General features: G+C 60.2%; 79 protein-coding genes (1 of these 79 running past the window's edge). 37 read left to right on the forward strand and 42 right to left on the reverse strand.

Going from position 1 to position 81,144, the window contains the following annotated elements:
* On the forward strand, window positions 1–156 hold the 3' portion of the coding sequence (locus tag HFX_RS14485; protein ID WP_004059011.1) for a dihydrolipoamide acetyltransferase family protein. The gene continues 1,347 nt to the left of window position 1, outside the view; 156 of the gene's 1,503 nt are visible here — the last part of the coding sequence; its start codon lies off the left edge, out of view; the stop codon is at window positions 154–156.
* Window positions 156–1,583, forward strand: a complete 1,428-nt coding sequence (gene lpdA / locus HFX_RS14490; RefSeq protein WP_004059009.1) for a dihydrolipoyl dehydrogenase — start codon at window positions 156–158, stop codon at window positions 1,581–1,583. The genes HFX_RS14485 and lpdA overlap by 1 nt, the downstream gene beginning before the upstream one ends.
* Window positions 1,584–1,609: 26 nt before the next feature.
* Here lpdA and HFX_RS14495 read toward each other — a convergent pair whose 3' ends face one another.
* Together HFX_RS14495 and serB are read right to left on the reverse strand one after the other, a co-directional pair.
* Window positions 1,610–1,801, reverse strand: a complete 192-nt coding sequence (locus tag HFX_RS14495; protein ID WP_004059005.1) for a hypothetical protein — start codon at window positions 1,799–1,801, stop codon at window positions 1,610–1,612.
* Window positions 1,802–1,852: 51 nt separating this feature from the next.
* Complete coding sequence (gene serB / locus HFX_RS14500) at window positions 1,853–2,503, reverse strand: phosphoserine phosphatase SerB (RefSeq protein WP_004059003.1); 651 nt, start codon at window positions 2,501–2,503, stop codon at window positions 1,853–1,855.
* 104 nt (window positions 2,504–2,607) lie between these two features.
* Here serB and HFX_RS14505 point away from each other — a divergent pair, with 104 nt between their 5' ends.
* A complete protein-coding gene (locus tag HFX_RS14505) occupies window positions 2,608–3,045 on the forward strand; it encodes a hypothetical protein (RefSeq protein ID WP_004059001.1) in 438 nt (145 codons plus the stop codon).
* Between the two features lie 39 nt (window positions 3,046–3,084).
* On the opposite strand, the gene HFX_RS14510 is transcribed toward HFX_RS14505, so the two are convergent.
* A complete protein-coding gene (locus tag HFX_RS14510; RefSeq protein WP_004058999.1) occupies window positions 3,085–3,750 on the reverse strand; it encodes a DUF7504 family protein in 666 nt (221 codons plus the stop codon).
* A gap of 138 nt (window positions 3,751–3,888) precedes the next feature.
* Between HFX_RS14510 and serA the strand changes: the two genes are divergently transcribed.
* A complete protein-coding gene (gene serA, locus HFX_RS14515; protein ID WP_004058997.1) occupies window positions 3,889–5,466 on the forward strand; it encodes a phosphoglycerate dehydrogenase in 1,578 nt (525 codons plus the stop codon).
* A 13-nt stretch (window positions 5,467–5,479) separates the two neighbouring features.
* Here the strand turns inward: serA and HFX_RS14520 are convergent, their stop codons facing one another.
* The 6 genes from HFX_RS14520 to HFX_RS14545 all read right to left on the reverse strand — a co-directional run bounded on the left by HFX_RS14520 (window position 5,480) and on the right by HFX_RS14545 (window position 9,316).
* Window positions 5,480–5,941: a hypothetical protein gene (locus HFX_RS14520; RefSeq protein WP_137685653.1), complete on the reverse strand. Its 462-nt coding sequence runs from the start codon at window positions 5,939–5,941 to the stop codon at window positions 5,480–5,482.
* Window positions 5,942–6,053: 112 nt separating this feature from the next.
* A complete protein-coding gene (gene thrC / locus HFX_RS14525) occupies window positions 6,054–7,313 on the reverse strand; it encodes a threonine synthase (protein WP_004058993.1) in 1,260 nt (419 codons plus the stop codon).
* A 106-nt stretch (window positions 7,314–7,419) separates the two neighbouring features.
* A complete protein-coding gene (locus tag HFX_RS14530; RefSeq protein WP_004058991.1) occupies window positions 7,420–7,788 on the reverse strand; it encodes a helix-turn-helix domain-containing protein in 369 nt (122 codons plus the stop codon).
* A 199-nt stretch (window positions 7,789–7,987) separates the two neighbouring features.
* A complete protein-coding gene (locus HFX_RS14535) occupies window positions 7,988–8,227 on the reverse strand; it encodes a hypothetical protein (RefSeq protein ID WP_004058988.1) in 240 nt (79 codons plus the stop codon).
* 119 nt (window positions 8,228–8,346) lie between these two features.
* Window positions 8,347–9,039 (reverse strand): DUF5828 family protein, encoded by a 693-nt coding sequence (locus tag HFX_RS14540; protein ID WP_004058987.1) that lies wholly within the window; start codon window positions 9,037–9,039, stop codon window positions 8,347–8,349.
* A 61-nt stretch (window positions 9,040–9,100) separates the two neighbouring features.
* Complete coding sequence (locus HFX_RS14545; protein ID WP_004058985.1) at window positions 9,101–9,316, reverse strand: hypothetical protein; 216 nt, start codon at window positions 9,314–9,316, stop codon at window positions 9,101–9,103.
* Window positions 9,317–9,403: 87 nt separating this feature from the next.
* On the opposite strand from HFX_RS14545, the gene HFX_RS14550 reads away from it, so the two are divergent.
* Window positions 9,404–10,066 (forward strand): hypothetical protein, encoded by a 663-nt coding sequence (locus HFX_RS14550; RefSeq protein WP_004058983.1) that lies wholly within the window; start codon window positions 9,404–9,406, stop codon window positions 10,064–10,066.
* 26 nt (window positions 10,067–10,092) lie between these two features.
* Here HFX_RS14550 and HFX_RS14555 read toward each other — a convergent pair whose 3' ends face one another.
* The 3 genes from HFX_RS14555 to HFX_RS14565 all read right to left on the reverse strand — a co-directional run bounded on the left by HFX_RS14555 (window position 10,093) and on the right by HFX_RS14565 (window position 13,353).
* Window positions 10,093–11,913 carry a carbon starvation CstA family protein gene (locus HFX_RS14555; protein ID WP_004058981.1) on the reverse strand — a complete coding sequence of 607 codons (1,821 nt, stop codon included), beginning with the start codon at window positions 11,911–11,913 and terminating at the stop codon, window positions 10,093–10,095.
* 136 nt (window positions 11,914–12,049) lie between these two features.
* Entirely contained in the window at window positions 12,050–13,015 is a 966-nt protein-coding gene (locus HFX_RS14560) for an ArsA family ATPase (protein WP_004058979.1), read from the reverse strand.
* A gap of 41 nt (window positions 13,016–13,056) precedes the next feature.
* A complete protein-coding gene (locus HFX_RS14565) occupies window positions 13,057–13,353 on the reverse strand; it encodes a hypothetical protein (RefSeq protein ID WP_004058977.1) in 297 nt (98 codons plus the stop codon).
* 100 nt (window positions 13,354–13,453) lie between these two features.
* Between HFX_RS14565 and HFX_RS14570 the strand changes: the two genes are divergently transcribed.
* The 7 genes from HFX_RS14570 to HFX_RS14600 all read left to right on the forward strand — a co-directional run bounded on the left by HFX_RS14570 (window position 13,454) and on the right by HFX_RS14600 (window position 21,017).
* A complete protein-coding gene (locus tag HFX_RS14570) occupies window positions 13,454–14,668 on the forward strand; it encodes a CobW family GTP-binding protein (protein ID WP_014732588.1) in 1,215 nt (404 codons plus the stop codon).
* Window positions 14,665–14,865, forward strand: coding sequence for a hypothetical protein (locus HFX_RS14575; RefSeq protein ID WP_004058973.1), 201 nt, complete (start codon window positions 14,665–14,667; stop codon window positions 14,863–14,865). Before HFX_RS14570 ends, HFX_RS14575 begins: the two co-directional genes overlap by 4 nt.
* A 112-nt stretch (window positions 14,866–14,977) precedes the next feature.
* Window positions 14,978–15,658, forward strand: a complete 681-nt coding sequence (gene upp, locus HFX_RS14580; RefSeq protein WP_004058971.1) for a uracil phosphoribosyltransferase — start codon at window positions 14,978–14,980, stop codon at window positions 15,656–15,658.
* Window positions 15,659–15,849: 191 nt separating this feature from the next.
* A complete protein-coding gene (locus HFX_RS14585; protein ID WP_004058969.1) occupies window positions 15,850–16,050 on the forward strand; it encodes a DUF7569 family protein in 201 nt (66 codons plus the stop codon).
* Between the two features lie 581 nt (window positions 16,051–16,631).
* On the forward strand, window positions 16,632–17,642 hold the full coding sequence (locus HFX_RS14590) for a TAXI family TRAP transporter solute-binding subunit (protein WP_004058967.1): 1,011 nt from the start codon (window positions 16,632–16,634) through the stop codon (window positions 17,640–17,642).
* A 45-nt stretch (window positions 17,643–17,687) separates the two neighbouring features.
* On the forward strand, window positions 17,688–18,173 hold the full coding sequence (locus HFX_RS14595; RefSeq protein ID WP_004058965.1) for a DUF1850 domain-containing protein: 486 nt from the start codon (window positions 17,688–17,690) through the stop codon (window positions 18,171–18,173).
* Window positions 18,174–18,179: 6 nt separating this feature from the next.
* Complete coding sequence (locus HFX_RS14600) at window positions 18,180–21,017, forward strand: TRAP transporter permease (RefSeq protein WP_004058963.1); 2,838 nt, start codon at window positions 18,180–18,182, stop codon at window positions 21,015–21,017.
* Between the two features lie 18 nt (window positions 21,018–21,035).
* Here HFX_RS14600 and HFX_RS14605 read toward each other — a convergent pair whose 3' ends face one another.
* A complete protein-coding gene (locus HFX_RS14605; RefSeq protein ID WP_004058961.1) occupies window positions 21,036–21,668 on the reverse strand; it encodes an IMPACT family protein in 633 nt (210 codons plus the stop codon).
* Between the two features lie 389 nt (window positions 21,669–22,057).
* The gene (locus HFX_RS14610; protein ID WP_004058952.1) at window positions 22,058–22,561 is read right to left on the reverse strand and encodes a hypothetical protein; all 504 of its coding nucleotides are present in this window, start codon (window positions 22,559–22,561) and stop codon (window positions 22,058–22,060) included.
* A 206-nt stretch (window positions 22,562–22,767) separates the two neighbouring features.
* Here HFX_RS14610 and HFX_RS14615 point away from each other — a divergent pair, with 206 nt between their 5' ends.
* On the forward strand, window positions 22,768–23,487 hold the full coding sequence (locus HFX_RS14615; protein ID WP_004058950.1) for a hypothetical protein: 720 nt from the start codon (window positions 22,768–22,770) through the stop codon (window positions 23,485–23,487).
* 33 nt (window positions 23,488–23,520) lie between these two features.
* On the opposite strand, the gene hisB is transcribed toward HFX_RS14615, so the two are convergent.
* Window positions 23,521–24,114 (reverse strand): imidazoleglycerol-phosphate dehydratase HisB, encoded by a 594-nt coding sequence (gene hisB / locus HFX_RS14620; protein ID WP_004058948.1) that lies wholly within the window; start codon window positions 24,112–24,114, stop codon window positions 23,521–23,523.
* Window positions 24,115–24,577: 463 nt separating this feature from the next.
* On the opposite strand from hisB, the gene HFX_RS14625 reads away from it, so the two are divergent.
* Window positions 24,578–24,769, forward strand: a complete 192-nt coding sequence (locus HFX_RS14625; protein ID WP_049917458.1) for a hypothetical protein — start codon at window positions 24,578–24,580, stop codon at window positions 24,767–24,769.
* A gap of 41 nt (window positions 24,770–24,810) precedes the next feature.
* On the opposite strand, the gene hisA is transcribed toward HFX_RS14625, so the two are convergent.
* The gene (hisA, locus tag HFX_RS14630) at window positions 24,811–25,527 is read right to left on the reverse strand and encodes a 1-(5-phosphoribosyl)-5-[(5-phosphoribosylamino)methylideneamino]imidazole-4-carboxamide isomerase (protein WP_004058944.1); all 717 of its coding nucleotides are present in this window, start codon (window positions 25,525–25,527) and stop codon (window positions 24,811–24,813) included.
* Between the two features lie 147 nt (window positions 25,528–25,674).
* Here hisA and glmM point away from each other — a divergent pair, with 147 nt between their 5' ends.
* Both glmM and HFX_RS14640 read left to right on the forward strand, forming a co-directional pair.
* On the forward strand, window positions 25,675–27,039 hold the full coding sequence (glmM, locus tag HFX_RS14635) for a phosphoglucosamine mutase (RefSeq protein WP_004058942.1): 1,365 nt from the start codon (window positions 25,675–25,677) through the stop codon (window positions 27,037–27,039).
* 39 nt (window positions 27,040–27,078) lie between these two features.
* Complete coding sequence (locus tag HFX_RS14640) at window positions 27,079–27,669, forward strand: GNAT family N-acetyltransferase (protein ID WP_004058940.1); 591 nt, start codon at window positions 27,079–27,081, stop codon at window positions 27,667–27,669.
* Here the strand turns inward: HFX_RS14640 and HFX_RS14645 are convergent.
* From HFX_RS14645 to HFX_RS14655, 3 genes are read right to left on the reverse strand one after another with little or no spacing between them, the layout of a single operon-like run.
* Window positions 27,659–27,904 carry a hypothetical protein gene (locus tag HFX_RS14645; protein WP_049917456.1) on the reverse strand — a complete coding sequence of 82 codons (246 nt, stop codon included), beginning with the start codon at window positions 27,902–27,904 and terminating at the stop codon, window positions 27,659–27,661. The genes HFX_RS14640 and HFX_RS14645 overlap by 11 nt on opposite strands.
* A gap of 24 nt (window positions 27,905–27,928) precedes the next feature.
* Window positions 27,929–28,297, reverse strand: coding sequence for a phosphoribosyl-AMP cyclohydrolase (gene hisI / locus HFX_RS14650; RefSeq protein ID WP_004058935.1), 369 nt, complete (start codon window positions 28,295–28,297; stop codon window positions 27,929–27,931).
* Window positions 28,298–28,353: 56 nt separating this feature from the next.
* Complete coding sequence (locus HFX_RS14655) at window positions 28,354–29,367, reverse strand: A24 family peptidase (protein WP_004058934.1); 1,014 nt, start codon at window positions 29,365–29,367, stop codon at window positions 28,354–28,356.
* Window positions 29,368–29,532: 165 nt separating this feature from the next.
* On the opposite strand from HFX_RS14655, the gene HFX_RS14660 reads away from it, so the two are divergent.
* The 4 genes from HFX_RS14660 (at window position 29,533) to HFX_RS14675 (ending at window position 33,157) form a co-directional block, all read left to right on the forward strand.
* A complete protein-coding gene (locus HFX_RS14660) occupies window positions 29,533–29,988 on the forward strand; it encodes a response regulator (protein WP_004058932.1) in 456 nt (151 codons plus the stop codon).
* A 256-nt stretch (window positions 29,989–30,244) separates the two neighbouring features.
* Window positions 30,245–31,240 (forward strand): response regulator, encoded by a 996-nt coding sequence (locus tag HFX_RS14665; RefSeq protein WP_004058930.1) that lies wholly within the window; start codon window positions 30,245–30,247, stop codon window positions 31,238–31,240.
* Window positions 31,241–31,525: 285 nt separating this feature from the next.
* Window positions 31,526–32,104 (forward strand): hypothetical protein, encoded by a 579-nt coding sequence (locus HFX_RS14670; protein ID WP_004058928.1) that lies wholly within the window; start codon window positions 31,526–31,528, stop codon window positions 32,102–32,104.
* Between the two features lie 285 nt (window positions 32,105–32,389).
* Window positions 32,390–33,157 (forward strand): tyrosine-type recombinase/integrase, encoded by a 768-nt coding sequence (locus HFX_RS14675; RefSeq protein WP_231512858.1) that lies wholly within the window; start codon window positions 32,390–32,392, stop codon window positions 33,155–33,157.
* A 17-nt stretch (window positions 33,158–33,174) separates the two neighbouring features.
* Here the strand turns inward: HFX_RS14675 and HFX_RS14680 are convergent, their stop codons facing one another.
* Window positions 33,175–33,393 carry a hypothetical protein gene (locus tag HFX_RS14680; RefSeq protein WP_004058923.1) on the reverse strand — a complete coding sequence of 73 codons (219 nt, stop codon included), beginning with the start codon at window positions 33,391–33,393 and terminating at the stop codon, window positions 33,175–33,177.
* A gap of 245 nt (window positions 33,394–33,638) precedes the next feature.
* Between HFX_RS14680 and HFX_RS20110 the strand changes: the two genes are divergently transcribed.
* From HFX_RS20110 to HFX_RS14700, 5 genes are all read left to right on the forward strand, one after another.
* Window positions 33,639–33,797: a hypothetical protein gene (locus tag HFX_RS20110; protein ID WP_004058921.1), complete on the forward strand. Its 159-nt coding sequence runs from the start codon at window positions 33,639–33,641 to the stop codon at window positions 33,795–33,797.
* A gap of 500 nt (window positions 33,798–34,297) precedes the next feature.
* Entirely contained in the window at window positions 34,298–34,516 is a 219-nt protein-coding gene (locus tag HFX_RS14690; RefSeq protein WP_004058918.1) for a hypothetical protein, read from the forward strand.
* A 187-nt stretch (window positions 34,517–34,703) separates the two neighbouring features.
* Window positions 34,704–35,291, forward strand: coding sequence for a hypothetical protein (locus tag HFX_RS14695; RefSeq protein ID WP_014732592.1), 588 nt, complete (start codon window positions 34,704–34,706; stop codon window positions 35,289–35,291).
* Between the two features lie 85 nt (window positions 35,292–35,376).
* Window positions 35,377–35,502, forward strand: coding sequence for a hypothetical protein (locus HFX_RS20515; RefSeq protein ID WP_269321942.1), 126 nt, complete (start codon window positions 35,377–35,379; stop codon window positions 35,500–35,502).
* 305 nt (window positions 35,503–35,807) lie between these two features.
* A complete protein-coding gene (locus HFX_RS14700; protein WP_004058916.1) occupies window positions 35,808–36,413 on the forward strand; it encodes a tyrosine-type recombinase/integrase in 606 nt (201 codons plus the stop codon).
* Window positions 36,414–36,670: 257 nt separating this feature from the next.
* On the opposite strand, the gene HFX_RS14705 is transcribed toward HFX_RS14700, so the two are convergent.
* Genes HFX_RS14705 through HFX_RS14715 form a run of 3 tightly spaced genes read right to left on the reverse strand, consistent with a single transcriptional unit; the run spans window position 36,671 to window position 40,446 of the window.
* Window positions 36,671–37,672 (reverse strand): hypothetical protein, encoded by a 1,002-nt coding sequence (locus HFX_RS14705; protein ID WP_004058915.1) that lies wholly within the window; start codon window positions 37,670–37,672, stop codon window positions 36,671–36,673.
* Window positions 37,673–37,676: 4 nt separating this feature from the next.
* Window positions 37,677–38,390 (reverse strand): hypothetical protein, encoded by a 714-nt coding sequence (locus HFX_RS14710; RefSeq protein ID WP_231512857.1) that lies wholly within the window; start codon window positions 38,388–38,390, stop codon window positions 37,677–37,679.
* Complete coding sequence (locus HFX_RS14715; protein WP_004058913.1) at window positions 38,380–40,446, reverse strand: ATP-binding protein; 2,067 nt, start codon at window positions 40,444–40,446, stop codon at window positions 38,380–38,382. Before HFX_RS14715 ends, HFX_RS14710 begins: the two co-directional genes overlap by 11 nt.
* A gap of 484 nt (window positions 40,447–40,930) precedes the next feature.
* Between HFX_RS14715 and HFX_RS14720 the strand changes: the two genes are divergently transcribed.
* Both HFX_RS14720 and HFX_RS14725 read left to right on the forward strand, forming a co-directional pair.
* Window positions 40,931–42,727, forward strand: a complete 1,797-nt coding sequence (locus HFX_RS14720; protein ID WP_004058912.1) for a DNA methyltransferase — start codon at window positions 40,931–40,933, stop codon at window positions 42,725–42,727.
* Between the two features lie 2 nt (window positions 42,728–42,729).
* Window positions 42,730–43,023, forward strand: a complete 294-nt coding sequence (locus HFX_RS14725) for a hypothetical protein (protein WP_004058910.1) — start codon at window positions 42,730–42,732, stop codon at window positions 43,021–43,023.
* Between the two features lie 4 nt (window positions 43,024–43,027).
* On the opposite strand, the gene HFX_RS14730 is transcribed toward HFX_RS14725, so the two are convergent.
* The 4 genes from HFX_RS14730 to HFX_RS14745 all read right to left on the reverse strand — a co-directional run bounded on the left by HFX_RS14730 (window position 43,028) and on the right by HFX_RS14745 (window position 47,137).
* The gene (locus HFX_RS14730; protein ID WP_004058908.1) at window positions 43,028–44,053 is read right to left on the reverse strand and encodes a hypothetical protein; all 1,026 of its coding nucleotides are present in this window, start codon (window positions 44,051–44,053) and stop codon (window positions 43,028–43,030) included.
* Entirely contained in the window at window positions 44,053–46,287 is a 2,235-nt protein-coding gene (locus tag HFX_RS14735; protein ID WP_004058906.1) for a hypothetical protein, read from the reverse strand. Before HFX_RS14735 ends, HFX_RS14730 begins: the two co-directional genes overlap by 1 nt.
* A 193-nt stretch (window positions 46,288–46,480) precedes the next feature.
* Window positions 46,481–46,855, reverse strand: coding sequence for a DUF7344 domain-containing protein (locus HFX_RS14740; protein WP_014732595.1), 375 nt, complete (start codon window positions 46,853–46,855; stop codon window positions 46,481–46,483).
* Window positions 46,856–46,900: 45 nt separating this feature from the next.
* Window positions 46,901–47,137 (reverse strand): hypothetical protein, encoded by a 237-nt coding sequence (locus tag HFX_RS14745; RefSeq protein ID WP_014732596.1) that lies wholly within the window; start codon window positions 47,135–47,137, stop codon window positions 46,901–46,903.
* 2,431 nt (window positions 47,138–49,568) lie between these two features.
* Between HFX_RS14745 and HFX_RS14755 the strand changes: the two genes are divergently transcribed.
* The 3 genes from HFX_RS14755 to HFX_RS14765 are packed head-to-tail and all read left to right on the forward strand — an operon-like array spanning window position 49,569 to window position 52,824.
* Complete coding sequence (locus tag HFX_RS14755; RefSeq protein WP_004058898.1) at window positions 49,569–52,082, forward strand: DNA primase family protein; 2,514 nt, start codon at window positions 49,569–49,571, stop codon at window positions 52,080–52,082.
* Entirely contained in the window at window positions 52,082–52,315 is a 234-nt protein-coding gene (locus HFX_RS14760; RefSeq protein ID WP_004058896.1) for a hypothetical protein, read from the forward strand. The genes HFX_RS14755 and HFX_RS14760 overlap by 1 nt, the downstream gene beginning before the upstream one ends.
* Window positions 52,315–52,824, forward strand: coding sequence for a hypothetical protein (locus tag HFX_RS14765; RefSeq protein ID WP_004058893.1), 510 nt, complete (start codon window positions 52,315–52,317; stop codon window positions 52,822–52,824). Before HFX_RS14760 ends, HFX_RS14765 begins: the two co-directional genes overlap by 1 nt.
* Window positions 52,825–53,525: 701 nt before the next feature.
* Here the strand turns inward: HFX_RS14765 and fer are convergent.
* The 5 genes from fer to HFX_RS14790 all read right to left on the reverse strand — a co-directional run bounded on the left by fer (window position 53,526) and on the right by HFX_RS14790 (window position 59,473).
* Window positions 53,526–53,915, reverse strand: coding sequence for a ferredoxin Fer (fer, locus tag HFX_RS14770; protein WP_004058891.1), 390 nt, complete (start codon window positions 53,913–53,915; stop codon window positions 53,526–53,528).
* Between the two features lie 174 nt (window positions 53,916–54,089).
* On the reverse strand, window positions 54,090–55,211 hold the full coding sequence (locus HFX_RS14775; RefSeq protein WP_179955365.1) for an inorganic phosphate transporter: 1,122 nt from the start codon (window positions 55,209–55,211) through the stop codon (window positions 54,090–54,092).
* Between the two features lie 188 nt (window positions 55,212–55,399).
* A complete protein-coding gene (locus tag HFX_RS14780; RefSeq protein WP_004058888.1) occupies window positions 55,400–56,746 on the reverse strand; it encodes an O-acetylhomoserine aminocarboxypropyltransferase/cysteine synthase family protein in 1,347 nt (448 codons plus the stop codon).
* Between the two features lie 133 nt (window positions 56,747–56,879).
* Window positions 56,880–58,127 carry a homoserine O-acetyltransferase MetX gene (metX, locus tag HFX_RS14785; protein ID WP_004058886.1) on the reverse strand — a complete coding sequence of 416 codons (1,248 nt, stop codon included), beginning with the start codon at window positions 58,125–58,127 and terminating at the stop codon, window positions 56,880–56,882.
* A complete protein-coding gene (locus HFX_RS14790; protein WP_004058883.1) occupies window positions 58,124–59,473 on the reverse strand; it encodes an O-acetylhomoserine aminocarboxypropyltransferase/cysteine synthase family protein in 1,350 nt (449 codons plus the stop codon). The genes metX and HFX_RS14790 overlap by 4 nt, the downstream gene beginning before the upstream one ends.
* A gap of 212 nt (window positions 59,474–59,685) precedes the next feature.
* On the opposite strand from HFX_RS14790, the gene HFX_RS14795 reads away from it, so the two are divergent.
* Entirely contained in the window at window positions 59,686–60,339 is a 654-nt protein-coding gene (locus HFX_RS14795; RefSeq protein ID WP_004058881.1) for a helix-turn-helix domain-containing protein, read from the forward strand.
* Between the two features lie 66 nt (window positions 60,340–60,405).
* Window positions 60,406–61,758: a cytochrome P450 gene (locus HFX_RS14800; protein WP_004058879.1), complete on the forward strand. Its 1,353-nt coding sequence runs from the start codon at window positions 60,406–60,408 to the stop codon at window positions 61,756–61,758.
* Window positions 61,759–61,996: 238 nt separating this feature from the next.
* Here the strand turns inward: HFX_RS14800 and HFX_RS14805 are convergent, their stop codons facing one another.
* A complete protein-coding gene (locus HFX_RS14805; RefSeq protein WP_004058877.1) occupies window positions 61,997–63,175 on the reverse strand; it encodes a pyridoxal-phosphate-dependent aminotransferase family protein in 1,179 nt (392 codons plus the stop codon).
* 144 nt (window positions 63,176–63,319) lie between these two features.
* Here HFX_RS14805 and ligA point away from each other — a divergent pair, with 144 nt between their 5' ends.
* Window positions 63,320–65,419 carry an NAD-dependent DNA ligase LigA gene (gene ligA / locus HFX_RS14810; RefSeq protein WP_004058868.1) on the forward strand — a complete coding sequence of 700 codons (2,100 nt, stop codon included), beginning with the start codon at window positions 63,320–63,322 and terminating at the stop codon, window positions 65,417–65,419.
* Window positions 65,420–65,462: 43 nt separating this feature from the next.
* Here the strand turns inward: ligA and HFX_RS14815 are convergent, their stop codons facing one another.
* The 3 genes from HFX_RS14815 to HFX_RS14825 form a co-directional block, all read right to left on the reverse strand.
* Window positions 65,463–66,386 carry an ABC transporter permease gene (locus tag HFX_RS14815; protein ID WP_004058866.1) on the reverse strand — a complete coding sequence of 308 codons (924 nt, stop codon included), beginning with the start codon at window positions 66,384–66,386 and terminating at the stop codon, window positions 65,463–65,465.
* Window positions 66,383–67,348 (reverse strand): ABC transporter ATP-binding protein, encoded by a 966-nt coding sequence (locus HFX_RS14820; protein ID WP_004058863.1) that lies wholly within the window; start codon window positions 67,346–67,348, stop codon window positions 66,383–66,385. The genes HFX_RS14815 and HFX_RS14820 overlap by 4 nt, the downstream gene beginning before the upstream one ends.
* A gap of 173 nt (window positions 67,349–67,521) precedes the next feature.
* A complete protein-coding gene (locus HFX_RS14825; protein WP_004058852.1) occupies window positions 67,522–67,800 on the reverse strand; it encodes a hypothetical protein in 279 nt (92 codons plus the stop codon).
* A gap of 120 nt (window positions 67,801–67,920) precedes the next feature.
* Between HFX_RS14825 and HFX_RS14830 the strand changes: the two genes are divergently transcribed.
* Window positions 67,921–68,457: a VIT1/CCC1 transporter family protein gene (locus HFX_RS14830; protein WP_004058851.1), complete on the forward strand. Its 537-nt coding sequence runs from the start codon at window positions 67,921–67,923 to the stop codon at window positions 68,455–68,457.
* A 6-nt stretch (window positions 68,458–68,463) separates the two neighbouring features.
* On the opposite strand, the gene HFX_RS14835 is transcribed toward HFX_RS14830, so the two are convergent.
* Complete coding sequence (locus HFX_RS14835) at window positions 68,464–69,990, reverse strand: methyl-accepting chemotaxis protein (RefSeq protein WP_049917455.1); 1,527 nt, start codon at window positions 69,988–69,990, stop codon at window positions 68,464–68,466.
* 256 nt (window positions 69,991–70,246) lie between these two features.
* Between HFX_RS14835 and HFX_RS14840 the strand changes: the two genes are divergently transcribed.
* Entirely contained in the window at window positions 70,247–71,986 is a 1,740-nt protein-coding gene (locus HFX_RS14840; protein WP_004058847.1) for an excinuclease ABC subunit C, read from the forward strand.
* A gap of 187 nt (window positions 71,987–72,173) precedes the next feature.
* On the opposite strand, the gene mdh is transcribed toward HFX_RS14840, so the two are convergent.
* A complete protein-coding gene (mdh, locus tag HFX_RS14845; protein WP_004058845.1) occupies window positions 72,174–73,088 on the reverse strand; it encodes a malate dehydrogenase in 915 nt (304 codons plus the stop codon).
* Window positions 73,089–73,260: 172 nt separating this feature from the next.
* Between mdh and HFX_RS14850 the strand changes: the two genes are divergently transcribed.
* Window positions 73,261–73,911 carry an Sjogren's syndrome/scleroderma autoantigen 1 family protein gene (locus HFX_RS14850; protein WP_179955351.1) on the forward strand — a complete coding sequence of 217 codons (651 nt, stop codon included), beginning with the start codon at window positions 73,261–73,263 and terminating at the stop codon, window positions 73,909–73,911.
* Window positions 73,912–73,973: 62 nt separating this feature from the next.
* Window positions 73,974–74,363 carry a universal stress protein gene (locus HFX_RS14855; RefSeq protein WP_004058841.1) on the forward strand — a complete coding sequence of 130 codons (390 nt, stop codon included), beginning with the start codon at window positions 73,974–73,976 and terminating at the stop codon, window positions 74,361–74,363.
* 55 nt (window positions 74,364–74,418) lie between these two features.
* Here HFX_RS14855 and HFX_RS14860 read toward each other — a convergent pair whose 3' ends face one another.
* From HFX_RS14860 to HFX_RS14875, 4 genes are all read right to left on the reverse strand, one after another.
* On the reverse strand, window positions 74,419–77,031 hold the full coding sequence (locus HFX_RS14860) for a DEAD/DEAH box helicase (RefSeq protein WP_004058839.1): 2,613 nt from the start codon (window positions 77,029–77,031) through the stop codon (window positions 74,419–74,421).
* A 321-nt stretch (window positions 77,032–77,352) separates the two neighbouring features.
* Window positions 77,353–78,420, reverse strand: coding sequence for an OapC/ArvC family zinc-ribbon domain-containing protein (locus tag HFX_RS14865; protein ID WP_081603720.1), 1,068 nt, complete (start codon window positions 78,418–78,420; stop codon window positions 77,353–77,355).
* 48 nt (window positions 78,421–78,468) lie between these two features.
* On the reverse strand, window positions 78,469–78,861 hold the full coding sequence (locus HFX_RS14870; protein ID WP_004058836.1) for a DUF2073 domain-containing protein: 393 nt from the start codon (window positions 78,859–78,861) through the stop codon (window positions 78,469–78,471).
* Window positions 78,862–78,867: 6 nt separating this feature from the next.
* Window positions 78,868–79,509, reverse strand: a complete 642-nt coding sequence (locus tag HFX_RS14875) for an Era-like GTP-binding protein (protein WP_004058835.1) — start codon at window positions 79,507–79,509, stop codon at window positions 78,868–78,870.
* Window positions 79,510–81,144: the final 1,635 nt, after the last annotated feature.

The raw sequence follows: 81,144 nt of genomic DNA on the forward strand, positions 1-81,144 counted from the left end.
AAGCCACGTGTGGTTGACGGTGAAGTCGTGCCACGAAAGGTTCTCACACTCTCGCTTTCGTTCGACCACCGCATCGTCGACGGCGCACAGGGTGCTCGCTTCACGAACCGTGTGAAGGAACTACTCGAAGACCCCAAGCTGTTGGTGCTCGAATAATGGTCGTCGGAGACATCGCAACCGGAACCGAGGTACTCGTCATCGGTGCGGGTCCGGGCGGCTACGTCGCCGCCATCCGCGCCGCACAGCAGGGACTCGACACGACGCTCGTCGAGAAGGACGCCTACGGGGGCACCTGCCTGAACTACGGCTGTATCCCCTCGAAGGCGCTCATCACGAGCGCCGACCTCGCCCATCAGGCGGGTCACGCCGAAGAGATGGGTATCCACGCCGACCCCGTCGTTGACATGTCGCAACTGCGCGACTGGAAGGACGGCATCGTGGACCAACTCACCGGCGGCGTCGAAAAGCTCTGTAAAGCAAACGGCGTCAACCTCATCGAAGGAACCGCGCGGTTCAAAGACGAGAACGCCGTCCGCATCGCCCACGGCGGTGAGGGACAGGGTTCGGAGACCATCGAGTTCGAACACTGCATCATCGCAACCGGCTCGCGCGTCATCCAGATTCCCGGTTTCGACTTCGCAAACGAGCAGGTCTGGTCCTCTCGTGACGCCCTCGCGGCCGAGACCGTCCCGGACGACCTCGTCGTCGTCGGCGGCGGCTACATCGGGATGGAACTCTCCACGACGTTCGCCAAACTCGGGGCCAACGTGACCGTCGTCGAGATGCTCGACGACATCCTCCCGACCTACGAGTCCGACGTGGCTCGCGTCGTCCGCAAGCGCGCCGAAGTCCTCGGCATCGACATGCATTTCGGCGAAGGTGCGAGCGGTTGGCGCGAGGAAGACGACGGCATCATGGTCACGACCGAGACGGAAGACGGCGAAGAAAACGAGTACTACGCCGACAAGGTGCTCGTCGCCGTCGGACGCTCGCCCGTCACCGACACGATGGAAATCGAAAACGCCGGCGTCGAACCCGACGAACGCGGCTTCATCGAAGTAGACGACTTCCGCCGGACCGAGGTCGACCACATCTACGCCATCGGCGACATCGTCGAAGACACGCCGATGCTCGCCCACGTCGCCTCGCAAGAGGGAATCGTCGCGGCCGAACACATCGCCGGCGAACCGGTCGCCTTCGACAGTCAGGCCGTTCCGGCCGCCGTCTTCACCGACCCCGAAATCGGCACGGTCGGCATGACCGAAGAAGAGGCCGAAGAAGCTGGCTTCACGCCCGCAGTCGGCGAGATGCCGTTCCAAGCCTCCGGCCGCGCCCTCACGACAGGCCACACCGAAGGCTTCGTCCGCATCGTCGCCGACGAGGACTCCGGATTCATCCTCGGCGCGCAAATCGTCGGACCCGAGGCGTCCGAACTCGTCGCCGAACTCGCGCTTGCAATCGAGATGGGCGCGAGACTCGAAGACGTCGCGGCGACCATCCACACGCATCCGACGCTCGCCGAAGCGGTCATGGAGGCCGCAGAAAACGCGCTCGGGCAGGCGATTCACACGCTGAATCGGTAATCGTCAGCAGGAACAGCGTCTTTTCTTTACTCGTTGTCTAACCACCACAGCCCCAGCATCGTCCCCACCACTGCCACGGCAGCGGGAATCGACTGGTCGACACCCATCGTTCCGAAATTAACGAGGACGACACCCTCGAACTGGGCGGCGAGTGCGAGGGCGACAAAGACGAATCCCGCCACCCATAGCTCGGGTGTGTCAACGTCACTAATTGACATAGAACCCGATACGATACGTCTCATGATAAATGTTAGCACCCTACAACTGTGCTATTCCTCGTCGGCGTCGAGGATGTTGTGACCCTCGAAGACCTTCCCGAGGCGGTTCATCGAGGAGACGACGACGTCACAGGCAGGGCGGACCGCATCTTTCGGAACGAACCCGACCGAGAGACCGGCGACTTCGAGCATCGGAAGGTCGTTCGCACCGTCACCGACCGCCACGGTTCGGTCCATCGGTACGTCGTGTTCGGCGGCGTAGTTCTCCAGGGCGGTGTCTTTCGTCCCCTCGATGAGCGACCCCTCTACGTCACCGGTGAGTCGGCCGCCCTTCACGGGCAGGCTGTTCGAGACGATGTCGTCGACCTCGACGCCCTCCTTTTCGAGTGCGCGCTCGACGCCGCGGCGGAAGCCACCGGTAAAGATGGCGACGTGGTGGCCGTAGTCGCGGAGACGCTGGATGAGTTCGGCCGCGCCGGGGCGGAGTTCGACCTGCCCGTAGGCTTCCTCGGCGAGTTCTTCTTCGAGTCCGTCGAGGAGTCGAGCGCGCGAGCGGAGGCTCTCCGCGTAGCTAATCTCGTCGTTCATCGCTCGCTCGGTGATATCGGCCATCTCGTCGGCGGTCCCGTTTTGCTTGCCGAGGAGGACGGTCATTTCTGAGTCCGAAAGCGTGCCGTCGAAGTCGAAGGCGATGATTCGCATACGTGCCCGTCGTTCCCGCGGGGTTTCAAAGCTTCCGCGTCGGCAGTTATCGGCGGTTCGAAACACCGCGTACCTATTTACCGGTCGTCTCCCTGACACCCACTATGGATGAACCTCACGACGCCGAACACGAGACGCTCTCCGAGGTAGAAGCCGACCTAACCGACGACTTCGGCGACGACGGAGACGACCCGCTTCGGCAGTTCGTCCGCGGACTTCGCGAGACCGACGACGCAGACGTGCGAGCGGTCGGCCAGTACGACGGCGAGGAGTACGAACTACTCTACCTGCGTTCGGACCTCGAATCCCGCTTCGACGCCGACGCGCGCGCGAACCGAGTGAAGAACCTCGTGATGAAGGCGCTCGGCGAACCCGTAACCGACCCCGTATTCGAAGATTACGGCGAGTTAAACGCCGTCGTTCGGTGGTTCGATGAGGCAGTTATCGCCATCTACCCAGACGACGAGTGGTCCGGCGTCTTTGCGACGTTCGACCGGACGAGCTCGCCGCTCGTTGACCTCGCGTTGAAGCACCTTCTGTAAGGATAGCGGCGCGATAACGACGAAATCAAACGAATCGACTCACAGCCGAAGCGGCGTCCACGACTGCGGGCCATCATCAAGTCCGCGAACTCGATACTCCGGGTCACCGTCCGTCTCGCGGGTCTCCACGATTCCGTCGAACGGTTGTTTCAAGAGCGCTAGCTCGCGTTCGTCGACGAACCCGGTGTCGAGTGTGAATACGCCCGAAAAGCCAGTCGCTGCGATGCGGCCGGTGATGACATGAAGGAACTGAAACAGTCGTTTCATGTCGGCGTACATCACGAGCGTCGAAAGAACGTGAAGCCCGACTTGGGCCGACTGGCTCGCCTCATAATGCTCCCGCAGAGCCTCAGTCAGGTGAATTCCGATGCCGGTCAGGTCGCCGGGACTGGAGACATACCGGAGGTTGTCGGCGGTGGTCCGCTGGTCGAGCAAGTCCGCGACACTGGTCGTGTCGATAACTTCGAACTGCTCGGGTGACACGCCCGTGAGGTGTTCGAGTTCCTGCGCGATGGTGGGTGCGGGTTTCTTCGTCGTCACGACGACCGTACCGGCGTTCTCGTGCTCCTTCTCGGCGAGCATCGAGAGCATGAGTCGCCGTTTTTTCGTCATCGTCGGCCCCGCGATGAGGACGGACCCAGTATCAGGAAGCGACGGCCCGACAGCCAACTCAGTCGCCGGTGAGTGCTCGGGACGTAAGGTCATTTGTTTACCCTACTACGGAATCGTTCATAATACTAGTGAGACGACAACGATTAAACTGGAACCGTGCTAGACACCCACAATGTCACGAAATCGGCCGTTGTGGCAACTCTTAACCCCCGTGAGTCTGTGCCTATGCGCATGAAGGTACTCGTCACGGACCCGATTGCCGACGCGGGTCTGGACCGGTTACACGAAGCCGGTTACGAGGTAGAGACCGCATACGACGTTGAAGGTGACGCGCTGCTCGAAGCCGTCTCTGACGCAAACGGACTCATCGTCCGTTCCGGAACACAGGTCACCGAAGACGTGTTCGAAGCGGCATCTGACCTCATCATCGTCGGTCGCGCCGGTATCGGTGTCGACAACATCGACATCGAGGCCGCAACCGAGCACGGTGTCATCGTCGCCAACGCGCCCGAAGGGAACGTCCGCGCCGCCGCCGAGCACACGGTCGCCATGGGATTCGCTTCCGCGCGCTCGATTCCACAGGCACACGCCCGCCTGAGAGACGGCGAGTGGGCCAAGTCCGACTACCTCGGCAACGAGGTCAACGGCAAGACCCTCGGCGTCGTCGGTCTCGGCCGCGTCGGCCAAGAGGTCGCAAAGAAGTTCTCCTCGCTCGGGATGGACATCGTCGCGTACGACCCCTACATCGGCGAGGAGCGCGCAGAACAACTCGGTGCGGAACTCGTCGAGTTCGACCAGTGTCTCGCCCGTGCCGACTTCCTGACGGTTCACACGCCGCTGACGCCCGAGACGGAGGGACTCATCTCCACGGACGAACTGGAGACGATGGGCAGCGGTTACCTCGTCAACTGTGCTCGCGGTGGCGTCGTCGACGAGACAGCCCTCGCAGAGGCCGTCGAAGCCGGTGTCATCGACGGTGCCGCAGTCGACGTGTTCGCCGACGAACCCGTCTCGCCCGACAATCCGCTTCTCTCGGTCGACGACGTGGTCGTCACGCCACACCTCGGTGCATCCACCTCGGCGGCACAGGAGAACGTCGCCGTCTCGACGGCCGACCAGGTCGTCGCCGCGTTCCGCGAGGAACCCGTCATGAACGCGCTCAACGCGCCCTCGGTCGACGAGAGCGCCTTCCCGCGTATCCGCCCCTACATCGGCCTCGCCGAAACCGCCGGCAAGATTGCCGGCCAACTCCTCGACGGTCGCCTCGGCGAAATCGAAGTGACCTACAACGGAGATATCGCCGCCGAAGACATCGAACTCGTCACGGCCTCGGCGCTGAAGGGCGTCTTCACGCCGCTCGAATGGCAGGTCAACGCCGTCAACGCGCCGCAGATTGCGAAAGAACGCGGTATCGAAGTCATCGAGTCGAAATCCCGCCAGTCGGAGGACTTCCAGAGCCTCGTGACGGTGACGGTCCGCAACGGCGACGAAGAGATGACCATCTCCGGGACGCTCTTCGCCGGTGACGACCCGCGCATCGTCCGCATCAACGGCTACCGTCTCGACGCCATCCCCCACGGCCAGATGCTCGTCGCCCGCAACTACGACAAACCGGGTGTCATCGGCTTCATCGGGACCGTCCTCGGTGAAAATGATGTCAACATTGCCGGGATGTTCAACGCCCGTCGTGCCAAGGCAGGCGGCGAGGCGCTGACCGTCTACAACCTCGACGACGAGGTGCCCGAGGAGGTCCAAGAAAAACTCCTCAGCGACGACCGAATCATCGACGTGGACGCCATCACGCTCTGAACTGGGCCAGCGTTCAGCGGAGTCCGAGCGACGACGCCACGCTCGACACCGCGCGGCCGACGGCGGCCCGAACAGTGGCTATCGACTGACCTCCGTTTTTTGACGACGACCGGTGGTTCGACCGTCGCTGGCGCTTCGAGCGCCGGTTGTTCGACCGCTGGCCGTTCGGCGACTGACCGCCCCGATTGCGACTCCGGCGACGACTCTCGGCCAAGAGCTGTTCGTATCGGTCGATGATTTCCTGTCGGTCCTCGCCGGCGGCGGCGAGTCGGGCTTTGAGCTGTGCGTTTGCCCGGCGGAGCGCCTCGTTCTCGCGTTGGAGCGCGGCTTGGTCCGGTCCCGGATTGGACCGGGTGCGCTGACGAGGAGACGCAGTCTTTGGGGGCGAACTGTGTCCGGACTCGTTCGGGGGGTATGTTCGCGACCCAGAACCGTCTCGGCTGACGGTCCCGGTCGGCATGCTGCTGAGGGACATCGTGTGCGATTACATGCCACAGAATCAAAAGGGTGTGTCAGACGAACAACTGACGCGCGTCAGCTATCGCCGTCAGTCGTGGGTTAGCGGCGATATGGTCGGTCTCTGGCCCTTATTCGGCGAGGTGTTCGAGTACCGCTTCGGTGTCGTTGGGGACGGGTTCGGGGTCGTCGCCCGCTTCGAACGCGGCGTCGGGGTCCTTCAGCAGGTGGCCGGTCGTGAGACAGACGACCTGTTCGTCCTCGGCGACGACGCCCGATTCGCGGAGTTTTCGAAGCCCGGCGACCGACGCGGCGGAGGCGGGTTCGACGCCGACGCCCTCTGCGGCGAGGTCGCGTTGCGCCTCGGTAATCTCCTCGTCGGAGACGGCGACTGCGGTTCCGTCGGTCTCGCGGATGCCGGGAAGCGCCTTCGGCGCGTTGACGGGGTTGCCGATGCGGATAGCGGTTGCCTTCGTCTCGACTTCGTCCCAGCGCTTGGTCTCGTCCCAGCCGTTTTCGATGGCTTCGACCATCGGTGCGGCACCCTCGGCCTGCACGCCGGTGAGTTTCGGTACCTCTTCGGGGTCGAGTTCGCCGGATTGAACGAGTTCTCGGAACGCCTTGTAGAGCGCCGAGGTGTTGCCCGCGTTGCCGACGGGGAGGACGATGCGGTCCGGATACGTGCCATAGTCCTCGTGGAACTCTTCGAGAATTTCGAGGCCGATGGTCTTCTGGCCTTCGAGGCGGAAGGGATTCAGCGAATTGAGCAGGTACGCCTCGCCGCGGGCGGCGAGGTCCTGGACGATGTCGAGACAGGAGTCGAAGTTGCCGTCGACTTCGAGGATGCGCGCGTCGTGCAGGGAGGCTTGCGCAATCTTCCCGGCAGCGACCTTCCCAGCGGGAAGGAGGACGAGCGTTTCCATGCCGCCGCGAGCACCATAGGCCGCGAGCGCGGCCGAGGTGTTTCCAGTCGACGCGCAGGCGAGTCGGTCGACGCCGAGTTCCTTCGCGACGCGGACGCCGACGGTCATCCCGCGGTCTTTGAACGACCCGGTCGGGTTCATCCCCTCGTGTTTGATGCGCAGCGTCTCGACGCCGATGTCGGATTCGAGGCGCGGAACGGTGTGTAGCGGGGTCGCGCCCTCGGGTAGCGAGACGCCCTCATCGAAGGGAAGCGCGGCGTTGTATCGCCAGACGCCGCGGCCGTCGAAGTCGTCCCACGTCGGCGGAGACGCATAGCGGACTTCGAGAAGACCGTCGCAGTCGTCACACGTGTACCGAATGTCCTCGAACGGCGCGAACTGCGCGCCGCACTCGATACATTCGAGCCAGGTGCCGTCGTCGGCGACGGATGGCTCCTCGGGGGCAGGTGCCGTGAGTTCGAGGCTCATTGCTCGGGCGGTAGCACCAGAAGGACAAAAACGGGTGGGTTCGGGCGGCACCTGCCGGTCGAACGGGGACGACGATTCGCTTCGGACGACGCCTCCTGAGCAACGCTTACTCGCCGAACGCGTCGATACGGGCGTGGACGTCGTCGGCCCACTCGTCGAGTGCGGCGTGTAACATCTCCTTCGCCTCCGGAAGCGGGGTTGCCGTGTACTGGTAGACGTATCCACCGGGGTCGAGAAGGCGGCGTTTCCGCTCGGCGAGTCCCTTGTCGAGAAGCGTCATCAAAGAGCGGTTGACGTTGCTTCGGTCGCGGTCGAGGACCTCCGCGAGTTCCGCGACGGTGCTGCCGGGATTGTCGAGGAGTGCGAGATACGTCCGACTTTCGTGACTCTGGATTCCGAAGACACAGGCGAGGACGTGCCCGAAATTCGGCTCATCCGTGTTCATTAAGTCGTCCATATCCGGTGCGTCAGCCATACACGACTGTTTGCCGTGCGTCGAATTAAACCCTCACCTGCCGGAGATTCACCAATTGGGAGAGTCTCCGACATGCCACTCGCGGTACTCCCGGCAAATCGCCTTTCAGCCGATTCGCCGACGGTCGCAAACTGCCGGGTGGCTCACTACCGAAGGGGCGACTCTCACGAGACTCACTAAATCGACTCCGAAAACACCGCTATGCGTCTTTCGCGTAACCCATCTTCATCACGCACGTCCGCATTCCCTCCTCGTCTTCGTGTTTGTGGAGCGTCGTCGGCGTGTCACAGTAGAAGGTCGTCCCGTCGTGCCGGAGTGTCACTTCGTGGATACCGCCGAGCATCTCCGCGCGGACGATGATACGACGACCCTCGCGAAGCGCGTCGAGAATTTCGTCTGCGGTCAGTTCACCGGACTCGATTCGGAGCGGCTCGGGCATACCCCTACATCACAGGCGAGCCGTATCAGTATTATCGATGTCAGACATGTGTGCGCGCCAAAAACCAGACCGCGCCGTAAGGACGAAATCGGTCCGCGGTTCTCCGAGGTACTCGCCGCTCAGTTCGTCGTGGATTTCGACCGCTGTTCGTCGTCGGTGGCGGGGACCTCGACGCCTTCGGCAGCCTCCGCGACTTCGGTCTCTTTCTGCGTGTCGATGTGCCACCGGTCAATCTCGTCTTCGAAGTCCCGAAGCGTGTCGGAGACCTGTTCTTTCAAGTCGTCGTCGTTGACGTTTACCTCGAAGACGAACTCCTCGTTACCCGTTCCGCGGCCGACTTTCTGGATGTTCGCACTGATAAGTTCGTTGTCGAAGTAGTACGGAGCCAACTGTGTCATCACATTCTGATAGACCGTGTCCTCGACCTTCCGAAGCGCCTTCCGGCCGGCGGAGTCGGCCGCGCGGGCGACGTAGTTGATGGAGTCTTGCCACGACTCGACTGCTCCCTCGTCGTCTCCTTCTTCGACTTTTTCGTAGGAGCGAGATAACTTCTCACCGGCAGTCTTGAGGTCCTCGTTAGGCGTTTTTCCCGCCTTCTCACCCTCGCCCTCGTCAACACTCGCTTGTTTTGCTGTCTTCTCGCTTACGTCCTCGCCGAGTCGCTCGTGCGACTTCGGTCGCCATTCGTCCCAATCATCGAAAGCGACACCGTCGACGCTAGCGTCGCGGAGCGCACGAGTGATTCGTTCCCCGTGTTCGACGACCTCGTCCCAGGTACCGCGGCATTTGAACCCGGAGATGCTCTCTTCCATGTCGTTGGCGGAACTAGGTGCCGGACAGTATAAACTCTGCGAGGTAACTAACTTTCGTGCCTTACCGCTCGCCGTATATCACGCGCTCAGCGAGGGCATCGAGTCGCGCCGAAAGCCCCTCGAACCACGCCGCGGGCGAGGCTACTCGCAACGACGATTCGTCAAGTTCGATTCGCTCACCCTCGAATGGGTCGCGGCCCTCGCTCGTACCTCCTGTCGCATCGACGACGGTCGTCATCGAACACCGACCGCACGATTCGCGATTCGGGTCGGCCATGCGGCGCGATTCGTAACCTTCACGAATAAAACTTAGTTTTCGGGAAGTCGCGACGGGCTTATAGGGGAATGCGTGGTGCCAAGTGTCATGGGACATGGAGTCGTTGACACCGACGCCGACAAGTCGGAATCCGACGGTTCAGTCGCTGAACAGCCAACCTCCGGCGAGCCAGCCGAACCAGTCGTCGACCGACCGGAGTGGGACGACGAGTATTTCGACCGCGTCGCCGGGCGACTCATGTTCAACTACGACCTCGAACGGGACTACACGGTCTACGGAGAGCGGTTCGACCTCTTTGGGTCGATGCGGATGGAGAGTCAAAAACAGTTCATCCACCAGTCGATTAACTACGCCAACCACCACGCCAAGGAATACATGTTCGCTCGGCGGGTCGACACGGCGACGGTTCCCGAACTCGAACGAATCGTCGAGTTAGGCCATACGCTCGCCGACGAGTGGATCGAACCTGACGAGGAACACTTCGGCACGGACTTCACGTTCGTTCTCGTCGCCGACGAGGTGCCCGAGACTGTCCGCGAGTTCGTTTCCGGCTTCTCGGATCGGACGCTCATCAAGTTCGGCTACTATGGCCACTACGAAGTGAACGTCGCGGTCGTCGCACCCGACGACGAGGACGCGATTGCGAGTCAGAACGCCGATTCGGTCGCCGCGTTCACCCTCTGGACTGACGTATCACCGGTTGCATCCGGCGGGCTGCTGCAACGGCTCGTCGAACGATTTCGCGGATAAAAGAAACGGCGTCAACTGGTCGTCACTCAGTCGTCACTCGGTTGTGGACGGCCGCCGCGACCGCCGCCGCCCGAACCTCGCGCGTCTTTGATGTTCTCGTAGCCAAGTTTGACCAGCGACAGGGCCAAGTAAATCAACACGAGCGCGAGGATGATTTGGACGACCGCCGAAACCATGGCGAACGTTCCGGCCTGTTCCATCCATTCGGGATTCATGAACTTCGCATAGAGGTTGTCGTGGAACGCGAGCCACAACAGCCCGAGCGTCGTGATTATCGTCATGAGCGCCATCGGCACGCCGGTGCTGATGAGCTGCTTCGAGTCGTCCCAGTTGGCCAGCCAGACAGTCGCCGTCAGGAGCGCCAGCGCGGCGAGCAGTTGGTTCGCACCGCCGAACAGTTGCCAGAGCGTCAACCACGACCCACTCGTGATGAGGATGTACGCCGGAAGCGACTGCACGAGCGCGTTGCCGTAGCGGTTCGTCGCGAAGTCCTCGACCGGCGTCTCGGGCGTCCCGACGATTTCTTCCATCATATAGCGACCGAGACGAACCGCCGTGTCGGTCGAGGTGAGCAGGAAGCTCACGAGCACGAGCGCCATGAACGGCCCGCCGAAGGACGTCGGGATACCGAAGCTAGAGAGGATGACGCCGCCGCCAGCCGCGAAGGTCGGCAGCGCGAGGCCGATACCGCCGCCGACGTCAGGAGCGACGATAGCGACCGCCGCGAGTGCGACGGTGGCGAGAAGTCCCTCGCCGAGCATACCACCGTAGCCGATAACCCGCGCGTCAGATTCCTTGTTCAGTTGCTTCGAGGTCGTTCCCGACGAGACGAGCGAGTGGAATCCGCTGATGGTCCCGCAGGCGATGGTGATGAACAAAAGCGGGAACAGCGGCGCGCCGGAGCGACCGATAAAGCCGTAGAACGGGTCGAGGTTCGTCACGAGCGGTTGCGTCGGGTTGGTAACGAACGTCCCGACGATGATAGCCACGAGCGAGCCACCAACCCCGGCGTAGAGGAGGAACGACGAAAGGTAGTCACGGGGTTGCAGGAGCACCCACACGGGAAGCGCGCTCGCAATCGCGCCGTAGATGAGGATGACCGGCACCCACGCTGCGGTGTTCCCGTTGAACGAACTCGCACCGGGGAGCCACGAACCGGACCCCGAAAACAGGACGAACGTTTCGGCCGGGGCGCGGGCCGCAGGTTCGAACAGCGCAATCGGGAACTGAATACCGGCGAACACGCCGATAAACATCGCCGTGACGAAGGCGGCGGTCCCCGGCAGGAACGGCAGATTCAGCTGATAGAGGTACATGCCGAACAGCACCGCGAGGACGATGTAGACCAGACTCGCCGTGGCCGCCTCCGGATATGCGTTGAATACGATAGCCACCACGAGGGCGAACACCGCGACGACGAGGACGATAGTGAGGAACGCGAACCAAAGCAGCATGTTCTTGCCGCGCTCGCCGACGTACTCGCCGATGATGTACCCGACGGACTTTCCATCGTGTCGCAGACTGCCCGAAAGCGACACGAAGTCGTGGACGCTCCCGAGAAGCGGGTTTCCAATCGCAATCCACGCCAGTGCGGGGACCCAACCCCACACGACACCCGCCGTAATCGGCCCGACGATGGGTGCGCCGCCCGCGATGCTCGAATAGTGATGCCCCAGTAAGACCGGCTTTTTCGCCGGGACGTACTCCTGTCCGTCTTCGTACTTGTGTGCTGGTGTCTCGCGACTATCGTCGAGTTCGACGAACTGCGCGAGATACCGCGAGTATCCGAAATACCCGGCGGTGAACAGCGCAAGTACCGTGACGACCAGCCAGATGACTTGTACCATGGTACTGTTACCCTATGCCAGACACGCAAATGGCCACCTTAATGTTAACGATAGATGTGAATGTAACGTATTCAGACAGGAAAACCCGGTCGTTACGGATTCAAAAAAGGAACTCGAAAATCGGAGACGTGTCAGTTTAGGTTATTTTCAGCTCGATTTCGACATCGAGTTCGTCGGCAACCTCGCCGAGGAAGTCGCCTTTTACCTCGGCAACGCGCGTCTCGATGGCGGCGACGAGCGGTGGCGAAAGGTCTTCGCGAAGTTCGCGGAGTCGTTCCCGCTCGGTCTCGACTCGGTTGCGCAGGAACGTCGCCCCTCGCCCTTCCTCGTCGGGGTCGGGTTCGGGTGTGAGACGGTTGACGGCGAGTCCCCGAACATCGAGTCCGTAAGAGTCGAGTTGTTCGACCGCGCGCTTCGTCTCCCGAATCGAGAGTTCGTCGGGATTCACGACGAGAAAGAAAGCGGCATCCGCTTGCAGCGTCTCCTTGGCGAAGGTGAAGTCGTCGCGGCGCTGTTCGAGTCGGGCGATAATCGGGTCGCCGTCCATCATTCGTCGGGGTTCGTTGTTCCCGATTGCCGCGCGCTCGAACAGTTTGACCGACTGTTTTCGCTTGTGCAGGAGTCGCTGAATCCACCCGTCGAGGTGCACCGGGAGTGAGAGCAGTCGGAGCGTCCCACCAGTTGGTGAGGTGTCGAAGACGACGCGGTCGTAGTCGTCCGACGAGCGCATCACGTCGATAAAGCGGTCGAAAAGCGCCGATTCGTGGGCACCGGGCGTCTGGTGGGCCATCTCCAGTTGGCGGTCGATTTCGTTGACCATCGCGGGACTCACCTGGTCGCCCATCGCCCGCTTCGTCTCCATGAGGTGTTCGCGGACCTCCGTCTCGGGGTCGATTTCCATCGCGTCGAGATTCTTCTCGCCGTCGACGGGCGACGGGTCGTCCGTAAACGTCTGGTCGAACACGTCGCGGGTGCTGTGTGCCGGGTCCGTCGAGACGAGAAGGGTTCGGATTCCAGCGCGGGCGCACTTGACGGCATAGGCACTGGAAATCGTGGTTTTTCCGACGCCGCCTTTACCGCCGAAGAAGACGAATTTACGCATGGGAAGAGGCGTGCATTCGCATGTTAGAGTGCGTGCGCATGTTAGAAGTGGTACTGGTGGCCTTTGCGTTCGAGAAGCGACCCACGGTCCCACATCCGCCGCTCCCACGCCTCGAACTCGTCTTCGAGGAACGGGAGGAGTTCAGCGGTGTAGTAGGAGACGGGCGACGGAATCCCGAAGGCGTCCGGGAAGCACGCGAGCATGAACGCGTCTTCGTGGTCTTCGGCCTGCGTTTCGATTTTCTCGTAGGCAGGATGGGAAATCATTCCGTGGTAGAGACCGCGAAGCCACTCGGCTGCGAGTTTGCGGAACGATTCGATGCGCGCGGCAAGTGTCATTAGTTCACATACTCTTCGATTCCCGGACAAAAGCGTGTCGTTCACGAACAATCACGTCGGTTTCCACGTGTTCATATACCAGGCCGAGGAAGGGCCGTCCATGAATCCGCGAGAGGAAATCCCGGTGACAGTACTCGGTGGGAGCCTCGGCGCGGGGAAGACGACGCTTCTGAATCACCTGTTGACGAGCGCCGGCGACCGAGACATCGCCGTACTCGTCAACGACATGGGGTCCGTAAACGTCGATGCCGAGTTGGTCGCGGAGGAGTCCGACCTCGCGGTCGGCGGGGGCGTGACGGAACTGTCGAACGGGTGTATCTGCTGTGAGTTACAGGACGACCTCGAAACCGCCGTCGTCAGGCTTGCGCGAGAGCGGACGTTCGACCACCTCGTCGTCGAGGCATCCGGCGTCTCAGAACCCGGGCCGGTCGCTCGGTTGTTCGTCACCTCGCGGGCGGCCGCCCGGTACGACGTAGCCGGTCTCGTGACCGTCGTCGATGCGCGCCTCTTTGCGGACACCTTCGTCGGCGGCGACCCGGAACGGACCGTCGCCGAAGAGAGCGACGGGACAACTCGACCGCTCTCTGCCCTTCTCGTCGAACAGGTCGAAAGCGCCGACCTCGTCGTCCTCAACAAGCGCGACCTCGTCACCGACGCGGAAATCGCGGAGGTCGGCGAAGTGGTCGAAGTACTCCGTCCCGGCGTCGACGTGGTGGAGACGACGTACGGCGAGGTCGATGTGGGCCGACTGCTCTCGGACCTCCACGACCCGGATGCGCCCGTCGGGTGGCGGGCTGTACTTGGCGAAACAGCGAACGGCCACAACACGGAAGACCACGCCCACACCCACAATGACACCTCCCACGCCGAGACGACCTACGGCGTCACCTCGTTCGTCTACCGACGACGGGCACCGCTCGACCCCGACGGCGCGGCCGACGTTCTCGGTTCGCTGCCCGAATCGGTCGTCCGCGCCAAAGGCTCGCTGTGGGTTGGCGGGGCCGAAGACGTACACTACACCTACAGCCAGGCCGGTCCATCGGCGTACATCACCGCCGGCGGCCCGTGGATTGCGACGCTCCCGGAGTTCGAACAGGACACCTACCGCCGCAATCATCCCGAACTCGACTGGCACGAGGAGTACGGAGACAAACGGACCGAACTCGTGTTCATCGGCCACGACATCGACGAGACGGCGCTCGTGGAGACGCTTGACGAGCACCTGCTCGAACCGGGCGCGCCGGTAACAGATGGCCAGTACCCGACTGAAGCCGGAGCGGAAGTTGCACTCGCGGAACCGGAGGTCGACCGATGAGCGAGGATGCAGGCAAAATAGAGTGGAGCGAAGGCGACCCGCGAGTCCTGTTCGTCATGAACCTCGTTCTCTCGACCATCTTCGCCACGGTCGTCGTCTACGGACTCTCCTACGCCGACCTTGCAGCGTTCTCAGTCGTCAACGTCGTGTCGGCGGCACTGGTGCTGACGGCTCTCACGTACCTCGTAACGAAGTGAGGCGGCACGGCAGAGGGCAGTAATGACCATTCTATTCGTGAACTACCCGCAGGCGACCGCTGGCGGCCGATAGCCGCATTTATGTCCTTCGGGAGTCCGCCTATTCGGTAAGATGCCCATCGAAGACCGAGACGACGCGTATCTTATCACGCACGCGCTGGCGAAGGACACGCTCTCGCGCCTCCGGGACGTGGAGACGACGCAGGTTGCCTTCCGTAAAGGCCTCGTCAAACTCGGCCGCATCTGTGGCTACGAGATTATCGACGGTGCGATGGAAACCGAGTACGTCAGCATCCAGACGCCGCTCGCCGAGACGACCGGTGAACACGTCAAAGGACTCGACGACGTGGTCATTATCAACGTCCTCCGCGCCGCGACCCCATTCGTCGAAGGGTTGCTCAAGGCGTTCCCCCGCGCGAAGCAGGGCGTCATCTCCGCCGGACGCGACGAGGAAGCCGGAATGGACGACGAGGGCGGCTTCCCCATCACCATCGACTACGTGAAGCTTCCCGAAATCACCGAAAAGGACACCGTCATCGTGGCCGACCCGATGCTCGCCACCGGGTCGACGATGTGCGCCGTGCTCGACCACATCCTCGAAAACGCGGGTGTCGACCCCGAAAAGCTGTTCGTCCTCTCGGCCGTCTCGGCTCCTGACGGACTCCTCCGCGTCGACGACGAGTTCCCCGAAGTCGACCTGCTGACTGTCTCTATCGACGACTATCTCGACGACGACGGCTACATCGTCCCCGGTCTCGGCGACGCCGGTGACCGCGCGTTCCGCACGACGTAAGCCTGCTTCGACTCGAATCAGCGCTATTCGATTCGACCGATTCAGCTCGACTCGGCGCGAATCGATTTCCGGGTAACGACTAAAACCGATTTCCGGGTAACGACTAAAACCGACTTCCGGGTAACGACTAAGTTGCCACCTGCGCACCTGCGAACGATGAACGATACTCGTGCCACTGGAGGGACCCACCGATGAGTGACTCGTGTGACGGGTGCGGTCGGGCGGTCGAAGACGCACTCGCCCGAGCGGTCCGCCTGCAAGTCGACGACTCGACGGTCGACGACCAGCGACTCTGTCCGACGTGCTTCGCTGACTGGATAACCCGGTACAAAGAGAAGATGTCGCCGAAGGCGTCGAAAGAGTCGTCCGACTCCGAGATAATCGTCGACTGATACGGACTGCTGTAACTATTTACCGGTGACCGCCGTCCCGGTGCCGGTGACACCGATAAGAGACTGCAACAGTCGTTATCAGGCGAACACCACGATGGTCGGTATTTTCGGGAACACGACAGACCACACCGTTGTGAGTCGCGACGTACTGTGTCTCCAGTTGCTGTCGTCTGCGTGTCGAAGTTCAACCCCTTCTTTTCGGGTCGAAAAGCACCAGACACCGGCGTGATTTCGTTCGAGTTGAACGTCCCGAACTGCACCCCCGTATTCTATTGTGAGAGTTGGTTACACAGCGTTCGATAGGATAACTCCCAAACGAATCGAACCCCTCCATTTCGGGTCGAGCGTCGTTTTCGTATCTCAGATCGGCGAGTAGTATTGCCATACTTTGAGACATTGGATTAGTAAATGATATTATATTGAAATATTAAAATTATTTTATGTTATAGATAGATGTTGTCCATTCACAGAGTGTTGAACGAGATATTTTATAATAATTTACCACTCATAATGTGAAAATCTACACATGATGGATGTTGACATGAACAACCATATATATGCATTAATAGAAATGATAGTGCATGACTCGAAATCTCGACCGTCGACAGTTTATCGCTGCAACAGGTGCCGTTGGTCTCGCTGGCCTCGCTGGTTGTACCGGTGGGGACGGTGAAGGCGAAGAGACGACGACGGAAGCGGGAGAAGGCGAGGGAACGACCACCACGACTGACGGTGGCAACGGTGAGACCCGCCTCTCGTGGCACGCTGGCGGGACCGGTGGGACGTACTTCCCCCTCTCGAACGAGTTCAAGTCCGTTATCGAGGGACAGACGGACTTCACGATTCAGGTCCAGTCGACCGGTGCCTCCGTCGAGAACGTCGGCAGTCTCGCCCGCGGCGACGCCGACTTCGCACTGATTCAGAACGACGTTGCGTACTTCGCCCGTAACGGCGAGGGCATCGAGGCGTTCCAGGGAAGCCCCGTCGAGAACCTCCGCGGCGTCGCAACCCTGTACCCGGAGACCATCCACATCGTCACGCTCGCAGACACGGGCGTCGAGAAGCCCGCCGACCTCGAAGGTAAGACCATCAACACCGGCGACCTCGGTTCCGGGACGCAGGTCAACGCCGTCCAGATTCTCGAAGCACTCGGAATCAGCGACTACGAGCAGCAAAACACCGGCTTCTCGCAGGCCTCCGACCAGCTGAAGAACGGCGACATCGACGCCGCGTTCGTCGTCGGCGGTTGGCCGGTCGGTGCCATCGAAGAACTCGCTGCGACCGAAGACGTGCGCATCGTACCCATTGAGGGTGACGCACGACAGTCCGTCAAGGACGCCGCACCGTTCTACGCCGACGACGAGGTTCCGTCGGGCACCTACGGGCTAGAGAACCCCGCCCCGACCGTCTCCGTGCAGGCGATGATTGCGACCAACGCCGAACAGTCCGAGGCGACGGTCGAAGCAGTCACCGAGGCCATCTTCGCAAACGTCGACCAGCTCACCATCAAGACGGACTTCATCTCGAAGGAAAGCGCTCAGGACGGCATGTCCATCGAGCTACACCCCGGCGCAAAGGCCTACTTCGGCTAACTCCGAAGCCCTCTCTCCGAACAGCAACCTACAACCATCCTTTCGATGCTCGATTCGATTCACACACGCATCCTCGTCGCAGTCGCGATACTCGCCCTTGCAGTGGGTGGAAGCGCTGCCGTTCCGGCCGGACAGGCCCTCGTCGTCGAAGACGCTGAGACCGGCGAGCACCTGAAGCAGATTCCGGTCCAAGAAAACACGACAGTCGCACTCGAGTACACCCACAGCGTCGAGAAGACGCGCGTGCTCGACGCCTACGCGGTACAGGACGGGAAGCTCGTCATGACGAGGATGGAATTTAAATCGTACGGCGCTGGGCTCCCCGCGAGAGCGAACGTGACGACAGAAAACGGGTCGTTCGTCTTCGACCCCGAAGGGAGCTACGAGGAGTTCTACGTCAAGCCCGGCCGCATCGCCGGTCACAAACTCCACGTGGGAGAGAACACCTACGACCTCGTAGCGCTCTCTGACGCGCAGTCAGTCCGCCTCCACGTCACACAGCAATCCATGCTCGACGCCGCCCTCCACTGACCAACGATGAACAGAACACACGACGAGGGTCAAAGTGACGACCCCGACGACCAGACTGCTGTCCCACGGTCCGCCCGCGAGGGAGGACACGACGACACCGCGGCACCGATTCGAACAGACGGTGGTGCGTCGCCAGGAGACCGCGAGGACGCAGGTACAGACGAAGAGATATCCGAAGAAGAGGCACAGGAGATGTTGGAAGGCATCGACCGAAAGCGGACGCTGTCCGGGTGGGCAGCCATCATCACGTCCCTCATCGCCATCTCCTTTTCCGTGTTCCAGTCGTGGCTGGCGGCGCGCGGCTTCGACTTCTCCGCGACGCTTCCGTTCGTCGGTGAGGTGTCGCTGGGGGCGCTGCAACTCCTGCAAGTAAACGCGGTCCACGTCGCCTTCGCGCTCATCTTGGCGTTCATTCTCTTTCCGCCAACCACCGGACATGGGACGTTTGCCACCCGTCTCGGCCGCATCGTCCCCACGCTCGCATCGCGTCTGGGTGAGGGCCACCCAGTGACGCGTGTCGCCTCGGGTCTTCGCCGGTTCGTTCGGTGGCTCGCGGTCGACCCCGAACGCGAGCGCGTAACGCCGCTGGACGTGTTCTTTATCATCATCGCCGCAGCGACGGCGGCCTACATGGTGATGGAGTGGAAGGAGATACAGCAACTCCGCGTGTTCGGTCTCGAAGCGGGCCGGACCGTCGCGGAGTACTTCGGCCCGCTCGGTATCGTTGCCGAAGCAATCAGCGCGGTCGGTATTCCACTGGCCGACGTGTCCTACCCGTTCTTCCTCGGCGCGGTCGGCGTCCTCTTGGTGCTCGAAGCGACCCGCCGGTCGCTCGGGTTCTATCTGGCCCTCATCGTTGCGTCGTTCATCGTCTACGCACGCTGGGGCTTCCTCATCTCGCCGGACATGCCCCTCATCGGCGTCCTCTCGATTCCGGAAGGGACGTGGGCGAACATCGTCCAGAACCTCTGGTACAACACCGAAAACGGTGTGTTCGGAATTCCGGTCACCGTCTCGGTGCAGTTCATCTACATCTTCATCCTCTTCGGCGCGTTCTTGGAGATGTCCGGTGCCGGCCAGTGGTTCATCGACCTCGCCTACGCCGCGACAGGGACCCGAAAGGGTGGCCCGGCGAAGGCGTCCATCCTCGCGTCCGGGTTCATGGGGACTATCTCTGGCTCCTCGATTGCGAACACCGTGACGACCGGCGCGTTCACGATTCCACTGATGAAGCGGTCGGGATACCGCTCCGAGTTCGCAGGTGCCGTCGAGGCGTCGGCGTCCTCCGGTGGGCAGATTCTCCCGCCGGTCATGGGCGCGGCGGCGTTCCTGATGATTGAGTTCATCGGCGTCCCGTTCTCGGATATCATCATCGCGGCGTCCATCCCCGCCGTCGTGTTCTTCTTCGGCGTGTGGGTAATGGTCCACCTCGAAGCGACGCGGGCCAACATCGGTGGTCTCGACCGCTCCGAGGTCGTCAACCTGCGGTCGCACCTCACTCGCGGATGGTTCTACCTCATCCCACTGGTGCTGTTGCTGTACTACCTGCTCGTCGAACGACTGACGGTCGCCCGGTCGGCGTGGTTCACGCTTATCGCCATCATGGCACTCCTGTCAGTGGTTGCGGCGTACAACGAGCGGAATCGGGTTCCGCTGTTAGGGAGCATCGTGACAATCTTCGTCGCGCAAGTCGCAGCCTACCTCACAACCGGCGTCGGCGTCATCGATGCGGTGATGGGTGGAAGCGGCGAAGCCCTCGGAATCACCGATGCGGCCTTCGCGGCCGCTGGTGACCTCGGTATCATTACCATCTTCGTCAGCCTCGTCATCATGCTCGTCCGTCCGGGTCTCGACTCACCGTTACTCGAACTCGACGAGGCAGTCGACGAGGCGACCGAAAACGTCTCCGGGATGCTCTCTCGGCCCTCGCTGGCCGATACAAGTGCGTTCCGCTACGTGACGTTCATCGGAAAGTCGATGGACTCCGGTGCGCGCACCTCGACCGAAGTCGTCATCGCTGTCGCCGCTGCGGGCATCATCCCCGGCGTCGTCAGCGCGACGGGTCTCGGACCGAACTTGACGGCACTCATCAAGGCCGTCGCTGGCGGGTCTATCGTCCTGCTCCTGCTCTTTACGGCAATCGCCTCTATCATCCTCGGGATGGGGATGCCGACGACGGTGACGTACATCATCCTCGTCTCGCTTCTGGGGCCGGCCATCGCGCAGGCGTCCGATATCCCGCTTATCGCAGCCCACCTGTTCATCCTCTACTTCGGGGTGATTGCAGACATCACACCACCGGTGGCAGTGGCGGCCTACGCCGCATCCGGAATTGCCCGGTCTAATCCGTTCCGGACGGGGACGAAGGCGTTCTCGCTGTCGCTCAACAAGGCCGTCGTCCCCTTTGCATTCGCACTGACGCCCGGTATTCTCCTCCTCCGCGGACGCGGTGAGGAGGCCGCGGTCGTCACGGGTGCGGACATCGCCGATATCGGCTACTTCCTTCCGGAAGTCATCATCCCCGTCGCTGGCGTCTTTATCGGCGTCATCGCGCTCGGTGCAACTGTCATCGGCTACCTCTACAGTCGCGTGACGCGCATGGAACGCGGACTGTTCGCCGCCTCCGCGTTCTTGCTCATGGCACCGATGCTGCTGTTGAACGCCGTGTTCGACCTCGGCGGCGCGCTCGGTCTCGTCGGCAACGTCCCCGCGACGGTCACTGTCGACTTGGCGATGCGCGCGGCGGGTGGCCTGCTCTTCGGTGCACTCGCACTGAAGAACCGCCGCGAAGCAGAACAGGGTAAACGCGAGGCTCCATCTGGGTCTCCCGAACCGACCGACTAACGTCGGACACAGTCTCTTTTATTCGAGTTCGACACGGCCGCTCGTCGCACTTCGGAGTCTATCGCGGAGGCCGTCGGCATCGTCGACGGGAACGCGAACCGAAAAGGAGACGCGCTGGTCGTAGTCGGCATCGAACTCGACACCCGTCGATTCGAGGATGCCGCGAACGTCGCCGGAGTCGTCGTAGTCGACCGTCGCGGTGAAGCGCTCGTGCGGAATTTCTTCGACGATGCCCGCTGCGTCGAGGGCTTCCTTGACGGCGCGCGAGTACGCCCGAGCGAGGCCGCCAACGCCGAGGTTGGTGCCGCCGTAGTAGCGTGTCACGACGACGGCGACGTTGCGAACGTCCTGCTGGACGAGGACGTTCAGCGCAGGCTTGCCCGACGACCCGGTCGGTTCGCCGTCGTCACTCTGGTACTCGCGGAGCATGACGTTCCCGCCGCCGGGAACGGTAGACGAGGCCCCGCCTGCCGGGACGCGATACGCGGGGACGTTGTGTGTCGCGTCCGGATGTCGCTCTTCGATTTCGTCGACGAACGCTTCCGCCTCGTCGACCGTCTCGGCGGGCGAGATGTACCCGATGAACTCCGAGCCGTTGACCTCGAATCGGGCCTCGGCCCGTCCCGCGACGGTTCGATAGGCGTCGGTCATGACTGCGAGTTGGCGTCGCGGCATGCAAAAGCATTCCCACCGGCGCGGACCGCAAAGCGTCGACTCGGGTCGGCCGGCTGGCTTCGAGTAGGTGCGGGTTAGAAAGCAGAGCTCCGAAAAGCCGCGTTACTGCCCACAGATATTCGCGTACGACGTACACCCGTTCTGAATGCAGACGCCGCAGAGGTGGCGTGTTTCCGAAATCTGTGCACCACAACACATGCAACTACGGGGACGTTCCATGCCATTGTATAGCACGAGCAACTACAAGAGTCTTATTGCCAACCTGACAGAAACATACATGAACAAATAGGCAAGATGAGGCCGTTCAGGCCGGTTTCGCCGATATGGCCTTCGATTAACCGCGCAACCCGACCACTCCCAGTCACTCAGGCGATGGTGATTCGACGGACGAAATCGAGGCTCGAAAGGTCGTTAAGCAGGTCGCCCGGAACCGGTTCGTCGGTGATAATGTAGAGTTTCGGGTCGTCGGTGAACTCGGGGTCCTCGCTAATCGTCTGTCGGATGGAGATATCCGCGTCGCCCAGTTTCGAGGTGACGGTCGCGACGATACCGGGTTCGTCGGCGTCGGCCACTTCGACGGTGAGGACAGAGAGGTTGAGCACCGGTGCGAGGTCCATCAGACTCGGAATCGCCGAGATGTTCTGGAAGATTTGTCGGAGTTCTTCGTCGGCGAGGATGGCGTCGGTGGTCGAATCCACGACGCGTCGGTCCACGTCGGCCTCTCTGGCGATACCGGTGTTCGGTATCTCGATTCCGCCGGAGACGACCCGTCCCTCGTCGTTGACGGAGAACCCGCGTTCCAAAAGGAGTCGAATGACAGCCTGCTGGCTTGGACTGCCCTCGAACTTCTCCATAATCTCGTCGAACATTCGTTAGTCCGGGGGTTTGCGGCCAGCCACATTAAGTGGTACGTCAGGCGCGTCGAAGGAAGAAAGCAAGCTGGAGCGCGTCGGAGACAGAAAGCAAGCTAGAGCACGTCGGAGGGAGATGCCGCGGACGCTCCGCCGGGGCTGATTTCACCGAACAGTCGAGCGCCGGAGATGGGTTTAACCGTCGGCGCGAAAACCCGTCCAGCATGCGCGAGCTACGCACCTGCGACTTCTGTGGGACCGACGCCGCTGGCGTCTTCGAGGTACTGCCCCCGGAGCTGACGCCAGCCGACGACCAGCGCCGCGTCATCCTCTGTGAACACTGTCAGGAGACGTTGACCGACGTGATTTCGCCGCTTCTCGCTCGACTCGGCGTCGACGCGGACGTGGACGTTCCCGACGACGCACCGGCAGAGACCGGCGCATCCACAACACCGACGAGCGCAGGGAGCGGGTCAGTCAATGATGCAACGTCGGTCGATGTCGAGCCTGTCGACCCCGCACCGACGCCCGCCGAATCGACGGACGACACCTCGTCGGACCCGCTCGACGACTCGGTTCACACCGGGAAAACAGAGAGCAAAGTCGAGGAGCGCGGGCGCATCGGAGAAGGCAAGCAGGCCGAAGACGGAGGCGAAGAAACCGAGTCGGAAACGACTACCGAACCCGAGCCACAGGCCGACTCTGCCGAAACCGACGCAGAAGGGAAGGAAACGGGAGACGACGACATGCGACCCGAGCCGCCGAAGTTCCGCAAAGTCATTCGTATCCTGCAAAACCGCGAGTTCCCCGTCGAGCGGGCGGAGATTGAAGAGTTAGCCTCAGGTGCGTACGACCTCGACGACGACGAGGTCGCGGACATCTTCGACTACGCGGTCGAACGCGGTGTCCTCGTCGACGACGGTGGAATGCTTCGCCGTCCCTGAGCCGATTGGGAGCGGTCTCAAACTGGTTTTAGTCTACAGTTTTCCTTTCGTACTCGGCGTGTCGGAGCGCCGTGGGTCCACGCGAGTCGCGTCATCGAGCGCACGCGCGAGCGCCTTGAATAGCGCTTCGACCTCGTGGTGTGCGTTTTCGCCGTCGACCCCGGCGTGGAGCGTGAGACCGGCATTCATCGCCAACGACATGGCGAAGTGTTCGGCCATGACGCTCGTGAACTCGCCGATATAGGGTTGGGAGAACTCACCAGAGAACTCGAAGAAGGGACGACCGGACACGTCGACGACGACTGACGCGACAGCTTCGTCGAGCGGGACCTTTCGGTCGGCGTAGCGGACGATGCCGCGTTTGTCGCCGAGCGCCTCCGTGAACGCCTCGCCGACGACGATAGCCACGTCTTCGACGGTGTGGTGGTCGTCGATGTGGAGGTCGCCGTCGCACTGGACGGTGAGGTCGAATAGACCATGTTTGGCGAAGGCTTCCAGCATGTGGTCGAAGAAGCCGATTCCGGTGTCGACGACCGCGTCGCCGTCGCCGTCGATGGCGAGTGTCACGTCGATTGTCGTCTCAGCCGTCTCCCGGGAGACGGCCGCGGTTCGGTCGGCGTCGCTCATGTCGCGTTCGAAGGGGGCAGCCCATATATGAATTCTCGTCGTGGCCAGTTTCAGCGCGGTGGCAGTGTCGAAAGCGAGTATCGAGAGCGAACGCCGCAATTGTCCGGTTGAGGTGGGTCAGACAACTGGGGACGGTCGCGAGGGCTGGCAAAATGAGCATCGAACCCACCGTTAGTTGGAGTGTCAGTCTACAAACGACCGTCAGACGCCTGTCTGCCGGAAATTCATATCACCGGGTGAGTACGGTGATGCATGCAGCGAAAGGGAGCGCTGGTGGTGGGTTACACCATCTGCGTCGGGGGACTACTGCTTACCGCTCGGTCGGGAGTTGCTATCGCACTTGGAATCGTACTCGTGACGATGGCAGTTAGTGCAGCAATTATTGACGGAGGGGTACGCGACAGACGGTAGGGCAACCGGACACGATGCGACAACATAGACGCCGAACGGAGAGCAGCCCCGGATGACGCGGTGTGGACCGATAGCTAGTCCAAAACGCGACGTGGTGACGCTCAGTATGCTCGCCCTCAGCGGGCCGTTTCTCAGCACCTCGCGTCCGGAAACGACCATAATCGGAGTACTATTCGTCGCCGTCGGCGTCTACGGAACAGTCGACAGTCTCGCCGCATTCGTCGGCTATTATATTCGGTTCTAACGGCCCAAAACAACCCAAATCGAACTGCGGCAGCGGTGCGTCTACGCGTCCAGCGCCGCTTCGAGGGTGAAGCGACCCTCGTAGAGTGCGGTCCCGACGACAGTCGCTGCTGCGCCCGCATCGCGAAGTGCGCGGATATCGGCCAGGGAGGCGACGCCACCGGACGCGACGACGGGGATATCGACCGCATCGACGACGCGGGACGTGGTGTCGAGGTGGACGCCTTCGAGTTGGCCCTCTACGTCCACGTCAGTGAACAAGATTGCAGCGGCCCCGAGTTCTTCGTAGCGAGCGGCGGCCTCCGCGGGGTCGAGACCGGTCCCTTCGGTCCAGCCGGAGACGACAACCTCACCGTCTTTCGCGTCGAGGCTGACCATCACGCCGTCGGGGTAGTCCTCGGCGAGTTCTGCGACGATGTCGGGGTTCTCGACCGCGGCCGTCCCGAGAATGACGCGGTCGACGCCCCGGTCGAGGAGGTCACGGGCGTCCTCAACGGTTCGAATGCCGCCGCCGAGTTGGAGCGGAACGTCGACCGCGTCGAGGACGGCATCGACCGCCGGAGCGTTCTTTCGGTCGCCTTCGAACGCGCCATCGAGGTCGACGAGGTGGAGTGTTTTCGCACCGGCGTCGACCCAGCGGCGGGCGGCTTCGACCGGTTCGCCGTAGGACTTCTCGGTGCCGCGTTCGCCCTGAACGAGTTGGACGACTTCGCCGTCTTGCATGTCGACCGCGGGGACGACTTCGAACTCTGGGAACATACGCCACTGTGAGCAACCGACGTGCGTAAACGCACCGAATCCGGTGACTGAAGCCCGGTACCGTTCCGTCTGCGACGAAGATATCCAGAACAATTGCGAGCCAATAGTTCGGAACGGCTTTGTCTCGCCGGAATACAGACACACTCAATGAAACTCTTCGGTTCCAGCGGGACGCGGGGCGTGGTTGGTGAGAGCCTCACCCCGGAGTTCGTCCTTCGCGTCGCGAAGGCCGCTGGCACGGTCTGGAACGTCGACCGCGTTGCCATCGCACGTGACACACGAACTACAGGGGAAATGTTCGTCAACGCAGCCATGTCCGGCCTCGCCAGCGTCGGCGTCGACGTAGACGACCTCGGTGTCGTTCCGACGCCCGCCGCCGTCAAGTACTGCGAGGACGAGGCCGTTCCGGGCGTCGTCATCACGGCGTCGCACAACCCACCCGAGTTCAACGGCGTCAAACTCGTCGGCGACGACGGCGTCGAACTCGCCGTCGAGGAGTTAGAACGCATCGAAGACCACATCCTCGCCGAGGAATTCGACGTGGTCGCGTGGGACGAAGTTGGGGACACCCGCACCATCGAGACGGTCAACGACGATTATCGCGAAGAACTCCTCGCGAGCATCGACCGCGAGGCAATCGCGGAGGCGAATCTCACCGTTGCACTCGACCCCGGCCACGGAGCCGGGTCGCTCGTCTCACCCGACTTACTCCGCGAACTCGGCTGTGAGGTCCGCACCGTCAACGCCCAACCCGACGGCCACTTCCCCGGCCGCGAGTCCGAACCGGTGCCCGAGAACCTCCGCGACCTCGAACGACTCGTCCGCGCGACTGACGCCGACGTGGGAATCGCCCACGACGGCGACGCGGACCGGGCCATCTTCGTGAACGAACACGGCGAAAGCATCTCCGGTGAGGCATCACTCGCCGCCCTCGCGGCCGCCGCCCTCGAACCGGGCGACGTGACCGTCTCTGCCGTGAACGTCTCCCAGCGACTCGTCGACGTGTGCGAGGAAGTCGGTGCCGACCTCGAACTCACGCCTATCGGCGCGACGAATCTCATCACTCGCATCCGCGAACTCTGGCGCGAGGGCAAAACCGTCCCCGTCGCCGGTGAGGGTAACGGAGGCATCTTCTTCCCGAACTACCGTCTCGTCCGCGACGGCGCGTACATCGCGGCGAAGTTCCTCGAACTCGTCGCCGAGCGCCCCGCGAGCGAGGTCGTCGCACCGTATCAGGACTACTACAACGTCCGCATCAACCTCGAATACGCCGAAGAGTCGGAACTGACGGCCATGCTGAACGCCGCCGACGAGTACGCCCAGTCCGCCGATGCGACGCCGAACACGACCGACGGTTACCGCCTCGACTACGGCGACGCGTGGGTGCTCGTACGACCCTCGGGAACCGAACCGAAAGTTCGCGTCTACGCCGAAGGCCGAACCGAAGAACGAGCGACCGAACTCGCCGAAGACGCCGCAGACGCACTCCGCGCCGCAGTCGACGACCTATAGTCGGGTAATCATTTTTGGCTGGGACCGAAAGTCGGTCGTATGAGTCACGACACGGGTAGCGAGACCGACGTCGACATCGATATCACCATCAGACAGCCACAGGCAGTTGCGGAAATGCGAGGTGTGTGGCAGGTTAATTCGCGATGTTGGGTTCGGGCGTACGAACACATTCTGCCGGAAGACGCGCTCCCAAATCCTGACACGCCGCCCGACGAGACGGAACTTCGCGAGCAACTCGACTACGCGAACGCGCTCAACGCGACCGAATCAGGACGGTACGTTGTTGCAGTCCGAGACTCTGGGAGTGATAACGGGGGAGTCGTCGGATTCGCCGCGACTCGCTGGGGTGACGAAACCAAGTCCTTCGTCGGCCACGACGACGCCGGGTTGTGGGTCATCTACGTCGACCCATCGCGGTGGGGCGACGGTATCGGGTCGGCGCTTCTGGACGCAGTCACAGCTACCATCCCCGAACAATACGACCGCCTCGTTCTCGAATCGTTCGCAGAAAACGATGCTGGACGGGCGTTCTATCGTTCGCGAGGATTCGAAGTGGTCGACCGAACCGAGACGGAAGTCGGAGACGAAGTGTATCCCACGGTGATTATGGCGCGGTCGCTCACAGACTAATCGCCGCGAAAACGAGCGCCAGTCCCCCAAAGACGAGAAGCATGAATCCGCGTTCGAGGGCGGTGGCGTCTATTTCGTCATCCGGAGGGTCCTCGCGGGTCGGGTCGAGGACGAATTCAGGGTCGTCAGAACGGGCGACCCGCCGGGCGGCCGCGGCGCTTTTGAACAGTCGGGCACTCAGGACGAAACACCCGAACCCGACGGCGGTTGCCACCACAGAGACCGCGTTTACCATCGTCCCACTCCCACGCTCATCTGTTCACTCGTCGTCGTACACGGCGTCAGGGTCGAAAACGCGCTCGCCGACGTTCTCTCCCTCGACCGTCCGGTAGAAACACGACCGGTGCCCCGTGTGACACGCGCCGACGTTCTGGTCGACGAGATAAAGTAGCGTGTCGGCGTCGCAATCGACGCGAACCTCTCGAATCTCCTGTGTGTGGCCGCTCGATGCGCCTTTCTCCCAGAGTTCGTCGCGACTCCGCGAGTAGTAGTGCGCTCGGCCCGTCTCGATAGTCCGTTCGAGGGCCTCCGAAGAGACGTAAGCCAGCATAAGCACCTCCCCGGAATCGGCGTCCTGCGCCACGGCGGGGACGAGTCCATCCTCACCGAAGTCGACATCGACGGTCATAATTCGGGCCACGAGGTCACAGAGGTTATCTCTTGTGCGTCGTCAGGCGTCAACAATCAGACGATTCCGAGTGCCCTGAGGACGCCGAAGAGGATATCGCCGTAGATGAGCGCGACGACGAGACCGACGAACATCGGGACGATGAACGGAATACCGGGCGAAATCCAGACGGCCTCGCGGGCCGTCACGAGTTCGAGACCGCCGCGGAGTTTCTCCGGCGTCGTGCCGTAGGCTGACCCCTCGATTTCGTCGAGGAACTCGGCCGCACCCCACGGGTCGTCGAAGTCGGTGTCGGCGTCTTCGACAGTGTCGGCAGACGTACCGAGGTCGGCTTCAGTCCCACCATCAGTAGTCGCTCGGTGAACCGCACCGTCTGTCGGGTCGAACGTCTCGCCGATACTCTCCGGGTTACGAAGCGCCTCCGGATTCGCTCGCACGTCCGAAAGCGACAGGCCGCGCCAGCGGAGGTACATCCGAAGCGCGTCGAGGTCGAGTCCGTTTCGGGTGATGCCGTCGGGTGACTCGAAGAGGCGACCGTGGGCCGTCGAGAGCGACGAAACGGGGACGCGACGACCAACAAACGAAAGTGGGAACTCGAACTCCCCCGCTGCGAGATTTCGCACGGCGAGCAAAAGTGGGTACGCGAGACCGACGATGACGGTGTTCGTAAGGACAGTCATCGAGAAGACGCCGAGTCGCGTCGGGTCCGCGAGGGGAAAGACCAGTTCACCGACGGTGTAACTCGGGAACGTCGGGAGTAAGATGGCGAAGACCATGAGTGCCTTCGCGTCGGCACCCCCGAAGCCACCGAGTCGCCAGAACAGGTACGAAAGCGGGACGACGAAGAAGACGCTCACACCGACCCGGATGAGGTACAGGCGGTCGAACACCGTCTCGACTGGAAGATGGCCGAAGAGTTCCCACGCGAGCAAGGCGAGTCCCAGCGCCGCCAGTGGATACCAGACGACGTTAGGGACGCGCCGCGTGCGAATGTCGCGCCACGCAGTCCACGCGAGGACGGGTACAACGACCAGTCGCAAGAGGTCGGGAAGCGTGCCGATTCCGAACATACCAGCAGACGGAGTGGAAAGGAGTTAGATGTTCGGGACGGGTATCGATTCTGAGACTGGCCACGACGAGGAGAGTATGTGAGAGCGACTCCGGTGTTGGTAGCGGTACAACGTTTTACTTCATGGTCCCGAATATGCAGCCAGCAGTCCAGATGGTGAAACAGTATGACTTCCGAAAAGAACGAACCTATCGAGATACTCCTGGTGGAGGATAATCCCGGAGACGTTCGATTGACCAAAAAGGGATTACAGCAGGGAAAAGTAACCAACCACCTCTACGTCGTTCGCGACGGCGTCGAGGCCATGTCGTTTCTCCGCCAAGAGGGCGAGTACGCCGATGCCCCTCGCCCGGACCTCATACTCCTCGACCTCAACATGCCCAAGATGGATGGTAAAGAGGTACTTCAAGAAATTAAGACCGACCCCGACCTCAAGCGAATCCCGGTCGTGGTGCTCACGAGTTCGGACGCCGAAGAAGATATCGCCAAATCCTACGATTTACACGCCAACGCATATCTCACTAAACCTGTTGACTTCGACGGATTCCTCGAAATCGTCCGCAGTATCGAGGAGTTCTGGTTTACGGTCGTGAAATACCCACCGTCGAACACTCGAAAATAACGGCCCATCCATACGACTCGTGGGCGCTTACGTCCAACACTGTCCTCTCTGCTTCATGCGCTCGTGGTTTGAGGTTCGAGAAAGCTTCACGCTCTCCGTGAGAACGGTTTTACCATCCTGATTTCTGCCGGATGGCAAACCTAAATCCAGTAATATTCCCATAATAATCAACTTTACTAGGAATATCGACATGGTATTAAGGATAACGGACCAACACTCGATAGAGGTACCCGGTAGGTAACGCTACCAGCTCAGTATGATTCGAGAAAACTCGCTGAAGGCACTGTTAATAGAAGATAACCCGGGTGACGCGCGTCTCATTAGATACTATCTCGAAGAAAACTCACTTCTGGAGGACACAGAGGAGTTGGAACTGACGCACGTCGAAAACCTGACCAAGGGTCTCGAACACCTCGACGAAAATGCGTACGATTTCGTGCTCCTGGACCTCGGTCTCCCCGAAAGTACGGGGCTTGAGACGCTCGACCGGGTTCTCTCGCATTCGCCAGAACTTCCCGTAATCGTACTGACGGGACTCGACGACCGCGAAGTGGCAGGCGAGGCAATCATGTGGGGTGCACAAGACTATCTCCCGAAAGACGACCTCAACAGCACCCAACTGATGCGGTCGCTCCAATACGCAATCGAGCGGAAAAAGCGTGAGGAGCAACTTGCGGCGTTAAACCGAATTAATGCACTAATTCGAGATATCAACAAGGCACTCCTCACGGCGACGACCCGCGCCGAAATCGAACAAGCCGCTTGCGAGCGGTTCATCGCGACCGAACCGTATACGTTCGCCATGGTCGGCGAGTTCTCTTCCGACTTCGAGCAGTTCTTGGGAAGATATTGGGAGAGCGTCGACAAGCGCGGCCTTGAGTCCGTAATGGTGTCCGAAAACCGAGTGCTCGGGCATCAACCAGCCGCGAAAGCCGTCCAGACGCAGGAAGTACAGGTCGTCGAAAACATCCCTGAAGAGGTCTCGGCCGAGACGGAAGAAGACGAGACGGCTGAACACGAATTCGAGTCAGTCGCCGCCATCCCTATCGTGTTCGAATCCGTCCACGGCGTGCTCGTCGTCTACGCTGACCGTCCGTATGCGTTCGACGAGCAAGAACGCGAAGTGCTTGGGGAACTCGGCCGGACCATCGGATACGCCATCACCACGCTCGAAGCACAGGGAGAGCAAGTAGAACCGGACGCCGATTCGTCACACGACCCGATAGAAAACGAGTATGAGGATCAGGGGTAACCGTAAGAGTCCCTCCGGGAGGCGGCGAGCAAGGGGATAGACAGCGCTCACGTTGGCCCCTTGTTCGCACAGGCGATGGTTCTGAAGGGGAACCGGATTTCTAACGAATAGCTACGTAATACCTCAAAAAGTGCGAATACTAGGGTTCGGTTCTCGGCACGAGGCCGAAACCGGGCATCGCGTCAAACGCGCGTGTAACGGCGTTGTTAGATGACGCGGTTCTCCCTGCTAAGAGGGGCACAATGTTCGCACACATTTATGGTTCTGTAACCGGTGCTCGAAGTCATGCCGAACCGAACGGAGACCATCAAAGTCAGGGTTACGCCCGAGAAGAAGGCAAAGTTCGAGTCCTACATAGAGGAAACAGGTGAGTTCCCGAGCGTCAGTCAGTTGCTTCGAGCCTCAGCAAACAGCCACATAGACGAACAGGACAACGCAACCCCCACCGAGATCAACACAGACCAAGTCACCAACGCCGTCGAAATTGCACTCAGTGACGTTACTGAGCGTCTGGAGAGGATTGAGCATGAGATTGTGCGTGTAGACAGTGCCGTGCAGCCCCAGGAGGAAGCGGTTGATGACCTCGCTGATGACATCGCGGTCCAGTTACCGGTGATGGACTCCGGAGACGAGTTCCGAGAGCATCAGGATGTGTTGCGAGATGCGACGCATGGCGATCTTGACGGCCTCGATCTCACCAAAGAGATGTCTACTGTCGGATTCTGGTCTGATTTCGTCGATGCTGACAAGAACAAGACGCGTCGAGCAATTTCTCGCGCTGTCCAATGGTACCCTGACGTGCAGTGGACGTACGATGAAGACCTGGGTGAACGCCGGTACTATCGAACGTCGGAGGTGCAGTAGATGCCGCCGCGTCGCTTCAAATCGGTTGATGAGTGTCGACCCGAGATCATCGACTATGTGGAAGAGCTGGAGGTTGGAACCGACGATAACGACTCTGAGCAACGTTCGTCGGCTAGCACACAACGGTACAAGCAGGACGTGCGCTGGTACGATCACTGGCTCGATGAACAGGGGATTGAGTCTGTGTTAGAGGTGACACCTACGGATACGAATCAACTCGGGCGTGACCTGTCGAACCAGTACAACGGGACCACGCCGCGGTACAGGTGGGACCGAATCTACGCGATGTACGACTACTTCGTCTCCTTGGATTTGGTGGACTCGAACCCGCTGGACCGTTGGAATGACAGGAAGACGGAGAAATGGGGGATGACGAAGACGACAGAGCAGAGCAAGCGTCTCGAGGACGGTGAGCGTTACGCGGTTGACCAAGCCGACGTTCGGGAGATGGAACAGCACGTCGGTAGGAACCGCGTCAGGGACCAGCTACTGATTCGCTTGTTGTGGCATACGGGGATGCGGCGAGGGGAGGCGAGCGAGGTGTCGCTAGAAATGCTGAATAGAGATGCAAGGGAGATTGAACTACCGGGGTCAATTACGAAAAACAGTCGTGAACGAGTGGTAGCATGGCAACCGAACCTCGACGGGTTGATGCAGAAATGGCTGGACGGTGGATATCGAGACGACTACCTCGGTGGTGAAGACCACAACCACCTGTTTGTCGGTGAGCGCGGTGCGCCGTTGAGCCCAGAGGCGATCAACGATATCGTGATTCGGGCAGCGGATAACGCTGGAATCAACCGGCGATTATACGCTGACGCGAATGCGCCTGAACCGGAGGATGGTGGTGCAAAAGAAGCGAATCGGTGGCTCATCTCAAGCCACAACATTCGCCATGGGCTCGGGTCGTACCTCGTGCACGAGACGGATGCTGGGCTGTATGAGGTCTCTCGCTACCTCGGCCACCGATCAGTGGACGTGACAGAATCTATATATGTTGAGTACAATCCGAGAGCAGGAACGGACGCTGCACACGACTTTGGCCCCGAGTGAACTCCCGTCTTTTACTGTTAGTCGTTACCGGCGCTGCGCTCCTCAATCCACTGGCCGAACCGTAGCTTGGCGTCAGCCACCCGTTTTGGCCCGATGATGATCCCAGGAGTATCGTCGTCTCGGCGAGATTCGAGCCAGCGACCGAAGCGGACCTTTGCGTCGGCCAGCCACCGCGGTCCGGTGTAGACGTACACGGGCTGTGTGATTCGTTCGCGCTCTTCGTCTTCGTCGGTCATTGAGTGAGTAGTCGTGGCCTGTGGTCTTAGGTTTCCGGCCAGTGCCTGGTGCTTGTGCTATCGCACTCTGCCGAGTGATCGTGCTCTGTGCTCGTGCGGAGTGACTGTGCCGGGTGTCGGTGCTGAGTGATTGTGCCGGCGCACTGTGCCGGATGAAAGTGCGTTGTGCGGGAGTTCTCGGCGAGTACTCGCCGCTACTGCCCTCGGAGCGAGGAACTAACCACCCTGACCGCCACGTCCCCACAATGACCGACGTAGACACCGACCGACTGGGATGGATTGACGCATGGGCCGCCTACGTTGCAACGACACCGGATGAGGAGTGGAGACCGACCCACGCGGCGGTCGTTCACTCCGAACGTGAGGAGCGCCGAGAGACAGGGCACGTTGAGCATCGGCTGTGATCGGCGAGTTTTTGTTCCTACTGCCCGATATCGGGCTTTGTAAGTAGGTGGGTAGTCGGATATTCGCGTAGCTGCGTAGCCGTCTAGACGCTTACTCGCCTATCTGGCCATCCAGCAATGCGGATACACGGGTAGCCCTTAACCTCGATAAAATACTACCCCTCTGCATATGGAAGAAATCCAATCGGAGGAGAAGAACCAGATACTCGAAGGCGGTGCTACCCGAGCAGACATACCCGCCTCAGTCTTACTGATGACAGTCACGACAGTCCCGATTGCTCTCGCTGGTGTACCGATGCACTACCCCTGGCATGGGTTCGACACAGAGGATGCCTCTCCAATCCAGGGTGATCGTCGATGAGTGATCCGACGAAAATCACTGTGCGTTGTAACGGGACGGTCGCTGACGGGTCTCGATGCGACCGCACACTGACTGTGCACGTGTATCGCAAGTTCAGGGATCACTACTGCCACTTCCACAGCGAGGACGGTGAGAGTCGATGGGCGACGCGCCAGAAGAAGTGACTCTCGGGAAACTCCTCTCAGCGGCAATGGGTCTCATCGGCTCTCAAGTAGGCGTAGCCCTGATACTGGGCGATTCTCCCGAAACCGGCGTTGCCTTTGGAACAATCGCGTTCGTCGTCTTGTTGACGTCGGCGAGTTGGTCCGACTCCCTGGTGCTCGGACGACGACTCCTCGAGGTGATTAGGAATGAATGACGTGGTGGACGTCGCGTGGGTTGCGATTGGAGACACGTAGAGCGACTGGGAGGATATGATTTTCACGGAGAAGCTGGAGGCGATGGAGAAGGCTTACACAGCGATGATCTACGTTGAAAGCTTGAAGTATCTTAGAGTGTCTTGAGAATCTTTTATAACTCTGCGGTCTAGAGGGAGGTATGGAGCAATGACAAATCGCATGGAGTTCAGGGACGGAGAGATTGTTTTCGTGGAGGAAACGTTCGGAGGCCTCGACACGGCGGAACTTATAGTCGGTCGCGACCGACTTGGAGAATACGAACTTTATCTCGACATTGAAGGTACCGTCACTCTTGACGAGTTTGTAACTGCTATTGGGGCAACCGAACTGGAGTTGGACCTATCCTCATTTAGCACGAGTACGGTTGAGATCCGTGGAGCGAACACCGGAGCTGAGGACGACGATGTCGCAGAACTCACACGCAGTCTTGAGGAGACCAAGCGAAGAGGCATGCCTGCAATTCCCGATGACACCGGACTTGAGACTCCGACCGATAACACTCACTACAAACGTTTAGTGGATAATCCAGACTCGCAGCCGGCGAAGTACCGCCGTTTAATTCGCAATGAAGGAAAGATTGATCGTCCGAAGTTCGACCGGTGGGCCCATCGACAGGGCTATGAACCGGAAACGGGTGGTAGCCACAATGCGAGCCTTCTGATGTTAGAGCGAATTGGTGAGATTGAACGCCGCGGCAGAGGAGACGATCAGGAAATAGCCTGGGTCGGCGAGTAAGCCCGGATGAGGCGAACGAATCGAATAAGAGACTGTGTGCCGTGGGTGCTTGTTTCTTTACCATAGAGCGCCATACTAGCCGCTAATGACCTACTTCGGCATCTCGACAGAACGGTATGGTGGGTGGAGTCGAGAAGAGAAGATGGAAGCGATGGAGAACGCGGAACTCCCGCCGGACCGTGAGCTTCGAGAGGACGTCGACGAAGAGTGATTGGTGTCGCATAAGCTCATTTCGAGGACAGGGAACCTGGTTTGTCGGTGCGAAAGTAGGGGTGTTTGGTGTTGCAGGAGCGTGGATTCGACTCTGAGTGTCGATTTCCCCTCTATTCGAGGTATCGACGACACCGTCGACCGGATTGGGGCGGCATTTCTCAGCCGCCAGATTGCGTGTTTGTGTACAAACGTGCAACGAGTCGGGTGATGATTTTCTGAGACTGTCGAATTCGGACGGATGAGCTAAGAGTTCTATCTGGTGACAAGTCTTAACCTGCACGAAAAACTAGACTAACATGCAAAATGAGAACTGAGCGCAACAAAGACGGGTCCTGGAACGTCTGGATGACCCGCGGCGAATACCACCACATCCCCCGCAACGCCAACAACTGGATGGAAGAGATCGCTCTCCGACTGATGGGTGACTGTGGACTCCGCGTCGAAGAAACCCTCCACGTCACCCCCGGCGACATCTCCCGCAAGACAGACGGGCGCTCTTACCAACTGGAAGTGACGAAAGGAAAGGACACCACCGGCGAATACGATGGTGGGAAACAGCGCGAGACATGGATGACACCCGAACTCGAACGTCTCATCTACCGCTACGCTGACGACCAAGACATCGAGGACGACGAACCCTTGATCCCTCGCAAGAAGCGCACTGTACAGACCTGGGTCGAGAAGGCCGCGGAACGTGCATCCGACGAGACCGGTGACACAGACTACGAACGCGTGTCGAGCCACGACCTCCGGCGCTGCTGGGCTCAACATCTCCTCGTAGAGGAAGGCGTCTCTCCGCGCATCGTCATGGCTCTCGGCGGATGGTCCTCGTACGACGCCATCGAACCCTACCTGACAGCCCCCACAGAGGACAACATTATCGACTCGATGAACCAGGTCACATTGTGACGATTCTACCAAGGGTGACACGCTTTCAATAGATCGAGTGACTACCATTCCGACATTGAACGGTGAAGCACTACCAGAGATCAGTCAACCTTTGTCCCAAATCGAACCCGATAACCACCGCTATCGCGAGAAGAATCACGGCTAGTTAATGAATTAGAGTCACTTCCCCGGTCATGCCGAAAACTCCAAGAGGTATCATCCCAGCGGTAATCAGAAGCATCGAGAGTTGATGGAGGCCAACCTCGATACCCAGCCGGTCACATATTGACTGAGACGGATTCATACTCATCTGGGTGTCGCTTGGTGTTGTACCATCCACGACGTTTTCCGCGCTCCAGAATCCCGAGCTCGACCATTCGACTGATGGCACCGCCAGCTGTGGACCGAACACTGTTGTCAGACGGATTGTTCCCGACTGCGGGAGAACCCTCCAGGAAATCTCGGAACTGATCCAAATGGTTCGAGTAGGACCCCTCGCCCTCATTCAGCACATTGTATACGTACTTCACGAATCGATACTCCTCATCCAGTTCAGTCCGGATGGTGGTGACAATGAACGACTGCTCCTCTTCGTTCAATGTGGGTGCCTCCGGGCCGTTCGCCAACAACGGATTTCCAATCTGGACGAAACGAGCCCCAGTCAACGTCAACTCGATCTCCCAGTCCATGTTGTCCTCCTGGAAGGAAACATAGCCGAGGTCATGGCTGAAGCCAGAAGGTTGGCCTTTCTGGGTCTTCACCTTGCCAACATAGTGGTCGAGATATCGCTTCATCGACTGGTCCTTGTCTTTGGGGAACCCGGTTGACTTCCGATTCTGTTTCTTGATATCGTTGCGTTCTTCCCAGTCGACGATTGCCTCGCGGATTGGCCAGACCCCTTCGGCGACGTAATTCCTCGCTTCATTCAGCGAGACTGCCCCACCAGTTTCGGTAGTCAGTTCGGCGAGCTTGTAGAGTGCACACTTCAACGGGAAGAACCGATAGTATTGCGAGAACAGCAATATCTCATCTCGATGCTCGCCGAACGGTGGTCCTGTGGGTATCTCCTCGGGTGCCTTGTAGCGCCAGTGTCGCCCTCCAGACGCCGTTGAATTGCTCGATACTTTGGACTCCTGTGACTCCCCCTGTGAGCGCTCAACGGCCAACTGATTCTGCGCAGCAACACGGAGAAATTGGTCTACGGAATCGTATCTACCGTCTTGAACCAGTTTCTGAATATTTTCATATGTGGCTGGTTCGAGTTCTGCGAACAGCCTCATGCCATCATTGCGCCTCCTGGAGGGCCGCTGCTATCTTCTGGTCCGACGGGAAGTCGTTCCGACCGAGCAACCGGTAGATGTTCTTGATGTTCTTCGCATCCGGATTCCGAACCCGCCCGACTGCCTTCTCGACGAGCTGTTCCAGTGTTGGGTCATCGGTCTCCTTCTGGATATCGTCCCAGGCTCTGATTTCGTCACGAGTTATCGACGTGTTGGCGTCACGGATGTTCTCGTCGTAGATGCGACGCGCCTCCTCTGGACCCACTTTCTGAGCCAGTTCGGCGATCGTCATCGGGGCGTCCTTCTTGTCCCACTTCTTGTCCGGGAAGACTTCGTAGAACCGCTGGTAGAGATAACTGGCACGGTTCTCTTTGCTGTCGACGAACGGCAGCAGCGGGGTCAGGATGTCCATCTCTCGATGCTCATCCTCCCGGACCTCCTCCTTGTAGATCTTCCCCATCCGCCAGGTGCTGAGGTATTTGTCGTCCTCCTCGTTGTAGGCGTCCCAGAGCTTCAGAATGATGTCCTGGTACTCCGAGAGGAGTTCTTGTAGCTCCTTGTGTTCGGTCTCCGTGAGCGTCCGTTCGCCTCCCTTGTTCAACGCCGCGAGCCGACCTACTCGTGTTTCCTTGATCTCGATTGAATATTCTCCATTGGTGATCTTCGAGTGGAGGTTGCCCATGCCGACCGATAGTGGCCTGCGGCTATTAAGACTCATATTCCACCCCGAGCTGCTCCGTGATGGCAGCCTCCATCCGTGCCAGAATCTCGGCACGGCGAGTGAGCCCCTCTTCGAGTAATTCAGCGGCGTTCTCACCGTCAACCATCATGTCTCCGAGGAGGTCGTGAATCTCGTCGATGTTGCGGTGGAGGATGACCTCCTCGACGCCCCACTCCGTCCCGAGACGCTTCTGAATTTGGTCACGACGGTTATCGTCGTCGGTGATGCGGGTCGCCGCGAGCCACTCCTGACGGTTCACGTTGATGGTGAGATCGATCCCGCCGTCACCTCGCTCGCTGGCGACGGCCTTCCAGCTCTCGTCGTCGCCGGGGAAGAACGACGTCTCGCGAACGATGGAGATACGAGTCGGTTCATCACCACCACCGTCGTCGCCCTTCTCCTTCTCGCGCGAACGCGGGAGCACGTCGCCGACGTAGAAGGTGACCCGAGAGTGGTCGAGTTCATCGGGCTCCTCCTCATCCATCTCCATGACCTCGGGTTGTCCCCGGATTCTCGCGCTGAACGAGTAAATGCCCTCCTCGGTCGGTCGAAACGCCTGGATGTCGAACGTGTCGTGTTCGTTCTTTGGAACGTCGACGAGTCGAGACGGAATCGACTTGTTCATGCCAAGGTCGTTCGATGCGACCTTGATATCGTAGATCTCGAACCGCTCATGTTCCGAATCCGCCGGGTTCTCGACCTGTGTACGGAGCGTGACGGTCTCCCCGACGTCGAATTTCCGCTTCCCGACCTGACATTTCAGTAGGGACGGAGTCGGTGGACTGGTAGGCGTATCTTCACTTGGCCCATCATCGTCATCACCACCAGCGTTGGTCAGCGTCCCGTCCTGGACCTGGTACTCGTCGAAGTCGTCGTACTCGGTCAGCAGTTCGTTGATGGACGACGTGATGTCCGTCGCGAGCTGCTGGCGTTCCTCGGTCGTGCGGCCCTTCTTGAAGTGCTCCTTGTGGAGTTCCATCAGGACCTCCTTAATACCGCTGTCAGTCTCGTTCCCACGGAACGACGTGTGCGAGTTGTTCTCCAGTTCGGGGCACAGTTCGCTCGCGTCACACCACCCGATCATCTGCGGTGGGCGGCGGAGGGACGGGATGCCAGTGGGTTTGTACGTCTTAACCGCCATGAACGGGTGGTCGAGGTACTTGTTGCCCTTGAGCATCGCTACGCCCTCCCAGGGCGGGTCCTCATCCATCACGTCCGTCCGGATGACGTAGAGGTCATGGATCTGGTAGGAGTTCCCCTCCGCGGAGAACTCGGGCAGCTTCTCCTTGTAGATGAGCTGACCCTCTTCAAGGTACTTTTCCAGGTCCGGCGGCTCGGCCTGGTGGGTCTCGCCGTCGATGGTGTACTCAACGGTCACGTCGTCTCGGAGCAGGAGGAAGGTGAAGCTCCCCAGCAGGACCTGCTTGATTTGCTCCCAGGTGCTCAGGTGCTCCATGTCGTGGTCGAGGACATCAGCGACGTGGATGTACGTCCCTTGGACTCCTTCTGGAAGCTTCGAATTCTCCGGCGTCTTCGGCTCACTGTACTTGCCGATGTTTGTGACCGTCGAGGCGTGGTGCTCTTCGCCCTGGCGGGTCTCCACGTAGGTCTTCCCCTCGCCGCACATGGAGACCACGTAGAATCCTCGCCCGTACGCACCCGCACCGCCTCCGGCCTCCTTGTCCTCGTCGGGAGTGTCGATACCGAGGAGGTTGTCCTCCAGAGTCTCACGGGTCATCCCACCCGCGTTGTCCTCGTAGGTGAGGGTGTTCCGCTCGGTATCGATTCGAATCTCGATGAACAGTTCGGCATTCTCCGGGAGCACACCGTAGTGCTTGTTTCGACCAAACGCATCACCGCCATTCTGGAGGGCTTCTCGGATCGACCCCTTCCACGGCTCGTCATAGTCCTCACGGATACGCTGAAGAGTGTTCTTGCGCTCGATCGGAACGTCGCGCGTGATCTCCTCATCCTCCGCGAAGTCGGGGGTGTCGATAGAATTCTCCTCGTCTGTCTGAGTCTCGTCGTCAGGCTTGTCTTCGTCTGTGCTCATATCTCCACCTCATGTGTTGTGAGACACGACTGCTTGTACCCCACGCACAAGGAGAGACAATAGATGTGGGTAAATGTTTTGGTAAACCCCACTGATGGCCCCTACGTGGCTCGAAGGTGCCGAAGACGAAGGATTAGGCCGCCAATCCAGTCCTTCTGCGACTTGATTTGTGTGTTCAAGCACAAGATAGCGGTGGGTGTTGAGGAGTTCGGCCCTTCCGGTCGTAAGCATATAGCAATTTGAGCGTCCGTCTACGTAGAACCGATCACCTGCATTGATGGCAACTGATGTGCCGAGTCGTACGAATAGCTAGAGAACTTTTGTAATACGCTGCAATGGTGACTCTTTGCCAGAGAGTTCCTTCAGACACCACTATGAATTGCTGTTTTTTGGACATTTGGCCACAAATCATCTGGTCGGTGCTGCTGTCTTTCTATCCTGGTGAGAAATTTTATAATACCCGGTTAACAATGAACCAGATAAGATGGATAGCGAAGAGCTGACTCAGGGCCTATCACAACCTTCTCGTGACCCTGAGCAAGAGGATGATGCAGACCAAAACGATATGTCTCTCCTAAACTTTCGTCTCGAGGACACCCCAGGGACCAACGAACCAGTCGACATCCCTAACTACCCAATCAAAGCGATCACGCAAGTAGACGAACACGGAAACGAATATACAGACCACGCACCAGAGATCGACTTCAGGGCACTGGAGAGCACTCTTACAAAGACCGACATTCTCACGCACGCAATCCACAAGCACCCCGCAATCTTCATCCCGCAAATACCACGCCACATCATCCGGACCTACACGACAGAACTCAATGCTGAAGGGAAGCGCCCGGTCGTGATGGACCCGTTCAACGGAAGTGGTACTACAGGCGTCGAATCCAAAATCGCCGGTAGAGACTACCTCGGGGTCGAAATCAACCCGCTCTCAAAATTGGTGAGTGAGGTCGCTACGACACCGATTCCATACAACGTACTGAAGAACGTCAGATCGGACATTATCGACCGGCTTGACGAATGTCCAACCGAGTACTACGAGGACTATGACGTTGAGTTTCTCGACCAAACAGGCAAACACCACTGGTTTGAGGACCAAGCCATCGATGGGCTGACAACCATCCGGAAAGTCATCACCGAGTACCTTAGATCGGACCATGACTGGCAGCGAGGGCTGGAAGTCCGAGAAAGAAAGGCCATATCCGATCTCGGGCTTACTGACGAGGATCTCAACGAGCGAGTTAGCAGATGGCTCGTGCTCATGATTGCAAACACGGTGTTCGAAGTGTCGAACGCTGATCCGGGGGTGTCAAAGGCTCACAAATCGAAGCGGATGCGGGAGAAAATTGATAACGGTGAACACCCACCAGATGCCATAACTGAGTACAAGAAGCACCTCAAGAAGTCCGAAGCGCGTCTCATTGACCTGTGGAACGAAGTATATCGAACCAACGCGCCCGGTGGGACGGATGACCGGACCACCGTCGTGGTGAACGACGCTGAGAACTCAACGCTACACAGGTTCTCCAACGAGTGGGTCGAGTTGGAAGAGAACAACGCCCACCAAGCAACAACCGACATCAAGCTAGCTGACGCGCGTTCGTTCTCGTTCCCCAAATACAAGAACGGGGTGGACCTTGCGATAACCTCACCACCGTATATCAACGCGATGAACTACTTCAGGGGAACCAAACTGAGGATTTTCTGGATACACGATTTGATAGAGGAGATCACGAATCTGGACGCGACAAAGCTTCGGAAGTCCATCATCGGGACGAACTCGGTTTCCATCTCGGACGTCGACCGTGAACTCCCTGTCCTCCTCCGAGACGAATGGAAAGGTACCGAGGCCGAGTACGATGCGACGTCACTCCCGATGCTGGACACTCACATCGAGGAGATCCATGGGGGAGACCTGACTGAAGCGACCAGTCGGGCGTACACCACGTGGAAGTTCTTCGCGGAAGATATGCTGAAGAGTCTCACACGGGTGTATGAGCACCTGAAACCGGGTGGGTTGTTCTTCTTCATCGTTGGAGAGAACACGATCAGCGGTCGGCGGATTCAGAACCACCGGTTCATCGCTGATATTGCTCAGAATCTCGGCAAGTTCAAAACTCAGGACGGGCACCTTCAGGAAGACGAGGGGTACAATCTCGTTGAGATGGGGTGGGACAAGATCACGAATCGGGACCTGTTCCAGGGACGCAGCCATGGATACGGTGTGATTGAGCACGAATGGGTCGTCATTCTGCAAAAACCGGGTGAGTAACAATGTCTTCAGAAAACACAGACACGCTGGGGTTCGAAATCACGCTCCTCACGTTCGTCGCGAACAAATACGAGCCTGATGCGACCGCGGTACTGGAGGAGATGAACGCGTGGTACGACACAGAGTTCGGATATCAGCGAATCTACGGTACGCTGGAGCGGTTCAACGAGCGTGGGTTGGTGAAGAAGATCTCGATTGATGGTCGGTCCAACTGTTACATGATTACGCAGAAGGGTGCCACTCGTGTGAAACGGCACCGAGAACTGGTGGAGCAACAAACAGAGGGCTTGGCGTAGCGAATTAGTTCGCGAATTCACTCGGTGGGGTGTCGGCGACGTAGACGCCGCGCTTCCCGCCCCGGTTGACCAGTCCGAGTTCAACCATTCTGCTCAGAGTTCCTGCTGTGTGTGACCGCAGACGGTTCTCAGATGGATCGTCGTCGAATCCCGGGACGCTTACGAGGTACTCACGGCATTCATCGAGATGTTTGGTGTAGGAATCGCCCTCGTACTCTTCGAGCAGTTCGTACACTTCTTCCATGAATCCGAATTCGGTAGGGAGCGTCTCGTAGATGTGTGTCACGATGAAACCGGCTTCCTCACTACTGATTGTGGTGTTGTTAGGACCGCTAGCCAAGATTGGGTTCGTGTACGTAACGAGTTGTCGTCCAGCTGGAGATAGTTGCACCAGACAACGATCCTCGTCGAGCGGTTGGAAAGCGATAAGGGCAAGATCATCACCCATCCCGTTGGGCTTGAGATCCGATTTCCGGATTTTCCCAACGTATTGATCGAGGAAGCGCTTCATACTGTACTCCGGGTTCTTCACATCCGTTTTTGGCAGACCGGTCGACTTCCGGTTCTGCTTCTTAACGTCGTTTTCTTCCTCCCACTGCACGAGCTCATCACGGAGCGACGCAACGCGCTCCTCGATGTGACCCCGAAACGTAGAGAGTTCCACCGCACCGCCGTGGTCCGCAGTCACCTTCGCCAATTCGAGCAGTACGAATTTGAGCGGGAAGAACCGATAGTACTGCGAGAACAACAACGTATCCTCACGATCCGTCTCATACGGGTCTGCGATCGGGATGTTCTCGGGAACTGAATACCCCCAGACTGACTCCGACGACGTTGTTTCTGACTGCTCTGCCTGTGCAGCCTTCGTGCCACCATCGGAGAGTTCCATCGACTCTTCGTCTTTCTCGATGCGAAGTTGGTTGTCTACCGCGACCTGAATGAACTGATCGATGTCTCTGTACGAACCGTTCCCGACCAGTTCTCGAATCTCATCGTACGTGTCCGGGTCGAGTTTGCTGACGATGCGCATTAGAGGTCACCTGGGTCAACCTCTTTGGCGAGTGCCTGCATCAGCACGCGGGCCACGCGGTTCATCTCCCGGATTTGGTACTCCTCACTGGCGGTATCCTCCGTGTCCGTCTCGTCTTGCTTCCGAAGCACTTCGAGATAGGCCATGTACATCACGTACTGCTTCCGGTACCGAGTGAGAACTCGGTCACCGCCTTCGACTTTCTCGAGGATCGGCTTGACGTTCTGGTTGAACAAGGACACGTACACCTCCCCAGGACCGCTGTCGGAGGGTCTGTACTCGGCGACATTCGATTCGTCCCACCCGAGCGTGTCGATCGTCTCGTCGTCGTCCTCTGAAACCGGGATGGTCTGTGGCCCTTCGGGACTTTGCCGCCCGCCTCGTTGGCGTTTCGGGGGCTCGACGATTTCGACGTCCCGGGCGGTGGTTAGGCGTCCGTTGTCCCATTCTGCAACGACAGTTACCTCCCCGGTCCGCTCAAGTTCGGCGTCCTCGTCCACCTCGACCTGGAAGGTTTTCCGCCCGTCTTTCAGCTGCGTGACGCTACTGAAGGTGAGGACGTCGTCCATGTCACCGAACCCGATGAGGATCTCCCCACGCCCATCGGACTCGAACTCGTCGACTGCGTCGACCTCAACCTTGACGCGCATGCGACGCCCTTGCTTTGCCTTCAGAGGGTCAGCGCTGTTCGTAATCTTGACGTAGGTCGGTGTGTCTTTGAGGTTGTTGACCGGCTTGGGCTTCGGCTTCGGGCCCGGTCCGGGGCCAGGTGACGGTCCAGGATTGCCGCCATTCGTGCCAGTTCCTTGGTTTCCATCGTCGTCCTGGGTGAACGTTTGAAGGAGCTTCGCGAGCTCCTGGCTGATCTCTTCGGACTCGTCGTCGGTCTGTTCGTTGAGGATTCGTCGTCTGTACTCTTCGTTGATTCGCTCGAGTTCCTCATCGTTGTCGAGCGTTTTGAGGATCTTCTCCTTTATCTCCCTGTACTCGTCGCGGTTGGAAGACGTATTTCGGGTGCTGCTGAAGATCCGGCTTCCTTTCCGAGAGAGGTTCTCGCAGTCGATTTCGATGATGATTCGGTCTTTGAGGTAGCTGAACCCTGTTTTTTCGAAGAACCGTTTGTCCTCGCGGTTGTGTACCTGTCCCGACAGGGTGAACACGATGGGTTCGGTGCTCTTGCCGAACTCATCGATTTTCCGGCGAAGGTCCGTTCGGCTCATGCCCTTTTTGTATATGATCCAGCAATTGATTTTGACTGACCCGAGTTCGCCGAGGTCGACTTCCTTGAATTTCCGGGTTTCATCAACTAGACTGGAGGTGTTGAGACGTGACCGACTACCTCTTACTGGCCGGTCTTCGATGTCGTCCCAGTCGTACCGTTCGAGACGGTGGTCTTCAACGAGGAACGGGAAGATCGACCCGAACAGGGCTTTCGTACCGAGCTGGTAGATACTCTTCCACGGGCCGAGTTGGCGTTCGAACCCGGTGGCTTGGTATTCGATGAGTCGAACGAGTGACCCGGTCCAGTCCGACACGGCGTCCCCGTCGATTCGGGGGATGCTGCCGTCTGGCATCGTGACGTACTTGAATACGCCTTCTTTGTACTCTTCTTCCTCGTCGAGTCGCTCGTCGAAGTAGACGATGGTCCAGCCGATATCACCTCCGTCAGCGGACCGTGAGAGAATAATCGAGTACTTTGCGAAGTCGAACGTGTTCGACCCTCCCTGGCCGTACTTCCCGATTAGGTAGTGCGTCGTGATTTTGTTGTCTTCGTGTAGGCCCGCGAACGTGGTCGGGAAGTCGTCTGGCTGTTGTCCGATACCTTGGTCTCGAATTTCGATGGTGGGGAGGCTCTCGTCTTCTACCCCGCTTTCTTTCATGCGCACGACGATGTTTTCGGCGAGTTCGCGGACCTCCTGGTTGCTGAGTTCCTCGAGACCGCCCTCAGGAATGCCGAAGAGTTCTTGGACTGCTTCGCGTGGTGTGTCCGGTTCGATGCCTGTTTCTTCGACTTTGCGTTCGATTACGGCGTCGACGGCGTTGGTGATGCGCTCGGTGAGGGCTTCCCCTGGGTCGCTACCCATGCGGACTGTGCCTGCATTGTTGCCGTTTTGTCCGAGGTACTCCCACCCAAGGTCGTGTTCCTCGAGGAACTCTGAGACCTCTGTTGCGTTGCGGAGGGATCTGAGTCGTTCGAATGTGTCCTGCCCAAACTTCTGGGTGGTCGCGGCCATACCCCAAATTGGATTGGGGTGTTATATAAAACTGTTGCACACACACTCTACTTTGTGTGTGGCACAAAGCCAAATCGAAGTTTGTGTCCATTCTGCAACGACCGTGTGGCGCCGAAATCGTTTGTGCGAGAATGTTTGTGAACTGTATCGCTATGAGACACTCGACTCACGGCCCACGACTATACGGCAAGGATTAGCCCAGTTCACCCGTGAACGCGTCGTGCGCGTCGTAGAGACGATGCAACGACGGGAGCACTAGCACAGCCTTCGACCTACCGTCGTACTCAACGAGTTGGCTTTCAGCGAGTTTAGGGCAGTGGGACTGGAGCGCGGACGCGTACGCCGCGTTCCTGTCCTCACCGAGTTCGACGAGGTGCGCGACGATGGCCCTGACTTCGATGGGGTCGCCTGTGTCGTTCGTGACGAGGTACTCGATGATTCTGCGGCGACGTTCGTTCGCGAGTACTGCGTAGGCGTCGTCGGTACTGATCGGGGTGCTAGCAGTTTCTTCTCGCTCCTGTTCGAGGTGGTCTCGAAGGCGGTTGAGGAGTTCCATCGCTTTTCTCATTCGGGACTCCTCAAACGCTAGATAAAAACCCGCGGACCAGCTCCGTCACTCTGATTCGAAGGGTGTCTCGCCACCAAGACGCTGCCAGCCCTCGGCGGTCAGGTAGATGTGCTCGTCCATCATCGGGTCCTTGATCAGGTCCAGTTCAGCAAGATTGGAGCGAGCATCTCGGTACGTCTCGTAATCGATGTGACCGCCCCTCCATTCGGCTAGTACGCGCTTCAAAGTCGCAAAATCCACCGGGTGAAAGTGCGCGATGACATGGAGCATGTCCTCTTCCATCGATCGCGGGGCCATACCCGCAGTCATTTCGTTGTGACTAGATGTATAAGATGGACTTAGGACACTCAGATCACCGACTTATGGCGTCTTATACAAATACTAGCATCAACACCCAATCGGGAGGATCGAGGTGGCGATGTCGGTCAGCGTGTCCCACCGACTGGGGTCGTCGTCCGGGCAGGCCGGGCACGAGAACGAGTGGTTTCCAGTCCAATTGTTCGGCGGTTCGAGCGGCGAGTTGCAGCTGAGGCACGTCAGCGCCGTCACGACTCCTCACGCTCCCGATGACAGTGATCACACAGCCACTGCACCTCCCCGTCGCTGTCAAGTTCGTCGAGCGGGTCGAGAAGATCGGTCGATCCACAGTCGATACAGCGTGCTGGCCGGCGTTCGCGTTCCGTGATCGCTTCGAGCACTTCCCCCAGGCCGATATTATTATTTTGACCAGTCATTTATTTAACCAGTATGCTGTGGTACGTTTTTGTTGGGGTAAAGGGTAACGCCGGGATGCGAGCGACAACCACTGAGACGCGAGAATTATAAGAAACAGCTGTCTCGAAAAGTCGGTCCTGTGGGAGGGAGAGGAACCAGGCGCCGACCCACACGATGCCAGGCGAGCAGTGTCGACGTCGATCCCTGTCGATATGGTCCGTGGTTTGCTAGAATAAGCGTTGGCACCAGCGAGTGTCAGTCATGAAACGAGGTGTGCGGAACAAATCGACGGTGGGGTGGGTAAACCAAGAGACAGAGGAAGGGTTGGAGACTCTTGTTTAAGTAGGTGGGTTCCGGTTGTCAGTGATGAAACGACGACTCAGTCGTGAAATGAGGTCCAGGGCCTCAAAACCTAAATCGATGGACGCGGCGGGTACAGTGATGAAGCGAGGTGTGCGGGGTCCGATTTCATTTCGAAGGAGGGGTCTTCATTTCGACAACGGTGTCTCGCCTCCACAGTGATGAAGCGAGGTGTGTAAAGAACAAATCGACGGTAGGCTGGCTCCAGTACAGATGAAGCTCGTGAAGCAGTGCTCTCGTGAAAAATAAGGGGTGGGGCCCGATTTCATTTCGAAGGGGGAGTCTTCATTTCGACGACGGTGTGTGGTGTCTACAGTCATGAAACGAAGTGTGCGGACCAGATAGCCGTCTAGACGACTACTCGGATGCGCGAATAGACACCCGCAGTGATGAAACGAGGTGTGCACTGATCGAGATCGACGTCGACCGAACTCTAACAACCGAGAGAAACGAGAAAACCGAGATTGGCACGCGTGAAGTGCCGAGTGTATGGAGGCGTGCCCAAATGGGCTCCCGAAAACGACCCTCAGCCCGGGGTCGAACAAATTCTGATGTACCTCATGTTACGAATGTCGATTTGAGGGCATATTGCACGCCAGCGCCCTCATCCAAAGGCATGTGAGGGTTAGGTGTCGATAGCATTAAACATAACACCGTTTGGTTCAGAGAAATAGTCACCGTCCCCGACTCACAGTAGCCGGGACCGGGGCATCCCCCAACCCTATTCCCCCAAATCTGGTACCCCTTTCTCTCTTCGTGTCGACGTGGCCGACGCCCAGCCCGAGGGAGCAATTTCTCCCCCTTCCACCCCCAGAGAGTTCTCAAGGACCGACAGAGAACCGCCACCGCGATGCCTGTGTGTCGAGAACAGTGCGACGCTGGACGGGCTGGACGGGCTTGGACGGGCATCGAAGAAATATCCCGTCCGGCATATTACGAGGGTTTGAACGGTGTTAGAGGCTCGTTCTTGAGTTTGTGGACGGGCAGACGGGCTATTGGTTCTAACTTTTATTGGCTAAGGTCTGGGTGGTTATGGGGAGTAGAGGCTACAGAATAATTGTTGAGAGATTTTGCCCGTCCGCTAGTCCGCCCTCTAAGAATCGAAGGCTGGAGCCTCGCAGCTTCCGAATTGCTGTCCGGACGGGGTACGGGAGGTGCCCGTCCTGGCCGTCCGGGTCCCGGTCGACGTCGATCCGTAGGTGGTTGCGAGGTGGCGGTTGCTCGGTGGGCTGGGTCTTCGTGAAAAGGGTGCGGGGTGACAAGGTCCCGCGGCGAGTGATCTGGACCGGAAGACTGGTTGTCTTCTACTGTACGAAGGTGCTCAGACTGTTTAAGTGTTGTCGCTATATGGGCTCCAAAGGACAAATCTGTGCACTATCGTATAATATTGGTGCTTATAGTATAGGAATGGGCAGAGTGACAAGCTCTGCCCGTCGGTGCGATTGAGTATTCCGATTTCGTTGATCTGGATCGCAACGCTCGGATTTTCTGGGGGTCACACCGTCCCCGTGTCTGTTCAGTCGAGTCCTTACCACTTAAATTTTTCCACACTCCCCAAATGCTTAAATAACCACCTTCCATACCAACTGGTACGACAGTCCGCGGTGCCGACACATCGTGGCTGATCTGGATCGCAACCATGCGTAAGCAGCCCTCTATCGGAGACGACGTCTCCGAGCACGAACAAGAAGCATCGACGCCAACCAACAACAGCGGTAAGAAACTCGTCACAGACGGCAGTGGCTGGGACAGCGACGTTTCCTTCGGTGACGAAGACGGGGATGAGGATTTCACTGACGAATTCGCTCCCGACAACTCCGATTCGGAAATTGAATCGGAGACAGATGACGATACTGGCGGTAGTGCTCTGGACTCGGTTGACGACCCGAACGAGTACAAGTTCGATTCCGACAGAGAGTCTGAGTCCGAGTCTTCGGAGCCCGATACCCAGACAGAGAGTGAATCAGAATCGAAGACCGAGACTCCCGAGTCGGAACCTGAGTCCGGGCCAGAACAAGAGCCGGTACCAGAGCAAGAGTCCGACGACACGGCATCCACCGAGGCCGACAACGAGGACCTGACTGGCTTTGCGGACTTCATGACGGGGAACGAGATTGAGATGGTGAAACTGGCAGAGAATCTGCAAAGCGTCGTGAGCATGTGGAAGAGCAGGGATTACGACACCGGCGAAACACAGTCAAAAGTGGCGCAGTTTCTGGATTGGCAGTTCTCGTTCGCTCACCCGCGAGAGAACGTTGATGGAATGCGCCCGACCCTCCACGTCTACAACCCAGACACCGGGATGTATGAACCGAACGGGAAGGAGTTCGTCGGCGAGATGCTCCAAGAGATCATCCCCGATTGGTTGAACAAGACTCGTCTGGGCGAAATTCGCGCTCACCTGAAGCGTGCGAACTACGTCAGCGAAGACGACATCGGTGGTAACAAACACGAGGTCCTCGGAACAACCAAAATCGTCAACTGGGAGACAGGACAAGCCCGCGACTTCAGCCCGGACGACATCTTCCTCACTCGCGTCGAGATGCCGTGGTACGGCCTTGACGAAGAGGCAACGGAGTGGGAGGAGTTCATCTCGGATCTCGTTCCCGAGAGTGATGTCTCGACGATGTTCCACTTCCTCGCTCACGCGATGGTCGATGCCTATCCGGACGAGAAGGGCTTCGTGTTCGCGAACGACGGTGGTGGTGGGAAATCGACGTTCTTCGAGGCGACCGAGGGAGCGATTGGTGACGACAACGTGTCGAACGAGACACTCCGAGCGCTGTCGTCCACATCAGATCAGTACTCGGAAGCGGAACTGTACGGGAAGCGTCTGAACATTTCACCGGAGCTGCCGGCTGAGCGGCTGAGCTCTATGGAGATGTTCAAGCGGCTCACAGGCGGTGACCGCATCAGTGCGCGGTTCCCCTATGAGGGGAAGTTCCAGTTCCGTAACGCTGCGACGCAGGCAATCGTAACGAACCACATCCCCGATATCGCCGAGGACAAGGACGCTATCTGGCGGCGCTTGGTGCTGATCACCTTCCCGAACAACTTCGAGGACGGTGAGATGGCCGACAAGCGCCGGTCCAAGGCGGACATCATGAACGAGCTGCACAGTGACGATGCTCTGGCTGGGCTGTTCGCACGGCTCGTTCGGCATACTATGCAGGCGACTGAGGAAGATGGTGAGTGGTTTCCGGACATCAAGCCGATGTGGGAGCGTCGTGAGCAGCTGAAGAAGGGCGCGGACCCGATGTTTTCGTGGGCGAAAGCTTGTCTCGTGGAGAACTCTGAGGGTCGCGTTACGCTGGACGAAGCGCAGGAATCGTTCCGTCGGTACGCCAACCAGGAAGGTCTTTCACCGGGTATCGAGGCGCGCGATAAAAACGAGGCACGTCAGAAATTCGGGACGAAGCTTCTGGGGTACAAGGACTTCGATATCGAGTCCGACCGGAAGCGCATTAACGGGAAGAAAACCCGGGTATATGAGGGCGTTGCCCTGTCGGCACGCGGCCTTGAGTCCCTGACGAAGGATCGTCCGGGTGAGAAGATCTTGTCGAGTATCGAGAGTCAGGCTCGGGACGAGGATGATGAGCCGGCTGATTCGGATGAGTCCGATTTGGACGCTGGGAAGCGTTGTGGCGCGGAGGTCGTCGTCACGAGTACCATCAATCGCCTGAACGACAAGAACTCGTCAGCAGCCGAATACAGAGCGATTATCGAGCACTGCAAGGAGCACCACAAACTGTCGGTCGAGATCGTCGATGCGATTGGTTCGCTCGAAGAGCGCGGTGCCATTGTCGAAGACGAGGATGGTGTCTATCGTGTTGTCGATGATGTCGACGAGGATTCTGGCGACGATGAGAACGACGATGGTGATAGTGGTGCGGTGTCGGACGAAGAACGCCGTACTGTTGTCTGTGCAGTCCGGGACGCACAGAGTCACGAGTACGACTCGGTGCAGAAGTCGAGTGTGGCCGGGCGCCTCTCTCGGAACGGGTCCGACATGAACCTCAAACGGCTCGAAGCAGTCCTCGAAGATCTCGATTCCGACGGTTATGTCGTGCTGGGCGAAGGCCAAGCTGGTTTCGGTGAGACGATTGCACTTGTCGATACAGCGTTTGATCTGCTTGAGGGGGTCGATGCCTGATGTCGAGCGAGTCGGAAATCGCAACAGAGTCGGTTCTTGAGTATCACGCGAAGCTTGAAGGTGTCGAACCGGAGACGATCATCCGGCATGCGCGTCGGGATGGGATCATCACATCCGTTGAATCGGTCCAGAAGTGGAATGGAGTGTTGCGTCGCTACGAGCTGGCTGGTTCGCTGGCGGAGTTCCGAGTGTATGCTGAACGGCTTGGGTGTCGTCTTAGAGGTGGCGAGTGATGTCGGTCGAACCTGACATCGATGAGCTGTGGTACCATCAGATGGGCCTTGCAGAGGGCATCACGCACCTCATCGAAGACGAGTTCCTGGGAGACGATGGATGGTGGCGGAAGATGCAGATAAATGGGATCGAGTCTCCGGGGTGTTGCGTGCACTGCGAGGGCTATCCGGAGTACAAGCAGGGCGCGACTGTGTGTGAGGCCTGCCGCGAGCATACGCTCGCTCTGACGTGGAGCGAGGCGACGTACCTCAAGGAGACGCTGGCAGCCAACACGATCGCTGAACCTGCCTTCCGGCAGATGTGCGTCCGGTGCCACGACTCCTGGGAAGTATATCCTGAGGATGAGGATGGCCGACGACTGGTCCATAACATCTACCTGAGCGACGATCAAGTTCAGATGTTGTATTATCGTGCTTGCCGGGCTGCGAAGCGCGGATCGATTCGGAACGAGCAGGCGGAAAGGGTGCGTGATGAGCTTCAAGCGTTAATGAACCGCCTTCAGGGCTGAGTACTAGCCGGCCACCACCCACTTATCAATTTTCTTACTATGGTTTTCGAGAGATTGACGTTGACACATCATCAGCCCCTACACCCCTTCGCTTCCAGTCTAAAGTGTCTCTTCCAGTGTCGATGGTGGGGGGTACCTTGGTATCGATTCGACTATCATTCGGAGCAAATGAAGCGATTATTTCTCGTTCCACCGGGCGAAGCTCGGAATAATTGCTTAACTGGTGGTATACGAAAAACGCACACGAAAGTAGCGCGAAAACGGCAGTTCTCGGCTAGCACTCGCCGATACACCATATATTCGCGTTTCACGCACACTCACCCCCTCGCACTATCGTAAACAGGGGTCTCAGGACCGTACTCGTCGTGAACTGCCGACCAGGTTATAAGGTTTTGATTGAAAGAGTTCTGACATTCTCTGCGACTGTGGATTCCGAAAAGGCAGAAAAGAGATCGTGGAGCGTTGCGAGAGTCGGTTGAGGAGTAATTCGTATCGACGTACACCCCGGTTTCGAGGCTCGGACATTGCTCTGCACCTCGGTTGTTGTTGACCTTGGTACAGCCCAAAGAATCTGATGCCAATCACACTCGATAGACGTAACTCCCCGAATTTGGGAGTACTACGGACTGAGTCGCATAAAATGGTGGGAGATTACGTGCGAGACGGAACTCGTTGTGGCCACAATGTGGCCCGGTTATTTTCTAGATGACGCGGTTCTGCAGGTAGTCGAGGTGCTTCGCGTTGTAAACAATCTTGACCTCGTCAGCGACTGGCGAACCGATGCAGGTGAGACGGACGTTCTTGTCGTTGACTTCCTCGTCGGAGAGGATCTGCTGCATGTCCATCTCGATTTCGCCTTCCTTCAGGATGGAAGCACAGTTCGCACAGGCACCTGCGCGGCAGCTGAAGGGCCAGTCGTAGCCCTGCGCCTCGGCGGCTTCCAGGATGTACTCGCCCTGGTTGACCTCCATCTCACCGTAGTCTTCGGCGTCGAGACCGGCGTCAGCAGCCTTCTCGAAGAGGTCGTCGTCGTCGAGGTCCCAGCCTTGGTCATCAAGAGCTTCGTAGTTGAGGTAGGTTACCGTGGGCATCAACAAGCGATTCGGAGGCCACCCCATTAGACTTTGCTGTTCCGTGCGCCGATTTAGCCTACATGACGGCAATTATCACAGATAACGGGTGACATATGACACGTTTTCGGAAGGTTGCTGGCAACAGATAGTCGGCGATAGAAAGCTGGCAGCGAACGTCTGACGGCGGTATTTCTAGATAACGCCCGAAGAGAACAGCGCGTACGAAGTAATCGCTGAGAGCGAAGGCGTAAGCATCCAGAAGAAGATGACGCGCCCGGTCGTTCCGGGGTCGAACAGGTCCTGTGCGGAGAGTTCGTCGGGTGCTTCTTCGCCCATCTTCGGAACCTCGTCTTCGCGTTCGGCGGCGAGCGCGTTGACTGATACCTGCGGCGATTCACTGCCACTCAGTGCCTCACCGAGGGTGACAGTCCGGGTTGCACGGCCCCAACCGAGTCCGACGATGCACATGGTGGCGCTCACTGCGAGACTCGCCGGGATGCCGATTGCGGAGAGAAACGAGATGAGTGATGCACTCACTGTTTCGACGATAAGCGCCGCGAGGATAGGCAGTTGGGTGAGGTCGTTGCCGACGGTGTCGAGCGTCCGTCGGGCGATAGTGAACGCACCGAGTCCGATTGCACCGCCAGCGAGAAGAATTCCCGTGTTCATCTCGACCGAGCCGTTGCCGACGAGCGGGGCAACTGCGTTGGCGACGTTCGAGGCTCCCGCCGAAAACGCCATGTAACAGGCGACAGCGACAACGAGGACGGTACTCCCAAACTCGCGGTGGGTCGTGTTCGGCCCGAGCCGCAACTGTGGAATGCCACCGTTTCGGTCGAGTTCCACGAGCGGGCCGGGACTCCGGTCGAGTTTGAGCCACGCGTCGAGGTAGGGGTAGACATAGCGACCAATGACCGCACAGACCCAAAAGGCGATGACGGGCGCGACAATCCACCACGAGATGATTTCGAGCATCACGCCGGAGTCGAGCGACCCGTGGGCGAGGCCGAGACCGGCGATAGCCCCCACGGCCGTCATCGACGTGGAAGCCGGGACGCCGAAGGTGTTTGAGACGAGGAGCGCCAGACCGACGAAGAAGAGGACGGTGACGCTCGCCACGAGCGTAAACTCGCTCTGCGGGACGATTTCACCGCCCATCTTGTCGACGACTTCCCGCCCCAAGGTCCACCCGCCGAGCAGGGCGAAGCCCGTCATCAACGCCGCCGCGGGGAGTTTCCCGAGCACGTCGCTCCCGACTGCCGGGCCGAAGGCGACCCCCGTGGACGACCCACCAATGTTGAATCCGACGAACACTGCCACCAGAAGTCCGACGAAGAGGAGTGCTTCTACCACGCAGTCATCTACTGGCCCAGACACAAAAGTGACGGCGGTTGATTGGTGGGGGGTCGCCGGAGAGTCGGGAAGCCATCTGGGAGTTACTGGAAAGCCATCTGGGAGTTACTGGAAAGCCATCTGGGAGTCGTCGAAGAGTCGCCGCGCCCTTAGTTCGACGCCGCGCGGATAGCCTGGTCGAGGTCGGCGATAATATCGTCAACGTCCTCGATTCCGACCGAGAGGCGGACCATATCGGGCGTGACGCCCGCCGCAGTCTGTTCTTCTTCGGTGAGTTGCTGGTGCGTCGTCGACGCGGGGTGGATGACGAGCGTCTTCGCGTCGCCGACGTTGGCGAGGAGCGACGCGAGTTCGACGTTGTTGACAGTGCCTTTCGCGGCCTCGTAGCCGTCGGCGAGGCCGAAGGTAATCATACCACCGTACCCACCGGCGGACGTTCCGCCCGCCGAGGTGCCACTCACACTGCTCGCGGCACCCCCGTCGAGATATTTCGAGGCTGCCTCGTGGGTCTCGTGGGATTCGAGACCGGGGTAGTTTACCCACGACACCTTCTCGTGGTCGTCTAAGAACTCCGCGACGGCCTGGGCATTCTCGCAGTGTGCGCGCATCCGAAGCGGGAGCGATTCGAGCTTTTCGAGCGTCTGCCACGCGTCGAACGGCGACTGGGAGTTACCGAGGTCGCGCAGGCCACGGGCGATGGCCGCGTAGGTGAACGCGGCGTCGCCGAACGTCTCCGAGAAGTTGACGCCGTGGTACGCCGGGTTCGGCTTGGCAATCTCGGGGTAGTCGTCGGCGTATTCGTCCCACGGGAAGGTGCCGCCGTCGACGAGAACCCCGCCGATGGTCGTTCCGGCACCGTGAATCCATTTCGTCGTGGACTGCCAGACGAGGTCTGCGCCGTGTTCGATGGGGTTGCACAGGTAGGGCGTCGCGAACGTGTTGTCCACGAAAAGCGGCGTTCCGTGGTTGTGAGCCACCTCGGCGATAGCCTCGATGTCGGGTGTCACGAGCGCCGGATTGCCGATGGTTTCGAGGTGGACGAAGGCGGTGTCCTCGTCGATGGCTTCCTCGTAGGCGTCCACGTCGAGCGTGTCGACGAAACGAGTCGTGACGCCCCGGCGCTCGACGGTATGCGTGAGGTACGTGTAGGTTCCGCCGTAGAGCGAGGAGGCCGAGACGATGTTGTCACCCGCGGAGGCAAGCAGAAAGTTTGCGAGGTCGAACGCGGCCATGCCGGACGAGGTGGCGACCGCGCCCACGCCGCCTTCGAGCGAAGCGAGGCGTTCCTGCAGCATCCCGACCGTCGGGTTCATCAGGCGGGAGTAGATGTGGCCGGGTTTTTCGAGGGCGAACTGCGCCGCAGCGTCGGCGGCATCATCGAAGACGTACGACGTAGTCTGATACAGTGGTGGTGCGCGAGCGCCGGTATCGGGGTCGGGGTCCTGTCCGGCGTGCAGGCTCCGGGTGCTGAACCCGGGCGTGTCATCGTCACTCATGTATCGACCGTCGGCAGGGACCGGCCTAAATCGAGGTGTCGCTTGCAATTCCCGCCGGTGTCTGGGATTGTGTGGCACGCATGGCTCTCGGCTGCAGTCGGGATTGTGCACCCCTCACCGTGTCTCCCGTCGGTTACCGACTGAACAGTGACGAATGAACCGGCGCGAAATCCGCCTCTAACTCGGATTCGCCGCCATCAGTCGCTGTGTCAGTCACGGCCCGACCCGCGACGCCTTCGGCGACGAAGTCTTCGAGCGGCGGGCCGACCTTCTCGGGTTCGACGAGGAAGGCGTCGTGGCCGTGGTCGGACTCGATAATGTGGTGCGCGACCGGGACACCGACACGCCGGAATTCACCTGCTAGCGCCTCTGACTGTTCGGTCGTGAAATGCCAGTCGCCGGTGAACGAGACGAGGAGTGCCTCGCCTTCGTACGCGGCAAGCGCAGCAGCGTCCGACTCGTACCCTTCCGAGAGGTCGAAGTCGTCCATGGCTCGCGTGAGGTAGAGATACGAGTTAGCGTCGAACCGCTCCGTGAACTTCTCGGCCTGGTAGTCGAGGTACGACTCGACCTCGCGGTAGGGGAAGAACGCCGCGGCCGAGTCCGCCGGGTAGGCGTCGCCGCGGCCGCCGCGTCCCGCAGACCGCCGGCCGAACTTCCTGTCCATCGAGTCCTTCGAGAGGTACATCAGGTGGCCGATTTGCCGGGCGAGTCCGAGGCCCGCGTCGGGCGACGGGCGGTCCTCGCCGTAGTAGTCGCCGCCGTTCCAGTTCGGGTCGGTCGTGATGGCGCGCCGAGCGACAGCATCGAGACCGAGACACTGCGGGTCGAGGCGCGCCGCGGACGCGACGACGACGATGCGCTCTACGTCGTCGGGATACTGGACGGCCCAATCGAGGGCGTTCATCCCGCCGACTGACCCGCCGACGACGGCGTGGAGTCGGCCGACGCCGAGGGAGTCGAGCAGTCGCCGCTGGGCGTGGGTCCAATCCGTGACGGTGACTGGCGGGAAGTCCGTCCCCCACGGTTCGCCGTCGGGACCCTCGCTCGCCGGGCCGCTGGTACCGTAACACGACCCCGGAACGTTCACGCAGACGACGTAGTACTCGTTCGTGTCGATGGCCTTGCCCGGCCCGACGATGTCGGACCACCACGCGCGTGCCTGTCCGGAGACGCCCGATTCGGTTCCGTGGCCCGCGACGTGTTGGCTGCCGGTGAGACCGTGGCAGACGACGACCGCGTTTTCGCCCGTGAACTCGCCGTAGGCCTCGTAGGCCACGTGCAGATTAGGAATGTATTCGCCCGACTCGAACTGGTGTTCGCCGAGGTCGATAACTCCCGATTCGACCTGTCGCCCAACTGGCGTCCGTGTTCGACTCATTGGTCCTCCCCTTCGTCGTCCGCCGCACCATCGTCCACAACCCCATCCTGCGCCTGCTGGTTCAGTGCGCACTCGATTGCCTGGTCGAGGTCGGCGATGATGTCGTCGGCGTCCTCGATACCGACCGAGAGGCGGAGCATGTCGGGTGCGACACCCGCAGCGCGCTGTTCGTCAATCGAGAGCTGGGCGTGGGTCGTCGATGCCGGGTGAATGAGGACCGTCTTCGCGTCGCCGATATTGGCGAGGAAGCTCACGAGGTCGACCGACTCGCAGACGGTCTTTGCGGCTCCGTAGGCTGCCTCGTCGTCCTCGCCGTCGAGACCGAACGTGAGCATGCCCGCGTATCCACCCTCCAAATACCGCGACGCGAGGTCGTGCGTCTCGTGGTCCTCGAATCCGGGGTAGGTGACCCACGCGACGCCCTCGCGGTCCCGAAGGAACTCCGCAACCCGACGGGCGTTCTCGCAGTGGGCTTCCATTCGGAGCGCGAGGGTTTCGACGCCTTGGAGCGTCTGCCACGCATCGAAGGGAGACTGGCAACTACCGGTACTCCGAACTGCACGCTGGCGGACGGCCTCCGCGAAGGCGCGCTCGCCGAATCGCTCGACGAAATCGACGCCGAACGCCGGGTTCGACCCGGAGAGTTCGTCGTAGTCGGCCGCGTCCCACGGGAAGGTCCCGCCGTCGACGACGACGCCGCCGATAGTCGTGCCGGACCCGTGGAGCCACTTCGTCGTGGACTCCCAGACGATGTCAGCACCGTGTTCGATGGGTCGACAAAGCGCGGGTGTCGCGAACGTGTTGTCTACGACGAGCGGAACACGGTTGTCGTGGGCGACTTCGGCGATGGCTTCGAAATCCGGCGTCTTGAGCGACGGATTCGCCACCGTCTCGACGTGGACGAACGCGGTGTCCCCGTCGATGGCGTCGGCGTAGGCGTCGATATCCAGCGTTTCGACGGTCCGGGCCTCGATACCGCGCCGAGGAGTCGTCTTCGAGAAGTACGAGGCCGTCCCGCCGTACATGTCTTCGGAGAGCACGACGTTGTCGCCGACGGACGCGAGAACGGTCGTGATAGCGTCGATAGCGGCCATTCCCGAGGCGGTGGCAACCGCATCGACACCCGCTTCGAGGGCGGCGAGTCGGTGTTCGAGGATACGAGTCGTCGGGTTCGAGATACGGGAGTACACGTCACCATCGGCTTCGAGGGCGTACAGGTCCGCGGCGTGGTCTGCGTCCTCGAAGACGTACGACGTAGTCTGGTAGAGTGGCGGGGCGCGGGCCCCTGTCGCCGGGTCGGGGTCCTGCCCGGCGTGGAGACCGCGAGTGCGGAAACCTCTGGTCATGTACGTGGTGCATAATTCTGTACAGATGAATAACCGTCAGTTACGGCAAGCGTTGCCCACGTCAGGATTTCAGCCGAATCGAGAGCGTATTTGGAACATTGTCACCTGAATAGAATGTATTTAAAAATAACACACATTATGAGAGTTTATTCAGGACATTGTCTATTTCCGGACAGTAAATTGCATACGCTCGCGCGCATGAGTGCAGTTATATGAAGTGTCTCCGGGCTCACTTCGACAACGAAGAAAACCCGTTCGGGAGCCCCTACGACCTGTTTACCGTCGATGGCCAGCGGCCGTGCGGCGAGTTGCGCGACCTCCGTCTCCGGCCCGACGGAACTGTCGTCGAGCTGTGTATTCTCGAGAACGCACCACCGGATATCGAGTCTCGACTCGATGAACACCCCGATATCGTCGATTTCGACGTTGGGGAAACTTCCGATGGTGGCGTCGTGTGCCACGTCCACCTCGTCCCCAACGATGACGTGCGACGGTTGCTCGAACTCGTCGACGAACACGACCTGTTACTCGACACCCCGATTCGACTCACCCACGATGGCGTCGTCGTCAACGTCCTCGGGAATCACACACAGCTCACCGGTGCCGTCTCGTCACTGCCGGAATCCTTCACGGACGCCTTCTGCGTCGAGGGACTTTCGGACTACGAACCGGTGCGAAATGGCGTGCGCGCCGAGCTCACCCACCGCCAGCGAGAGGTCCTCGAAACCGCCGTCGAAAGCGGTTACTACGACATTCCGCGGCAGATTTCTATCGAAGAACTCGCCACCGAACTCGAGTGTTCGCCGAGTACCGTCTCCGAACATCTCCGCAAGGTGGAATCGAGAGTACTGACCCAACTTAGGTAGCCACTATATAAAGGGCCGGCGGGCATCGGCAGCAACCCCATTCGGGAGTAGCCCGTACCAATAAGTATGTCAGAAGCACCGCAGAAACGCCGCGAACAACCCCCAGGCCCGTCTGGCGTGCCAGTGGTACAGAACACGTTCCAGTACGCGGACGACCCGCTCGAGTTCATCACCGATGTCGCCCGTGAACACGGTCCGGTCGCCGAATACGACATCGGCGGTATTTCGTTCTATCAGGTGAGCGACCCCGAACTCGCCGAACACGTCCTCGTTCAGGAGAACCAGCGGTACATCAAGGGCGAACTCTTCCAGGATTCGCTCGGGACGGTGCTCGGCGAAGGTCTTCTCACCAGCGAAGGCGAGTTCTGGCGGCAGCAGCGCCACCTGATGCAGCCGGCGTTCTTCCCGCAGATGCTCAAGCGGTACAGCGAGATAATGGTCGAGTACACGGAACGGATGCTGTCGTCGTGGGAGGACGGCGAGACGCGGGACATCCACGAGGACATGATGAGCCTCACGGTCGAAATCGCCGCCAAGACGCTCTTCGACGTGGACATCCGCGAAGAGGAATCGGCCGTCGGTGACGCGCTCGAAACCGTCATGGACTACTCGTCGACTTCGATGCGTCGCCCCGTCGACGTGCCGCAGTGGGTCCCGACCCCGCGCAACCGCCGGTACAAGCAGGCGCTCGAAGACCTCACCGAGGTCGTCGGCCGCATCGTCGAGGAGCACAGGGAGGGCGAACTCGATCCCGAGTCGAACGACATCGTCTCGCTTCTGTTGACCTTCCGCGACGACGACGGCAACCCGCTTCCGGACAAGCAGATTCGAGACGAGTTGGTCACCATCCTGCTCGCCGGCCACGAGACGACGGCGCTCGCGCTTACCTACACGCTCCACCTCCTCGGCACCAATCCCGAGCAGGCTGACACCCTCCGCGACGAACTCGACAGCGTCCTCGACGGCGACAGTCCCACGTTCACCGACCTCGACGACATGACGTACACCGAGCAGGTCATCACTGAGGGGATGCGCATCTACCCGCCCGTCTGGGAACTCGTCCGCGAAGCCGCCGAACCCGATACCATCGGCGGCTACGACATCGAACCGGGTCAGACGGTGTCGGCCCAGCAGTGGGTCATCCACCGCGACCCCCGGTTCTACGACGACCCGCTCGAGTTCCGCCCGAGTCGGTGGACGAAGGAGTTCAAGCGCGACCTGCCGAAGTTCGCGTACTTCCCGTTCGGTGGCGGTCCGCGCCGCTGTATCGGTGACCGGTTCGCGCTCCTCGAAGCGCGCCTCGCACTCGCGACGATTGCGCAGTCGTGGACCGTCGACCCGACCCACGAACTCGAATTCGACCCCTCGATTACCCTCCGCCCCGAGGGTACCGTCGAGATGGTCGTCAACCGTCGCTAACGCAGCAGTCGCCGCTACTCACACACTCCCCATTCCCAACAATCCCGCACTCACCACTCCCAACAACCCCGCACTCACAATTACCCACTACACAACCACACCACCACTCCCACTACACAATCACTCACTGACTGCGCTCGTCCTCGATAGTCATTGAGGCGGCGGCAGCCTTGTCAACTGTCGCTACGCGTCGGCGGGTTCAGCAAAAATAAAACCTGAGTACCGTTTCGTATCGCGACTATTCTTCGGCGAGTTCGGCTTCCGCGGCTTCGACGCCAGCCTCGACATCGACATCGACGCCCGCGTCGGCCATCGCCTCGCCCACAGTTCGGACCCCGCGCACGATGTGTTCGGGTTCGAGTCCACCCATGTTCGAGACGCGGAAGATTTGCCCGCCGAGGTGGGCCTGCCCGCCGGAGATGCTGACGTTCCGTTCGGTCACGCCGTCGAAGAACTCGTCGGCGTCGTCGCCGTACACTTCTTCGGGGAGCGAAACCGCGGTGAGCGTGTTCGAGAGTTCCGTCTCACCCTCCGGGTTGGCGAAGAGTTCGAGACCCATCGCCTGAAAGCCCGCGCGGAACGCGGCGGACTGCTGGCGGTGACGCTCGATACGCGTCGGCATCGTCTCTTCGGCGATGTCTTCGACCGCGACGGCGAGCGCTCGAAAGAGCGGGACGGCACTCGTAAAGGGCGTCTGGTGCTGTTCGGCCTTCCGGAGGTGCCAGTCGAGGTCCTCGTAGAACGGCGCGGCCTCACCGTCGATTCGGTCTTTCACGCGCTCTGTGACGTACATCGCGCTGACCCCCGGCGGCGCGGCGAGCGCCTTCTGGGAGTCGGTGATGGCGATGTCGACGTTCCAGTCGTCGATTTTGAACTCGTCGCCGCCGATGGACGTGACGCCGTCGACCACGAAGGTGGCGTCGTGGGCCTTAGCGACTTCGCCGACCGCTTCCGCGGGATTGAGGAGACCCGTCGAGGTCTCGTTGTGGACCATCGTGACCACGTCGGTGTCGTCGGTGACGGCTTCCTCGACGGCGTCAACGGGGATGGACTCGCCCCACTCGACTTCGACGCGGGTCACGTCGGCGTAGCGGTCCGCGATGCGGGCGAACCGACGACCGAACTTCCCGTTGACGAGCGAGACGACGTTCCCGCCGTCTCCGACGAGGTTGGCGACGGCGGCTTCCATGCCCATCGTCGCGGTTCCGTTGAAGATGAGAGACGTTCCCTCCTCGGCGGTAGACGCTCCGGAGCGCGTCGAGTTGGTGAAGATGTAGTCCAGAGCGTTCTGTGCACGCTCGTACACCGCTTCGAAGTCGGCCGACCGGTGAGACACCATTGGCTCGGACATCGAGTCGAGCACTTCGTCGGTGACCGGTACCGGACCGGGGTTCAAGAGGAGGAAGTCCTCTGCCATGGTTCGACCTCACGCTCTCCCCTGATAAGGTTCGCGGGTCTCCGCAAAGGATGCCGTTGGTGCGAGTGCTGACACGAGGTACATTGGGTCGGTACCTGCCCCCGGTCGGTGTGTTTACCCCCGGCCAGTTCGACCACACTAACAATGACCAGCGCCGACGTCGACGCCGAGTCGAACCCCTATCTCCGCGACCCGCCGACCGACTTCGAAGACGCCGAAACGCTCTCTCGCGAGGAGGCCGAGTCGCAAGCGGAACTCCTTCGTGAGGCCATCCGCGAACACGACCACCGATACTACGTCGAGGCCGAGCCACTCATCTCCGACGCGGCCTACGACGCGCTCTTCTCCCGACTCGTCGCGCTCGAAGGCACCTTCGACCTCGATACGACGAACAGTCCGACGAGTCGCGTCGGCGGCGAACCCATCGAGGCGCTGGAGACGGTCGAACACGTCGCGCCCATGCTCTCTATCGACCAGAGCACCGACGCGGCCGACCTCCGTGAGTTCGACGAGCGCGTCCGCCGCGAAGTCGGCGACGTAGCCTACGTCTGCGAACCCAAGTTCGACGGTCTCTCTATCGAAATCGTCTACGAAGACGGCGCGTTCGTCCGCGCCGCCACACGCGGCGACGGCCAGCGCGGCGACGACGTGAGCGCGCAGGTGAAGACGATTCCGACGGTTCCGCTCTCGCTCCGCGGCGACTACCCCGACCAACTGGCCGTCCGCGGCGAAGTCTACATGCCGAAACCGGATTTTAGCGACCTCAACGCCAGACGGGTCGAAGCCGGTGAAGACCCCTTCGCCAACCCACGAAACGCGGCGGCCGGAACGCTCCGAAACCTCGACCCCTCGGTCGTTGCCGACCGACCGCTGGCCGTATTCTTCTACGATATTCTCGGGTCGAGCGCCACGCCCGACAGCCAGTGGGAGTCGCTAGACCACCTCCGAGACTGGGGTCTCCGCGTCGCCGACCGAATCGAGCGCGTCGAAGACGTAGAGGGTGCAGTCGACTACCGAAATCGGATGCAGGACGCCCGCGACGACCTCGATTACGAGATAGACGGAACCGTCATCAAGGTGGACTCGCGGGCGGCGCGGGACGAGCTCGGTACCAAGAGCCGGTCGGTCCGCTGGGCGTTCGCTTATAAGTTCCCGGCGCGCCACGAGGTGACGACAATCCGTGATATCGTCGTCCAAGTCGGTCGAACTGGGCGATTGACACCCGTTGCGATTCTCGACCCGGTCGACGTTGGCGGCGTGACCGTCTCACGGGCGACGCTCCACAACCCGGATGAAATCGACGAACTCGGCGTCGCCGTCGACGACCGCGTCCGCATCAAGCGCGCCGGAGACGTGATTCCGCAGGTCGTCGAAGTCGTCGAGGATGCCGGCGGAAGCTACGACTTCCCCGATGAGTGCCCAGTCTGTGGGAGTCAAGTCGACCGCGACGGCCCGCTCGCGTTCTGTTCCGGCGGCCTCTCGTGTCCCGCCCAGCGCGAGGCATCCATCGGCCACTTCGCCATCAAAGGCGCGATGGATATCGACGGACTCGGTGAAGAGCGCGTGTCCCAACTCGTCGAGGCGGGACTCGTCGAGACTGTTGCCGACCTGTACGACCTCACGGTTTCGGACCTCACCGAGTTGGAGAGATGGGGCGAGACGAGCGCCCAGAATCTCGTCGATGCCATCGAGTCGTCGAAAGTGCCGTCGCTCGATTCGTTCCTCGTCGGCCTGAGTATCCCCGAAGTCGGCGAAGCGACCGCTCGTGCCCTCGCCCGGGAGTTCGGGTCGATAGACGGATTCCCCATCGGTGAGGACGTTTCCGCGTCCGACTTCGACGAGTTCGAATCTCGGCTGACGACCGTCGCCGACGTGGGCGAAACGGTCGCGCGTCGCGTCCGCGACTTCTTCGAGAACAAAAACAACCGCGCCGTGATTCGCTCGCTGCTCGACCACGGCGTCGAACCGGAACCCGTCGAAACTGGCGGCGACGAACTCGCCGGGCTGACGTTCGTCGTCACCGGGTCGCTCGCAGTGAGCAGAAGCGCCGTCAGCGAACTCGTGGAGTCACACGGCGGCAACGTCACGGGGTCGGTCTCGGGTAACACCGACTACCTCGTCATCGGCGAGAATCCCGGTCAGTCGAAGCGCGACGACGCCGACGAAAACGACGTGCCGACGCTCACCGAAGCCGAGTTCGAGGAACTGCTCGCGGAGTACGGCGTTTCGTACCCACCGGAGTGAGAGCGAAAGACGACGAGAAGAGGAATTTCGGGTCGAAATCGCCTCAGAGGTCGGCCTTACGGAACGACAGGTAGCCGAGAATCGGCGGGACGACAATCCACGCCAGAAGGATTGCGAGGATGAACCACCCGGAGAAGTAGAACGGAAGCGACTCCTGAAAGACCGGCTGGATGGTCAGCCGTTCACCGAGTCCGGCTTTGAACAGGCGGGCAGGCACGGCCGGTCCGTACAACTGGGCAACCAGTGTCTCGTAGGCCCGAAGTGGGTTCAGGTACTTGATGAACAGGCGCATCTCGACGATTTGCGGCGCGCTCAACGCGGTGAGACCGACTTTTTTGATGGCCCAGTTGATGACCTGCGGGATGCCGGTCGCCACCGTCGACCAGAGGACGGCGAAGATGAAGTACAGGCCGAAAGTCCCGAACAGCGCCTGTCTCGGGGTCGTCGACGTCGCCGAGAGCCAGATGCCGATGGAGACGAACGACGTAGCGAGGAGTCCCGAGAGGGCTACCTGCCCGGCGTAAGACGCGAACATGACCTGTCCGCCCGTGAACAGCATCGCGAACATGGCGATGATGAATCCGACGAGCATCGAGACGAGGACCACGAGCGTCCGGCCGACGAGCTTTCCGAACACCACGTCGCGGCGGGAGTTCGGCAGTGAGAGCAGGAGCTTGATGGTTCCCGACTCGCGCTCGTCGATAAGCGACCCGTGGGCGGTCACGAGCGCGATGAGCGCGAGAACGAATCCGAGCATGCCAGCAAAGGAGAAGCTAAAGATACCGCCCGGCGCGGTCGTCAGGCCAAACAGTGCCTCGGAGTTCGCGCCGGCACCCTTCAGGAGGACGCCGTAGAACAGCACCGTCGACCCGCCGATGAGCAGGGCGAAAAACAGCGTGAGACCGATAAGCCACCGCGAGCGAAGGGCGTCGCGGAAGTCCTTGCGCGCGACGGACTCGACCGTCATGCTGTCACCTCCGAAGACTTGTCTTCGGTGTAGGTGATGAAGATGTCCTCCAGCGATGCCGTGTCGGTCTCGAAGTCGGCCACCGTGGCACCGTTCGATTCGATGGCTTCGATGACGCGTGTCTTCGCGTCGTCGGTACACGAGACGACGAGTCGCTCACCGTCAGATTCGACCGACGAGACGCCGTCGAGGGCGCGAACCGCCGCGAGGTCTGCGTTGCCGTCGACGTCGAGTCGGAGAACGGAGTCAGTCTCGATTCGGCTACGGAGTCCTCGGATACTGTCTTCGGCGATGAGTTCGCCGTTGCGCATGATGCCGACGCGGTCACAGACCGCTTCGACCTGTCCGAGCACGTGGCTGGAGAAGAATACTGTTGCACCGCGTTCGGCCTCGGTTCGAACGATTTCGCGCATCTCGCGCGCGCCAGCGGGGTCGAGTCCCGACGACGGTTCGTCGAGGATAAGCAGGTCGGGGCTTCCGGCGAGCGCCATCGCGAGCGCGAGGCGCTGGGTCATCCCTTTCGAGTAACCGCCCGCACGGCGGTTTGCTGCCTCCGGGTCGAGACCGACACGGGAGAGCAGTTCGTCGGGGTCGTCGTCGGCTTCTTTCGACTCGATGGCGAATTCGAGGTGTTCGCGGCCAGTGAGTCGGTCGTACACGTCGTATCCCTCGGGAAGAACACCGGTTCGTCGGCGGACGGCCACGCTCTCGGCCTGTGCGTCGTGTCCGAGCACGCGGATGGTCCCGCTCGTCGGGCGCACGAAGTCGAGAAGCATGTTTATCGTCGTCGACTTTCCGGCTCCGTTAGGACCGAGGAACCCGAACACCTCTCCCTCCGAAACGGAAAACGAGAGGTCGTTGACGGCGGTAACGTCCGGAGTCGAAGACAACTGGAGTGTCTCGAATACTCCCTCGTCATCTTCGAATCGTTTCGTCACCCCGTTCAGTTCGATAGCGGCCATGGGCGGGCCTGCGTCGCACTGGGTTAAAGGGTTTTAGGTGCAGAAATCAGCGGCGATAATATGACCCCCGAAATCGACACCGAAATCGTCGTTGTCAAACCGTTTGAGTCGGGCGGTTTTCGGCGCTCCGTCTCTGGCTCGAACCTCGTCGTTGAGGGCGTTCAAGTCGAAACTCAGACTTCGTCGTCGGGGTCGTGCGAGTCGGCCATCTTCGTTGCTTCGGCGGCGTACCGCTCACGCAGGTCGTCGTCCGTGACCGGTTCGAGGTTCGCTGTCGGTTCTTCGATGGCGGCCGTCGTGACCATCCGGCGTTGGTGCATCACGGCCGCAGCCAGTTCCTTTCTGAGTTCGTACGCGCCGTCGGTCGTCGCGTAGATGAGTACGATGAGGTCCCGGTCGTCGTAAGAACGCTCTACCAACCAGAGTTGGGTGGTGTCGTCAGTGTCGCTCATGGGCCGTGATTCGAACGGCCTTCCCTTACGCGTGCCGCATCTTTCGGTGACATCTTCACAGCAGATTACCCACCTACCTCGCCCGGCGCTTTATTCGTCCGGACAGCGTAGTCCAACGTCATGTTGGAGACGTTGCTCGGCGACGACGTGCAGTCGTCAGGCCGCTACCTTCCGGAGATAATCTACGGCGCGAACGACGGTATCATCACGACCTTCGCCGTCGTTTCCGGTGTCGCGGGTGCGGCGCTGAGTCCGGGTATCGTCATCATCCTCGGGTTCGCAAATCTGTTCGCCGACGGCTTCTCGATGGGGATGAGCAACTACCTCTCAGAGCGCTCGGAAGAGGACTACCACGACGCAGTTGGAATCAGTCGCGTCCGAACTGACGGGAAGACACCGGTCAAAACCGCCGTTGCGACGTTTCTCGCGTTCATCATCGCCGGCTGGGCACCGCTTTTACCGTACGTGTTCCGCCTCGAACCGCTGTTTCCGACCGCAATCGCCGTCACCGGCGCGGCGTTCTTCCTCGTGGGCGCGAGTCGCAGTCTCGTCACGAACCGCTCGTGGGTCGCAAACGGCGGCGAGATGTTCGTCGTCGGAATGGCTGCGGCGACCGTCGCGTACGCAGTCGGCAAGCTACTCGCAGGAGTTGCGTGAGTCGCTTCAGGCGTTGCTTCCGGACAACTCCTCGACTTCCATTGCGAGCGCCGAGAGCGCCTGCGTACTCTCGTCTGTGGCCGCGACGATGCTGTCGACCGCGCCTTCGGTGTCGACGGTTCGGTCGCGTACGTCCTCGATAGTTGCCGTCAGTTCTTCGACGGCCTCGGCCTGCTCGTCGGTGGCGCGCGAAACCTCGGCGACGCCGTCGGCGGCCACGTCGATGGACGAAGCGATTTCCTCGAACGCTTCGAGCATCTCGGTGATGCTTTCGTCCGCGTGCTCGATACGGTCGTTTGACTCGGTCGCCGCGTGAACCGCCTCATCGGTTTGCGACTGGATATCCTCGATTTGTGCCGTGATATCCTCCGTGTGCTGTCGCGTCTCGTCAGCGAGCGATTTGACCTCTTCTGCGACGACTGCGAACCCGTCGCCGTCCTGCCCGGCGCGTGCAGCCTCGATATTCGCGTTGAGCGCGAGCAGGTTCGTCTGCTCTGCGACATCCGAAATAATCTCGACGACGGCCTCGATGTCGTCCATGCGGTCGCCGAGTTCGGTTACCCGGTTGACGAGTTCGTCGCCCATCGTGACGACGCTCTCCGTGGCTTCGCGCGCCTCGCTGTTTGCCTCACGCCCCTCGGCAGTCGCCGCCCGGGCTTCTTTGGCCGCCGTGTCGACCTCGTCGGCGGTCGCCGCGACTTCCTCCATCGTTGCGCTGAACTGCTGCATCTGCGTCGCACCTTCGTCGAGGAGGTCACGCTGTTCTTCGATGTTCTGGGCGATGTTGTCGGCGGCCGATGCGGCGCGGGTGACGGCGGTCGTCGCCGTCTCCGTTTCGTCTTCGACGTTCGAGGCCAGTGTCGAGAGGTTGCGCGCGGTTTCGTTGACCGCGTCGACGACGACGAGAAGCTGCTCGTCCATGACGTCGCTTTCATCGACAGTTGCCCGCGCGTCCAGATGCCCGCGACTCAACTGCGTCAGTGTCTCTTGGATTTCAGAGACGAGGTCGGCGACCTCGCGGTGGCGTTCTACCTCGGTCGTCCGGTTACGAGCGGTCTGCAAAACGCCGACGAGCGTTCCGTCTTCGTAGAGCGGCATCGCGGTATGTCGGGCATGGCAGTCCTCGCCGCTGGCGTCGGTGAACGTCTCTTCGGCGGCGTAGAGCATCCGATTCGCGTCATCCAGTTCGATGCCGTCGAGTTCGGCCGCGTCTTGGGGATTGTCGAGCACCCGGTCTGCAAGTACAGTAGCCGTCGAGTCGCCGTAGAAGAGCTCACCGAGGTCTCGTCGTCCGAGCGCCGCTTCGGCGGTCGTTCCAGTGAGTACCTCGACGCCCGAGTTCCACGCCGCGACACGGCCCTGTCCATCGAGAACGAACGCGGGGAGGCCGATGCCGTCGAGGAGCACATCGTCGTCGACGTTCAAATCCGGTGTATTGGAGGAAGTAGCGGTGGCAGCGACAGTACCGCCGTCAGGTAACGGGGTCTTATTGCCGAACCACGACCGGAGGCGAGTAAAGATTTGGAGTGTCATTTGAACCCACGTTCCGAACCCACATACGAGTAAGTTTCGTGATAATTATCAAACACGATAATGTCAACACAATACTGGCGGACGAGTTCCGCTTATGGTCATTCTCACACACGAGATTACAATGATGGTCACACCGGGTGGTCATCTCGGATGGCACCCCAAATGGTTGTCTCGGGGGGTCACCCCAAATGGTTGTCTCGACGTCGCCGAAAGCGACGCGTCAACCTGAAGCCGTTTGCGTGGTAAGTCACCGCAGATGGACGCAGGTGCGGTCAGTGAACGAGCCAGCACACTTCCGTCCGACCCCGGCGTGTACCAGTTCGTCGCCGGTGAGACGGTTCTCTACGTCGGCAAGGCGGTCGACATCCGCGCTCGCGTCAGGTCCTACGCCGACCCGCGTTCGGAGCGCATCTCCCGGATGGTCGACCGTGCGGAACACATCGACTTCGCCGTCACCGACACCGAGACGCAGGCGCTCCTCCTCGAAGCGAACCTCATCAAGCGGCACCAACCGCGCTACAACGTCCGCCTCAAGGACGACAAATCCTACCCGCTCGTCCAACTGACGAACCACCCAGTTCCGCGAATCGAAGTCACGCGTGACCCCGACGACTCCGCGACGGTGTTCGGACCCTACACCGACAAAGGCCGCGTCGAGACCGTCATAAAAGCCATCCGCGAGACGTACGGCCTCCGCGGCTGTTCGGACCACAAGTACGCAAATCGCTCCCGGCCGTGTCTCGACTATGAGATGGGACTGTGTACGGCACCCTGTACCGGCGAAATCGCGGAAGACGCCTATCTGGAAGATGTCGAATCCGCAGTCCGATTCTTCGAGGGCGAAACGGGCGTGCTCGCCGACCCCCTCCGACGGGAGATGGAGGCCGCCGCGCAGGAAAACGAGTTCGAACGCGCCGCCAACCTTCGTGACCGACTCGAAGTCGTCGAATCGTTCCACGGCGCGGGCGAGGATGCCGTCTCTTCGCAGTCCGACGAGCGAGCCATCGACGTGCTCGGCGTCTCGCTCCGTGGGGACTCGGCAACTGTCGCCCGGCTCCACGCCGAACGCGGCCAACTGGTCGACCGGACGCGCCACAACCTCGACGCGCCGGAGGGCGAAGACCGGACTGCCGCGGTCCTCTCGGCGTTTCTCGCGCAGTTCTACGCGGAACGCGAACTTCCCGACGGCGTCGTTCTCTCGGAGCATCCCGACGACGAAGACGTAGTGGCGTGGCTCGAATCCGAGGGCGTGAGCGTCCGCGTTCCGGGTGCGGGCCGCGAAGCGAAGTTAGTCGAACTCGCGTTGAAGAACGCCCGCCGTCGTGCCGGTCGCGACGACGGCTTGGCGACGCTCGCTCGCGAACTGGACCTCGATGTGCGCCGCGTCTCCCGAATCGAAGGCTTCGACGTGAGTCACGCACAGGGAACGTCGGTCGTCGGGAGCGACGTGTGCCTCGTCGACGGGAGCGCCGAGACGGCAGATTACCGTCGGCGGCGACTCCCCGAGCGAAACGACGACTACGCGAATATGCGCGAACTCGTCCGCTGGCGGGCGACCCGCGCGCTCGAAGGCCGCGACGACCGCCCGGACCCCGACGTGCTCCTCATCGACGGCGGAAAAGGACAGCTAAACGCTGCGCTCGACGCGCTCGAAGAGACGGGCTGGGACGTTCCGGCGGTCGGCATCGCCAAGGACCGCGAGTTGGTCGTCACGCCCGACCGGACCTTCGACTGGCCGGACGATGCCCCGCACCTCCACGTCCTCCAGCGCGTCCGCGACGAAGCCCACCGGTTCGCCGTCCAGTACCATCAGACACTCCGCGACGAGGTGAAGACCGTCCTCGACGACGTGCCCGGTGTGGGACCGAAAACGCGACGGGCGCTCCTCACGCGGTTCGGCAGCGTCGAAGGAGTGCGCGAGGCGTCGGTTGCTGATTTGACCGACGTTCCTGGCGTCGGCGAGAAGACTGCGGAAGAGCTGAAACGGCGACTCTGAAGGTTGGGACGGCGACTCTGAAGGTTGGGACGGCGACTCTGACAGCTGAAACGGCGACGCTGAAGGTTGAGAGTGACAGAGACACGCGTGTGTCAGCGTGGTGCGGTGGGTCGGCCAGCGTGGGCCAAAAAGTCAGTGTCGAACCGGGTGGACCGGTTTCCGCGTTCTCGTCGTCGGAGAGACCGGCTTACGCGATTTTGTCGTACTGGTCGCGGAGCTTCTCGGCGGCGTCGTCCATGAGGTCGGCCTCGTAGTCGTCGAGGTCCCATTCGACGACCTCTTCGATGCCGTTCGAGCCGAGTTTGACGGGGACGCCGAAGGAGGTGTCCTCGTAGCCGAACTCGCCGTCGAGGACGAGCGAACCGGGGAGCACTTCGCCGGTGTCGTGCAGGACGGCCTCGACCATGTGAGCAACGCCGGTCGCCGGACCCCACTGGGTCGCGCCCTTGCGCTCGATAACGTCCATGGCGGACTCCTTGAGGTCGCCGAGAATCTCGTCTTTCTCGTCGTCGGAAAAGTCGGGGTCCGTACCGTCGACGCGGACCTTCGAGAAGACGGGGACCTGCGCGTCGCCGTGCTCGCCGAGGATGGTCGCTTCGACGTTCTTGACCGGCGCGTCGAAGCGCTGGCTCAGGACGTAGCGGAAGCGTGCGGAGTCGAGGCGGCCACCGAAGCCGATGACTTTGTGGCGGTCGCGGTCGCCCGTCTCGTACAGGTGACGGTTGAGCAGGTCAACCGGGTTGGATGTCGTGATGGAAACGAAGTCGTCGTTGTACTCCGCGAGGGACGAGCCGATGTCGTCCATGATGGGAGCGTTGTCGCCTGCGAGGTCGATACGGGTCTGACCCGGCTGTCGCGGGATACCCGCCGTGATGACGACGACGTCGGACCCGGCCGTGTCCTCGTAGCCACCCTGTTTGACGACCGTGTTCGAGTCGTAGGCGATGCCGTGGTTCGTGTCGGCCGCCTGTCCGACTGTCTTGTCTTCCATCTTCGGGATGTCTACGAACACGAGTTCGTCGCAGACGTCACGAAGCGCGAGGTTATACCCAGCCGCGGCGCCGACCGTGCCGGCCGCACCAATCACGCTAACTTTCGTCATACCACATTAATGACGCTGTGGATTCCGAGTAAACGTTTCGGAACGGGCACCGCAGCGCTGTCTGTCGATTTTCTATTCGACAATTGACGAATTTGGGCGGGGAACGGCGTCCACTCGGCCCGCTCTCGACGACGCCGTGGGGTTTTTCGACATACGTCGCGTCCAAATGGACATGAGCGACTTCGACAAGGAGAAAGAACGTCAACGGCTTCGGGAGAAGTACGAGCGAGACGAGGCGAAGCGTCGCTCGACACAGCGGATGAGCGAGTTGCTTCTGCAGGGTGCGACGATGACGAACAAACACTGCGACCAGTGTGGTGACCCGCTGTTCCGCTACGAGGGGCAAGTGTTCTGCCCTACGTGTCAGACCGAGGACAAGGTGGCCGAGAACGCGGACCAGAAGGCAGAGAGCACAGGGCAGGACGCCAGGAACGTCCCCGAGTCAGGTGCAGAAGCACCGAACGTCTCGGAAGCGGGTGAAGCAGCGGAGACACCGAGCACCCACGACACCGCTGCTGCAACGTCGGACATCCAAGCAGACCACGGACCGGAGGAAACTGGGTCTGCGAACAGTTCCGAACCTGCGAACAGTTCCGAACCTGCGAACAGTCGTGTGTCGTCCTCTGCACGCACTGCGCGGGCGACGGACGAGTACATGCCGCGCGATGTTGACGATGACGTGGCGAGCGTGCGTGAGTCACTCGTTCGAACGCTAACGTGGGCTGCAGAACAGGCTGAGTCGACGGATGACCCGCGGCAGGCCACCGAATATCTCGCCGCTGCGCGGGAAGCGGCCGAAGCAATCGCCGCGCTCGACCGATAACCGGGTCCACCGGTACACCGAACGCCACTAGAACTTACGACCCCGCAGACCCTCTCACTTGTATGGACATTCTCATCCCCATCGACGGCACGGACGCGAGCAAGCGCGCCCTCGACTTCGCCATCGAGATGGCAGTCGGGATGGGGGGTCACCTCCACGTCGTCCACTTTACGAATAAAGAGACCGACGCGACAGAGGCTATCCTCAGCGACGCTCGCGACAGACTCGACTCCGCAGACATCCCAAACGAACCGGAACTAACGACCATCAGGGAAGATGTCTGGACCGCCAGCCGCGTCGGCAAAGAGATTCTTGACACGGTCAGCCGAAACGGCTATGACCACGTGGTTATGGGTCATCACGAAAAACGCGTGGTCGATCGAGCCATCTTCGGAAGCGCCGCCGAGACGGTTTTCCGGGCGGAGAGCGTTCCGATGACCGTCGTTCCCTGAAATAGTCGGAACCGGACTCAGGCGACTCGAACCGTACTTGGGCCGTCAGTAGTCGTCAGCGGTACTCCGAACCGATGACTTCGCGGATTCGTTCGGCGGTGACTTTCCCGACGCCGCGGACCTCACGAAGGTCGTCTTCGTTGGCCGTCATGACGGCTTCGACGCTGCCGAAGGCTTCGAGTAAGGTGCGTGCCGTCACGGGACCGATGTCGGCGATGGCGGAGACGACGTATTCCTGTTGTTCGTCGAGCGTCTTCGCGCTCTTACCGCCGTGGACGCTCACGGTTCGTTCGCGGTCGGTCTGCTCGCGGGTTGCGATGGTCGCAAGCATCTCCGCGGTATCGTCTTCGTCTTCGGTAAAGAGGACGCTCACGCCGAAGTCGACGGCGACAGACGAGAGTGCGCCCCGAATCGCACCAGGGTGGATGTTCCGTTCTTCGTAGAGGCCATGCCCCTCGATGATGAGAAGTGGACGGGCGTAGTGACGGGTGAGGTCGGCGATTTGCCCGAACAGCGAGCGGTCACCGCCCGTGAGCGTGTCGAGGAAGTCGGAAATGCTCTTTCGCTCGACTGCAACCCGGTCCGAGAGGATGTAGTCGCCGACAGCGAGCGTCTCCAGTCGCGTCGTCAAGTCGTCGCGCTTCGAGAGCGTGCGGGCGATGTGGGAGTCGAGTTCTCGCTGGTCGACGACGATTTCGACGCTCTCCTCGCCTTCGGTTCCGGCCTTCGCAATGGTGCCCGCTTTTTCGGATTCAGTCACCGGGTCGTCGGCCGTTTCACTGCCATCAGCGTCGTCGTCCGTTTCACTGCCATCAGCGTCGTCGTCCGTTTCACTGCCATCAGCGTCAGCGTCGGCATCGACGTCAGCGGACTCACCGTCCGGTTCCGCGCGCGCTAACTGTTCGTCAGAGGGACCGAAATCGGAAATCCCCGACTGCCCGTCCGTCGCGTTCGCGGCAGTGGTAGTCGTGGAAGCCGATTCGGTGGCCGTCTCGGCGGACGATGTGGGTGCTTCCGACACCCCATCGTCAGCCAGTCCATCACCATCGACCCCTTCATTTCCGGTGGAACCGTCTCCCGCGAACTCGTCGAGGTCGCGCTGTGAGTGGTCGAGTTCGGCTTCAATCTCGGCCGCAGCACCCTTGAGTTCGCGGAGTTCCTTTTTCATCGTCTTCTCGCGCCGACGCGATATCCAGAAGTAAGCTTCGTCGCGCGTGTCTTCGGCGAGGAGGACGACAACCCGCCCGTCCGCCTGTCGGCCGGTTCGGCCCTTCCGCTGGATGGACCGAATGGCCGTCGGAACGGGTTCGAAGAAGAGCACGAGGTCGACTTCCGGTACGTCCAGTCCCTCCTCGGCGACCGACGTGGAGACGAGAACCTCGAACTCGCCGCCTCGGAACTTGTCGAGCGTCTCCTGTTGTTCTTTCTGGGACATCCCGTCGGAACCCTCGCGGTCGCCCTGTCCGACGAACCGGCGGACGGAGAAGCTCTCCGAGAGGAACTCAGTGAGCGCCTCGGCCGTGTCACGCGACTCCGTAAACACGATGACGCGTTCTCCGTCGTGAATGCCGAGCGTCTCGGCGAGGAGGATTCGCGTCTTTCTGAACTTCGGGTGGAGACCATCGAACGACTCGGCTTTCCGCATCGCTTCGCGGACTTTCGGCTCCGCGACGAGTCGCTGACTCGCCTTCGACGCCCCCGACGAACGGGCCGCGTTGCGCTGGCGCTCGAAGTATCGCCGGACCGACTCGACGGACTGCGTCTCGACGAGTTCGACCGCCCGACGGAGTTTCATCACCTCCGCGTGCGTGGACATGCCCTTGTAGCCCTCGGACTTGTCGGCGTTCATCAGCCGTTGGAGTTCCGCGCGCATCCGATTGAGGTCCTTCTGGGAAACGTCGGGTTTCGTGGAACTCGCAACGCCCAAATGCTTGAGTTTCTCCAGTCGGTCTTTGATGACCTCGTTGAGGGCGTCGCGAATCTCCAGAATCTCGTCGGGAAGTTGGATTCGGTTCCACTCCACGTCCGTGTCGTGGGTGTACTCGGCGACGTCCGCGTCCTCTTCCGTCATCACCTCCACATCGGCGATACCGAGGTTCTCACACACTTCGAGGATAGCCTCCTCGTCGCCTCCGGGCGACGCACTCATGCCCGTCACGAGCGGGTCTGCCGCGTCAGCGTGGTATCGCTCGGCGATATAGACGTAGGCGTAGTCGCCACTCGCGCGGTGGCACTCGTCGAAGGTAAGGTGTGTCACGTCTCGGAGCGAGATTCGGTTGCCGATGAGGTCGTTTTCGATGACCTGTGGGGTTGCGATGATTATCTGGGCATCGTCCCAGAGCGCGGCACGGTCGTCGGGCCGAACGTCGCCGGTGAAGACGACGATTTCGTCGTCCGGAATGTTCAGCGCTTCGCGGTAGAAGTCCGCGTGCTGCTGGACGAGCGGTTTCGTCGGCGCGAGAAACAACGACTTCCCGCCGATTTCGTGTAATCGTTCGGCGGTGACCAAGAGACTGACTGTCGTCTTTCCAAGCCCGGTCGGAAGACAAACAAGCGTGTGGTCGTCGCGCGCGGCACCTGCGAGTCGAATCTGGTAGAGTCGCCGCTCAATGAACGACGGGACGAGTTTCGGATGGTCTACGTACGCAACGTCCTCGGAGGCCGACATCGGTGTCGATTGCGCGCCCTCGCCGATAAGGGTTCGCAGAGTACGGTGAAAGTAAAGGAGTCCGCCGATGAAAGCCGCGATGACGGTTGTTACCTCGCGCTATCGGCGGTGTCGAGGTCAGGGTCGTCTGGCCGCGCAGACGGGAGCGACGCCTCGAGGAGCGACGCCCACTCAGCGACCTTTTCGTTGTACGATTTGGACATAGCGCTTCCCAAGAGGATATACTCTCAACTATCGTATATAATGATTGTGCCAGTTCGACGGCCGAACCCGACGGTCACGAGGGATGTTCCACCGGAAACGACGGGGTCAGGAAGGGACTCAGTCTTCGCGCTCACCGGGACCCCACGAGTCGGGGACCTCGATGACGTACCGACCGTCTTCGCGGAGCGAGATGATGTACTCGTCGCGGTCGTACAGTTCCATAAGATTGAGTTCGTACTGGCCGGGATTGACGATTTTGATGCTCTCGAACTGGTCGTTGAGTTCTTCGCGGAGTTGGTCGAGGTTCGGTTGGTCGTCGGAGGACGGTTCGATGACCGTCCCGTCGACATCTGCCGGTGCGTCTTTCGGTCCGTCACCCGATGGCCGCTCAGTTGGTGTGGCCTCGTTCGGTGACCGTGGTGCGGCCTCGTTCGGCGTCTGGGTGGATTCGCTTGGGGTCCGTGGAGTCGGCTCACCCGGTTCCTGTTGGGTTGACTCGTGCCGATCCGCATCGGCGGCCGCGAGCTCTTCCGGCGTGACGACATCGCTTCGGGCGCTCTTCTGTGAGTTGTCTTCGTCGGTCTCTCGGGCGTTAATTCGTCCGGGCTGGCGGTTCCCGGGTGCGCGCCCTTGCTCACCAGTCGAGTCCGGAGCCGGCTGTTTCCGCGTCTCTTGACGAGGAGAATCGGCAGATTCCGAGTCATCGGGAGCGGCGGGCCACTCTCCCCATCCTCGCTTCGGTTCGGTCTTCGGCGCGTTCGATGTCTCCCGAGTGTTTTTCGACTCGGTGGTGTTTTTCGACTCAGTGGAAGACGTTCGAGCGGTGTCCGAAGGTCCAGTAGACTGCCCCGCCGACCCTTTGGACTGCTCTGGCTGCCCTGTAGACTTGTCAGTCGTTCCGGAACTCACCCAGTCGCTGACGGTCATCGAATCGTCATCGCCGCTTCCGGGTCGAGACTGGTTCTGTTCTGCTCGGTCACGAACGGCGTCGGCTGCCGAGGATGTCAAGTCCCGCGTTCCGGCACCGCCCGTCGTACGAGTGTTGTCACTGCCGCCCGCAGGTCCGTCAGCGCTGGATGCGGGCTCGAACTGAAACTTGTTGCCGCCGCAGTTCGGGCACCCCGAGAGCATCTCCTTCGAGCCGTCGGGGAACACCTTACCGCACGTCGTGCATTGATGTGGCATTGGTAGCTGTTGGCGCCGGATGGCGCGTGATGGTGTTCGTGAGACCCCCTACTTTCGTGAGACGAGCGCGCTGATGAGATTCTCGTCTTTGTGGAGCGTCTGAATCTGGTTCGCGGGACCGATAACCGTGAGCTTCTGCGTCGATTGCCGACCCATAAGTCGGTCGAGGAAGCTCTGGTCTGCGGTCTGCGAACGCGGATACGTCTCGATTTCGATGCCGTTGAACTCGTCGGGGCTGATTTCGGCCATCGTCACCTCGATGAGCTTCGACTCCTCGTCCGGCGAAAGTCCCTCTTCGAGAATGACGATATTCCCGTCGCGGACGCCATCGAGGATAAGCCGTATCTTCTCCATGCTGGCGAGATTGGCCATTCGATTCCCGCTGAAGAGGTCTATCTGAACCCCGTCGGAACCGTTGTCGGACGCCGTTGCTTCAGGCATAGAGAATCACCCGAAGTACTCCGCTATCTTCGCGTACACTTCGTCCATGTTCTCTCCCTCGAGTGCCGAAAGTTCGACTGTCTCGTGCTGTGGGTACGCGTTCGCGATGCGTTCGACGTTCGAATCTTCGAGGTCGATCTTGTTCGCGAAGATGAGCACGGGCAGGTCCTGACTCTCGATGATACCGATGAGCATCGTGTTGACCTGCGAAATCGGGTCTTTCGTACTGTCGAGCACGTAGACGACACCGTCAACGTCCTCGCGGAGCCAGTGCATGGCTTCCGCGACGCCTTCGGTCGCCTCGCGGGACCGACGGACGGCGTCGTCTTTCTCCATGTCGTGTTCGAGGAACTCTTTGTAGTCGACCTTCGTCGTGACACCCGGCGTGTCGACGATGTCGATTGTGACTTTCTTGCCATTCCGCTCGATTTCGACGTTCTCCTTCCGCCGCGCGCGGCGAGTTTCGTGAGGGATGTGGCTCTCGGGACCGATTGCGTCACCGGTCCAGTCACGGGCGATACGATTTGCGAGAGTCGTCTTCCCGGCGTTGGGCGGGCCATAAATACCGATCCGCTTCGGCTCGCTCTCCGAAAAGAGCCGGTCAACGACTCGTGAGATGCTGTCTCTGAGATCTGTAAGCAGTCCCATCCTGGGCCTCCCGCACCTCCCGACCACGTCGTGGAGGGCGTATGGAGGTATCACCCAACCGGACTCACTTAAGCACTACGTCAGACACCAGTCACGTTCCAGACAGAACGACAGAAACCGAAGAAGGCCCCCATTTCCACTCGAACGGACCATATTCACGGGTCTATCGTCTTTTACTGCCTGTCATCGCACTCGAGATGGTAATTCGTTGGCTTCCAATATTCTTGTTTTCGTGTGCGTGCACACGAAGCAGTCCTGACTGTCAACTCGAGTGAATTTATCTGAGGGGGAGCCGGTCTGTTTCGTCTCACCTTTCCTCCTTCTTTTTCTCCTGACGCTGTTCGTCGATAGCTCCCAGTTAGAAGTCGGTGGCACGTCTCCACGAGTGAGTCGTCTCCAGAGTAACTCGTGAGAGACCCTCCCACGGAGATGAAACAGTCGGGAGGGCACACCCCCACCCCTTCGTTTCAGGTGGAACGGCTCGAAGGGGTGGGTGGGGGGTGACCGCTAGACGGCAGCCGGGTGTTAATTCTATCTTCTACAACCGCTATAACAACCACATTTTCCCCAGTACGGATACGGTACAACGATATCAGTAATAAAACCACCGTGTTCTAAAGACCGCCGAGACCCCCCTCCCTCCCGTTTTGCGTCTCCACCCGAAACAAAGGGGTGTGGGGTATCCGAGAACCAGGGGCTTCCCGTCGAACTGGAGATCCACCACTTAATTGCACAGGAAACGAGGGGGTTAATCGACGTCCAAACTGATTCTACCCGCCGATTTCTGCAGATTACTGTTTTACCCGTTTCCACACGAAACAGAGGGGTGGCCCCAACCGATTTTTCGCATCGGCCCACCGGTATTATCACGTTTCGGGTCCAATTCGAGCTCAGTTCGACATGGGTCCGGGCCTAATTCGAGTCTAGATAAACGTTTCACCCCACTCGAATCTCACTCGATTCGACCAGAAGTCGATCTCAGCCGCCCGATACGACTGCAAGTTCTCGTTTTTCGTCGACGCGCACATCTTGAAATCGAATGCACGTACGGACCCTACGTTCGTGTCAGATACATACCCAAACCACCACCCCCGGCTTCAGGTCGAACGACTTCCGGGTGGTGTCTGCACCCACTTCCGGTTTGATACTGCTTTCTTTTGGTGGTCTCTTCGACCCACTGTACTATAGTAGCGTTTGCAACTGGTGACACATCCAATCACACACCGGTCGATCGAGTATCCAATGACTTACAAACGCTACTATAGACACGCTGTGGTCACTCCCACGGGCCTGACCTCCGACTCACTCTACTTCGACTAACTTCGACCTTTTTTCTGCCTCACCGACTCACCCCCAATATCTCTCGACCACTATATCCTACTCAACTCGACACACCCGAATTCGATGATTTTCGCTCGCTCGTGTCGAAATGGTCCTGTCCACTCCAGTTTCGGGTATTGAGCGTCGAGCGAGTCGGAGAAGTAAGCTTTTTGTACCAACTATTCGTTTGTTTCCTTTGCATCATCTGGAATCGCCTTCTTCGGTGCGAGGCGGAGAAGCCGAGTATTACCGGCTTCACGCCCTGTACTGGCCGACGTTGGCGACTATTCCACTTGAAACGAAGGGGTATACACG

This window comes from Haloferax mediterranei ATCC 33500, assembly GCF_000306765.2.
In the GTDB taxonomy this organism is placed as follows: Archaea; Halobacteriota; Halobacteria; order Halobacteriales; family Haloferacaceae; genus Haloferax; species Haloferax mediterranei.

Excerpts from the sequence above, each read along its gene's own strand:
- lpdA (WP_004059009.1), top strand. The coding sequence starts at position 156 with ATGGTCGTCGGAGACATCGCAACCGGAACCGAGGTACTCGTCATCGGT.
- HFX_RS14495 (WP_004059005.1), bottom strand. The coding sequence starts at position 1,801 with ATGTCAATTAGTGACGTTGACACACCCGAGCTATGGGTGGCGGGATTC.
- serB (WP_004059003.1), bottom strand. The coding sequence starts at position 2,503 with ATGCGAATCATCGCCTTCGACTTCGACGGCACGCTTTCGGACTCAGAA.
- HFX_RS14505 (WP_004059001.1), top strand. The coding sequence starts at position 2,608 with ATGGATGAACCTCACGACGCCGAACACGAGACGCTCTCCGAGGTAGAA.
- HFX_RS14510 (WP_004058999.1), bottom strand. The coding sequence starts at position 3,750 with ATGACCTTACGTCCCGAGCACTCACCGGCGACTGAGTTGGCTGTCGGG.
- serA (WP_004058997.1), top strand. The coding sequence starts at position 3,889 with ATGAAGGTACTCGTCACGGACCCGATTGCCGACGCGGGTCTGGACCGG.
- HFX_RS14520 (WP_137685653.1), bottom strand. The coding sequence starts at position 5,941 with ATGTCCCTCAGCAGCATGCCGACCGGGACCGTCAGCCGAGACGGTTCT.
- thrC (WP_004058993.1), bottom strand. The coding sequence starts at position 7,313 with ATGAGCCTCGAACTCACGGCACCTGCCCCCGAGGAGCCATCCGTCGCC.
- HFX_RS14530 (WP_004058991.1), bottom strand. The coding sequence starts at position 7,788 with ATGGCTGACGCACCGGATATGGACGACTTAATGAACACGGATGAGCCG.
- HFX_RS14535 (WP_004058988.1), bottom strand. The coding sequence starts at position 8,227 with ATGCCCGAGCCGCTCCGAATCGAGTCCGGTGAACTGACCGCAGACGAA.
- HFX_RS14540 (WP_004058987.1), bottom strand. The coding sequence starts at position 9,039 with ATGGAAGAGAGCATCTCCGGGTTCAAATGCCGCGGTACCTGGGACGAG.
- HFX_RS14545 (WP_004058985.1), bottom strand. The coding sequence starts at position 9,316 with ATGGCCGACCCGAATCGCGAATCGTGCGGTCGGTGTTCGATGACGACC.
- HFX_RS14550 (WP_004058983.1), top strand. The coding sequence starts at position 9,404 with ATGGGACATGGAGTCGTTGACACCGACGCCGACAAGTCGGAATCCGAC.
- HFX_RS14555 (WP_004058981.1), bottom strand. The coding sequence starts at position 11,913 with ATGGTACAAGTCATCTGGCTGGTCGTCACGGTACTTGCGCTGTTCACC.
- HFX_RS14560 (WP_004058979.1), bottom strand. The coding sequence starts at position 13,015 with ATGCGTAAATTCGTCTTCTTCGGCGGTAAAGGCGGCGTCGGAAAAACC.
- HFX_RS14565 (WP_004058977.1), bottom strand. The coding sequence starts at position 13,353 with ATGACACTTGCCGCGCGCATCGAATCGTTCCGCAAACTCGCAGCCGAG.
- HFX_RS14570 (WP_014732588.1), top strand. The coding sequence starts at position 13,454 with ATGAATCCGCGAGAGGAAATCCCGGTGACAGTACTCGGTGGGAGCCTC.
- HFX_RS14575 (WP_004058973.1), top strand. The coding sequence starts at position 14,665 with ATGAGCGAGGATGCAGGCAAAATAGAGTGGAGCGAAGGCGACCCGCGA.
- upp (WP_004058971.1), top strand. The coding sequence starts at position 14,978 with ATGCCCATCGAAGACCGAGACGACGCGTATCTTATCACGCACGCGCTG.
- HFX_RS14585 (WP_004058969.1), top strand. The coding sequence starts at position 15,850 with ATGAGTGACTCGTGTGACGGGTGCGGTCGGGCGGTCGAAGACGCACTC.
- HFX_RS14590 (WP_004058967.1), top strand. The coding sequence starts at position 16,632 with ATGACTCGAAATCTCGACCGTCGACAGTTTATCGCTGCAACAGGTGCC.
- HFX_RS14595 (WP_004058965.1), top strand. The coding sequence starts at position 17,688 with ATGCTCGATTCGATTCACACACGCATCCTCGTCGCAGTCGCGATACTC.
- HFX_RS14600 (WP_004058963.1), top strand. The coding sequence starts at position 18,180 with ATGAACAGAACACACGACGAGGGTCAAAGTGACGACCCCGACGACCAG.
- HFX_RS14605 (WP_004058961.1), bottom strand. The coding sequence starts at position 21,668 with ATGACCGACGCCTATCGAACCGTCGCGGGACGGGCCGAGGCCCGATTC.
- HFX_RS14610 (WP_004058952.1), bottom strand. The coding sequence starts at position 22,561 with ATGTTCGACGAGATTATGGAGAAGTTCGAGGGCAGTCCAAGCCAGCAG.
- HFX_RS14615 (WP_004058950.1), top strand. The coding sequence starts at position 22,768 with ATGCGCGAGCTACGCACCTGCGACTTCTGTGGGACCGACGCCGCTGGC.
- hisB (WP_004058948.1), bottom strand. The coding sequence starts at position 24,114 with ATGAGCGACGCCGACCGAACCGCGGCCGTCTCCCGGGAGACGGCTGAG.
- HFX_RS14625 (WP_049917458.1), top strand. The coding sequence starts at position 24,578 with ATGACGCGGTGTGGACCGATAGCTAGTCCAAAACGCGACGTGGTGACG.
- hisA (WP_004058944.1), bottom strand. The coding sequence starts at position 25,527 with ATGTTCCCAGAGTTCGAAGTCGTCCCCGCGGTCGACATGCAAGACGGC.
- glmM (WP_004058942.1), top strand. The coding sequence starts at position 25,675 with ATGAAACTCTTCGGTTCCAGCGGGACGCGGGGCGTGGTTGGTGAGAGC.
- HFX_RS14640 (WP_004058940.1), top strand. The coding sequence starts at position 27,079 with ATGAGTCACGACACGGGTAGCGAGACCGACGTCGACATCGATATCACC.
- HFX_RS14645 (WP_049917456.1), bottom strand. The coding sequence starts at position 27,904 with ATGGTAAACGCGGTCTCTGTGGTGGCAACCGCCGTCGGGTTCGGGTGT.
- hisI (WP_004058935.1), bottom strand. The coding sequence starts at position 28,297 with ATGACCGTCGATGTCGACTTCGGTGAGGATGGACTCGTCCCCGCCGTG.
- HFX_RS14655 (WP_004058934.1), bottom strand. The coding sequence starts at position 29,367 with ATGTTCGGAATCGGCACGCTTCCCGACCTCTTGCGACTGGTCGTTGTA.
- HFX_RS14660 (WP_004058932.1), top strand. The coding sequence starts at position 29,533 with ATGACTTCCGAAAAGAACGAACCTATCGAGATACTCCTGGTGGAGGAT.
- HFX_RS14665 (WP_004058930.1), top strand. The coding sequence starts at position 30,245 with ATGATTCGAGAAAACTCGCTGAAGGCACTGTTAATAGAAGATAACCCG.
- HFX_RS14670 (WP_004058928.1), top strand. The coding sequence starts at position 31,526 with ATGCCGAACCGAACGGAGACCATCAAAGTCAGGGTTACGCCCGAGAAG.
- HFX_RS14675 (WP_231512858.1), top strand. The coding sequence starts at position 32,390 with ATGTACGACTACTTCGTCTCCTTGGATTTGGTGGACTCGAACCCGCTG.
- HFX_RS14680 (WP_004058923.1), bottom strand. The coding sequence starts at position 33,393 with ATGACCGACGAAGACGAAGAGCGCGAACGAATCACACAGCCCGTGTAC.
- HFX_RS20110 (WP_004058921.1), top strand. The coding sequence starts at position 33,639 with ATGACCGACGTAGACACCGACCGACTGGGATGGATTGACGCATGGGCC.
- HFX_RS14690 (WP_004058918.1), top strand. The coding sequence starts at position 34,298 with ATGGGCGACGCGCCAGAAGAAGTGACTCTCGGGAAACTCCTCTCAGCG.
- HFX_RS14695 (WP_014732592.1), top strand. The coding sequence starts at position 34,704 with ATGACAAATCGCATGGAGTTCAGGGACGGAGAGATTGTTTTCGTGGAG.
- HFX_RS20515 (WP_269321942.1), top strand. The coding sequence starts at position 35,377 with ATGACCTACTTCGGCATCTCGACAGAACGGTATGGTGGGTGGAGTCGA.
- HFX_RS14700 (WP_004058916.1), top strand. The coding sequence starts at position 35,808 with ATGAGAACTGAGCGCAACAAAGACGGGTCCTGGAACGTCTGGATGACC.
- HFX_RS14705 (WP_004058915.1), bottom strand. The coding sequence starts at position 37,672 with ATGAGGCTGTTCGCAGAACTCGAACCAGCCACATATGAAAATATTCAG.
- HFX_RS14710 (WP_231512857.1), bottom strand. The coding sequence starts at position 38,390 with ATGAGTCTTAATAGCCGCAGGCCACTATCGGTCGGCATGGGCAACCTC.
- HFX_RS14715 (WP_004058913.1), bottom strand. The coding sequence starts at position 40,446 with ATGAGCACAGACGAAGACAAGCCTGACGACGAGACTCAGACAGACGAG.
- HFX_RS14720 (WP_004058912.1), top strand. The coding sequence starts at position 40,931 with ATGGATAGCGAAGAGCTGACTCAGGGCCTATCACAACCTTCTCGTGAC.
- HFX_RS14725 (WP_004058910.1), top strand. The coding sequence starts at position 42,730 with ATGTCTTCAGAAAACACAGACACGCTGGGGTTCGAAATCACGCTCCTC.
- HFX_RS14730 (WP_004058908.1), bottom strand. The coding sequence starts at position 44,053 with ATGCGCATCGTCAGCAAACTCGACCCGGACACGTACGATGAGATTCGA.
- HFX_RS14735 (WP_004058906.1), bottom strand. The coding sequence starts at position 46,287 with ATGGCCGCGACCACCCAGAAGTTTGGGCAGGACACATTCGAACGACTC.
- HFX_RS14740 (WP_014732595.1), bottom strand. The coding sequence starts at position 46,855 with ATGAGAAAAGCGATGGAACTCCTCAACCGCCTTCGAGACCACCTCGAA.
- HFX_RS14745 (WP_014732596.1), bottom strand. The coding sequence starts at position 47,137 with ATGGAAGAGGACATGCTCCATGTCATCGCGCACTTTCACCCGGTGGAT.
- HFX_RS14755 (WP_004058898.1), top strand. The coding sequence starts at position 49,569 with ATGCGTAAGCAGCCCTCTATCGGAGACGACGTCTCCGAGCACGAACAA.
- HFX_RS14760 (WP_004058896.1), top strand. The coding sequence starts at position 52,082 with ATGTCGAGCGAGTCGGAAATCGCAACAGAGTCGGTTCTTGAGTATCAC.
- HFX_RS14765 (WP_004058893.1), top strand. The coding sequence starts at position 52,315 with ATGTCGGTCGAACCTGACATCGATGAGCTGTGGTACCATCAGATGGGC.
- fer (WP_004058891.1), bottom strand. The coding sequence starts at position 53,915 with ATGCCCACGGTAACCTACCTCAACTACGAAGCTCTTGATGACCAAGGC.
- HFX_RS14780 (WP_004058888.1), bottom strand. The coding sequence starts at position 56,746 with ATGAGTGACGATGACACGCCCGGGTTCAGCACCCGGAGCCTGCACGCC.
- metX (WP_004058886.1), bottom strand. The coding sequence starts at position 58,127 with ATGAGTCGAACACGGACGCCAGTTGGGCGACAGGTCGAATCGGGAGTT.
- HFX_RS14790 (WP_004058883.1), bottom strand. The coding sequence starts at position 59,473 with ATGACCAGAGGTTTCCGCACTCGCGGTCTCCACGCCGGGCAGGACCCC.
- HFX_RS14795 (WP_004058881.1), top strand. The coding sequence starts at position 59,686 with ATGAAGTGTCTCCGGGCTCACTTCGACAACGAAGAAAACCCGTTCGGG.
- HFX_RS14800 (WP_004058879.1), top strand. The coding sequence starts at position 60,406 with ATGTCAGAAGCACCGCAGAAACGCCGCGAACAACCCCCAGGCCCGTCT.
- HFX_RS14805 (WP_004058877.1), bottom strand. The coding sequence starts at position 63,175 with ATGGCAGAGGACTTCCTCCTCTTGAACCCCGGTCCGGTACCGGTCACC.
- ligA (WP_004058868.1), top strand. The coding sequence starts at position 63,320 with ATGACCAGCGCCGACGTCGACGCCGAGTCGAACCCCTATCTCCGCGAC.
- HFX_RS14815 (WP_004058866.1), bottom strand. The coding sequence starts at position 66,386 with ATGACGGTCGAGTCCGTCGCGCGCAAGGACTTCCGCGACGCCCTTCGC.
- HFX_RS14820 (WP_004058863.1), bottom strand. The coding sequence starts at position 67,348 with ATGGCCGCTATCGAACTGAACGGGGTGACGAAACGATTCGAAGATGAC.
- HFX_RS14825 (WP_004058852.1), bottom strand. The coding sequence starts at position 67,800 with ATGAGCGACACTGACGACACCACCCAACTCTGGTTGGTAGAGCGTTCT.
- HFX_RS14830 (WP_004058851.1), top strand. The coding sequence starts at position 67,921 with ATGTTGGAGACGTTGCTCGGCGACGACGTGCAGTCGTCAGGCCGCTAC.
- HFX_RS14835 (WP_049917455.1), bottom strand. The coding sequence starts at position 69,990 with ATGACACTCCAAATCTTTACTCGCCTCCGGTCGTGGTTCGGCAATAAG.
- HFX_RS14840 (WP_004058847.1), top strand. The coding sequence starts at position 70,247 with ATGGACGCAGGTGCGGTCAGTGAACGAGCCAGCACACTTCCGTCCGAC.
- mdh (WP_004058845.1), bottom strand. The coding sequence starts at position 73,088 with ATGACGAAAGTTAGCGTGATTGGTGCGGCCGGCACGGTCGGCGCCGCG.
- HFX_RS14850 (WP_179955351.1), top strand. The coding sequence starts at position 73,261 with ATGAGCGACTTCGACAAGGAGAAAGAACGTCAACGGCTTCGGGAGAAG.
- HFX_RS14855 (WP_004058841.1), top strand. The coding sequence starts at position 73,974 with ATGGACATTCTCATCCCCATCGACGGCACGGACGCGAGCAAGCGCGCC.
- HFX_RS14860 (WP_004058839.1), bottom strand. The coding sequence starts at position 77,031 with ATGTCGGCCTCCGAGGACGTTGCGTACGTAGACCATCCGAAACTCGTC.
- HFX_RS14865 (WP_081603720.1), bottom strand. The coding sequence starts at position 78,420 with ATGCCACATCAATGCACGACGTGCGGTAAGGTGTTCCCCGACGGCTCG.
- HFX_RS14870 (WP_004058836.1), bottom strand. The coding sequence starts at position 78,861 with ATGCCTGAAGCAACGGCGTCCGACAACGGTTCCGACGGGGTTCAGATA.
- HFX_RS14875 (WP_004058835.1), bottom strand. The coding sequence starts at position 79,509 with ATGGGACTGCTTACAGATCTCAGAGACAGCATCTCACGAGTCGTTGAC.